At 66.8% G+C, this 107,445-nt stretch carries 118 protein-coding genes and 4 tRNA genes (2 of these 122 only partly in view); 55 read left to right on the top strand and 67 right to left on the bottom strand.

The window, feature by feature from the left end; genetic code table 11:
* From greB to hrcA, 4 genes are all read right to left on the bottom strand, one after another.
* Positions 1-328, bottom strand: the 5' portion of a protein-coding gene (gene greB, locus AC4BAR_RS01885) for a transcription elongation factor GreB (protein WP_490626118.1). The gene continues 230 nt to the left of window position 1, outside the view; only the first 328 of its 558 coding nucleotides appear in the window; its start codon is at positions 326-328; its stop codon lies beyond the left edge, outside the window.
* Positions 329-448: 120 nt separating this feature from the next.
* Positions 449-525 (bottom strand) — tRNA-Arg (locus AC4BAR_RS01880).
* Between the two features lie 80 nt (positions 526-605).
* A tRNA-Ile gene (locus AC4BAR_RS01875) sits at positions 606-682 on the bottom strand.
* Positions 683-704: 22 nt separating this feature from the next.
* The gene (gene hrcA / locus AC4BAR_RS01870) at positions 705-1,727 is read right to left on the bottom strand and encodes a heat-inducible transcriptional repressor HrcA (RefSeq protein WP_490626117.1); all 1,023 of its coding nucleotides are present in this window, start codon (positions 1,725-1,727) and stop codon (positions 705-707) included.
* Between the two features lie 36 nt (positions 1,728-1,763).
* On the opposite strand from hrcA, the gene AC4BAR_RS01865 reads away from it, so the two are divergent.
* Genes AC4BAR_RS01865 through rapZ form a run of 3 tightly spaced genes read left to right on the top strand, consistent with a single transcriptional unit; the run spans position 1,764 to position 5,151 of the window.
* Positions 1,764-2,639 carry an NAD kinase gene (locus AC4BAR_RS01865; RefSeq protein ID WP_490626116.1) on the top strand — a complete coding sequence of 292 codons (876 nt, stop codon included), beginning with the start codon at positions 1,764-1,766 and terminating at the stop codon, positions 2,637-2,639.
* Positions 2,636-4,279, top strand: coding sequence for a DNA repair protein RecN (gene recN / locus AC4BAR_RS01860; RefSeq protein ID WP_490626115.1), 1,644 nt, complete (start codon positions 2,636-2,638; stop codon positions 4,277-4,279). The genes AC4BAR_RS01865 and recN overlap by 4 nt, the downstream gene beginning before the upstream one ends.
* On the top strand, positions 4,276-5,151 hold the full coding sequence (gene rapZ, locus AC4BAR_RS01855; RefSeq protein WP_490626114.1) for an RNase adapter RapZ: 876 nt from the start codon (positions 4,276-4,278) through the stop codon (positions 5,149-5,151). The genes recN and rapZ overlap by 4 nt, the downstream gene beginning before the upstream one ends.
* Before the next feature lie 13 nt (positions 5,152-5,164).
* Here rapZ and mutY read toward each other — a convergent pair whose 3' ends face one another.
* From mutY to mutM, 3 genes are read right to left on the bottom strand one after another with little or no spacing between them, the layout of a single operon-like run.
* The gene (gene mutY, locus AC4BAR_RS01850) at positions 5,165-6,241 is read right to left on the bottom strand and encodes an A/G-specific adenine glycosylase (RefSeq protein WP_490626113.1); all 1,077 of its coding nucleotides are present in this window, start codon (positions 6,239-6,241) and stop codon (positions 5,165-5,167) included.
* Positions 6,238-8,190, bottom strand: a complete 1,953-nt coding sequence (locus AC4BAR_RS01845) for a dynamin family protein (protein ID WP_490626112.1) — start codon at positions 8,188-8,190, stop codon at positions 6,238-6,240. The genes mutY and AC4BAR_RS01845 overlap by 4 nt, the downstream gene beginning before the upstream one ends.
* A gap of 37 nt (positions 8,191-8,227) precedes the next feature.
* Positions 8,228-9,040, bottom strand: a complete 813-nt coding sequence (gene mutM, locus AC4BAR_RS01840; RefSeq protein ID WP_490626111.1) for a bifunctional DNA-formamidopyrimidine glycosylase/DNA-(apurinic or apyrimidinic site) lyase — start codon at positions 9,038-9,040, stop codon at positions 8,228-8,230.
* Positions 9,041-9,101: 61 nt separating this feature from the next.
* On the opposite strand from mutM, the gene AC4BAR_RS01835 reads away from it, so the two are divergent.
* The 10 genes from AC4BAR_RS01835 (at position 9,102) to AC4BAR_RS01790 (ending at position 16,358) form a co-directional block, all read left to right on the top strand.
* On the top strand, positions 9,102-10,835 hold the full coding sequence (locus AC4BAR_RS01835; RefSeq protein ID WP_490626110.1) for a tetratricopeptide repeat protein: 1,734 nt from the start codon (positions 9,102-9,104) through the stop codon (positions 10,833-10,835).
* Positions 10,832-11,344, top strand: coding sequence for a lipoprotein insertase outer membrane protein LolB (locus AC4BAR_RS01830; RefSeq protein WP_490626109.1), 513 nt, complete (start codon positions 10,832-10,834; stop codon positions 11,342-11,344). The genes AC4BAR_RS01835 and AC4BAR_RS01830 overlap by 4 nt, the downstream gene beginning before the upstream one ends.
* Before the next feature lie 9 nt (positions 11,345-11,353).
* Entirely contained in the window at positions 11,354-12,202 is an 849-nt protein-coding gene (gene ispE, locus AC4BAR_RS01825) for a 4-(cytidine 5'-diphospho)-2-C-methyl-D-erythritol kinase (RefSeq protein ID WP_490626108.1), read from the top strand.
* Between the two features lie 31 nt (positions 12,203-12,233).
* Positions 12,234-12,310 (top strand) — tRNA-Gln (locus AC4BAR_RS01820).
* Positions 12,311-12,346: 36 nt separating this feature from the next.
* Positions 12,347-13,321 (top strand): ribose-phosphate pyrophosphokinase, encoded by a 975-nt coding sequence (locus AC4BAR_RS01815; RefSeq protein ID WP_490626107.1) that lies wholly within the window; start codon positions 12,347-12,349, stop codon positions 13,319-13,321.
* A gap of 81 nt (positions 13,322-13,402) precedes the next feature.
* Positions 13,403-14,035, top strand: coding sequence for a 50S ribosomal protein L25/general stress protein Ctc (locus AC4BAR_RS01810; protein ID WP_490626106.1), 633 nt, complete (start codon positions 13,403-13,405; stop codon positions 14,033-14,035).
* Between the two features lie 258 nt (positions 14,036-14,293).
* Entirely contained in the window at positions 14,294-14,542 is a 249-nt protein-coding gene (locus AC4BAR_RS01805; protein WP_490626105.1) for a hypothetical protein, read from the top strand.
* A 69-nt stretch (positions 14,543-14,611) separates the two neighbouring features.
* The gene (locus tag AC4BAR_RS01800; protein ID WP_490626104.1) at positions 14,612-15,298 is read left to right on the top strand and encodes a DUF1345 domain-containing protein; all 687 of its coding nucleotides are present in this window, start codon (positions 14,612-14,614) and stop codon (positions 15,296-15,298) included.
* Between the two features lie 23 nt (positions 15,299-15,321).
* A complete protein-coding gene (gene pth, locus AC4BAR_RS01795) occupies positions 15,322-15,963 on the top strand; it encodes an aminoacyl-tRNA hydrolase (RefSeq protein WP_490626103.1) in 642 nt (213 codons plus the stop codon).
* Positions 15,963-16,358, top strand: coding sequence for a hypothetical protein (locus AC4BAR_RS01790; protein ID WP_490626102.1), 396 nt, complete (start codon positions 15,963-15,965; stop codon positions 16,356-16,358). Before pth ends, AC4BAR_RS01790 begins: the two co-directional genes overlap by 1 nt.
* A gap of 12 nt (positions 16,359-16,370) precedes the next feature.
* Here the strand turns inward: AC4BAR_RS01790 and AC4BAR_RS01785 are convergent, their stop codons facing one another.
* The 5 genes from AC4BAR_RS01785 to AC4BAR_RS01765 are packed head-to-tail and all read right to left on the bottom strand — an operon-like array spanning position 16,371 to position 20,612.
* On the bottom strand, positions 16,371-16,646 hold the full coding sequence (locus AC4BAR_RS01785; RefSeq protein WP_490626101.1) for a YfhL family 4Fe-4S dicluster ferredoxin: 276 nt from the start codon (positions 16,644-16,646) through the stop codon (positions 16,371-16,373).
* A 10-nt stretch (positions 16,647-16,656) separates the two neighbouring features.
* The gene (coaD, locus tag AC4BAR_RS01780; RefSeq protein WP_490626100.1) at positions 16,657-17,148 is read right to left on the bottom strand and encodes a pantetheine-phosphate adenylyltransferase; all 492 of its coding nucleotides are present in this window, start codon (positions 17,146-17,148) and stop codon (positions 16,657-16,659) included.
* A gap of 7 nt (positions 17,149-17,155) precedes the next feature.
* Positions 17,156-17,776 carry a 16S rRNA (guanine(966)-N(2))-methyltransferase RsmD gene (gene rsmD / locus AC4BAR_RS01775; RefSeq protein ID WP_490626099.1) on the bottom strand — a complete coding sequence of 207 codons (621 nt, stop codon included), beginning with the start codon at positions 17,774-17,776 and terminating at the stop codon, positions 17,156-17,158.
* On the bottom strand, positions 17,773-19,125 hold the full coding sequence (locus AC4BAR_RS01770) for a M16 family metallopeptidase (protein ID WP_490626098.1): 1,353 nt from the start codon (positions 19,123-19,125) through the stop codon (positions 17,773-17,775). Before AC4BAR_RS01770 ends, rsmD begins: the two co-directional genes overlap by 4 nt.
* Before the next feature lie 26 nt (positions 19,126-19,151).
* On the bottom strand, positions 19,152-20,612 hold the full coding sequence (locus AC4BAR_RS01765) for a M16 family metallopeptidase (protein WP_490626097.1): 1,461 nt from the start codon (positions 20,610-20,612) through the stop codon (positions 19,152-19,154).
* Positions 20,613-20,641: 29 nt separating this feature from the next.
* Here AC4BAR_RS01765 and ftsY point away from each other — a divergent pair, with 29 nt between their 5' ends.
* A complete protein-coding gene (gene ftsY, locus AC4BAR_RS01760; protein ID WP_490626096.1) occupies positions 20,642-21,709 on the top strand; it encodes a signal recognition particle-docking protein FtsY in 1,068 nt (355 codons plus the stop codon).
* A 125-nt stretch (positions 21,710-21,834) separates the two neighbouring features.
* Entirely contained in the window at positions 21,835-22,986 is a 1,152-nt protein-coding gene (locus AC4BAR_RS01755) for an FAD-dependent oxidoreductase (RefSeq protein ID WP_490626095.1), read from the top strand.
* 53 nt (positions 22,987-23,039) lie between these two features.
* Here AC4BAR_RS01755 and AC4BAR_RS01750 read toward each other — a convergent pair whose 3' ends face one another.
* A complete protein-coding gene (locus tag AC4BAR_RS01750) occupies positions 23,040-23,609 on the bottom strand; it encodes a hypothetical protein (protein ID WP_490626094.1) in 570 nt (189 codons plus the stop codon).
* Positions 23,610-23,843: 234 nt separating this feature from the next.
* On the opposite strand from AC4BAR_RS01750, the gene rpoH reads away from it, so the two are divergent.
* The gene (gene rpoH, locus AC4BAR_RS01745; protein WP_490626093.1) at positions 23,844-24,800 is read left to right on the top strand and encodes an RNA polymerase sigma factor RpoH; all 957 of its coding nucleotides are present in this window, start codon (positions 23,844-23,846) and stop codon (positions 24,798-24,800) included.
* A 59-nt stretch (positions 24,801-24,859) separates the two neighbouring features.
* Here the strand turns inward: rpoH and AC4BAR_RS01740 are convergent, their stop codons facing one another.
* The 5 genes from AC4BAR_RS01740 to AC4BAR_RS01720 are packed head-to-tail and all read right to left on the bottom strand — an operon-like array spanning position 24,860 to position 28,946.
* Positions 24,860-25,456 (bottom strand): SCO family protein, encoded by a 597-nt coding sequence (locus AC4BAR_RS01740; RefSeq protein WP_490626092.1) that lies wholly within the window; start codon positions 25,454-25,456, stop codon positions 24,860-24,862.
* An 8-nt stretch (positions 25,457-25,464) separates the two neighbouring features.
* Positions 25,465-26,373: a heme o synthase gene (gene cyoE, locus AC4BAR_RS01735; RefSeq protein ID WP_490626091.1), complete on the bottom strand. Its 909-nt coding sequence runs from the start codon at positions 26,371-26,373 to the stop codon at positions 25,465-25,467.
* The gene (locus tag AC4BAR_RS01730) at positions 26,370-27,536 is read right to left on the bottom strand and encodes a COX15/CtaA family protein (RefSeq protein WP_490626090.1); all 1,167 of its coding nucleotides are present in this window, start codon (positions 27,534-27,536) and stop codon (positions 26,370-26,372) included. Before AC4BAR_RS01730 ends, cyoE begins: the two co-directional genes overlap by 4 nt.
* Positions 27,533-28,252: an SCO family protein gene (locus AC4BAR_RS01725; RefSeq protein WP_490626089.1), complete on the bottom strand. Its 720-nt coding sequence runs from the start codon at positions 28,250-28,252 to the stop codon at positions 27,533-27,535. Before AC4BAR_RS01725 ends, AC4BAR_RS01730 begins: the two co-directional genes overlap by 4 nt.
* Positions 28,206-28,946, bottom strand: a complete 741-nt coding sequence (locus AC4BAR_RS01720; RefSeq protein WP_490626088.1) for an SURF1 family protein — start codon at positions 28,944-28,946, stop codon at positions 28,206-28,208. Before AC4BAR_RS01720 ends, AC4BAR_RS01725 begins: the two co-directional genes overlap by 47 nt.
* Positions 28,947-28,960: 14 nt before the next feature.
* On the opposite strand from AC4BAR_RS01720, the gene AC4BAR_RS01715 reads away from it, so the two are divergent.
* Positions 28,961-29,179: a twin transmembrane helix small protein gene (locus AC4BAR_RS01715; protein WP_490626087.1), complete on the top strand. Its 219-nt coding sequence runs from the start codon at positions 28,961-28,963 to the stop codon at positions 29,177-29,179.
* Positions 29,180-29,273: 94 nt separating this feature from the next.
* On the opposite strand, the gene AC4BAR_RS01710 is transcribed toward AC4BAR_RS01715, so the two are convergent.
* From AC4BAR_RS01710 to AC4BAR_RS01675, 8 genes are all read right to left on the bottom strand, one after another.
* A complete protein-coding gene (locus AC4BAR_RS01710) occupies positions 29,274-30,158 on the bottom strand; it encodes a cytochrome c oxidase subunit 3 (protein ID WP_490626086.1) in 885 nt (294 codons plus the stop codon).
* A 48-nt stretch (positions 30,159-30,206) separates the two neighbouring features.
* Complete coding sequence (locus tag AC4BAR_RS01705; RefSeq protein ID WP_490626085.1) at positions 30,207-30,434, bottom strand: DUF2970 domain-containing protein; 228 nt, start codon at positions 30,432-30,434, stop codon at positions 30,207-30,209.
* Positions 30,431-31,033 carry a cytochrome c oxidase assembly protein gene (locus tag AC4BAR_RS01700; RefSeq protein ID WP_490626084.1) on the bottom strand — a complete coding sequence of 201 codons (603 nt, stop codon included), beginning with the start codon at positions 31,031-31,033 and terminating at the stop codon, positions 30,431-30,433. The genes AC4BAR_RS01705 and AC4BAR_RS01700 overlap by 4 nt, the downstream gene beginning before the upstream one ends.
* Before the next feature lie 8 nt (positions 31,034-31,041).
* Positions 31,042-31,152 carry a cytochrome oxidase small assembly protein gene (locus AC4BAR_RS01695; protein ID WP_490626083.1) on the bottom strand — a complete coding sequence of 37 codons (111 nt, stop codon included), beginning with the start codon at positions 31,150-31,152 and terminating at the stop codon, positions 31,042-31,044.
* Positions 31,153-31,166: 14 nt separating this feature from the next.
* Positions 31,167-32,789 (bottom strand): cytochrome c oxidase subunit I, encoded by a 1,623-nt coding sequence (ctaD, locus tag AC4BAR_RS01690; RefSeq protein ID WP_490626082.1) that lies wholly within the window; start codon positions 32,787-32,789, stop codon positions 31,167-31,169.
* A gap of 44 nt (positions 32,790-32,833) precedes the next feature.
* Positions 32,834-34,027, bottom strand: a complete 1,194-nt coding sequence (gene coxB, locus AC4BAR_RS01685) for a cytochrome c oxidase subunit II (RefSeq protein ID WP_490626081.1) — start codon at positions 34,025-34,027, stop codon at positions 32,834-32,836.
* A 68-nt stretch (positions 34,028-34,095) separates the two neighbouring features.
* The gene (locus AC4BAR_RS01680; protein WP_490627171.1) at positions 34,096-34,572 is read right to left on the bottom strand and encodes a DUF2244 domain-containing protein; all 477 of its coding nucleotides are present in this window, start codon (positions 34,570-34,572) and stop codon (positions 34,096-34,098) included.
* A 139-nt stretch (positions 34,573-34,711) separates the two neighbouring features.
* Positions 34,712-35,614, bottom strand: a complete 903-nt coding sequence (locus AC4BAR_RS01675; protein ID WP_490626080.1) for a biotin synthase — start codon at positions 35,612-35,614, stop codon at positions 34,712-34,714.
* A 23-nt stretch (positions 35,615-35,637) separates the two neighbouring features.
* On the opposite strand from AC4BAR_RS01675, the gene AC4BAR_RS01670 reads away from it, so the two are divergent.
* Together AC4BAR_RS01670 and trmL are read left to right on the top strand one after the other, a co-directional pair.
* Positions 35,638-36,330 carry a phosphoribosyltransferase family protein gene (locus tag AC4BAR_RS01670; RefSeq protein ID WP_490626079.1) on the top strand — a complete coding sequence of 231 codons (693 nt, stop codon included), beginning with the start codon at positions 35,638-35,640 and terminating at the stop codon, positions 36,328-36,330.
* Between the two features lie 31 nt (positions 36,331-36,361).
* Positions 36,362-36,859, top strand: a complete 498-nt coding sequence (trmL, locus tag AC4BAR_RS01665; protein WP_490626078.1) for a tRNA (uridine(34)/cytosine(34)/5-carboxymethylaminomethyluridine(34)-2'-O)-methyltransferase TrmL — start codon at positions 36,362-36,364, stop codon at positions 36,857-36,859.
* Here trmL and AC4BAR_RS01660 read toward each other — a convergent pair.
* Together AC4BAR_RS01660 and AC4BAR_RS01655 are read right to left on the bottom strand one after the other, a co-directional pair.
* Positions 36,850-37,305 carry a MaoC family dehydratase gene (locus AC4BAR_RS01660; protein ID WP_490626077.1) on the bottom strand — a complete coding sequence of 152 codons (456 nt, stop codon included), beginning with the start codon at positions 37,303-37,305 and terminating at the stop codon, positions 36,850-36,852. The two genes, trmL and AC4BAR_RS01660, sit on opposite strands and share 10 nt — an antisense overlap.
* 8 nt (positions 37,306-37,313) lie before the next feature.
* Positions 37,314-37,931, bottom strand: coding sequence for a nucleotide-binding protein (locus tag AC4BAR_RS01655; RefSeq protein ID WP_490626076.1), 618 nt, complete (start codon positions 37,929-37,931; stop codon positions 37,314-37,316).
* Positions 37,932-38,048: 117 nt separating this feature from the next.
* Here AC4BAR_RS01655 and kefF point away from each other — a divergent pair, with 117 nt between their 5' ends.
* Complete coding sequence (kefF, locus tag AC4BAR_RS01650; protein ID WP_490626075.1) at positions 38,049-38,738, top strand: glutathione-regulated potassium-efflux system oxidoreductase KefF; 690 nt, start codon at positions 38,049-38,051, stop codon at positions 38,736-38,738.
* A complete protein-coding gene (gene kefC / locus AC4BAR_RS01645) occupies positions 38,735-40,564 on the top strand; it encodes a glutathione-regulated potassium-efflux system protein KefC (RefSeq protein WP_490626074.1) in 1,830 nt (609 codons plus the stop codon). Before kefF ends, kefC begins: the two co-directional genes overlap by 4 nt.
* Before the next feature lie 13 nt (positions 40,565-40,577).
* Here the strand turns inward: kefC and AC4BAR_RS01640 are convergent, their stop codons facing one another.
* Complete coding sequence (locus AC4BAR_RS01640; RefSeq protein WP_490626073.1) at positions 40,578-41,342, bottom strand: sulfite exporter TauE/SafE family protein; 765 nt, start codon at positions 41,340-41,342, stop codon at positions 40,578-40,580.
* Between the two features lie 17 nt (positions 41,343-41,359).
* On the opposite strand from AC4BAR_RS01640, the gene AC4BAR_RS01635 reads away from it, so the two are divergent.
* The gene (locus tag AC4BAR_RS01635) at positions 41,360-41,998 is read left to right on the top strand and encodes a trimeric intracellular cation channel family protein (protein ID WP_490626072.1); all 639 of its coding nucleotides are present in this window, start codon (positions 41,360-41,362) and stop codon (positions 41,996-41,998) included.
* Positions 41,999-42,041: 43 nt separating this feature from the next.
* On the opposite strand, the gene AC4BAR_RS01630 is transcribed toward AC4BAR_RS01635, so the two are convergent.
* Positions 42,042-42,263: a hypothetical protein gene (locus AC4BAR_RS01630; RefSeq protein WP_490626071.1), complete on the bottom strand. Its 222-nt coding sequence runs from the start codon at positions 42,261-42,263 to the stop codon at positions 42,042-42,044.
* A gap of 122 nt (positions 42,264-42,385) precedes the next feature.
* Here AC4BAR_RS01630 and AC4BAR_RS01625 point away from each other — a divergent pair, with 122 nt between their 5' ends.
* Positions 42,386-42,820, top strand: a complete 435-nt coding sequence (locus AC4BAR_RS01625; protein WP_490626070.1) for a DUF1841 family protein — start codon at positions 42,386-42,388, stop codon at positions 42,818-42,820.
* Between the two features lie 53 nt (positions 42,821-42,873).
* Here the strand turns inward: AC4BAR_RS01625 and AC4BAR_RS01620 are convergent, their stop codons facing one another.
* Positions 42,874-43,536, bottom strand: a complete 663-nt coding sequence (locus tag AC4BAR_RS01620; RefSeq protein WP_490626069.1) for a c-type cytochrome — start codon at positions 43,534-43,536, stop codon at positions 42,874-42,876.
* An 86-nt stretch (positions 43,537-43,622) separates the two neighbouring features.
* On the opposite strand from AC4BAR_RS01620, the gene AC4BAR_RS01615 reads away from it, so the two are divergent.
* From AC4BAR_RS01615 to AC4BAR_RS01585, 7 genes are all read left to right on the top strand, one after another.
* Positions 43,623-44,465: an AAA family ATPase gene (locus tag AC4BAR_RS01615; protein WP_490626068.1), complete on the top strand. Its 843-nt coding sequence runs from the start codon at positions 43,623-43,625 to the stop codon at positions 44,463-44,465.
* A gap of 11 nt (positions 44,466-44,476) precedes the next feature.
* Entirely contained in the window at positions 44,477-44,698 is a 222-nt protein-coding gene (locus tag AC4BAR_RS01610; protein ID WP_490626067.1) for a hypothetical protein, read from the top strand.
* 10 nt (positions 44,699-44,708) lie between these two features.
* The gene (locus tag AC4BAR_RS01605; protein ID WP_490626066.1) at positions 44,709-45,311 is read left to right on the top strand and encodes a GNAT family N-acetyltransferase; all 603 of its coding nucleotides are present in this window, start codon (positions 44,709-44,711) and stop codon (positions 45,309-45,311) included.
* Positions 45,312-45,326: 15 nt separating this feature from the next.
* Positions 45,327-46,517, top strand: coding sequence for a vWA domain-containing protein (locus tag AC4BAR_RS01600; protein ID WP_490626065.1), 1,191 nt, complete (start codon positions 45,327-45,329; stop codon positions 46,515-46,517).
* Between the two features lie 147 nt (positions 46,518-46,664).
* Positions 46,665-47,297: a cytochrome P460 family protein gene (locus tag AC4BAR_RS01595; RefSeq protein ID WP_490626064.1), complete on the top strand. Its 633-nt coding sequence runs from the start codon at positions 46,665-46,667 to the stop codon at positions 47,295-47,297.
* 92 nt (positions 47,298-47,389) lie between these two features.
* Positions 47,390-47,464, top strand: a tRNA-Arg gene (locus AC4BAR_RS01590).
* Positions 47,465-47,502: 38 nt separating this feature from the next.
* Complete coding sequence (locus AC4BAR_RS01585) at positions 47,503-47,787, top strand: DUF2502 domain-containing protein (protein ID WP_490626063.1); 285 nt, start codon at positions 47,503-47,505, stop codon at positions 47,785-47,787.
* Between the two features lie 127 nt (positions 47,788-47,914).
* Here AC4BAR_RS01585 and AC4BAR_RS01580 read toward each other — a convergent pair whose 3' ends face one another.
* The 8 genes from AC4BAR_RS01580 to AC4BAR_RS01545 form a co-directional block, all read right to left on the bottom strand.
* Positions 47,915-48,631, bottom strand: coding sequence for an ABC transporter ATP-binding protein (locus tag AC4BAR_RS01580; RefSeq protein WP_490626062.1), 717 nt, complete (start codon positions 48,629-48,631; stop codon positions 47,915-47,917).
* Positions 48,628-49,455, bottom strand: a complete 828-nt coding sequence (locus tag AC4BAR_RS01575) for an ABC transporter ATP-binding protein (RefSeq protein ID WP_490626061.1) — start codon at positions 49,453-49,455, stop codon at positions 48,628-48,630. Before AC4BAR_RS01575 ends, AC4BAR_RS01580 begins: the two co-directional genes overlap by 4 nt.
* Complete coding sequence (locus AC4BAR_RS01570; RefSeq protein WP_490626060.1) at positions 49,452-50,537, bottom strand: ABC transporter permease subunit; 1,086 nt, start codon at positions 50,535-50,537, stop codon at positions 49,452-49,454. The genes AC4BAR_RS01575 and AC4BAR_RS01570 overlap by 4 nt, the downstream gene beginning before the upstream one ends.
* 6 nt (positions 50,538-50,543) lie before the next feature.
* Positions 50,544-51,479: a branched-chain amino acid ABC transporter permease gene (locus AC4BAR_RS01565; protein ID WP_490626059.1), complete on the bottom strand. Its 936-nt coding sequence runs from the start codon at positions 51,477-51,479 to the stop codon at positions 50,544-50,546.
* A 46-nt stretch (positions 51,480-51,525) separates the two neighbouring features.
* Positions 51,526-52,839 carry a replication-associated recombination protein A gene (locus AC4BAR_RS01560; RefSeq protein ID WP_490626058.1) on the bottom strand — a complete coding sequence of 438 codons (1,314 nt, stop codon included), beginning with the start codon at positions 52,837-52,839 and terminating at the stop codon, positions 51,526-51,528.
* Entirely contained in the window at positions 52,836-53,489 is a 654-nt protein-coding gene (lolA, locus tag AC4BAR_RS01555) for an outer membrane lipoprotein periplasmic chaperone LolA (RefSeq protein ID WP_490626057.1), read from the bottom strand. The genes AC4BAR_RS01560 and lolA overlap by 4 nt, the downstream gene beginning before the upstream one ends.
* Before the next feature lie 11 nt (positions 53,490-53,500).
* A complete protein-coding gene (locus tag AC4BAR_RS01550; protein ID WP_490626056.1) occupies positions 53,501-55,813 on the bottom strand; it encodes a DNA translocase FtsK in 2,313 nt (770 codons plus the stop codon).
* Positions 55,814-55,881: 68 nt separating this feature from the next.
* A complete protein-coding gene (locus AC4BAR_RS01545) occupies positions 55,882-56,556 on the bottom strand; it encodes a Crp/Fnr family transcriptional regulator (protein ID WP_490627170.1) in 675 nt (224 codons plus the stop codon).
* Between the two features lie 195 nt (positions 56,557-56,751).
* Here AC4BAR_RS01545 and trxB point away from each other — a divergent pair, with 195 nt between their 5' ends.
* The 3 genes from trxB to rpmG all read left to right on the top strand — a co-directional run bounded on the left by trxB (position 56,752) and on the right by rpmG (position 58,292).
* A complete protein-coding gene (gene trxB / locus AC4BAR_RS01540; protein ID WP_490626055.1) occupies positions 56,752-57,696 on the top strand; it encodes a thioredoxin-disulfide reductase in 945 nt (314 codons plus the stop codon).
* Between the two features lie 171 nt (positions 57,697-57,867).
* Positions 57,868-58,101: a 50S ribosomal protein L28 gene (rpmB, locus tag AC4BAR_RS01535; RefSeq protein ID WP_028251282.1), complete on the top strand. Its 234-nt coding sequence runs from the start codon at positions 57,868-57,870 to the stop codon at positions 58,099-58,101.
* 20 nt (positions 58,102-58,121) lie between these two features.
* Positions 58,122-58,292 (top strand): 50S ribosomal protein L33, encoded by a 171-nt coding sequence (rpmG, locus tag AC4BAR_RS01530; protein ID WP_068173845.1) that lies wholly within the window; start codon positions 58,122-58,124, stop codon positions 58,290-58,292.
* Between the two features lie 90 nt (positions 58,293-58,382).
* Here the strand turns inward: rpmG and AC4BAR_RS01525 are convergent, their stop codons facing one another.
* Together AC4BAR_RS01525 and AC4BAR_RS01520 are read right to left on the bottom strand one after the other, a co-directional pair.
* On the bottom strand, positions 58,383-59,597 hold the full coding sequence (locus AC4BAR_RS01525) for a DesA family fatty acid desaturase (protein ID WP_490626054.1): 1,215 nt from the start codon (positions 59,595-59,597) through the stop codon (positions 58,383-58,385).
* A 200-nt stretch (positions 59,598-59,797) separates the two neighbouring features.
* Entirely contained in the window at positions 59,798-61,072 is a 1,275-nt protein-coding gene (locus tag AC4BAR_RS01520; RefSeq protein WP_490626053.1) for an RsmB/NOP family class I SAM-dependent RNA methyltransferase, read from the bottom strand.
* A gap of 38 nt (positions 61,073-61,110) precedes the next feature.
* Between AC4BAR_RS01520 and AC4BAR_RS01515 the strand changes: the two genes are divergently transcribed.
* A complete protein-coding gene (locus AC4BAR_RS01515) occupies positions 61,111-61,350 on the top strand; it encodes a DUF1653 domain-containing protein (protein ID WP_490627169.1) in 240 nt (79 codons plus the stop codon).
* Between the two features lie 23 nt (positions 61,351-61,373).
* Here AC4BAR_RS01515 and purN read toward each other — a convergent pair whose 3' ends face one another.
* Positions 61,374-61,967, bottom strand: coding sequence for a phosphoribosylglycinamide formyltransferase (gene purN, locus AC4BAR_RS01510; RefSeq protein WP_490626052.1), 594 nt, complete (start codon positions 61,965-61,967; stop codon positions 61,374-61,376).
* 179 nt (positions 61,968-62,146) lie between these two features.
* Here purN and AC4BAR_RS01505 point away from each other — a divergent pair, with 179 nt between their 5' ends.
* Together AC4BAR_RS01505 and AC4BAR_RS01500 are read left to right on the top strand one after the other, a co-directional pair.
* Entirely contained in the window at positions 62,147-63,325 is a 1,179-nt protein-coding gene (locus tag AC4BAR_RS01505; RefSeq protein WP_490626051.1) for an acyl-CoA dehydrogenase family protein, read from the top strand.
* 10 nt (positions 63,326-63,335) lie between these two features.
* Positions 63,336-64,451, top strand: a complete 1,116-nt coding sequence (locus AC4BAR_RS01500) for an acyl-CoA dehydrogenase family protein (RefSeq protein ID WP_490626050.1) — start codon at positions 63,336-63,338, stop codon at positions 64,449-64,451.
* Between the two features lie 15 nt (positions 64,452-64,466).
* Here the strand turns inward: AC4BAR_RS01500 and AC4BAR_RS01495 are convergent, their stop codons facing one another.
* Positions 64,467-65,102, bottom strand: a complete 636-nt coding sequence (locus tag AC4BAR_RS01495; protein ID WP_490626049.1) for a TetR/AcrR family transcriptional regulator — start codon at positions 65,100-65,102, stop codon at positions 64,467-64,469.
* A gap of 75 nt (positions 65,103-65,177) precedes the next feature.
* Between AC4BAR_RS01495 and AC4BAR_RS01490 the strand changes: the two genes are divergently transcribed.
* From AC4BAR_RS01490 to AC4BAR_RS01475, 4 genes are all read left to right on the top strand, one after another.
* Positions 65,178-66,656 (top strand): flavin-containing monooxygenase, encoded by a 1,479-nt coding sequence (locus tag AC4BAR_RS01490; protein ID WP_490626048.1) that lies wholly within the window; start codon positions 65,178-65,180, stop codon positions 66,654-66,656.
* A gap of 23 nt (positions 66,657-66,679) precedes the next feature.
* A complete protein-coding gene (locus AC4BAR_RS01485) occupies positions 66,680-67,495 on the top strand; it encodes an SDR family NAD(P)-dependent oxidoreductase (RefSeq protein ID WP_490626047.1) in 816 nt (271 codons plus the stop codon).
* Positions 67,492-68,436 carry an alpha/beta fold hydrolase gene (locus tag AC4BAR_RS01480; protein WP_490626046.1) on the top strand — a complete coding sequence of 315 codons (945 nt, stop codon included), beginning with the start codon at positions 67,492-67,494 and terminating at the stop codon, positions 68,434-68,436. Before AC4BAR_RS01485 ends, AC4BAR_RS01480 begins: the two co-directional genes overlap by 4 nt.
* Before the next feature lie 73 nt (positions 68,437-68,509).
* Positions 68,510-69,442, top strand: a complete 933-nt coding sequence (locus tag AC4BAR_RS01475) for a class I SAM-dependent methyltransferase (protein ID WP_490626045.1) — start codon at positions 68,510-68,512, stop codon at positions 69,440-69,442.
* A gap of 13 nt (positions 69,443-69,455) precedes the next feature.
* Here the strand turns inward: AC4BAR_RS01475 and AC4BAR_RS01470 are convergent, their stop codons facing one another.
* A complete protein-coding gene (locus AC4BAR_RS01470) occupies positions 69,456-70,013 on the bottom strand; it encodes an HNH endonuclease (RefSeq protein ID WP_490626044.1) in 558 nt (185 codons plus the stop codon).
* A 141-nt stretch (positions 70,014-70,154) separates the two neighbouring features.
* Here AC4BAR_RS01470 and AC4BAR_RS01465 point away from each other — a divergent pair, with 141 nt between their 5' ends.
* From AC4BAR_RS01465 to lspA, 3 genes are all read left to right on the top strand, one after another.
* Positions 70,155-71,138, top strand: a complete 984-nt coding sequence (locus tag AC4BAR_RS01465) for a bifunctional riboflavin kinase/FAD synthetase (protein ID WP_490626043.1) — start codon at positions 70,155-70,157, stop codon at positions 71,136-71,138.
* Between the two features lie 108 nt (positions 71,139-71,246).
* Positions 71,247-74,075, top strand: a complete 2,829-nt coding sequence (ileS, locus tag AC4BAR_RS01460; RefSeq protein ID WP_490626042.1) for an isoleucine--tRNA ligase — start codon at positions 71,247-71,249, stop codon at positions 74,073-74,075.
* Entirely contained in the window at positions 74,075-74,569 is a 495-nt protein-coding gene (gene lspA, locus AC4BAR_RS01455) for a signal peptidase II (protein ID WP_490626041.1), read from the top strand. The genes ileS and lspA overlap by 1 nt, the downstream gene beginning before the upstream one ends.
* A 25-nt stretch (positions 74,570-74,594) precedes the next feature.
* Here lspA and AC4BAR_RS01450 read toward each other — a convergent pair whose 3' ends face one another.
* The 3 genes from AC4BAR_RS01450 to AC4BAR_RS01440 form a co-directional block, all read right to left on the bottom strand.
* Positions 74,595-75,596 carry a DUF6976 family protein gene (locus AC4BAR_RS01450; RefSeq protein WP_490626040.1) on the bottom strand — a complete coding sequence of 334 codons (1,002 nt, stop codon included), beginning with the start codon at positions 75,594-75,596 and terminating at the stop codon, positions 74,595-74,597.
* Positions 75,593-76,396, bottom strand: a complete 804-nt coding sequence (locus AC4BAR_RS01445; RefSeq protein ID WP_490626039.1) for a hypothetical protein — start codon at positions 76,394-76,396, stop codon at positions 75,593-75,595. Before AC4BAR_RS01445 ends, AC4BAR_RS01450 begins: the two co-directional genes overlap by 4 nt.
* Before the next feature lie 221 nt (positions 76,397-76,617).
* Positions 76,618-77,613: a quinone oxidoreductase family protein gene (locus AC4BAR_RS01440; protein ID WP_490626038.1), complete on the bottom strand. Its 996-nt coding sequence runs from the start codon at positions 77,611-77,613 to the stop codon at positions 76,618-76,620.
* Positions 77,614-77,705: 92 nt separating this feature from the next.
* On the opposite strand from AC4BAR_RS01440, the gene AC4BAR_RS01435 reads away from it, so the two are divergent.
* Positions 77,706-78,605: a DMT family transporter gene (locus AC4BAR_RS01435; protein ID WP_490626037.1), complete on the top strand. Its 900-nt coding sequence runs from the start codon at positions 77,706-77,708 to the stop codon at positions 78,603-78,605.
* A 22-nt stretch (positions 78,606-78,627) separates the two neighbouring features.
* Here AC4BAR_RS01435 and sorU read toward each other — a convergent pair whose 3' ends face one another.
* The 8 genes from sorU to AC4BAR_RS01395 all read right to left on the bottom strand — a co-directional run bounded on the left by sorU (position 78,628) and on the right by AC4BAR_RS01395 (position 86,047).
* On the bottom strand, positions 78,628-78,942 hold the full coding sequence (gene sorU / locus AC4BAR_RS01430) for a SorU family sulfite dehydrogenase c-type cytochrome subunit (protein WP_490627168.1): 315 nt from the start codon (positions 78,940-78,942) through the stop codon (positions 78,628-78,630).
* A gap of 11 nt (positions 78,943-78,953) precedes the next feature.
* Positions 78,954-80,162, bottom strand: a complete 1,209-nt coding sequence (gene sorT, locus AC4BAR_RS01425) for a SorT family sulfite dehydrogenase catalytic subunit (RefSeq protein WP_490626036.1) — start codon at positions 80,160-80,162, stop codon at positions 78,954-78,956.
* A 120-nt stretch (positions 80,163-80,282) separates the two neighbouring features.
* On the bottom strand, positions 80,283-81,065 hold the full coding sequence (locus AC4BAR_RS01420; RefSeq protein WP_490626035.1) for an SDR family oxidoreductase: 783 nt from the start codon (positions 81,063-81,065) through the stop codon (positions 80,283-80,285).
* Between the two features lie 28 nt (positions 81,066-81,093).
* Positions 81,094-81,651: a hypothetical protein gene (locus tag AC4BAR_RS01415; protein ID WP_490626034.1), complete on the bottom strand. Its 558-nt coding sequence runs from the start codon at positions 81,649-81,651 to the stop codon at positions 81,094-81,096.
* Positions 81,652-81,653: 2 nt separating this feature from the next.
* A complete protein-coding gene (locus AC4BAR_RS01410) occupies positions 81,654-82,529 on the bottom strand; it encodes a DMT family transporter (RefSeq protein ID WP_490627167.1) in 876 nt (291 codons plus the stop codon).
* A 20-nt stretch (positions 82,530-82,549) separates the two neighbouring features.
* Positions 82,550-84,163 (bottom strand): gamma-glutamyltransferase family protein, encoded by a 1,614-nt coding sequence (locus AC4BAR_RS01405; protein ID WP_490626033.1) that lies wholly within the window; start codon positions 84,161-84,163, stop codon positions 82,550-82,552.
* Between the two features lie 46 nt (positions 84,164-84,209).
* On the bottom strand, positions 84,210-85,493 hold the full coding sequence (locus AC4BAR_RS01400) for a DUF3422 family protein (protein ID WP_490626032.1): 1,284 nt from the start codon (positions 85,491-85,493) through the stop codon (positions 84,210-84,212).
* Positions 85,494-85,579: 86 nt separating this feature from the next.
* Entirely contained in the window at positions 85,580-86,047 is a 468-nt protein-coding gene (locus AC4BAR_RS01395) for a GlcG/HbpS family heme-binding protein (RefSeq protein WP_490627166.1), read from the bottom strand.
* Between the two features lie 223 nt (positions 86,048-86,270).
* Here AC4BAR_RS01395 and AC4BAR_RS01390 point away from each other — a divergent pair, with 223 nt between their 5' ends.
* The gene (locus AC4BAR_RS01390; RefSeq protein WP_490626031.1) at positions 86,271-86,636 is read left to right on the top strand and encodes a VOC family protein; all 366 of its coding nucleotides are present in this window, start codon (positions 86,271-86,273) and stop codon (positions 86,634-86,636) included.
* A gap of 90 nt (positions 86,637-86,726) precedes the next feature.
* On the opposite strand, the gene AC4BAR_RS01385 is transcribed toward AC4BAR_RS01390, so the two are convergent.
* From AC4BAR_RS01385 to AC4BAR_RS01350, 8 genes are all read right to left on the bottom strand, one after another.
* Entirely contained in the window at positions 86,727-88,238 is a 1,512-nt protein-coding gene (locus AC4BAR_RS01385; protein WP_490626030.1) for a tripartite tricarboxylate transporter permease, read from the bottom strand.
* A gap of 7 nt (positions 88,239-88,245) precedes the next feature.
* Positions 88,246-88,734, bottom strand: a complete 489-nt coding sequence (locus tag AC4BAR_RS01380) for a tripartite tricarboxylate transporter TctB family protein (protein ID WP_490626029.1) — start codon at positions 88,732-88,734, stop codon at positions 88,246-88,248.
* A gap of 108 nt (positions 88,735-88,842) precedes the next feature.
* Positions 88,843-89,631: a class I SAM-dependent methyltransferase gene (locus tag AC4BAR_RS01375; RefSeq protein ID WP_490626028.1), complete on the bottom strand. Its 789-nt coding sequence runs from the start codon at positions 89,629-89,631 to the stop codon at positions 88,843-88,845.
* Positions 89,628-90,128 carry a DNA-deoxyinosine glycosylase gene (locus AC4BAR_RS01370; RefSeq protein ID WP_490627165.1) on the bottom strand — a complete coding sequence of 167 codons (501 nt, stop codon included), beginning with the start codon at positions 90,126-90,128 and terminating at the stop codon, positions 89,628-89,630. Before AC4BAR_RS01370 ends, AC4BAR_RS01375 begins: the two co-directional genes overlap by 4 nt.
* Complete coding sequence (locus AC4BAR_RS01365; RefSeq protein ID WP_490626027.1) at positions 90,122-91,003, bottom strand: TatD family hydrolase; 882 nt, start codon at positions 91,001-91,003, stop codon at positions 90,122-90,124. The genes AC4BAR_RS01370 and AC4BAR_RS01365 overlap by 7 nt, the downstream gene beginning before the upstream one ends.
* Positions 90,990-92,609: a GlcNAc-transferase family protein gene (locus AC4BAR_RS01360; protein WP_490626026.1), complete on the bottom strand. Its 1,620-nt coding sequence runs from the start codon at positions 92,607-92,609 to the stop codon at positions 90,990-90,992. The genes AC4BAR_RS01365 and AC4BAR_RS01360 overlap by 14 nt, the downstream gene beginning before the upstream one ends.
* A gap of 36 nt (positions 92,610-92,645) precedes the next feature.
* Positions 92,646-93,359, bottom strand: coding sequence for a lipoprotein-releasing ABC transporter ATP-binding protein LolD (gene lolD / locus AC4BAR_RS01355; RefSeq protein ID WP_490626025.1), 714 nt, complete (start codon positions 93,357-93,359; stop codon positions 92,646-92,648).
* Positions 93,352-94,608 carry a lipoprotein-releasing ABC transporter permease subunit gene (locus tag AC4BAR_RS01350; protein ID WP_490626024.1) on the bottom strand — a complete coding sequence of 419 codons (1,257 nt, stop codon included), beginning with the start codon at positions 94,606-94,608 and terminating at the stop codon, positions 93,352-93,354. Before AC4BAR_RS01350 ends, lolD begins: the two co-directional genes overlap by 8 nt.
* A gap of 33 nt (positions 94,609-94,641) precedes the next feature.
* On the opposite strand from AC4BAR_RS01350, the gene AC4BAR_RS01345 reads away from it, so the two are divergent.
* Positions 94,642-95,661, top strand: a complete 1,020-nt coding sequence (locus tag AC4BAR_RS01345) for a phosphoglycerate mutase (protein ID WP_490626023.1) — start codon at positions 94,642-94,644, stop codon at positions 95,659-95,661.
* The gene (gene recJ, locus AC4BAR_RS01340; protein ID WP_490626022.1) at positions 95,658-97,367 is read left to right on the top strand and encodes a single-stranded-DNA-specific exonuclease RecJ; all 1,710 of its coding nucleotides are present in this window, start codon (positions 95,658-95,660) and stop codon (positions 97,365-97,367) included. The genes AC4BAR_RS01345 and recJ overlap by 4 nt, the downstream gene beginning before the upstream one ends.
* Here recJ and AC4BAR_RS01335 read toward each other — a convergent pair.
* On the bottom strand, positions 97,364-97,846 hold the full coding sequence (locus AC4BAR_RS01335) for a YqaA family protein (RefSeq protein WP_490626021.1): 483 nt from the start codon (positions 97,844-97,846) through the stop codon (positions 97,364-97,366). The genes recJ and AC4BAR_RS01335 overlap by 4 nt on opposite strands.
* 120 nt (positions 97,847-97,966) lie before the next feature.
* On the opposite strand from AC4BAR_RS01335, the gene dusB reads away from it, so the two are divergent.
* Genes dusB through purH form a run of 3 tightly spaced genes read left to right on the top strand, consistent with a single transcriptional unit; the run spans position 97,967 to position 100,859 of the window.
* On the top strand, positions 97,967-99,007 hold the full coding sequence (gene dusB / locus AC4BAR_RS01330) for a tRNA dihydrouridine synthase DusB (RefSeq protein WP_490626020.1): 1,041 nt from the start codon (positions 97,967-97,969) through the stop codon (positions 99,005-99,007).
* Positions 99,004-99,240, top strand: a complete 237-nt coding sequence (locus AC4BAR_RS01325) for a Fis family transcriptional regulator (protein WP_490626019.1) — start codon at positions 99,004-99,006, stop codon at positions 99,238-99,240. The genes dusB and AC4BAR_RS01325 overlap by 4 nt, the downstream gene beginning before the upstream one ends.
* Before the next feature lie 20 nt (positions 99,241-99,260).
* Complete coding sequence (gene purH / locus AC4BAR_RS01320; protein WP_490626018.1) at positions 99,261-100,859, top strand: bifunctional phosphoribosylaminoimidazolecarboxamide formyltransferase/IMP cyclohydrolase; 1,599 nt, start codon at positions 99,261-99,263, stop codon at positions 100,857-100,859.
* A gap of 24 nt (positions 100,860-100,883) precedes the next feature.
* Here purH and AC4BAR_RS01315 read toward each other — a convergent pair whose 3' ends face one another.
* The 3 genes from AC4BAR_RS01315 to thiD are packed head-to-tail and all read right to left on the bottom strand — an operon-like array spanning position 100,884 to position 103,892.
* Positions 100,884-101,633, bottom strand: coding sequence for a hypothetical protein (locus tag AC4BAR_RS01315; protein WP_490626017.1), 750 nt, complete (start codon positions 101,631-101,633; stop codon positions 100,884-100,886).
* 20 nt (positions 101,634-101,653) lie between these two features.
* Positions 101,654-102,964: a glutamate-1-semialdehyde 2,1-aminomutase gene (gene hemL / locus AC4BAR_RS01310; protein WP_490626016.1), complete on the bottom strand. Its 1,311-nt coding sequence runs from the start codon at positions 102,962-102,964 to the stop codon at positions 101,654-101,656.
* Positions 102,948-103,892, bottom strand: coding sequence for a bifunctional hydroxymethylpyrimidine kinase/phosphomethylpyrimidine kinase (gene thiD, locus AC4BAR_RS01305; protein ID WP_490626015.1), 945 nt, complete (start codon positions 103,890-103,892; stop codon positions 102,948-102,950). The genes hemL and thiD overlap by 17 nt, the downstream gene beginning before the upstream one ends.
* A gap of 99 nt (positions 103,893-103,991) precedes the next feature.
* Here thiD and AC4BAR_RS01300 point away from each other — a divergent pair, with 99 nt between their 5' ends.
* The 5 genes in view from AC4BAR_RS01300 to AC4BAR_RS01280 are tightly spaced (at most 50 nt apart) and all read left to right on the top strand, a layout consistent with a single transcriptional unit that may run on beyond the window.
* A complete protein-coding gene (locus AC4BAR_RS01300) occupies positions 103,992-104,165 on the top strand; it encodes a rubredoxin (protein ID WP_490626014.1) in 174 nt (57 codons plus the stop codon).
* A gap of 50 nt (positions 104,166-104,215) precedes the next feature.
* Positions 104,216-104,611 (top strand): response regulator, encoded by a 396-nt coding sequence (locus AC4BAR_RS01295; RefSeq protein ID WP_490626013.1) that lies wholly within the window; start codon positions 104,216-104,218, stop codon positions 104,609-104,611.
* Positions 104,611-104,976, top strand: coding sequence for a response regulator transcription factor (locus tag AC4BAR_RS01290; protein ID WP_490626012.1), 366 nt, complete (start codon positions 104,611-104,613; stop codon positions 104,974-104,976). Before AC4BAR_RS01295 ends, AC4BAR_RS01290 begins: the two co-directional genes overlap by 1 nt.
* An 11-nt stretch (positions 104,977-104,987) precedes the next feature.
* Positions 104,988-105,521, top strand: coding sequence for a chemotaxis protein CheW (locus tag AC4BAR_RS01285; protein ID WP_490626011.1), 534 nt, complete (start codon positions 104,988-104,990; stop codon positions 105,519-105,521).
* Between the two features lie 9 nt (positions 105,522-105,530).
* On the top strand, positions 105,531-107,445 hold the 5' portion of the coding sequence (locus AC4BAR_RS01280; protein WP_490626010.1) for a methyl-accepting chemotaxis protein. It continues 356 nt past the right edge of the window; 1,915 of the gene's 2,271 nt are visible here — the first part of the coding sequence; the start codon lies at positions 105,531-105,533; the stop codon falls past the right edge of the window.

Genomic DNA, 107,445 nt, shown 5'->3' with positions numbered 1-107,445 from the left:
CCTGGTCGCTGCCATGGTGCAGGCTGGGGTCGCTGACCTCGGCAATCTCCAGCCGCTTGGTCAGAAAGCGGATGCGGCGGTCGATCTCGCGCAAACGCTTTTTGCCGTAGATGTAGTCGCCGTTCTCCGAGCGGTCACCGTTGCGCGCCGCCCAGTGCACCGCTTCCACCACCTTGGGCCGCTCGTCATCGATCAGCGACAGCAGCTCGGCCCGCAGCCGCGCACAGCCCTGGGGGGTGATGTAGTTCTTGCCCCCGGCCGGCAGGGGCGGCAACGAGGCGCCATCGTCCTCGTCGTCATCGGATTCTTTGGTGAAGGCTTTGCTCATGAGGAACACCGGGTCATCGATGCCGGTTGTACCAGACCCTGGCCGGTGCAGGCGGTCGGCGCGTTGAAATCCACGCGGAAATGAAAAAAGGGGTCTGCAATTGCAGACCCCTTTTCCATTTGGTGCGGCTGGCAGGAATCGAACCCACGACCCCTTGGTTCGTAGCCAAGTACTCTATCCAGCTGAGCTACAGCCGCTAAGCTTCGTATTCTAGCACGGTGATTTGGGTCATCCGTCAGGCGTTCGAATTTTTATTACCCCAGCCAAAAAATACAGTTGGTAGGGCGTGTTGGACTTGAACCAACGGCCAAAGGATTATGAGTCCTCTGCTCTAACCAACTGAGCTAACGCCCCCCGCCTTTGATTGTAGGCGGCGCTAGTTGTTGTGACTGAGTGCGTTGCCCACCAGCTTGGAGGTGATGTCAACGATTTGGATCATCTTTTCATAGGGCATGCGGGTCGGGCCGATCACGCCCAGCGTGCCCACCACCTCGCCGTCCACCTCGTAGGATGCACTGACCACCGACAACTCCTCGATGGGCACATACTGGCTCTCGCCGCCGATGTAGATGCGCACACCCTCGGCGCGGCTGGACACGTCCAGCAAACGCATCAGCTGCGTCTTCTGCTCGAACAACTGGAAGGCGCGGCGCAGGTGGTCCATGTCGTGCGAGAAGTCGCTGACGGCCAGCAGGTTGCGTTCACCGGCAATCACCACTTCGTCCTGCGCGCCCATCATGGCCTCGGAACTCACGTCCACCGCGGCCTTCATCAGCGTGGCGATTTCGCCGCGCAGCTGCTCCACCTCCAGCTTCAGCCGCTCGCGCACCTGCTCCATCGCCATGCCGGCGTAGTGGGCGTTGAGGTAGTTGGCAGCCTCCACCAGCTGGCTTTGCGAATGGTCGACCTCGGTGAAAATCACCCGGTTCTGCACATCGCCCTGGGGCGACACCATGATGACCAGCAGCCGCCGCTCCGACAGGCGCAGGAATTCGATGTGGTGGAACACCGAGGTGCGCTTGGGCACCATCACCACACCGACGAACTGCGACAGGTTGGACAACAGGTTGGCTGCGCTGGCAATCACCCGCTGTGGCTGGTCGGGCGCCAGCATCGGCGGATTCAGCCCGCCAGAGCCCAGCAGCGCGTGCTTCTGGGCCGTCAGCATGGTGTCGACGAACAGGCGGTAACCGCGGGCCGTGGGAATCCGGCCGGCCGAGGTGTGGGGGCTGACAATCAGCCCCAGGTCTTCCAGGTCGGCCATCACATTGCGGATGGTGGCCGGCGACAGGTCCAGGCCCGAGGCCTTGGACAAGGTGCGTGACCCCACGGGTTGACCGTCGGCGATGTAGCGCTCCACCAGCGCCTTCATCAGCATCTTTGCGCGTTCATCAAGCATCACCGGATTTTAGGGAGGTTGTGATGTAATTTGTGAATGATCAAGTTCCAGCAGGTGGCCATCATTGGCAAGTACAACGCCCTGGGGTCGCGCAATGCCCTGGAAGATGTGGCCCATTTCCTGGATGCACAAGGCTGTGAGGTGGTGTTTGAGCGCGACACCGCCTCCAACGTGGGCATGACCCAGTACCCGGTGATGGACGTGCAGACCATCGGCGCGACCTGCGATCTGGGCCTGGTGGTGGGTGGCGACGGCACCATGCTGGGCGTGGGCCGCCAGCTGGCCACCTCGGGCGTGCCGCTGATCGGCATCAACCAGGGCCGGCTGGGTTTCATCACCGACATCCCCTTCAACGGCTACCAGGCCATGCTGGGCCCCATGCTGCGCGGCCATTACGAGGAAGACCGGCGCTGCCTGATGCACGCCAAGGTGGTGCGGGACGGCCGCTGCGTCTATGACGCCACCGCGATGAACGACGTCGTGGTCAACCGCGGCGCCTCCTCCGGCATGGTGGAGCTGCGGGTCGAGGTCGATGGCCGCTTTCTGGCCAACCAGCGGGCCGACGGGCTGATCATCGCCACCCCCACCGGGTCCACGGCCTACGCGCTGTCGGCCGGCGGGCCGCTGATGCACCCGTCGATTGCCGGCTGGCTGCTGGTGCCGATCGCCCCCCACACCCTGTCCAACCGGCCCATCGTGCTGGCCGACTCCGGCGAGATCGCCATCGAGATCGTCGCGGGCCGCGACGCCAGCGCCAATTTCGACATGCACTCGCTGGCCTCGCTGATGATTGGCGACCGCATCACCGTGCGCCGCTCCAAACACCAGGTCATCTTCCTCCACCCCACCGGCTGGAGTTATTTCGACACCCTGCGCCAGAAGCTCCACTGGAACGAGGGGGTGGCGGCATGAGCCTGCGCCACATCAGCCTGCGCGACTTCGTCATCGTCCACCGGCTGGAGCTGGACCTGGCCGACGGCTTTTGTGTGCTGACCGGCGAAACCGGCGCCGGCAAGTCCATCCTGGTCGACGCCTTGCAGCTGGCCCTGGGGGCGCGGGCCGACGCGCTGGTGGTGCGCGAAGGCGCGGCCCGGGCCGACATCGGCGCCGAGTTCGACCAGGTCGAGCACCTGGCTGGCTGGCTGGACGACAACGGCTTCGAGGCCAACCCCACGCTGCTGCTGCGCCGAACCATCGACGCCCAGGGCAAGAGCCGCGCCTGGGTCAACGGCAGCGTGGCCACCGCCACCCAGCTGCGGGCGCTGGGCGACCAGCTGGTCGACATCCACGGCCAGCATGCCTGGCAAAGCCTGACCCGGCCCGACGCGGTGCGTGGCCTGCTGGACGCCTACGCCGGCGTGGACAGCGCCAGCCTGGCCAGCGTCTGGCAGGCCTGGCGCGACGCCCACCAGCGGCTCACCCAGGCCCAGGCCGCGCAGGCCAGCCTGCACGACGAGCGGGAGCGGCTGTCCTGGCAGCTCGGCGAACTGGCCAAGCTGGCACCGGCCGAGCATGAATGGGACGAACTCAACGCCAGCCACACCCGGCTGGCCAACGCCCAGGCCCTGATAGAAACCGCCGAAGCCGCCGCCGCCCGGCTGGACGACGACGACAGCGGCGCCAGCACCCAGCTGGCCCAGGCCCTGCAGCGCCTGCAGGCCCAGGCCCACATCGAGCCCGAGTTCCAGGCCATCGCCGAGGTGCTGGCGTCCAGCCTGGCCCAGGCCGAGGACGCCTCGCATTCGCTGCACGCCTGGCTGCGCCGGGTGGACACCGACCCTGAACGTCTGGCAGCGCTGGACCAGCGCCTGACGTTGTGGGTGTCGCTGGCCCGCCGCTTCAAACGCAGCCCGGACGAACTGCCCGCCACGCTGACGCAATGGCAGCAAGACCTGGCGCAGCTCGACGCTGCCACCGACCTGGACAGCCTGGCCGCGGCCGAGGCCAACACCCGCACGGCCTACATGGCGGCGGCCCGCGCGCTGTCCAAGAAGCGCAACACCGCCGCCAGCAAGCTGGCCCAGGCCGTGACCCAGGCCATGCAGGGCCTGGGCATGGCGGGTGGGCAATTCCAGGTGGCGGTGAGCAGCGGCGACGAGCCCGCCGCCCACGGCCTGGACGAGGTGGCCTTTCTGGTGGCCGGCCATGCCGGCACCACGCCGCGGCCGGTGGGCAAGGTGGCCTCGGGCGGCGAGCTGTCGCGCATCGCGCTGGCGATCGCGGTCACCACCAGCCGGCTGGGCACGGCCCAGACCCTGATTTTTGACGAGGTGGACTCCGGCGTCGGTGGCGCGGTGGCGGAAACCGTGGGCCGGCTGATGAAGCAACTGGGGGTGGACCGCCAGGTCATGGCCGTCACCCATTTGCCCCAGGTGGCCGCCTGCGCCGACCACCACCTGGTGGTGTCCAAACACAGCGAGGGCGGCGCGCCGGCCAGTGCGGTGGCGGCCGTGGCCGGTGAGCAGCGGGTGGCCGAAATCGCCCGCATGCTGGGTGGCGAAAAGCTGTCCGGCACCACCATGGCCCATGCCCGCGAGCTGCTGGGGTCATGAGCAGCCCTCTGCGTTTTGTGCTGATCACCGGCATGTCGGGCTCCGGCAAGTCGGTGGCACTGAACGTGCTGGAAGACGCCGGCTACTACTGCGTGGACAACCTGCCGCCAGAGCTGCTGGGCGCCTTCATCGCGCTGGAGCGCCAGCACAACGCCACCAAGATCGCGATTGCCATCGACGTGCGCAGCGCCCACTCGCTGCCGCTGCTGCCGGCCCAGTTGCGGCAACTCGACACCGAGGGCCTGCAACTGACCCGCTTGTTCCTGGACGCCGACACCCACACCCTGGTGCACCGCTACTCCGAAACCCGGCGTCGCCATCCCTTGTCACGGGCCGACGCCGCCGACCAGCACCGCGCGCTGGTGGAGGCCATCGAGCACGAACGCGAGCTGTTGTCCGACCTGCGCGAACAAGCCCATGTGATCGACACCAGCATCATCCGCGCGCCGCAGCTGCAGGCCTATGTGAAGGCGCTGATCGAGTCACCGCGCGACCAGCTGACGCTGGTGTTCGAATCGTTCGCCTTCAAGCGCGGCATTCCGCTCGACGCCGACTTTGTGTTCGACGTGCGCATGCTGCCCAACCCGCATTACGACCCTGCCCTGCGGCCGCTGACCGGGCGCGACCCGGCCGTGGCCCATTTCCTCGCCAGCCAACCGCTGGTAGACCAGATGCGGGCCCACATCGAGCAGTTCATCGGCACCTGGATCGAAGCCATGGCCAACGACCACCGCAGCTATGTCACCGTGGCCATCGGCTGCACCGGCGGGCAGCACCGCTCGGTCTACCTGGTGGAACAACTGGCCAAGCATTTCGCGGCGCAGTGGGTCACGCTGAAGCGGCACCGGGAAATCGACGCGCTGGCCAGCTGAGGCTGGCCCCCGCTCAGGCGCTGGCCTCCAGCAGCAGCGTTTTCACCGGGGCGGGCAAACCCAGGGCTGGCCAGTGCGCCGGCGCCACCCACTGCCCCTCGGGCGGCAAGGCGGCACCCGGATCGGCCCGCCAGCGCACCGGGTGCAGGTGCAAGTCCTTGTGGGTCAACACATGCTTGAAGGGCGTGGCCAGCTGCAGCCGGGGCGCGGCGCTGTCGGGCAACACACCGGCCAACGCCTCTTGTGAATCAAACACCGGAAAACAGAACAGCCCGGCCCAGACCCCGCGGGCCGGCCGCTTCACCAGCCAAACCGCGCCATCGGCCCGGGTGGCCCACAGCAGCCACAGCGACTCAGCGCTGCGCTTGAGCTTGCGGGTCTTCACCGGGTAACGCTCGGCCTCGCCGGCCTGGCTGGCGGCACACAAGGCCAACACCGGGCAGGCGTCGCAGCGAGGCCTGCGCGCGGTGCACAGCGTGGCCCCCAGGTCCATCAGGCCCTGGGTGTAGGCGGGCATGGCCTGGGCAGTTTCGGGCAGCAGGCTGGTGGCCAGGTCCCACAGTCGGCGCTCGCTGCTGGCCAGCGACAGGTCGTCGCCATAGGCCAGCACCCGTGTCAGCACCCGCTTGACGTTGCCGTCCAGGATCGCCACCCGCTCGTCGTGGCAAAAGGCCGCGATGGCCGCCGCGGTGGAGCGGCCAATGCCTGGCAGGGTTTGCAGCACCGCAGCCTGCAGCGGAAAGCGGCCCCCATGGTCGCTCATCACCGCCTGCGCACAGCGGTGGAGGTGGCGGGCCCGGCTGTAGTAACCCAGCCCGCTCCACAGGCCCAGCACCTCGTCCAGCGAGGCCTGGGCCAGCGCACCCACGTCGGGAAAGCGCGCCAGAAAGCGGTCGTAATAGGCCAGCACCGTCGTCACCTGGGTTTGCTGCAGCATGATTTCCGACAGCCACACCCGGTAGGGGTCGCGGGTCTGTTGCCAGGGCAAGGCGTGGCGACCATGGCTGGCCTGCCAGGCCACCAGGGTGGTGGCGAACTGCCGCCGCAGGCGCGGCGGCACCACCGCTGCGGCCGACACCGGGGCGCTCACGCGGCGCGGCGCTCGGGTTCGGCGTTGGCCGTGGGCAACGCCAGCATGGGCGAGGTCAGCTGGATCAGCTTCACGTCCAATTCGCGCAGCACCAGCTCCTGGGACTCGATCTGCGCGATGCGCTCGTCCAGCCCAGAGGCCGCCTGCTGGATGCGGCCGATGCCGTCCACACGGCGGGCAAAGGCCTGGCGCCGGTCGCGCACCTGGCCGTCAATCTGGGCGTTGACCGACTTGTTCCACAAATGGATGGCGTTCAGCAGCGACTGGAACACCGACCGCAGGCGGGCCATCAAGGCCTGGGACAAGCGGGCCGAGAATTCCGCTTGCGCCAGCCGCAAGGTGTTGGTCACCCCCAGGTACTGCAGGTGGTTGCGCTCGATCAGGTCCAGGTCGCGGGTCAGCGCCGACAAATCGGGCGGCGGCGGCGGCTGCAGCGAGAAGCCGTACTCGGCGTTCAATTGCCGGAACGAGGCCACCAGCATGCCCTGGATCTCATCGGCCACTTTCTGGGCCTCGGTCACCAGGCCACGCAGAGCCGTGAAGCTGCCTGCGTACACGCCCTTGATGCCGCGCTTCAGGCCGGACTGCGCCAGCGCCTGGTGCAGCGGTTCCACGCCAGCGCGCAGGCTGGAGGTGCCCAGGGTCTTGAACACCGTGCGCATCAGCTTGACATGCACCGCCCGCACCGCCTGGATCTTGGCCAGGCTGGCGTCGAACTCGCTTTGCTCATGCTCGATGCGCAGCCGCATGTGGCGTATGCCCGAGGCGTTCTTGCCGCGCAGCCCATGCAGTTCCAGCCGCTGCTCGGCCAGGTCACGTCGGCGCAACTGCAGGGTGTGGCCGGCGTCGGCACACAGCTCGGACACCGTCACCGCCACCGCAGCGCGCAGGATGTTGTGCCGGTCGCCCATGACGCGCTGGGCCAGCATGGCCTCGAAAGCCTCCAGCCGGCTGGCCTGCAGCAAGCGCACGTCACCGGTGACCTTGGCCACCAGGCCCTTCTGGGCCGACAAGGCGCTGACCTGCTGCTCGGGCAGACCCAGTATCTCGGCCGAACTGCAGCGTTGTTTTTCAATCTGGGCCTCGACCCGGTCGGGCGTGCTCAGTGCGTCCCACAAGGTGTCGATCTTGTTCAGCACCACCAGCCGGGCGTCACGCCCGCTGTCGTCGGTCATCAGGTGCTCGCGCCAGATGGCCAGGTCGGAGCGGGTCACGCCGGTGTCGGCGCCCAGAATAAAGACCACCGCATGGGCCTGAGGAATCAGGTTGATGGTCAGGTCGGGCTCGGCGCCGATGGCGTTCAGTCCCGGCGTGTCCAGAATCACCAGCCCCTGCCGCAGCAAGGGGTGGGGCATGTTGATCATCGCGTGGCGCCACACCGGCACCTCGACCATGCCCTGGGCATCGGGCAGCGGGTTTTCGTCGGGCACCTCGTCGTGCCAGAAACCCAAGGCCCTGGCCTCGTCCTGGGTCACGCGCCGCACATCGGAAATGCGCTCCAGCGTGGTCGCCAGCTGCTCGCCGTCATTGACATCCAGGTTCAACCGGGTCCATTTGTCCGGCATGTCGCGCCAGGACGACAAGGAGGACGACTCCAATCGTGTCTCTATGGGCAGCAAGCGCAGGCAAGCCGGGATGTGGGCGTCAAACCCCAGCTCGGCCGGGCACATGGTGGTGCGGCCGGCGCTGGCCGGCATGATGCGCCGGCCATAGCCGGCGAAAAAGATGGCGTTGATCAGCTCGGATTTGCCGCGCGAGAACTCGGCCACAAAGGCCACCGTGACCTTGTCTGAACTGAGCTGGGCGTCGAGCAGGTTCAGGCGCTCTTCAAACGCCGGATTGAGGAGCTCGTTTTCCTTGAGCCATTCACCCAGCAGCTTCAGCCGCAGGGCATGCTCTCGGCGCCAGGTGCTGTGGCGATCAAACTGCGCGTTGAATGACGTGGACACCAAATGAATATAGCACCGGCCCTCTCACGGCCCAATGTCAGTGCTGGCAGTGGCTGCAAAAATAGGTGGCGCGCTGGCCTTGCACCAGGCGCTGGATGGGGTGGGCGCAGCGCCGACAGGGCTCACCGGCCCGGTCATAGACCATGGCCTGCAGTTGAAAGTAGCCATTTTTGCCCTCGGCGCTTTTGAAGTCGCGCAGGGTGCTGCCGCCTTGCGCCACCGCGCGGGCCAACACCTCCTGCACCGCGGCGTGCAACCGGGCCACCCGCAAAGGCCCGAGCCGGTGGGCTTTGACGGTGGGCCGGATGCCGGCCAGAAACAAGGCCTCGGACGCATAGATGTTGCCAACCCCCACCACCACATCACCGGCCAGCAGCACCTGCTTGATCGGCCCACGCCGGGACTTCAGGGCCAGATGAAACGCCGCCACATGAAAGGCCTCGGTCAGTGGCTCCACGCCCAGCTTGCCCAGCAGCTTGGTGGCCACCGCATCGGCCTCGCTGTCGGCATAAACCACCGCGCCAAAGCGCCGGGGGTCGTTCAGCCGCAGGGCTCCCAGGTCAGTGACCAGCTCAAAGTGGTCGTGTTTGCCCGGTGGCGGCAGGCTGTCGGCAAACGACAGGCTGCCCGACATGCCCAGGTGCACCAGCAGCAGCCCCCGGTCCAGGTCCAGCAGCAGGTATTTGCCACGGCGGCGCACACCCAGCACCTTCCGCCCCACCAACGCATCGGGTGGACAACCCAGCGGCCAGCGCAGCGGCGCCCCCAGGCGGGCGGCCAGAATGCGGCCACCGGCAATGCGCGCGCCGAAACTCAGACGGGTGACTTCGACTTCGGGCAATTCGGGCATGGTGTGGGGGACGAAGCAGACCCGCCCCGCGGAAAAAAGGTCGTTGAATTATCATGTGTCGATGAAGAGACTCCTTTGGCTCGGCGGCGGGCTCCTGGCCCTGGCTGCCCCTGTATTGCATGCCCAGGCACCGGCCAATCCACCCGCGAAAACCGCCCTCCCTGCCGACTCCGGCATGGACGGCACGCTGTTCTACCAATTGCTGCTGGGCGAGCTGAACACCCAGGCAGGCGAGCCCGGGGCCGGTTTCTCGCTGGTGCTGGACGCGGCCCGACGGACCGGGCGTGAGCAGTTGTTTCAGCGCGCGGTGGAAATCGCCTTGCAGTCCCGCTCTGGTGACGCCGCCCTGCAGGCCGCCCGGGCTTGGAAGCAGGCCATTCCGGCCTCGCGCGAGGCCAACCGCTTTGTGTTGCAAATCCTGGTCGCATTGAACCGCGTGGCCGACAGCGCAGAGCCCTTGCGCCAGGAACTGAACACCGCCCCCGCCGACGCCCTGGCCGCCACCATCGCGGTGATTCCACGCACCTATGCGCGGGTGTCGGACAAGAAACTCGCTGCCACCGTGGTGGAGCAGACCCTCCAGGACGCGCTGGCCAACCCGGCCACCAGCGCACTGGCCTGGACTACCGTGGGCCGGATGCGGGCCGCTGCAAGCGACGAGGCCGGCGCCATCCAGGCCGTCCAGCGCGCCCAGGCCGCCGACCCGGTGAACGAGGGCGCGGCGCTGTTGGCCCTGGAGCTGATGGACGCCAAGCGCCCGGGCGCCGAAACCCTGGTGAAAGCCTACCTGGCCCGCAAAACCGACACCGACATGCGGGTCGGTTATGCCCGCGCGCTGCTCGACGGCCAGCGCTACGCCGAAGCCAGCCAGCAACTGCAATTGGCCATCAAGGAGCAGCCCACCAAGCCCGACGCCTGGTTGATCCTGGGCATTCTGCAGGTGCAGGACAACCAGACCGACCTGGCCGAAAAATCATTGCAGCGCTATCTGGTGCTGGCCGAGACGCTGCCGGCGGCCGAGCGCAGCCGCGGCAAGGCCCAGGCCTACCTGGGCTTGGCGCAGATCTCCGAGAAGCGAAAGAACTTCGTGGCCGCCGAGGCCTGGCTGAAGAAAATCGACAACCCGCAGGACATCGTGGGCGCGCAGTTCCGCCGCGCCTCCATCCTGGCCCGGCAGGGCAAGCTGGCCGAAGGTCAGCAACTGATCCGCGCCCTGCCCGAGCGCAATCCGGCCGAAGCCCGTCAGAAGCTGATGTCCGAAGTGCAGTTGCTGCGCGACAACAACCAGCACCAAGCCGCGTTTGACCTGCTGGGCAAGGCGGTGGCCGCCAGCCCCGGCGATGCCGATCTGCTGTACGACCAGGCCCTGACCGCCGAGAAGATCGGCGCGCTGGACACCATGGAGCGGCTGCTGCGCCAGGTGATCGCGCTCAAACCCGAATCGCACCACGCCTACAACGCCCTGGGCTACTCGCTGGCCGAGCGCAACACCCGCTTGCCCGAAGCCAAACAACTGATTCAAAAGGCACTGGATTTCGCCCCTGGCGACCCCTTCATCAGCGACAGCCTGGGCTGGGTCGAGTTCCGGCTCGGTAACAAGGAAGAGGCCTTGCGGGTGCTGGAGCAGGCCTACAAGACCAAGCCCGACGCCGAAATTGCCGCCCACCTGGGCGAGGTGCTGTGGAGCCTGGGCCAGAAAGAGCGCGCCGTGCGCATCTGGAAAGAAGGCCTGCTGCTCAACGCCGACAACGACACGCTGCGGGAGGCATTGCGGCGCTTGCAGGTCAAGCTGTGACGCTGTTTCTGCAGCGGCTGGCCGGCCGCCTGGCCTTGGTGCTGCTGGTGTCGGCCTGCGCCACCCCCGCCGTCCTCCCGCCGTCACCCCGCCCCACGGTCGATCTCGGCCCCTGGAGCGGACGCATGGCCCTGAAAGTGGACAGCGATCCACCGCAGGCTTTTTTTGCCAGCTTCGACCTCAGCGGCAACGCCAGCAGCGGCAGCCTGCAACTCAGCGGGCCACTGGGCGCTTCCGTGGCCTTGCTGCAATGGACACCGGCAACCGCCACGCTGCGGTCCTCCCGGGGCACCGAACAGGCGGCCAACGTGGATGCGCTGATCGCCCGGGCCACCGGCGTGCCGGTGCCGGCCCAGGCGCTGTTCGACTGGCTGGCCGGCAAGGACACCCCAGTGGCGGGCTGGACGGTGGACCTGAGCCAGCGCGCGACGGGCAAACTGGTGGCCCGGCAAACCCAGGGCCCAGCGCCGGCCGAGCTGCGCATCGTGCTGCAAGACCCGCGTGAGTGAAGCGGCGCGATGAAGGCCTTGTACGACCTGCCGGCGCCGGCCAAGCTCAACCTCTTTTTGCACATCACCGGCCGGCGCAGCGACGGCTACCACCTGCTGCAGTCGGCCTTCATGCTGATCGACTGGTGCGACAGCCTGAACTTTGAGCGGCGGGCCGATGGCCTGGTCAGCCGTGAAGACCTGACCACCCCGCTGCCGGCCGACGACCTGGTGCTGCGGGCCGCCCGCGCCCTGCAACAGGCCACTGGCTGCAACCAGGGTGCCCACATCGGTGTGGCCAAGCAGGTGCCGGCCCAGGCCGGCATGGGCGGCGGCTCCTCGGACGCCGCCACCTGTTTGCTAGCGCTGAACCGGCTGTGGGGGTTGGGTCTGTCGGTGCAGCAACTGGCCCGCATCGGCCTGAGCCTGGGCGCCGACGTGCCTTTTTTCCTGGGCGGGCACAATGCGTGGGTGGAAGGCGTGGGGGAATCCATCACCCCATTGACGCTGCCCATGGGCCGGTTTTTGGTGGTCAAACCGCAGGCGGGGCTGGACACTGGTGCAATTTTTTCCAGCCCCAGCCTCAAACGCGATTCTGGAACTGCTACAATCTTAGGCTTTGTTGCACACCCGTTCGGCTTCGGCCGCAATGACCTGCAACCCGTCGCTGAAGGGCTTTGCCCCGAGGTGACGCAAGCCCTTCAGTGGCTTGCCGGATTGGGTCTTCAGGGACGCATGACGGGGTCGGGCAGCGCGGTGTTCGCACACACAGACCACGACGTGGACGGCCTGCAAACGGCCCCCCCGGCCTGGCAGGTGCGGAAGTGCAACAACCTGACAGCACATCCTTTGGCGGGGTGGGCGGTCAGCGAAAGTTAAAGGGTGAGTGGCGTTGGCCACTTTCCTGTGTAGGGGAGTCGCCAAGTTGGTAAAGGCACTGGATTTTGATTCCAGCATGCGAGGGTTCGAGTCCTTCCTCCCCTGCCAAAAATTTTGGCAAACCATTTCACCGCTGGGACGTTCATGCAGGTTCACAACCCGGATTTCATGGTTTTCACCGGGAACGCCAACCCTGGCATGGCAGCGGAGATTGCCCAGAACCTGGGCATCACCCTGGGAGCGGCCCATGTGGGTCGCTTCTCGGATGGCGAGGTCACGGTCGAGATCAACCAAAACGTCCGGGCGCGTGACGTGTTTGTGGTGCAGTCGACCTGCGCCCCGACCAACGACAACTTGATGGAATTGCTGATCATGGTCGACGCGCTGAAGCGCGCCTCGGCCGAACGCATCAGCGCGGTGATTCCGTACTTTGGTTATGCCCGGCAAGACCGGCGGCCGCGTTCGGCGCGTGTGCCCATCACCGCCAAGGTGGTGGCCAACATGCTGCAGGCCGTGGGCGTGGACCGGGTGTTGACCATGGATTTGCATGCCGACCAGATCCAGGGCTTTTTCGACATCCCGGTGGACAACATTTACGCGTCGCCGGTGCTGCTGGGCGATTTGCGGATGAAGCAGTACGACGACCTGATCGTTGTCTCGCCCGACGTCGGTGGTGTGGTGCGTGCCCGTGCCCTGGCCAAGCAGCTGAATTGCGACATGGCCATCATCGACAAGCGCCGCCCGAAGGCGAATGTCAGCGAAGTGATGCACGTCATCGGTGAAATCGACGGTCGCAACTGCGTGATCATGGACGACATGATCGATACCGCCGGCACGCTGGTGAAGGCCGCCGAGGTGCTGAAAGCACGTGGCGCGAAGAAAGTTTATGCCTATTGCACGCACCCGATTTTTTCGGGTCCGGCCATTGAGCGCATCGCCAAGGGCAGTTCGCTGGACGAGGTGGTGGTGACCAACACCATCCCCCTGAGCGATGCCGCCCTGGGCTGTGGAAAGATTCGCCAACTCTCCGTGGCACCGCTGATCGCTGAGACGATTCAGCGCATCGCCAAGGGGGAGTCGGTCATGAGTTTGTTCTCCGACCAGGACAACCTGTTCTGACGGGAACATCAAGCAGGCCCTGACCGGGGCCTTTATCAACCGGCGTCACACTGGTCGCGGTGGACGTCCTCTGGAGTCATTATGAAATTCGTCGCTTTTGAGCGCAGCAAGCAGGGCACGGGTGCGAGCCGCCGTCTCCGCATCACGGGCCGCACGCCCGGCATCGTTTACGGTGGCGCAGCCGCCCCGCAAATGATCGAACTCGATCACAACGCCCTGTGGCACGCCGTCAAAAAAGAAGCGTTCCACGGCAGCGTGCTGGAAATGGAACTGGCCGGCCAGGTCACCAAGGTGCTGTTGCGCAACCTGACCATGCACCCGTTCAAGCAGCAAGTCCAGCACGTGGACTTCCAGCGCGTGGACGCCAACACCGTGCTGCACGCCAAGGTCGCCCTGCACTACAGCGGTGAAGAGAACTCGCCCGCCGTGAAGACCGACGCCTGTTTGATCAACCACGTGTTGAACGAACTGGACGTGGCCTGCCTGCCGCGCGACCTGCCCGAATTCATCGCCGTGGACCTGAGCAGCCTGAAGAAGGGTGTGTCTTTCCACCTGAACGACATCAAGCTGCCCAAGGGCGTCAAAGCCGTCACCCGCAGCAACGCCAACCCGGTGCTGGTGTCCGTGACCGCCCCCGCGGTGGAAGTGGCCGATCCGGCCGCTGCCGCCGCTCCTGCGGCCGACGCCAAGGGCAAGGGCAAAGGCAAGAAGTAACACCTCACGGTGTGCTTTCAACGGCCCACTTCGGTGGGCCGTTTTCATTGGTCCCCAGCGTTCTTGGTGCGCTCCTTCAGCGCCGACTGGCCATGTGTCTTACGACGGCCGGTGGATTGCCACTGCTTATTCGCCAGCGCATAATCATTTTTCGTGTTCTTGGTGACTCGGGGACGCGACGGCATCCAGGGCCCCACGCAACCATCACGTCCGTGGGAATGACATTGGTTTGAATGTTCCTCCATGACGGAGTGCACGATGCTCCAAGACAACCCGGCCTTCCAGGCCATCCGTGAGGCCTTCCCCCACATCGGCGACCACATGGCCGAACTCTGGGGCAAGGGCGGCTTTCTGCCCTACATGGACACGCTGCTGCAGGACGACCGTGGTGGCCAACGCAAAGGCTTTCCGGCCGACGTGCTGTTTGCCTTGAGCGACCTGGCCGACGCACACAAAAAAGAATTCCCTGAGCTCAGGCCCAAAGGCGATATCTGGGACGACTCCTGAGCACCCCTGCCGCGTTTTTCGGCCTCTGATCTGACCCTTTCTTCGCCGCAGGGTTAAAGTGCGGCCACCATGCCCCACCCTCGCCCCCCACCGAAACGCCCCTGGCTGCTGCACATGGTCATGGCCAGGCCCCGGCTGCTGGTCTGCGTACTGGTGGGCCTGGCGACCTTTCTGGTGCTGCCATCGACCACCGCCCCCCACGACATCACCCGCGCCCTGATCGGCTGGAACACCGGGGCTTGTTTGTACCTGCTGCTGGCCGGCCACATGATGTTCTCCTCCAGCCACGAGCGCATGCGCAACCGGGCGCTGCTGGAAGACGAGGGGCGGCTGGTGGTGCTGGCCCTGGTGGTGGCCACCGCCGTCGCCTGTGTGGGCGCCATCGTCACCGAACTGGCCATCGCCAGGCATTTGCACGACAGCCTGCGCTATGCCCACATCGGTCTGGCCGCGCTCACCATCCTGTCGTCCTGGCTGTTCACCCAGGTGATGTTTGCGCTGCACTACGCCCATGATTACTACGCCGCGGAAACCCGGGGCCAGGCCGGCGGGCTGAATTTCCCTGGCGGGCTGGCCCCGGACTACAGTGACTTTTTGTACTTTGCCTGTGTCATCGGCACCTCGGGACAAACCGCCGACGTGAGTTTCACCAGCCGGGGCATGCGGCGCACCGGCCTGGTCCATTGCATCCTGGCTTTTTTCTTCAACACCACGCTGGTGGCGCTGACCATCAACATCGCGGCCGGCTTTGTCTGAGGCCACTCGCCGATAATTTCCGCATGATCAAACTCTTCGTTGGCCTGGGCAACCCCGGCCCCGAGTACGAAGCCACCCGGCACAACGCCGGCTTCTGGTGGGTGGATGCGGTGGCGCGTGAACTCAAGCTCAGCCTGCAACCGGAGCGTGGTTACCACGGCCTGGTGGCCCGTGGCACGGTGCAGGGGCAGACGGTGTGGCTGCTCCAACCGCAGACCTTCATGAACCTGTCGGGCAAGTCGGTGGCTGCGCTGGCCCGCTTCTTCAAGATCGCGCCGGAGGAGATTCTGGTCGCGCACGACGAGCTGGACATCGTGCCCGGCGAGAGCAAGCTCAAGTTCGGCGGCGGCCATGCCGGCCACAATGGCCTGCGCGACATCCACGCCCAGCTGGGCAGCAGCGACTACTGGCGGCTGCGCATCGGTGTGGGCCACCCCGGCGTCAAAAGCGAGGTGGTGCACTGGGTGCTGAAAAAGCCCTCGCCCGACCACCGGGTGGCCATCGAAGACAGCATCAGCCGCTCATTGCGCGCCCTGCCCCACTTTCTCTCTGGCGAAATGGAAAAAGCCACCATGCTGGTCCACACCAGCAAACCGCCGCGGCCCAAACCACCCCGGCCGCCGGTGCCCGCCACCGACCCACCAACCGTGCCGCAGGAACCCTGATGAACCGGGCACGACATGCTTTTTTCGGGCTGAGCTTGGCTTTGGGCTGCGCCCTGGCCGGCGCGCAGAACGTCTACAGGTGTGGCAACAGCTACAGCCAGACGCTCTGTGCCGACGGCCGTCCAGTGGATGTGCGCGACCCCCGCAGCGCGGCGCAAAAGGCCGACGCCGATGCCGCCACCCGGCGCAACGCCAGGGCCGCCGAGTTGCTGGAGAAGGCCCGGCAACGCGACGAGGCGGTCCAGCGCCCCGCCCAACGTGACACCAAGCCACCCAAGCCGGCGGCCTCTGCGCCTGCACAGCCCAAACACAAACCGAAAAAGAAGGTGCCGGAGTACTTCACGGCGGCCACGCCCAAGGCCAAACCAGCCCCGCCGGCCAAGACCGAGCGCTGACCGGACCGGGGCTCAGCCCGCTGGCCGCTGCTGTGCCAGGGCCTCGGCCTGCAGCTTGTGGAAGCGCTGCATCAGCGTGGCCTGGGTTTCGATGAAACCGGGGTGCACCGGGATGCAGGCCACCGGGCAGACCTGCACACACTGGGGCTCGTCAAAATGGCCCACACATTCGGTGCATTTGGCCGGGTCGATGACGTAGATCTCAGGGCCCAGCGAGATGGCCTGGTTGGGACACTCGGGCTCGCAGACATCGCAGTTGATGCATTCGTCGGTGATCATCAAGGCCATGGTCGGGCCCTCAAACGGTGAGCACCGGCCGCAGCGCGGCCTCGACGTCGGAGCTGACCATCTGGCTCACGTCACCGCCCAGCAGGCTGATCTCGCGCACCAGGGTGCTGCTGATGCACTGCAGTTCGGCAGTGGGCAGCAGAAACACCGTTTCCACCGTGGGCAGGAGCTTGCGATTCATCGCCGCCATCTGCGCCTCGTAATCGAAATCGGTCAGGTTGCGGATGCCACGCACCACCGCGCAGGCACCCACGGCCGCACAAAAGTCCATGATCAGGCCGTCGAACGGCATCACCCGCACATTGGCCAAGCCCTGCAATGCCTGCTGGGCCAGCCGCATGCGCTGGTCGTGGCTGAAACGGGTTTTCTTGTGGTGGGCCACGGCCACCGCCAACACCACCTCGTCAAACAGGCCGGCCGCCCGCTTCACCACGTCTTCGTGGCCCAGTGTGACGGGGTCAAAGGTGCCGGAATACACGGCGATGCGGGGAGAAACAGCCATGGCTGGATTATGCCTGTGCCACTTTTTTGAGCAAATGGAAGTGCACCATGCCCGCCTTGCCAGCGCGGTGAACCCCCAGGCGCAGCGGGGCCAGATCGGCATCGGTCCAGGCCCGGTTGGCCTCCAGGTAGACAAAGCCGTCATCGGCCAGGGCGGCACTGGCGGCCGACAAGGCGGGGCTGTACAGGTCGGAGTCGAAAGGCGGGTCCAGCAGCACCAGGTCCAGGCTGGCCGGCGTGGCCTTGCGCAACGCGGCCAGGCCGTCGCCGCGCAGCACGCTCACCGCGTCGGCCTGCAGTTTGTCCTTCAGCGCCCGCAGCGGTGCCACCAGCGGTGCGGCCTGTTCGCACAGCAGCACCGTGGCCGCGCCGCGGGACGCGGCCTCGAAACCCAAAGCGCCGGTGCCGGCAAAGGCGTCCAGGCAGCGCCAGCCGCCCAGGTCCTGGCCCAGCCAGTTGAACAAGGTCTCGCGCACCCGGTCGGGCGTGGGCCGCAGGCCGGGCAATGCCGCCACCGGCAGCCGGGTGCGTTTCCACTGGCCGCCGATGATGCGCACCTCGCCCGGTGGGCGGACGGGCTGGGGACTGGCCTTGGCAGGTGGTTTGGCGGCGCTGCGGGCGGGCTTCATGGCAGGGCCCCGCCGACCACCACGGTGACCATTTTTTCCGGCTGCAAGGCGCGCTGGAACGCGCCCTGGATCTCCGCGACCGTGACCTTGTTGACCTGCATCGTCCAGGTGTCGAGGTAGTCCAGCGGCAGGCCGTTCAGCGCCATGTTGGCCAGGTTGTCGAGCAGTTTGCGGTTGCTGTCGATGCGCAAGGCAAAGCCGCCGATGAGGTTGTCCTTGGCGGCCTGCAATTCGGCCTCGGTCGGGCCTTCGGCCACAAAGCGGGCCACCACCTCGCGCGCCACCGCCACCGCCTGGGCCGACTGGTCGGCCCGGGTCTGCAGCACCAGGGTGTAGGCCCCTGCGTGCAGGCCGGCGCTGAAATAGCTGCCCACGCTGTAGCTCAGGCCACGCTTCTCGCGCACCTCGGTGGTCAGCCGCGACACAAAACCGCCACCGCCCAGGATGTGGTTGCCCACCAGCAGCGCAAAGTAGTCGGGGTGGGCTCGGGCAATGCCGGGCTGGCCAATGTACACATGGGCTTGCGACGAGGCGAAAGGAATGGCCTGGGCCACCGGCTCGGTGAGCACCTGCACCTCGGGCACCGCCGGCAGCGCCGGGCAGCCTTCGGCACCCGGGGCCAGGCGTGCCAGCAGCGTGTTCACCAGCTGCTCGGCCTGGGCCCGTGTCACCGCCCCCACCAGACTCACCCGGGCCCGGCAGGCCGCCAGGTGCTGGGTGTGGAAGGCCCGCAGATCGCTGGCCTCGATGGCGCCCACCGTGGCCTCGGTGGCCGACTGGCCATAGGGATGGCTGCCGTACACCGCCTGGCTGAAGGCCCGGCTGGCCAGGGTGGCGGGTCGGGTGTTGGCCTCGCGGATGGCGGCCACCAGGCGTTCGCGCTCGCGGCGCCACACGGCGCTGGCCAGCGCTGGCTCGCCCAGTTCGCGGGCGGCCAGGGCAGCGGCCTGGGCCAGCAGCGCGGGGTCGGTCAGCGAGCGCAGCGAGAAGCTCATGCGGTCGGCCGAGGCGCTGGCGCCGAACGAGGCGCCCAGGTCGGCCCAGGCCTCGCCGAGCTGGTTTTCATCGAGGGCTGGCAAGTCACCGCTGGCCCGCACGCCCTTGGACACCATGACGGCGGTGGCCGAGGCTAGGCCGGCCTGTGCGGCCGGCTCGCGCCGGCTGCCAGCGTCGAAGTCGATCAGCACGTCGACCATGGGGATGCCGGGGCTTTCGGCCAGCACCACCTCGGCGCCATTGGCCAGCCGCCATTGCTGCAGTGCCAGGCCGGCCTCTGCGGAGTGCAGGGTCAACAGGCCGCAAGCCAGCACCAGTGTGGATGCAAGCGCTCTTGTTTTTGAAATGGTCATGAAAGCAGTCGGTGGGAGGGTGGCGCTCAATGGCGGCGGCCGGCCGGGGCGGCGCGGGGCTTGGCGTTCTTGTCCAGCGGCTGGGGCACCAGCTCCGCCACGGTGAGCTGGTCGTCGCCGAAATAGCGTTCGGCCACCGCCTTCACCTGCTCGGCGCTGATGGCACGCAGCCGGGTGATCAGCCGCTCGCTGGCGTCCAGCGGCTGGCCCAGCACCCAGTAGCTGCCCAGTTCGCGGGCCTGGTTCATGCCCGAGTCCAGCTTGTAGACCTCGCTGGCCACCCACTGCGTCTTGACCCGGTTCAGCTCGGCCTCGCTGACGCCGTCACGGGCCACCCGCGCCACCTGTTCGCGCAGCGCCGCCTGAACCTCGGCCACCGCCTTGCCAGGCGCCGGCACCGCGTCCATCACAAACAGCTGCGGGCCGCGGCCCATCAGGCCGTTGGACGCGCCGGCGCGGTCGGCCAGCCGGTTGTCGCCCTGGGTCAGGCTGCGCTGCAGGCGCGCACCGCTGTGGCCGTCCAGCACCGCCGACAACACGGTCAGGGCCAGCGCGTCGGTGGCGGCCTCGCTCAGCGGCTGCGCCACCGGCAAGGCCAGGTCGCCCGGCGCCAGGCCGGGCACTTTGAAAGCCAGCGACAGGTAGGCCTGCTCGGCCGGGGCCTTGACGCGCAGCGTGCGCAGTCCCTGTTGCAGCGGTTCCAGCCTTGGCTTGCGTTGTGGCAGCGCCCGCACCACCGCGCCACCGTAGTGCTGCTCGGCCAGTGCGCGCACCTGGGCCACGTCCACATCACCCACCACCACCACCGCGGCATTGCCCGGCATGTACCAGCGTTTGTGGAAGGCGCGCACCTCGTCGGGGGTCAGCGCATCGAGGTCGTTCATCCAGCCGATGATGGGTCGCCGGTAGGGCGAGGCGGTGAAGGCAGTGGCGTTGAGGGTTTCGTACAGCAGCGCCTGCGGCGAGTCTTCGGTGCGCAGCCGGCGCTCTTCCTTGACCACCTCGATCTCGCGGCGGAACTCGTCGTCTGCCCATTGGTTGTGGAGGAAGCGGTCGGCCTCCAGGGCCATCACATCGCCCAGCCGGTTGGCCGGGATCTGCTGATAGTAGCCGGTGTAGTCGCGGCCGGTGAAGGCGTTCTCGCGCCCACCCAGCGCCGCCACCCGGCGCGAGAACTCACCCGGCGGCAGGCTGGGCGTGCCCTTGAACATCATGTGCTCCAGCACATGGGCCACGCCCGAGGTCCCATCAACCTCGTCGATCGAACCCACCCTGACCCACAACATGTGAATGGCGGTGGGTGCCCGCCGGTCGGGCTTGACGATCAGCGTCATGCCGTTGGACAGGGTGAAGCGCTGGGCCTGGTCGCAGGCGTTGCCGCTGCAGACCGGGTCGGCGGACGGGCTGGACAGGGGCAAAGCCTCGGGCGTTTGCGCGCCCGCATGCAGTGCCCACAACAGGCCAAGAAGGGGCAGGGTGTGTTTCATAGAATGGTGTGATTCTAAAAAGCCCCGCAATGTTCAGCTTCTTCAAGAAAAAGCCACCGATCTCTCCAGGGCTTGACCTCCCCTCCCCCGCTGCACCGGCCACGGTGGCCCCCGCAGCCATGGCGGTACCGGAAGTGGCCGCAGAGGCCGTGGTGGCACCGGTGGAACGCACCCGCTGGCTCGACAAGCTCAAGGCCGGCCTGCGCAAAACCGGCGCCAGCATCGCCACCGTTTTCACCGGCACGCAGATCGATGACGCGCTCTACGAGGAGCTGGAGTCGGCGCTGCTGATGGCCGACGCTGGCGTGTCGGCCACCACCCATTTGCTGGCCGAACTGAAGCGCCGGGTCAAGGACAGCAAGGCCACCGAGCCACAGGCGGTGAAGGCCTTGCTGGTGGAGGTGCTGACCGAGTTGCTGCAACCGCTGCAAAAGCCGCTGGTGATCGGCGCGCACAAACCCACGGTGATCATGGTGGCCGGCGTCAACGGCGCGGGCAAGACCACCTCGATCGGCAAGCTGACCCGCCACCTGGCCACGTCGGGCGCCAGCGTGCTGCTGGCTGCGGCCGACACCTTCCGCGCCGCCGCCCGGGAGCAGTTGGGCGTCTGGGCCGACCGCAACCTGGTGGACATCGTCAGCCAGGAAGGCGGCGACCCGGCCGCGGTGAGCTTTGACGCGGTCAGCGCCGGCCGGGCCCGCGGCCGCGACGTGGTGCTGGTGGACACCGCCGGCCGATTGCCCACGCAGTTGCACCTGATGGAGGAGCTGCGCAAGATCAAGCGGGTGGTGCAGAAGGCCGACGCCACCGCGCCGCACGAAGTGCTGCTGGTCATCGACGGCAACACCGGCCAGAACGCCCTGGCCCAGGTGAAGGCCTTCGACGAGGCCCTGCAGCTCACCGGCCTCATCATCACCAAGCTCGACGGCACGGCCAAAGGCGGGGTGCTGGCCGCCATCGCGCTGTGGTCGGCCGAGCGCAGCCGGGCCCAGCCTGGCCTGGTGCCGGTGCCGGTGTATTTCATCGGGGTGGGCGAGAAACTGGAAGACCTGGAAACCTTTCAGGCCCGCGAGTTCGCCCAGGCGCTGCTGACCTGAGCGGTGGTTTCCACGATGGCTGCAGCGCCCCATGCCCCCCGGTTGCCGCATGTACCATCTCCCCACCCCCCTCAGGCGCCAGGCCCTGAAGGTCTGCGGCTGACCATGGTACGAGGCCCCACCGCATGAGCGACCTGCCCGAACGCCATTTGCTGCTGCTGGGCGCCGGCCATGCCCATGTGGCGGTGCTGACGCAACTGGCCAAGCTGCCGCCCAAGCAACGCGCCGGCTTTCACACCACGCTGGTTTCGCCCTACCCGCTGCTGTTGCATTCGGCCATGCTGGCCGGCCATGTGGCGGGCCAGCACCGCCTGCCCGACTGCACGCTGGCGCTCGACGGCCTGATTGCGGCCAGCGGCACCCATTTCGTCGCCGGGCGGGCGGTCGCCGTGGACGCGGCGCAGCGCCAGGTTCAGGTGCAGACCCGGGGTGGCGTGCAGACGCTCGGCTATGAGCTGCTGAGCCTGAACACCGGCGCCGGCATCGACCGGCAACGCCTGGAACAAGCCCTGCCCGGGGCCCGGGAGCATGCGCTGGCGGTGCGGCCGCTGGAGGCCTTTGCCGCCCAATGGGAACGGCTGCGCGAGCATGCCGAGCGGCACCCGGGGCCGCTGGTGGTGGTGGGCGGGGGGGTCGGTGGCATCGAGCTGGCCCTGGCCCTGCAGCATCGCCTGCCACGCAGCCAGGTCAGCCTGGTGGCCGGCGACGCGCCGCTGGCGGCCGACTGCCCCCCGGCGGTGCGCAAGCGCCTGGTCCGGGCCCTGCACGCCGCCCGGGTGACGGTGGTGGCCCAGCGCTGCTGCGGCGTGGCGCGCCACCAGCTGACTTTGGCCGATGGCAGCCAACTGCCCTCATCGGCCACGCTGCTGGTGACCGGGGTGCATGCACCAGGCTGGCTGGCCACATCCGGGCTGACGCTGGACGGCGACGGTTTTGTGGCCGTCAATCCCTGGCAACAAAGCCTGTCGCACCCGGAGGTGTTTGCCGCCGGCGATGTGGCCGGCCGGGCCGATGGCCTGGTGCCCCGCAACGAAACCCATGCCATGCTGGCGGCCGAACCGCTGGCGCACAACCTGCTCGCCAGTCTGCGCGCACAGCCCTTGCGCCTGCACCAGCCGCCACCCCAGGTGCGGCGCTTCATTGGCTACGGCGACGGCCGGGCCCTGGTCAGCCAGGGCCGTTGGCTTGCCGAGGGGGAATGGGTGTGGCGCTGGAAGGTGGCCACGGAGCAACGCTATGTGGCACGCCACAGCCCGGCCCGCCGCGACCCGGGTTGACCCCGGTCGCCCCAGGGGATTCAACGCATACTTTGGTATTCATTTCCGACCGATCAACCGGCCGATTTCCCTGGCAGCTTGCCCGTGCGGATGTATTGCTCCAGGCGCTGCAATTCCACCTGCCCCTCGGCGGTGGCGAAATAGGCCCGACCTTCGTCGGTGTAGTGTTTGGCCAGATTGGCCGACAAGGCCTGGCCGTCGTCCAAGGCCTTGAAATTCTTGGGCACCACCGGTGGCAATTTCTGGCCACGGTAATACTTGCTGGGCGCACCGGCACCCTTGCCCACCTTGGCCCGAATCAGCACCGAAGTGGCACGCGCCTCGCTGGCCGGCTTGGTCTTGCGCTTGCCCAGGTCTTTCAGCGATCCGGTCGCCGCCCGGCCAGCCCCAGAGGCCTGGCGAATCTCGGCGGCACTGAACAGCTCGGCCACACCGACGCCATAGGCGGCAATGTCGGTCTTCAACCGCGCCACCACCGAATCGCGTTCCAGGGCCATCTTCTGGGCACTGGCGACCAATTCCACCAGCTCTTTTTGTTCGTCGGCAGAAATCGAGAAATTGCTCAGCTTGTCCTGCAGTTCCTTGAATCGCTGCTGTGCATTGGCGGCGAGAAATTTCAACATGGGTGTCTCCAAAAAATCAGCTATGTGTCGCACTATATCTATTTCATGAATGGATTGCAGCAAAAAATGGGAATAACCGGTAGATCGTGATTAATCACGAAATTTCCGTGAAATTTGCACTTTGGTATTCATTTTTAAAACCACCCCCAAGGCCTCTGTCCGACAGGAACTTTGCGCTTAGCACTCGATCACACAGAGTGCTAAAATCATCACCAGTCCTGAGAAAGGTTCCAGATGACCAACGCCATCGCCGCCGCACCCCTCGCCCCCGTCCGTGGGTTGACCGTTGCCAACCCCTGGTCCGTCATCCCGCCGCTGGGCCACCTCGATGCCTACATCTCGGCAGTGAACCGCCTGCCCATGCTGACGCTGGAGCAGGAGCAAAGCTTCGCCCGCCAGCTGAAGGATGACAACGACCTCGAAGCCGCAGGAAAGCTGGTGCTGTCCCACCTGCGGCTGGTGGTGTCGGTGTCACGCCAGTACCTGGGTTACGGCCTGCCCCATGGCGACCTGATTCAGGAAGGCAATGTGGGCCTGATGAAGGCCGTCAAGCGTTTCGACCCCGACCAGGGCGTGCGCCTGGTCAGCTACGCGCTGCACTGGATCAAGGCCGAGATCCACGAATACATTCTGAAGAACTGGCGCATGGTCAAGGTGGCCACCACCAAGGCCCAACGCAAGCTGTTCTTCAACCTGCGCTCGATGAAGCAGGGGCTGAAACAGGACGCCATGGACCATGCCGACGGCGCCTCGCACCGCGAAACGCTGAGCGAGCACGAGGTGGGTGTGATGGCCGAGCGGCTGAACGTCAAGCGCGAAGACGTGCTGGAAATGCAGACCCGCATGGCCGGCGGTGACGTGCTGCTGGACCCCAGCCCGTCGGACGACGGCGAGGAAGCCTTTGGCCCCATCGCCTACCTGGCCGACAGCAGCCACGAGCCCACCGCGATGCTGGAGTCCCACCAGCGTGACCGGCTCGCCTCGGACGGCATTGCCACGGCGCTGGATGGCTTGCAGCCACGCGAGCGCCGCATCGTCGAGGAACGCTGGCTCAAGGTCAACGACAACGGCTCCGGCGGCATGACGCTGCACGAACTGGCCGCCGAATACGGCGTCAGCGCCGAGCGCATCCGCCAGATCGAGGTGGCGGCCATGAAGAAGATGAAAAAGGCGCTGGCCGCCTACGCCTGAATTCCCAGCGGCCGCTCAAGGCCGCTGGGCGCCCCACCCTGCGTGCCCCATCCAAGCCGTCAGCGCGGCAGCAACTGCTTCAGATCGGCCACCAGGGCCTGGGGGCCGGTGCCGTAGCGGGTGTACAGCCGGATCCGGCCCTCGGCATCGTAGACATAGCTGCCGGCCGAATGGTCCATGGTGTAGCTGGTCGGGGTCTTGCCGTCGACCTTCTTGTAGTACACCTTGAAGTCCTTGGCCAGCAAGGCCAGCTGGTCAGGCGTGGCGGCCAGCGCCACAAAGCTGGGGTCAAAACTGGCCATGTAGGCCTTCAGCACCTCCGGGGTGTCGCGCTCCGGGTCCACGCTGATGAACACGCCCTGCAATTTGTCGCCATCGGCGCCCAGCTGGCGCTTGACCTCGGCCAGTTCGGTCATGGTAGCGGGACAGAAATCGGGGCACTGGGTGTAGCCAAAGAACACCACCACCAGCTTGCCCTTGAAGTCCTTCAGGCTGCGCGGCCGTCCCTCGGTGTCGGGCAGTGCAAAGTCCTGGGCGTAGTTGGCGCCGGTGATGTCGATGGCGTTGAAGGCCGGCTTTTGCGGCGTGCAGGCCGACAGGCCCGCCATGGCGGCGAACAAGGCCCAGGCAGCCAGGCGGCGACGGGGAAAATTCATGGCGGTGCTCACAGCAGGTAGTGGTCGATCAGCAGCGCGGCAAACAGCACCGACAGATGGATCAGCGAAAAACGGAAGGTCTTGCGGGCCAGCGCGTCGGAGTAGTTGCGCCACAGGGCCCAGGCGTAGGCACAGAAACCCAGGCTCAACAGCACCGCCACCACCAGGTAGAGCTTGCCGCTCATGCCGTAGATGAAGGGCAGCAAACAGGCCGCCATCAGGATGAAGGTGTAGAGCAGCACCTGCAGCCGGGTGAACTCGTTGCCATGGGTCACCGGCAGCATGGGCAGACCGGACTTGCGGTAGTCCTCGACCCGGTACAGTGCCAGCGCCCAGAAATGCGGTGGGGTCCACAAAAAGATGATCAGGAACAGGATCAGCGCTTCCGGCCCCACGTCACCGGTCATGGCCGACCAGCCCAGCACTGGCGGCATCGCGCCCGAGGCGCCGCCGATGACGATGTTCTGCGGCGTCAGCGGCTTCAGGATCACGGTGTAGACCACCGCGTAGCCCACGAACGTGGCGAAGGTCAGCCACATCGTCAAAGGGTTGATCCAGAGGTACAAGATGGCCGAGCCCGCCGCCCCCAGCAGCGCGGAAAACGCCAGCGCCTGGCGGTCGCTGAGCTGGCCCTTGGCGGTGGGCCGCCAGGCGGTGCGCTTCATCTTGGCGTCGATGCCTTTTTCCACCAGGCAGTTGAAGGCGGCGGCGGCACCGGCCACCAGCCAGATGCCCAGACAGGCCACCACGGCCCGCAGCACATGGGCCAGTGTGGGCACACCGGGCACGGCCAGCACCATGCCGATCAGGGCACAGAAGACGATCAGCTGGATGACGCGCGGCTTGGTCAGCGCGTTGAACTGCCGCCACAGCGGCGGGGTGAAAGGCGCCACCGGCGCGGTTTCGGCGGCGGTCATGCCAGCACTCCTGAAGTCGGTTGGTTGAGCGTTGCGGTGTGCAGGGCCTGGGCGTTGCGGCTGGCGGTCAAGGCCTGGGTGAGCACCACCACCATGGCGGCGGCGCCACCGGTGTGGGCCACGGCCGCCACCAGGGGCCAGCCCAGCACCACGTTGCTGAGCCCGCTGGCGAACTGCCAGACCCACAGGGCGGCCAGCCACTGGCCATGCCGGTGCAGGCCAGGGGTGCGCCACAAACGCCAGGCCAGCAGCGCCATGGCGGCCAGCACCACATAGGCCAGCAGGCGGTGGCTGTAGTGGATGGCGGTCAGCGCGGCAAAGCCGATGTGTTCGCCGGCACCTGTCTGGCCCAGCGGGCGCCACAACTCAAAACCCTGCAGGAAATCCATCGCCGGCCACCAGCTGGCCTGGCAGGTCGGGAACTCGGTGCAGGCCAGCACCGCGTAATTGGTGCTGACCCATCCGCCCAGGGCCACCTGCAGCCACAGCAGCGCAAACAAGGCCAGCAACCCCCTGCGCAGGCCCGCACTGACAGGCAGTGCGGGGGTCTGACGCTGGCGCACCACCTGGCCAGCCAGCAAGGCCAGCAGCACCAGGCCACCCATCAGGTGCAGGGTCACGATGGCCGGGAACAGCTTCATCGTCACCGTCAGGGCGCCGAAAGCGCCCTGGACACACACCCAGACCAGGGTCAGCATGGGCCACCAGGGGCTCAGCGCCGGGGCTGGGCGGCCAGCCGGCGCACGCCAGCGGGCCCACCAAGCCATCAGGGTCATGGTGAGGATCAGGCCACCGACGCCGCTGGCCAGGTAGCGGTGCACCATCTCGACCCAGGCCTTGCCATGGGTCACCGGGCCGGTGGGCATGGCGGCCTGGGCGGCGCTGATTTGCGCCACCGCACCGACCGGGCTGGCATTGCCATAACAGCCGGGCCAGTCCGGGCAACCCAGGCCGGAATCGGTGAGGCGGGTGAAGGCGCCGAACAACACCAGGTCAAAAGTGAGGAACAGCGTGACCAGGGTCAGCGCCTGCAGCTTGCGGGCCAGGGGCATCTGGCGCTGCCGCAACAGCACCCACAGCAGCGGCCCCAGGGCCACCAGCGCGCCAATGACCAGCAGCGCCGCCAGCGGCGACAGGTCGTACAGGCTGTCCACCGAGCTCATGGCTGGCGTCCCGGCAGGTCCCAGGAGCTGGACGCCCGCAGCAACCGGTCCAGGTCGCGCTTGGCTTTGCCGGCCGACGCCAGATCAAGCGCGGGCGGGAAACGCATCATCCAGTGGCCCATCGGGTCGACCAGGTAGAGGTGGTCGGCCAGCGCCTGGCCCTCGGCCGGTGCCAGCCAGGCCGCGACCTCGGCGGCCGGCAACCGCAGCACGGTGAACTGGTCGAGCGCGGCGCGCAGCTTGTCGGGAATGGGGGCGTTGTCGGTGACCAGCCAGACCCGGTCCAGCCGCTCCTTCTCCTTGCCCAGCGACTCCCGCAGCTGACGCTGCCAGTACAGGTTTTGCGCACAGGCCTCGTCGCAGGCCGCAGGCGCGACACTGACCAGCAACCACTGCCCCTTCAGGCTGCTGAGCTTGACGGGCTGGTCGTCCAGCGACCGGGCCACGGCGTCGGGCAGGGGCCGCTGCGGCTCGATCAGCACACCAAAGGCTCGGGTACCACCGGTGGGTCGCAGCACGTAGTAGGTGAAATACGAGGCGATGACCGGGGCGGCGCAGACCAGCATCACGGCGATCATCTTCCAACGGCCGGACTGGGTGCGGGCCTGCTGCACCGCGTCGCCAGAAGTCAGCGTGGGCAGCGAATGCACCGTCAGACCGAGGGGCTGGTCAGCCGCGGCGGGCCCGGCGGAAGGGGAGGAACTGGAACCAGACATAAAGGATCACCAACAAGGCACTGAGGCCAAACCATTGAAATGCGTACCCGTAATGCTTGTCGACCGCGGCGTTGAACACCGGCCAGTCGCGCGTCAAGCCATCGGGGGCTGGCCCGGAACGACCTGCGGCCGGCAACTCCAGCGCACTCAGGTCGGTGAACACGGGCAATCGGGTGGCCCGGGCAAAACTCACCAAATCCAGGTTCTGCCGAATGACGCCATTATCGGCGCCCTGAAAGTCGTACAAACGGGAGGGGGGCAATGCCAGACGCACCCGCACCTCGACTTCCCCCTTGGGTGTCTGGACGGTGGGCAACTGGGTGCGGTCGAGGAAATTGCGCGGTGCCCAGCCGCGCTGCACCACCAACACCGCATCGCTGCCCGACAGCTTCAGCGGGGTGAGCACGAACAGCCCCACCCTGCCGCCCATCTGCCGGTTGTCCAGAAACACCGTCTGGTCGGCCAGCCACTCGCCGTGCAGGCTGGCCTGGCGGTGGACCAGCGGCGCCCGGCTGCTGGCCGCCAGCAAGCCGGCATTGCCCAGGGGCTCCCGCTGTTGCTGGGCATCGATGGCCGCCTGCAAAGCCAGCTTCTCAGCGGCGCGGTTGAGCTGCCAGTTGCCCAGCGACAGCGTGGCCGCCACCGCCAGTGCAGCGGCGACAGTCACGGTCCAGAAACGAAGGGTGGCAGACACGGGATAATCAGACGATGAAATACGTGGTCATTGCGGCGTTTGTCGCCATTCTTGCCAGCCTGGGCTCGGCGCTGTTCTTCATGATGAAAGACGGACGGGGTGGCAAGGCCAAAACCAGCCACATGGCCCGGGCCCTGGCCTTCCGGGTTGGCTTTTCGGTGCTGCTGTTTTGCTGCATCCTGATTGCCTGGAAGCTTGGATACATCCGGCCGACCGGAATTCCCCTGCAATGAGCTGAACCCAACAGCCCCAGGCCCATCAAGCCCTCTGCCTTGGGCCACAACAAAAAAAGCGCCTTGCGGCGCTTTTTTTGTTGGCGGACGCTTTTTACATCCAGTACACCAGGACGTACAGGCCCAGCCAGACCACGTCCACAAAGTGCCAGTACCAGGCCGCGCCTTCAAAACCGAAATGCTCGTCGGCACTGAAATGGCCCTTCATCAAACGCAGCGTGATGAACAACAGCATCAACATGCCCACAAAAACGTGGAAGCCGTGGAAGCCCGTCAGCATAAAGAAGGTCGAGCCGTAGACGCCCGAGGTCAGCTTCAGATTCAGTTCGGCATAAGCGTGGTGGTACTCGTAGCCCTGGACAAACAGGAAGACCACACCCAGCAGCACGGTCAACCACATGAAGGCGATGGTCTTGCCACGCTGGTTTTCACGCAGGGCGTGGTGGGCAATGGTCAGCGTCACGCCGGAGCTCAGCAGCAACGCGGTGTTGATGGTGGGCAGCCAGAACGGCGTCATCGTGGTGAAGGGCTCGATGATGCCGGCAGGCGATGCGGTGACACCCAGTGCACTGCTGGGCCAGATGGCCTTGAAGTCAGGCCACAGCAAGGCGTTGTCCAGGCTGCCCAGGGCCGGCACCGAGTGGGCACGGGCCCACCACAGGGCCGAGAAGAAGGCGCCGAAGAACATCACTTCCGAGAAGATGAACCAGCTCATGCTCCAGCGGAACGACAGGCCGATCTTGTGGCCGTACAGGCCGGACTGGCTTTCGCCAATGGCGTCACGGAACCACTGGAACAGGATGACGAACAACCAAGCCAGACCACCGTAAACGGCGTACTGACCCCAGCCGCTGCCGTTGATCCACTGGCCTGCGCCCAAGAACACGAAGAACAGCCCGATCGAGGCCAGCACCGGATGGCGCGAGGACGCGGGAACGTAGTAATAGGGGGCCTGGCCCGCGTGGGATGTCGAACTCATGTCAGCTCCTGGTTTCCAAATCTTTTTAATCAATCAATCCGTTCGGTCTCACTTGGGAACCACCCAGTTGACCAGGCCAATCAAGCCCATCACAAACAAAAAACACGCCACCAAACCCACGGCAATGATGTGCAAGGGGTTCAGCTTGCTGATGTCTTCACGGTAGTCACTGCCGCGCCGCAGACCCACAAAGGACCAGGCCACGGCTTTCACCGTGCGCCACACCGAGCCCTTGCGCTGCAACGGCGACACCTCGGCATCGTCGTGCGCGCTCATGCACCCGGCCTCGCTGGCACCACCGCCGGCGCCACATCGGCCACCGGCGCGGGCGGGGTTTGACCACCGACCTCAAAGAAGGTGTACGACAACGTGATGGTGCTCACGTCTTTCGACAGCTTGGGGTCGATGACAAACGCCACCGGCCACTGCTTCTTCTCGCCCGGGTCCAACGTGTACTGGTTGAAGCAAAAGCATTCCAGCTTGTTGAAATGCGCCATCGCCTGGCGCGGCGCGTAACTGGGAATGGCCTGGGCGGCCATGCGGCGGTTTTGCACGTTCTGGAACTCGTACATCACCGTCGTCAACTCGCCCGGGTGGACCTGTACCGAACGCACGGCCGGTTTGAATTCCCAGGGACCGCGGGCGTTGGCATCGAACTCCACCGTGATGGTGCGGCTCAGGTCCACCTGCGAATTGGCGGGCAGGCTGCCACGCACACCCGGCACCTCCTGCTCGCCCAGGGCCAACACATTGATGCCGGTGAACTCGCAGATGGCTTTGTAAAGCGGCACCAGCGCATAACCGAAGGCAAACATGCCCACCACGACCACTGCCAGCTTGCGCAGCATCGTCCAGTTTTCCTGACGCATGGCCATGGTGTGCTTCAGCGGCCCAGCAGGACGACCTTGGCAAAAAAGCCAAGCAGGAACACCACGGCCACCGAGGCCAGGATGATGCCCAAACGCAGGTTGGACTTCTTTTGTTCAGGTGTCACGGCAGGCCCGCAGGTCAGGCAACGATCTTGGTGGCGCTGGCGTTCAGCTTGGGCGGGGTTTCAAAGGTGTGGAAGGGGGCCGGCGACGGCACTTCCCACTCCAGGCCTTCGGCCGCTTCCCAAGGACGCTGGGCAGCCTTCTCACCCTTGCCTTGCATGCAGGGCAGGATGATGAACAGGAAGAAATACACCTGCGACAGACCGAAACCAAAGGCACCAACCGAGGCCACCATGTTGAAGTCGGTGAACTGCAGCGGGTAGTCGGCGTAGCGACGCGGCATGCCGGCCAGACCCAGGAAGTGCATCGGGAAGAAGGTGATGTTGAAGAAAATCAACGAGGCCCAGAAGTGGATCTTGCCGCGGGTTTCGTTGTACATCACACCGGTCCACTTGGGCACCCAGTAGTAGAAGCCAGCGAACATCGCGAACAGCGAACCGGCCACCAGCACGTAGTGGAAGTGGGCCACCACGTAGTAGGTGTCCTGCAGTTGCAGGTCGATCGGGGCCATGGACAGGATCAGGCCTGTGAAACCGCCCAGCGTGAACACGAAGATGAAGCCAACGGCAAACAGCATCGGGGTCTCGAAGGTCATCGAGCCGCGCCACATCGTGGCGATCCAGTTGAACACCTTCACGCCGGTGGGCACCGAAATCAGCATCGTGGCGTACATGAAGAACAGCTGGCCAGTCACCGGCATACCGGTGGTGTACATGTGGTGAGCCCAGACCACAAAGGACAGGATGGCGATGGATGCGGTGGCGTACACCATGGAGGCGTAGCCGAACAGCTTCTTGCGCGAGAAGGCGGGCACGATCTGGCTGACGATGCCGAAGGCCGGCAAGATCATGATGTACACCTCGGGGTGACCGAAGAACCAGAAGATGTGCTGGAACATGATGGGGTCACCACCACCAGCCGGGTTGAAGAAGGTGGTGCCGAAATGGCGGTCGGTCAGCGTCATGGTGATGGCACCGGCCAGCACAGGCATCACGGCGATCAGCAGGTAGGCGGTGATCAGCCAGGTCCAGGCGAACATCGGCATCTTCATCAGCGTCATGCCAGGGGCACGCATGTTCAGAATGGTCACGATGATGTTGATCGAACCCATGATGGACGAGGCGCCGAGGATGTGCAGCGCGAAGATGCCGGCGTCCATGGACGGGCCCATTTGCAGCGACAGCGGCGCGTAAATCGTCCAGCCGCCGGCGGGTGCGCCGCCAGGCATGAAGAACGACGACGCCAGCATGATGGCGGCCGGAATCAGCAACCAGAAGCTGAAGTTGTTCATCCGTGCGAAGGCCATGTCGCTGGCGCCGATCTGCAGCGGAATCATCCAGTTCGCGAAACCCACGAAGGCCGGCATGATGGCGCCGAACACCATGATCAGGCCGTGCATGGTGGTGAGCTGGTTGAACAGTTCAGGGTTCACCAGTTGCAGGCCGGGCTGGAACAGCTCGGCACGGATGCCCAGGGCCAGCACGCCACCGAACATGAACATGGCAAAGCTGAACAGCAGGTACAGCGTGCCGATGTCCTTGTGGTTGGTGGCCAGCACCCAACGACGCCAGCCAGTCGGTGCATGGTGATCGTGGTGATCGTCATGCGCGTGGTCATGATGGTCAAGAACTGCGCTCATCTTGATTTCCTTCTCAATGCTTTGAATCTGGGGTGGCTGCGGGCTTATTTGCGCGCGGCCTGAACGTCAGCGGGCTGAACCACCTGACCGGTCTTGTTCGACCAGTTGTTCTTGGTGTAGCTGATCACAGCAGCGATGTCGGTGTCGCTGAGCTGCTTCCAAGCTGGCATCGCACCATTGTTCTGGCCGTTCAGCAGCACCATGATTTGCTTGGTCTTGTCGGCGTCGAGCACCACGGCCGCGCCGTCCAGCGGCTTGATCGGACCCGCGCCCTTGCCGTTGGCCTGGTGGCAGGCGGCACAGTTGGCGGCGTAAACTTTTTCACCGCGCTTGACGATGTCGTCCAGGGCCCAGACCTTGGCCGGGTCATCGGCCTTGGCCGCCAGCTTCTTCTGCTCGACCGCCGCCCACTGGGCGTAGTCTTCGGCCGACACCACCTTCACGTGGATGGGCATGTAGGCGTGCTCTTTGCCGCACAGCTCGGCGCACTGGCCGTAGTAGTCACCAACCTTCTCGGCACGGAACCAGGTGTCACGCACAAAGCCGGGAATCGCATCCTGCTTGACGCCGAACGCCGGCACCATCCAGGCGTGGATCACGTCGTTGGCGGTGGTGATGATGCGCACCTTCTTGTTGACGGGCACCACCAGCGGGTTGTCGACCTTCAAGAGGTAGTTGTCGATCTGCTCGCCGGCCTTGGGGCCGCCGTTGTTGGACATGACGCGTTGGTCGTTGTCCAGCGTGGCGATGAAGTTGATGCCTTCACCCTCGCCCTTCAGGTATTCGTAGCCCCATTTCCACTGGTAACCGGTGGCCTTGATGGTCAGGTCGGCGTTGGTGGTGTCTTTGGACGCCACCAACACCTTGGTGGCTGGCAGCGCCATCAAAATCACGATGACGAAGGGCACCACAGTCCACGCGATTTCCACCGCCACCGACTCATGGAAGTTGGCCGGCTTGTGGCCCAGCGACTTGCGGTGCTTCCAGATGGAATAAAACATCACACCGAACACGCCAACAAAAATCACCGTGCAGATGATCAGCATGAACCAGTGCAGCCAAGCCTGCTCTTCGGCGATCTTGGTAACCGGCGGGTGCAGGTTGAGCTGATGCACAGCCGGGCCGCCCGGCAGGTCATTGACCGCGTAGGCGGCGGTGGTGGCCCAGGCGGCAACGAAGGCGGACAGGCGCGCCCAGTTGTCGCTGATCGAAATTCCCCGTGTCTGGATGCTGCTCATCGTGTTCACTTCAAATTGCCTTTTAAAACCTAAACCTTGTCTCGTGGTGTTTGCCACCTGCGCCCGGCTCACACGCCACGCAACGCCTGCCGCAACTCCCTCGCCAGCACAGGCCGCAACTCCGGCCGCACAAAGCGACCGATTTCCACCCGGCGGCCATTGCCGGACACCTCGATCAGCGACCGGTCTCCGCTCTTGGGTTCGATGCGAACCCACTCGCGGTTGAACTCGGCACGCTCCAGCCGCCCGGCGCGCTCCAGTTCCACAACCAGTTGCGCGCCCCGCAGCCAAATTTTTTCACCGTCGGTCGCATGGCGCCCGTAGACCACGAACGCCCCACCCACCATCAGCAGCTCGGCCAGTGCAAAAGGCATCACAAAGACCGCCCCCTGCACCCAGAAGTACACGGCGATCCCGATGGACACCATGCACAGGGAGGCAAACATCAGGGCCAGCTGCGATGGTGTGACCGAGCAATTGCGCTTCAGATACCACTGCATCCCCTGCGCGGAGACGGTGGCAAAGCGGAACACAGGGTTCGACACAGGCGTGCACTCACTGAACGATTCCAGCGTCTGCTGAATCCGTCGGCTGTTACGGGAAAATACCCATTTCAACGGCGACCGCCATTGTAGCCGCTGTTGACCCGCCATCCGGCCCGCCAAAGCCGGCGAGGCCGAGCATTCAGCTCGGCTTTTGTGCTTGGCGCAACAGTGCCCGCATGTCGTCCAGCGCAATGGCCGTCTCGGGCTTCAACCCGGCCCTGGGCGCCGGCCGCAGCGCATGACCGTAAATCACCTCGAAGCTCAGCGCCAGCTGGCCGTCGGCGGTCACATGCGGCCAGTCGCGGGCCACCGCCTCGGCCAGCCGCTGGCCCCAGGCGCGGCTGCGCAACGTCGGATGGCGACCCACATGCAGGTTGCGCCCCAGACCGCGCAAATCGGCCAGCAGCCGCTCGGGACTGGCATAGGTCAGTGTGATCCGCTCCATGTCCATCACCGGCTCGGCAAAACCGGCGCCCACCAGCATGTCGCCCCAATCGTGCATGTCGGTGAAAACATGGCAGGGTGCCGGCCAGCCCAGGCTGGCGTACAGCTGGCGCAGCTCGCTCAGTGAATCCGGCCCCAGGCAGGACAACATCAGAAAACCATCGGTGGCCAGCGCCCGGTGCCAGGTGGCGATCAGGCCCTGGGGGTCGGCGCTGGTGTGCAAAGCCATGTTGGCCCAGACCATGTCCACCGCCCCGGGCGCCGGCGGCCCCCACACCGGGCGGGGCTGGCGCCAGCGGGCGGCCGTCCACCAGGGCTGCTGGAGTGCTTCGCGCACCCGTTGCTCACGCCATGGGCTGGCCTCGGCCAGGTGGGGCACGGCGCGGGGGTAACGGCGGGCCACCCGGTTGTGGCCCGCCAGCCCGCCCGCCAGCGGCCGCCAATGCAACCAGGTCTGGGGCTGCAGCTTGATCCATTCCAGCCGCTCGTCCATGCGCCGGGCCACCTCTTCGTGCAACCAGGGCGAGGCGCTCAAGGGGTGGGTGTCCCAGCGGGCGGCGGCCTGCGGGGCGATGCTGGGGGGACGGCTGGTGCTCACGGTGCGGCGAGTATATTGGCCCGATGTTCGGCGCCCTGACCCGGAATCTGAGCAGCCAGTGCCTGGCCTGCGGGCGCTGGCCGGCCCGGCCGCTGTGTGTGCCCTGCCAGGGCCGGTTCAGCCCGCGGGGCGCGCGCTGCGGCCGCTGCGCGCTGCCGGTGCCCGACGGCGTGGCCTGCTGCGGCGCCTGTTTGTCCAGGCCACCGCCGCTGGACGCCTGCCTGGCCGCGGTGGACTACGCCTACCCCTGGGCCGGCCTGCTGGCCCGTTTCAAGTTCCAGGGCGACACCGGGCTGGCCGGGCTGCTGGCCCGCACCCTGGCCACCGCCACCGGGGTGGACGCGGCCCTGGCCGGCGCCGACCTGGTGCTGCCCCTGCCCTTGTCGCCCGAACGCCTGCGTGAGCGCGGCTTCAACCAGGCACTGGAGCTGGCCCGGCGCCTGCCCAGCCCCAAGCTGCAACCCCGGCTGCTGCTGCGGCCCCGCCACCGCCCGCCGCAAAGCGACCTGAGCCGTGCAGAGCGGCTGGCCAACGTGCAGGGGGTGTTTGCGGTCGACCCGCTGGCCAGCCATCGCCTGCGGGGCGCGGCGGTGCTGCTGGTGGACGACGTGATGACCAGCGGCGCCTCTTTGCACGCCGCGGCCCGGGTGCTGCGGGCGGCCGGCGCGGCCCATGTCACGGCGCTGGTGGTGGCGCGCACGCCCGACCCCGGCTGACGCGGGTCGCCAGCACCGACAATGCAGGCCCATGTTTCACATCGTCCTTGTCCAGCCCGAAATCCCGCCCAACACCGGCAACGTGATCCGCCTGGCGGCCAACACCGGCTGCACCCTGCACCTGGTGGAGCCGCTGGGCTTCTCCATGGACGACAAGCTGCTGCGGCGCGCCGGTCTGGATTACCACGAGTACGCGGAATTGAAGCGCCACGCCAGCTGGGAAGCGCTGCTGGCCAGCGAACGGCCCGACCCGGCGCGGATGTTTGCGCTGACCACCAAAGGCACTGTGGGGGTGCACGACACCCGCTTTGCCGCCGGCGACTGGCTGGTGTTCGGCTCGGAAACCCGCGGCCTGGCGCCCGAATTGCGCGAGCGATTCGCCCCCGGGCAGCGGCTGCGGCTGGCCATGCGGGCCGGTCAGCGCAGCCTGAATCTGTCGAACGCGGTGGCGGTGGTGGTGTTCGAGGCCTGGCGCCAGCAGGGTTTTGCCGACCGGTCCTCTACCGAAGCCCCCCCGCCTCAGGGGTAGCGCCGCACCAGCGACTCGGCGATGCAGACCGGCTTGTCGCTGCCCTCGCGCTCCACCAGAACCTGCCAGGTGAGCTGCATGCCGGCATCGACAATGGGCTCGCAGGCCAGCAGCGTCAGCCGGCCGCGCAGCCGGCTGCCCACCGGCACCGGCGCGGTGAACCTGACCTTGTTCAGGCCGTAGTTCACCCCCAGGCTGGAGCCGTCCAGGCTCAGCGCCGTCTCGAAGAAACGCGGCAGCAGCGACAGCGTCAGAAAGCCATGGGCGATCGGCGCACCAAAAGGCCCGGCGCTGGCCCGGTCCACGTCGACGTGGATCCACTGGTGGTCGCCGGTGGCCTCGGCGAACCGGTTCACCTGTTCCTGGGTGACGGTGACCCAGGGGCTGACGGCCACTTGCTGGCCCACCAGGGCGGGCAGCTCGGAGAACGAAGCGATGTGGCGCATGGGCGCGATCAGCGGTCCAGCCAGTCGCAAATGCCCTGCCACTGGTCGAGGTCGCGCTGCACGCGGGCGGCCGACACGTCAAACACCGTCAGGCCACGGGCCGCCAGGTGCACGTAGTTCTGGGTGTCACGCAGATAGCCCAGCACCGGCAGGCCCAGGGTCTCGACAAAGCTGCGCAGCTTGTCGGCGGCGATGGTGCGGTCGTCGACCCGCATGCCGACGATGCCCACCTCCACCCCGCCGGCCTGGCGGTTGCTGGCCAACTGGTCGAGGAAGTCGCGGGTGGCGAAGATGTCAAACACGCTGGGCTGCAGCGGCACGATGAGCTTGTTGGCCAGTTTGAGCACGTCGTTGAAGCGCCAGCCGTTCAGGCCGCCGGGCGTGTCCAGCACCACATGGGTCGTGCCCCGGGGCGGCTTGACGATCAGGTCGGGGGTGACGTTCCAGGCCGCGATTGGCCGGGCCGCCGGCGGCCGCAGGCCCAGCCACAGCCGGGACGACTGCTGGCGGTCCACATCGCCCAGCATCACCGCATGCCCCCGGGCGGCAAAGTAGCCGGCGATGTGGGTCGACAAGGTGGACTTGCCGACACCCCCTTTGGGATTGGCAACAACAACAACGGGCATGGCAGAGGCTCCTCGTGGGGGCGATCTGGCGTCGCCTGGGGTGGGGCTGGGATGGCAAATGGGGCGGCCGGACCGGCCCGCCGCTTTGCGGCCGTGTCTTCCTGCTATGTTAGCGGCATGGAACCCGCGCCAACAGCCCCCGAAGCCCTGCCGCCAACCCGCATTTGTGTGGTGGCCGCCCACCCCAACTGGCAGCACTCGCGCGTCAATCGCCGGCTGCGCGACGCCGCCCTGGCCCTGCCTCAGGTGGAGTTGCTCGACCTCTACGGCAGCTACCCCGATTACCACATCGACGTGGCCACCGAGCAGGCCCGGCTGGCCCGGGCCGAACTGATCGTGCTGCTGCACCCACTGCAGTGGTACGCCATGCCGGCGCTGCTCAAGCTGTGGGTGGACGAGGTGCTGACCTATGGCTGGGCCTATGGCGAGGCTGGCAGCGCGCTGCGCGGCAAAGACCTGTGGCTGGTGACCACCACCGGCGGGCCGGAGGCCTCCTACCACCCGCAGGGCTACAACCGCTATTTCTTCGACGCCTTTTTGCCGCCCTACGAACAAACCGCCGCACTGTGTGGCCTGCGCTTCCTGCCGCCCCTGGTGCTGCACGGCGCACACGACGTCGACAACGCGACGGTGGCCGACCATGTGGCCACCTTTGCCGAGCGGTTGCAAAGCCACCCCCATTGGCCGGAGATGGACGAACTGGAGGCCTGTCCGCTGTGCGAGGTGCCGGCTTCGGCCCGGCCGACGCAAGAGGTGCGTGAGACCGATGCAGTGCAGAACGCCGCGGCACGCTTGGGGGCGCCATGACCGAACATGCACCGTCCTGGCTGACCAACAGCCTGATCTACCTGAGCGCCGCCGTCATCGCGGTGCCGCTGTCCAAAGCCCTGGGCCTGGGCGCCATCATCGGCTACCTGGTGGCCGGCATCGCCATCGGGCCCTGGGGACTGGGGCTGGTGAGCAATGTGCAGGACATCCTGCATTTCGCCGAATTCGGCGTGGTGCTGATGCTGTTCATGGTGGGCATGGAGCTGGAGCCGCGCCGGCTGTGGCTGCTGCGCCGGCCCATCTTCGGCTGGGGCAGCGCCCAGGTACTGGGCTGCGCGGCGCTGCTGTTTGCGGTGGCCTGGGTGGCGGGGGTGCCCTGGCGAGTGAGCCTGGTGGCGGCACTGGGACTGGCACTGTCATCCACCGCCATTGCCTTGCAGGTGATGGACGAGCGCCACCTGCTGCCCACCGGCAGCGGCCAGGCCGGCTTTTCCATCCTGCTGTTCCAGGACGTGGCGGCCATCCCCATTCTGGCGCTGCTGCCGCTGCTGGGCGGTGCGGCCGAGGCCAACGAGGCGGTGGCGGGCGCCAGCCGCTGGCTGGAGGCGGCCAAGATCGTGGCGGTGATTGCCGGCATCGTGCTCGGTGGCCGGCTGCTGGTGCGGCCGCTGCTGGGCTGGATCGCACGCAGCAAGACGCCCGAGGTCTTCACCGCCGCCGCCTTGCTGCTGGTGGTGGCGATTGCCGCGCTGATGCAGTGGGTGGGCCTGTCGATGGCGCTGGGCGCTTTTCTGGCCGGCGTGCTGCTGGCCGAGAGCGAGTACCGGCGCGAGCTGGAAACCGACATCGAGCCTTTCAAGGGCCTGCTGCTGGGGCTGTTTTTCATCGCGGTGGGCATGAGCATCGACTTCGGTGTGCTGCTGGCCTCGCCGGGTGTGATGGCGCTGGTGGTGCTGGGCTTTTTGGCGGTCAAGGCGCTGGTGATCTGGGCACTGGCCCGTGCCATGGGCCTGCCGGCGCAGGAGCGGCCGGTGTTCACGCTGCTGCTGGCCCAGGGCGGCGAGTTCGCCTTTGTGGTGTTCCAGGCCGCGGCCGGCGCGCAGGTGTTTGCCGCCGAGACGGCCTCGCTGCTGATTGGCGCGGTGGCGGTGTCCATGCTGCTGAGCCCGCTGGTGCTGGTGGCGGTGGACAAATGGCTGCTGCCGCGCTTTGCCAGCGCCAAAGGACCCACCATGGCCGAGATCGACCAGCCACAGGACGCGCCGGTCATCATTGCCGGCTTTGGCCGCTACGGCCAGATCGTCGGCCGCATGCTGTGGTCACAAGGCCACCCGGCCACGGTGCTGGACCACGACGCCGAGATGGTGGAAGCCGCCCGGGTGTTCGGCTCCCAGGTGTTCTACGGCGACGCCACCCGCTTGGACCTGTTGCGCACCGCCGGCGCGGCCACGGCCAGGGTGTTGGTGGTGGCGGTGGACGATGTGGACCAGTCGCTGCAAATCATCGACCTGGCCCGCACGCATTTCCCGCAGCTGCAAATCGTCGCCCGGGCCCGCGACGTGACCCACTGGAACGCGTTGCGCGACCGCGGCATCACCCGGGTGGAACGGGAGCTGTTCGAGTCCAGCCTGCGCAGTGGCCGCACGGTGCTGGAATTGCTGGGCCAGCCACCGCATGTGGCGCGCCAGCACGCGATGCGTTTCCGGCAACACAACATCGCGCTGTTCGAGCAGATGTACCCGCACCACAAGGACCGCGCCAAACTGATTGCCACCGCCAAGCAAGGCCGCCAGCAGTTTGAGGAGCAGTTGGCCCAGGAGCGCGAACAGCAGGCCGCCAAACGGCCGCAGGGCTGGAACGACTGAAGGCCGGCCCGCCTCAAACCCAGGCCTGGGCAGCGTCCCACACCAGCTTGAGCCCGGTCAGCAGCATGCCGGCGTACACCAACTGGTAGAACAGGCCGGGCTGGATGCGCCGCGTCAGCCAGGCGCCGGCCAGCACACCGATGGGGGCGAAGGGCAGCAGCGCCAGCGAGGTGGCCATGTTGCGCGCGTCCAGCAGGCCCAGCCACCAGTAGGGCAGCCATTTGGACAGGTTCACACAGAAAAAGAACGCTGCCATGGTGGCGGTGAATTTCAGCGGTGACAGCTTCATCGGGATCACATAGGCGTTGACCGGCGGCCCGCCCGCATGGGCCACAAAGCTGGTGAAGCCGGCGGTGATGCTCAGCACCACCCCCACCCAGCGCGGCCAGGGCCGGCTGTCGGCGCGCGGCGGAAACAGCAGCCGCTGGGCCAGGAACAGCAGAGTCAACAGCCCGACGATACCGGCCACCCAGTGGGCGTCCAGCAGCCGGAACAGCAGCGCCCCCACCACCGTGCCCAGCAGGCCCAGCGGAATCAGAAACTTCAGCAGCGCCCGATCGAAGTCGCGCCGGAACACCGCCAACCCCATCACATCCATCAGCAACAACACCGGCATCAGCATGGCCGCGGCCTGCGGCACACTGACCACCAGCGCGATCATGGGCACAGCCAGCGAGCCAAAGCCGGCGCCAAAGCCACTTTTACTGACTCCCAGCAACAGCACCGCCGGAATGGCGGCAGCGTAAAAAACAGGGTCGGTGATCAGTGGCAGGGCCATGGCGCGACAATCGTCGCATGGATCATGTGGAACAGTGGTGGGCGGGCTTGCGCACCGGCGTGGAGGTGCTGGCCACGCTGGCCTTTGCGCTGTCGGGCGGCATGGAGGCGGCCCGCAAGCGGCTGGACGCGGTGGGCGTCTGTGTGGTGGCGTTTCTGGCCGCTTTTGGGGGCGGCACGCTGCGCGACCTGCTGCTGGACCAGCGGCCCTTTTTCTGGGTCCGCCATGTGGAGTTGCTGTGGGCGGTGCTGGTGCTGTGTGGCCTGGCCATGCTGTTGCTGCGCCAGCGCCATTTCGAGCCCACCGCCCGCGCCATTCAGTGGCCGGACGCGCTGGGCCTGGGCTTGTTTGCCGCGGTGGGGGTGGACCAGGCGCTGCAAAGCGCCCTGCCGCCGCTGGTGGCGGTGCTGATGGGGGTGATCACCGGCGTGTTCGGTGGCGTGCTGCGCGACATGGTGTGCAACGAGATCCCCACCGCCTTCCGCGACCACCGACCCTATGCGGTCTGCGCCTTTGCCGGTGGCTGGGTGCTGGTGGCGTTGCAGGCGCTGGGCCAGCCAGGCTGGCTGGCACTGCTGGCCTGTGTGGTGGTGACCGCCGGGCTGCGCGGTCTGGCCCTGTGGCGAAACTGGCAGGTCCCCGGCTGGCGAACCTGACCCCCGAGGCACAGCCAAGGGCTGCGCTGTGCGAGGGCCGGCTTCAGCCCTTGCGGCCGCCCAGGGCCAAGGCGGCCACACCGGCCACCACCGCAGCGATGCTGAGCCACTGCGGGATCAACACCGACTCCTTTTCCTTCATCGTCAACTCCAGGCCACCGATCTTGGCGGCGGTGGACTCCTTGGTGAAGCTGAAACCGCCCGTGAAAAAGCTGGCCACACCCGCCACCAAAAGAATCACACCCACAATGCGCACAATGCCCATGACCTGCTCCTTGCCGGGGAATGGAATGACCACCTTTGCGCCCGGATCGCAAGGCAACCGGTGCCCACTATAACGGTGTGATGGCCGCTGTCCGTGGCGCAGGGCATGCTACGCTCCCGCCCATGTTTGCCCCCTCCCAGGACGATGTGCGCCGCTTTTTCTGCGCCGTCCACGCCAAATCACAAACCCAGGCGCCGCTGGAGGCGATCGAAACGATTGCCAGCCAGTGGATCGCCGAACACCCCGAGTACCACGCCGACCTGGCCGATGCCGACGCGGCGGTGGCGCGCGTCTACGACGCTGGCAGCGGCACCAGCAACCCCTTTTTGCATTTGTCCATGCATTTGTCGATCAGCGAACAATGCTCGATCGACCAGCCGCGCGGCATCCGCCAGGCGGTGGAGTTACTGACCGCGCGCTGCGACTCGCTGCACGACGCCCACCACCACGCCATGGAATGCCTGGGCCAGATGCTGTGGGAGGCCCAGCGTGCGGGCCGCCCGCCCGATGGCGAGGCCTACATCGAGTGTTTACAACGCCGCGCCACCGAGGACTGAGCGGGCGCAAAAAAGCCGCTCGGTGAGCGGCTTTTTCAGAGAGCGGTGGGGACTCAGCGGAACTTGCTTTGCGGCACCACCTTCAGCTCGCCGTCCAGGCTGCTGATGTACTTGGCCAGCTCTTTCAGTTCGTTGTTGGAGAACTGCTTGGCAATGCCACCCATCACGCCGTTGGCACGGCCCACGTTGGCGTTGTTCTCGACCTTGTAGGACTTCAGCGCCACAAACAGGTAGTCGGCATGCTGGCCAGCGACCTTGGGGTAGCCGGGGGCAATCGGCTTGCTGAAGTTGTCGCCGTGGCAAGACAGGCAGGCGCCCTTCTTGACCAATTCGGCCACCGCGCCGGTGGGCTCGGCCTTGGGCGCCACAGCGGCGCCTTCCACCACACCATGGGCGCTGTAGTAAGCGGCCACGTCGGCCATGTCTTTGTCAGACAGCGAATCGGCGATGCCGCGCATGGTGGGGTGCTTGCGCTCGCCCTTCTTGTAGGCCACCAGCGCAGCCGTGATGTAGGACGCGCTCTGGCCGGAGATCATCGGGACCTTATAGACCTCGGGGAAACTGGCTTGATAGCCCTTGATGCCGTGGCAGCCGATGCACATGGCAATCTTGCTTTCGCCGGCCTTGGCGTCGCCCTTGACTTCCTGGGCCTGAACGGAGACGGTGGTCGCTGAGGCGACAACCAGTGCAAATACGGTGGACAACAACTTGTTCATTTTGCGCGCACAATCCTGTGGAATATCACACGTGTAATCAGCCAATGATTATATCCGGCACAAGCCCTGCTCTTTTTGACCCGCCCATGAAATTCCAAGGCTCACAGACCTACGTCGCCACGCAAGACCTGATGCTCGCGGTGAACGCAGCCATCACCCTGAAGCGCCCACTGCTCGTCAAAGGCGAACCCGGCACCGGCAAGACCATGCTGGCCGAGGAGGTGGCGGCCGCGCTGAACATGCCGCTGCTGCAGTGGCACATCAAGTCGACCACCAAGGCCCAGCAAGGCCTGTACGAGTACGACGCGGTCAGCCGGCTGCGCGACTCGCAACTGGGTGACGAAAAGGTCAAGGACATCCACAACTACATCGTGCAGGGCGTGTTGTGGCAGGCCTTCACCGCCGAGCAGCCGGTGGCGCTGCTGATCGACGAGATCGACAAGGCCGACATCGAGTTTCCGAACGACCTGCTGCGCGAAATCGACCGCATGGAGTTCTACTGCTACGAGACGCGCCAGCTGATCCGGGCCAAACACCGGCCGCTGGTCTTCATCACCTCCAACAACGAGAAGGAACTGCCCGACGCCTTTCTGCGTCGCTGCTTTTTCCACTTCATCAAGTTCCCCGACGCCACCACCATGCAGCAGATCGTGGACGTGCATTTCCCCGGCCTGAAGCAAGAACTGCTGGCGGCGGCGATGAAAACCTTCTACGACGTGCGCAACCTGCCCGGCCTGAAGAAGAAACCCTCGACCTCAGAGCTGCTGGACTGGCTCAAGCTGCTGGTGGCCGAAGACATTCCGCTCGAGGCCCTGCAAAGCAAGGACGACAAGGTGGCCGTGCCGCCGCTGGTGGGGGCCTTGCTGAAGAACGAGCAGGACGTGACCTTGTTCGAGAAGCTGGTGTTCATGCAACGCCACAACCGCTGAAGGGGCGCACGATGAACCCCTTGTTGATCGAAGGCGTGGCCGATGCCGTGGGCTTTGTCGGCGGCGCCTTGGCCGGCTTCTGGATCGGCCAGTGGCTGGGCTTTGACATTTTTGCCGAAGGTTATGGCAACCGCAGCCTGGCCGGCATTTTGCTGGTCGGCCTGGGGGGCGGTCTGGGCCTGCAACTGGCGCGCGCCTGGCGGCGCAGACAGGCCCGCCAGACCGACAAGTGAGGGCCGGGCCGTGGCTTTTGTGGCGCCCGTCACCCTGCAGGCGCGCGGCGTCGCCCTGGTGCCGCTGGCCCTGACCCACGAAGACGGCCTGAAGGCCGCAGCGGCCGACGGTGAGCTCTACCGGCTGCGCATCACTTCGGTGCCCGAACCGCAAGACACCCGGCAGTACATTGTCACAGCGCTGGCCATGCACGAGGAGGGTAGTCGGCTCGCTTTTGCGGTGCTGGACGCCGCCACCGGCCAGGTGATGGGCAGCACCAGCTACCACGACATCCTGCCCGCGGTGAAGCGGGTGGAGATTGGCTACACCTGGTACGCCAGTCGCTGGCAACGCACCCATGTCAACACCACCTGCAAGCTGCTGATGCTGAGCCATGCCTTCGAAACCCTGGGCTGCCATGTGGTGGGCTGGCGCACCGACAACTTCAACCTCCGTTCGCAGCGCGCCATCGAACGGCTGGGCGCCCACAAAGACGGCGTGATCCGCGGCCACGCACTGCGCCGCGACGGCACCATCCGCGACACGGTGATGTACAGCATGCGCGCGGGCGAATGGCCCGAGGCCAAGGCCCAGCTGCTGTCGCTGCTGGACGCCCCCCGCGCCACCCCCTGAAACCTGGAGATCGCCATGCTCATCGATTTCTTTTACACGCTGCGTTCGGCCAAGCTGCCGGTGTCGGTCAAGGAATACCTGACCCTGATCGAGGCGCTGAAAGCCGGCGTGGTCGGCCCGACCAGCGAAAACAGCTTCCACATCGACGACTTCTATTACCTGAGCCGCATGGCCCTGGTGAAGGACGAAAAGCACTACGACAAGTTCGACCGCGCCTTTGCCGCCTATTTCAAGGGCGTGGAAATGGTGGCCGACTTCACCAAGGACGTGCCGCTGGAATGGCTGCGCAAAAACCTGGAGCTGGAACTGAGCCCGGAAGAAAAAGCCAAGATCGAGAAAATGGGCTGGGACGAGCTGATGGAAACGCTGAAAAAGCGTTTCGAGGAACAGAAAGAACGCCACGAAGGCGGCAGCAAGTGGATTGGCACCGGCGGCACCAGCCCGTTTGGCGCCAACGGCTTCAATCCGCAGGGCATTCGCATCGGCCAGGAAAAGGGCCGTAACAAGAGCGCGGTCAAGGTCTGGGACCAGCGCGCCTACAAGGACTACGACGACACCCAGGAGTTGGGCACACGCAACATCAAGGTGGCCTTGCGCCGGCTGCGCAAATTCGCCCGCGAGGGCAGCGTGGAAGAGCTGGACCTGGACGACACCATCCGCTCCACCGCAGCCAACGCTGGCTGGCTGGACATCAAGATGGTGCCGGAGCGCCACAACAACGTGAAGGTGCTGCTGCTGATGGACGTCGGCGGCACCATGGACGAACACATCGCCCGGGTGGAAGAAATGTTCTCTGCCGCCAAGGCCGAGTTCAAGCACCTGGAGTTTTACTACTTCCACAACTGCGTCTACGACTTCATGTGGAAGAACAACAAACGGCGCTTTTCCGAGAAGTTCGCCACCTTTGACATCATTCGCAAGTACAACAAGGACTACAAGCTGATCTTTGTCGGCGACGCCACCATGTCACCCTACGAGATCCTGCAGCCCGGCGGCAGTGTGGAATACAACAACGACGAGGCCGGCTCGGAATGGCTGCAGCGCCTGACCCAGGCCTTCCCCAAGTTCGTCTGGATCAACCCCGAACCCCAGGGCGTGTGGCAGTACCGCCAGAGCATCGCCATCGTCCAGCAGCTGATGGGCAACCGCATGGTGCCACTGACGCTGAAGGGCCTCGAAGAGGGTATGAAAACCCTGATTCGGTAAACATTTGTGCACCGGTAAGCATTCGGTAAGCCATCGGCAACACCATGACTCAGCGAGTTGCTGACCGGGCCATTTCAGGTCCGGCTCACGAACTTTCATTATCATTTTTCAGCGGTATCTCCCGCTCTCTATAAGGGACAATTACTCATGGCATTCAAAATCACTTCGACCCTGGTCGCTGTCGCGGTGGCCGTCTTGGCAGGCTGCGCGTCCGCACCCGCCACCGCCCCCCTGAACGATGGCCAACTGGCCCAGCCCGCCAACTACAAGAGCTGGCCCAAGTACCTCTCCAACATCCAGCGTCCCGACGCCAAGCAAATCCGCGAGATTTACATGAACGACGTGGCACTGAAGGGCACCCGTGAGAAGGGCTTCCCGAACGGCACCGTGTTCGTGATGGAAAACTACGCCGCCGTGGCCAATGGCGACGGCACGCTGATGAAGGGCCCGGACGGCAACCTCGTCAAGGGCAACCTGTTGGCGGTGTTCGTGATGGGCAAGAACGAAGGCTGGGCTGCTTCCGCGCCTGAAGCCCTGAAGAACGGCAACTGGATCTACAGCGCCTACACCCCCACCGGCGACAAGGGTCCGCAAGACCTGAACACCTGCCGCGCCTGCCACCTGCCGCTGGGCCAGGCCAAGGACTTCGTGCACCGCTATGACCAGTACTTCGACCAGAAGAAGGCCGGCCTGACCCCGCACGACGTGGTGGCCTCGCTGGCCGGCAGCCGTGCCGTCAGCGCCCATGACCTTGGCGCCGTCAGCGCCCTGCAGCGCTAAGTCGCACCCTGTGTCTCAGGTTCTGCCCGCCAGAACCTGCGCCCCCATCGCCGTTGCCGCGCAAGCGCCAACGGCGATAATCATTGGGGCTGGCCGCCGTAGTTCAATGGACAGAACGGGGACCTCCTAAGTCTCAGATACAGGTTCGATTCCTGTCGGGGGCGCCACCCCTTCCCTGCCACGCCCAACACCAGGCTCCACACCCATGAAAAAACTGCTCTTGATTTTGACGCTGGCCACATCGCCTTTGCTGGCCACCGCCATCGACCTGAATGTTGGCATCCAGGCCCCGGGGGTCAGCATCACCTTCGGCACGCGAGACCCCCGGGGCTACTACTGGGATGGCTACGCCTACCGCGACCCCCAGTACTGGCAAACCCACAACGGCCCGCGCGGCGAGCGCTACTACACCGGCCGCGGTGGCAATGGCGTGCCTCACCAGGGGGGTGGCTTCTGCCCGCCAGGCCAGGCGAAAAAGGGCAACTGCTGAGCGCAGCCCGCCCTGGCGCCGCGCCTGAACCAAAGCCCGCATCTGCGGGCTTTTTTCATTGGAACCAGTCTGCTCAAGCGGACCTCGAACCCAGGCGACCACAGCAGCGCACTGGCTGCGTGTGGGGCTACTCGCCCAGGTAGGCCGCCCGGACCCGGGGGTCCTGCAGCATCTCGCTGGCCGGCCCGGACATGGTCACCAGCCCCGACTCCATCACATAGGCCCGGTCGGCGATCGCCAGCGCGCGGCTGGCGTTCTGCTCCACCAGCAGCACCGTCACGCCCTGGGCCGAGACGCGCTGGATGACCTCGAAAATCTTGTCCACCATCAGCGGCGCCAGCCCCATCGACGGCTCATCAAGCAGCAGCAGACGGGGCCGGCCCATCAGCGCCCGGCCCATGGCCAGCATCTGCTGCTCGCCGCCGGACAGCGTGCCGGCCAGCTGAGCACGGCGCTCCTTCAGCCGCGGAAAGGTGGTGAACACCTGTTCCAGGTCGGCCGCGATGCCGGCCTTGTCGCGCCGCACGTAGGCGCCCATCTGCAGGTTTTCCAGGATGGTCATGCGGGTGAACACGCCCCGCCCTTCCGGCACCATGGCCAGCCCCTGGGCCACCAGGTCCCAGGGTCCGCGGCCCAGGACCGGTTGGCCCTGGTAGTCGATCTGCCCGGCCGCCACCGACAGACTGCCTGTGATGGCGTTCATGGTGGTGGTTTTGCCGGCGCCGTTGGAGCCGATCAGCGTCACCAGCTCGCCGGGAAACACGGCCAGGTCGATGCCTTTGACGGCCTGGATGCCGCCATAGGACACCGCCAGGCCACGCACCGACAACAGTGGCGCGCTCATGCCTCGTCCTCGTCGAAAACCGCACCCGCAGGCACCGGCACCCCGCCCGGGCCATGGCCCAGGTAGGCCTCGATGACCTTGGGGTTTTGCTGGACTTCGGCCGGCGTGCCCTCGGCGATCGCCTTGCCATGGTCCAGCACCGTGACCCGGTCACACAGGCCCATGACCAGCTTGACGTCGTGCTCGATCAGCAGAATGGTGCGGCCATCGTGGCGGATGCGGTCGATCAAGGCCCGCAAGGCCACTTTTTCTGTGGCGTTCATGCCGGCCGCCGGCTCGTCCAGCGCGATCAACTGCGGATCGGTGGCCAGCGCGCGGGCCAGCTCCAGCCGGCGCTGGTCACCATAGCTGAGCGTGCGGGCGCGCTGCTGGGCGAGCTGGCCGATGCCTACGTAGTCCAGCAGCTCCTGGGCGCGCTGCGCAATGGCGGCCTCTTCGGCGCGGAAACCGGGGGTGCGGAACACCGCACCGAACAGGCCGGAGCCGGTGCGCACATGGCGACCCACCATGACGTTCTCCAAGGCCGTCATGTCGGCGAACAGCCGGATGTTCTGGAAGGTGCGGGCGATGCCGGCCTTGGCCACCCGGTGCACCGCGCTGGGCTGGTAGGACTTGCCGGCCAGGCTGAAGCTGCCGCTGTCCGGGGTGTAGAGCCCGGTGATCACATTGAAGAAGGTGGTTTTGCCGGCGCCGTTGGGGCCGATCAGGCCATAGATTTGGCCACGGCTGATGCGCAGGCCCACGTCGCTCAGCGCCTGCAGGCCGCCAAATCGTTTGGACACGCCGGCCACCGCCAGCACCAGGTCTGCCGCGTCCACGCTCATGGTGTGCGGGGTCCTGGGGGCGCTTTCCCATGCTGCGGCGCCGGCCACAGGCCGCGCGGCCGCAGCAGCATGATGCCAATCATGGCCAGCGCGATCAACAACTGGCGCAGGATGGCGGCGTCAATGCGGCCGTCGGTCAGCGCCTGCAAGGGGCTGCCCACGTAGCGCAGCGCCTCGGGCAAAACGGACAACAGCACCGCGCCCAGCACCACGCCGGGCAAATGGCCAATGCCGCCCAGCACCACCATGGCCACCACCATCACCGACTCCATCAGGCTGAAGGATTCGGGCGACACAAAGCCCTGGAAGGCGCCGAACATCGCGCCGGCCACACCGCCGAAGGTGGCGCCCATGCCAAAGGCCAGCAGCTTCATGTTGCGGGTGTTGATGCCCATGGCCTTGGCAGCGATCTCGTCCTCGCGAATCGCCATCCAGGCCCGGCCGATGCGCGAGCGCTCCAGCCGGGAACAGACCAGCAAACTCACCACCACCAGTGCCAGGAACAGGTAGTAGTACAGGGTGACCGAGGCCAGCTCGAGGCCGCCCACGGTCAGCCGCTTGCCCAGGTCCAGACCGAAAAAACTCACGCTGTCGATCTGGCCGATGCCGCGCGGCCCGTTGGTGATGTTGACCGGGTGGTCCAGGTTGTTCAGAAACACCCGGATGATCTCGCCAAAACCCAGCGTGACGATGGCCAGGTAGTCGCCGCGCAGCCGCAGCGTGGGCGCACCCAGCAGAAGGCCAAACAACCCGGCCAGCCCGGCCCCGAGCGGAATCACCGCCCACAGCGGCGTGTGCAAGCCGCCAGGAAACAGCGCCGCCAGCGCCGGAAAGTTGTCGGTGAGCTGGGGCGAGGCCAGCAGGCCGAACATGTAGGCGCCAATGGCGAAAAAGGCCACGAAGCCCAGGTCCAGCAGGCCGGCATAACCGACCACGATGTTCAGGCCCAGCGCCAGCATCACGTACAGCAGGGCCAGGTCGGCCATCCGCACCCAGGCGTTGCCAACCGTTTGCAGCAGCAGCGGCAACACCAGCAGGGCCAGCGCACCGGCCAGGATCAACAGGGGTTTGCGGTGGGCCATGGCGCGTCAGGCCCGGTCCGCCACGCGTTCGCCCAGCAGGCCGGATGGCCGCAGCGTGAGCACCACGATCAGCACGATGAAGGCAAAGATGTCGGCGTAGTTGCTGCCCAGCACCCCGCCGGTGAGCGTGCCGATGTAGCCCGAGCCGATGGACTCGATCAGCCCCAGCAGAATGCCGCCCAGCACCGCCCCGCCCAGGTTGCCGATGCCGCCGAACACCGCAGCGGTGAAGGCCTTCAGGCCCGGCAAGAAACCCATGCTGTGCTGCACCGTGCCGTAGTTGGACGCGTACATCACGCCGGCGATCGCGGCCAGCACCGCACCAATGACAAAGGTGGCCGAGATCACCACATCGGGCTTGACGCCCATCAGCGCCGCCACCCGGGGGTTCTCGGCGGTGGCCCGCATCGCCCGGCCCAGCCGGGTGCCGTGCACCACCCACATCAGCGCCGCCAGCGAGACCGCGGTGACGCCCAGAATCAGCACCTGGGTGGGTGTGATCACCGCGCCGCCGATCTCCAGCGGGTCACCGGGCAGCAGCGTGGGATAGGGTTTGTAGTTGGGCTTCCAGACGATCATGGCCATCGTCTGCAGCAGGATGGACATGCCGATGGCGGTGATCAGCGGGGCCAGCTTGGGCGCGTTGCGCAGCGGCCGGTAGGCGATTTTTTCGATGGTGAAATTGAGCAGCGAGGCCACCACACAGGCAATCGCCAGCGCCAGCAGCAGCACCAGCCAGCCGGGGCTGCCGGGGGCGGCGTCCTGCATCAGGCCAATCACGCTCCAGCTGGTCAGCGCGCCCACCATCAGCACCTCGCCATGGGCGAAATTGATCAGGTTGATGATGCCGTAGACCATGGTGTAGCCCAGCGCCACCAAGGCGTACATGCTGCCCAGCACCAGGCCATTGATGATCTGCTGCAACAGCACGTCGAACTCCATGGCCCGCATTCTGACACGGGGTGGCCGCCGCGCCGGGCCGGCCGGCTCAGCGCCTGGGGGCTTTGCCGGCGGCCTCGTCCAGGCCGCGCAGAAAGGCCAGCTTGTCGGCGATGCGGGCCTCCAGCCCGCGGTCGCTGGGCTGGTACAGCGACAGGTTCAGGCCCTCGGGCAGGTAATGTTCGCCCGCCGCATAGGCATGGGGCTCGTCGTGGGCATAGCGGTAGGCGTGGCCGTGGCCCAGGTCTTTCATCAACCGGGTGGGCGCGTTGCGCAAATGCATGGGTACGGGTGCCGAGCCATGGGCCTTGACCGCCGCTTGCGCCGCCTTGAAAGCGCTGTAGACGGCGTTGCTCTTGGCCGCCACTGCCAGGTACACCACCGCCTGGGCCAAGGCCAGTTCGCCCTCGGGCGAGCCCAGGCGCTCGTAGGCGTCCAGCGCGTCCAGTACCACCCGCAGCGCCCGCGGGTCTGCCAGGCCGATGTCTTCGCTGGCCATGCGCACCAGCCGCCGGCCCAGGTAGCGCGGGTCGGCGCCACCGTCCAGCATACGGGCGAACCAGTACAGCGAGGCGTCGGGGTTGGAGCCGCGGATGGCCTTGTGCAGCGCGCTGATGCTGTCATAGAACTGCTCGCCGCCCTTGTCGTAGCGGCGCAGCCGTTCGCCCAGCACCTGCAGCAGCCAGGCGTCGGACAGTTCGGCCAGGGCCTCGCGCTGCGCCGCCACCGCCAGCGTCTCCAGGGTGTTGAGCAAACGCCGGGCGTCGCCGTCGGCATAGGCCACCAGCCGCTGGGCGGCGTCTGCTGCCAGGGGTGGCACGGCGCCGCTGGCCACCGCGCGGTGCAGCAACTGCGTCAGGTCGGCCGGGCTGAGGGCCTGCAGCACATAGACCGCGGCGCGCGACAGCAAGGCGCTGTTGACCTCGAACGAGGGGTTCTCGGTGGTGGCGCCGACAAACACGAACAGCCCGCTTTCCACATGCGGCAGAAAGGCGTCCTGCTGGCTTTTGTTGAAGCGGTGCACCTCGTCCACGAACACGATGGTGCCGCGGCCCTGGCCGCGCCAGACCTGGGCCTGCTCGACTGCCTCGCGGATGTCTTTGACGCCACCCAGCACCGCGCTGATGGCGATGAAATGCGCGTCAAAGGCGCGGGCCATCAGCCGGGCGATGGTGGTTTTGCCGGTGCCCGGCGGGCCCCAGAGGATGCAGCTGTGCGGCCGGCCCGACTCGAAGGCGATGCGAAGCGGCATGTCCGGCCCCAGCAGCTGCTGCTGGCCCACCACCTCACCCAGGCTGTGCGGCCGCAGGGTTTCGGCCAGGGGAATGGGCGGCGCCGCCGCGCCGGCCGCCCGGGTGTTCATGGCCGGATCACGTCGGCCCCGGCCGGGGGCTTGAAGACAAAGGCGTCTTTGGCCAGGCTGGGGTTGACCTCGACCTGGCTGAAGGCGATCAGCGAACGCTGACCAAAGCTGTCCAGAATTTCCAGCGCCGCCAGCTCGCTGACGCCGGGCTTGAAGCCCACCCGCACCCCCTGCAGTTGGCCGTCCTTGGCCTTGGGGGTGGCGTCCACCCACTGCAGGCCGTCCTTGTCGGGCGCGGCCTTCAAGGTGAAATCGGCCTGCAAGGCCTTCAGGTCGGGCGCCGAGGCGATCAGCGCCGCCGGCGTGCTGCCCAGCACCTGGGCCTGCTTGCGAGCGGTGACCTGGTTCAGGTCGACATCGAACAGCCACAGCGTCTGGCCGTCGGCGACGATGGTCTGCTCGAAAGGCTTGGTGTAGTGGAAGCGGAAACGGTGGGGCCGCTGGAAGGCAAAGGTGCCGGTGGAGGTTTTCACCTTGGCGGGCTGGCCGTCGCGGGCCGGCACAGTCACGGTCTGGGTGAAATTGGCCTGGCCGGACTGGGTGGTCTTGACAAAGGTCTCCAGGCTTTTCAGCCCGTTGGCCTGCGGCCAGGCCTGGCTGGACGCCAGGCAAAGCAGAGCGGGCAAGAGCAGCTGACGGAAAGTGGCCATGGGGAGATTCCTTATTCGTTGCGCGCTGGCACCAGAATGTCGCGCTGGCCGCTGCCACTCATGGCGCTGACCAGGCCGGACTTCTCCATCTCTTCGAGCATGCGGGCGGCGCGGTTGTAACCAATCTTCAGGTGGCGCTGCACCAGCGAGATGCTGGCCTTGCGGTTCTTCAGCACCACCTCCACCGCCTGGTCGTACATCGGGTCTTTTTCGCCGCCCTCGCCGCCTTCGGCGCCAGGCTCGTCGCCGTCCACCGTGCCGCCTTCGAGCACACCGTCCACGTAGTCGGGTTCGCCCTGGGACTTGAGGTAGTTCACCACCCGGTGCACCTCTTCGTCGCTGACGAAAGCGCCGTGCACGCGGATGGGGTAGCCGGTGCCGCTGGGCATGTAGAGCATGTCGCCCATGCCCAGCAAGGCCTCGGCGCCCATCTGGTCGAGGATGGTGCGGCTGTCAATCTTGCTGCTCACCTGGAAGGCGATGCGGGTCGGGATGTTGGCCTTGATCAGGCCGGTGATCACGTCCACGCTGGGCCGTTGGGTGGCCAGAATCAAATGGATGCCGGCGGCCCGGGCCTTTTGCGCCAAGCGGGCAATCAGCTCCTCGATCTTCTTGCCCACCACCATCATCAGGTCGGCCAGCTCGTCGATCACCACCACGATGTGGGGCAGGCGCTGAAGCGGCTCGGGGCTCTCGGGCGTCAGGCTGAAGGGGTTGTAGATGAATTCCTCCCGGGCCTTGGCCTCGTCGATCTTGGCGTTGTAGCCGGCCAGGTTGCGCACCCCCAGCTTGCTCAGCAATTTGTAGCGCCGCTCCATCTCGGCCACACACCAGTTCAGGCCATGGGCGGCCTGCTTCATGTCGGTGACCACCGGCGCCAACAGGTGCGGAATGCCTTCGTAGACCGACATTTCCAGCATCTTGGGGTCGATCATCAGCAGGCGCACGTCGCGCGCCTCGGCCTTGTACAGCAGGCTCAGAATCATCGCGTTGATGCCCACCGACTTGCCCGAGCCGGTGGTGCCGGCCACCAGCACATGGGGCATCTTGGCCAGGTCGGCCACCACCGGGTTGCCGACGATGTCCTTGCCCAGGCCCATGGTGAGCATGCTCTTGGCCTCGTTGTAGACCTGTGAGCCCAGGATTTCGCTGAGCTTGATCGACTGCCGCTTGGCGTTGGGCAGTTCCAGCGCCATGTAGTTCTTGCCCGGGATGGTCTCGATGACGCGGATCGACACCAGGCTCAGGCTGCGCGCCAGGTCCTTGGCCAGGTTCACCACCTGCGAGCCCTTGACGCCGGTGGCGGGCTCGATCTCGTAGCGGGTGATCACCGGGCCGGGCGAGGCCAGCACCACCCGCACCTCGACACCGAAGTCCTTGAGCTTTTTCTCGATCAGCCGGCTGGTCATCTCCAGCGTCTCGCTGGCCACGGTTTCCTGGCGCAGCGTGGAACTGTCCAGCAAATCCACCTGGGGCAGCTTGCTGTCGGGCAGCTCGGTGAACAGCGGCTTCTGGCGCTCTTTCACCACCCGCTCGCTGCGCGGCACGTCCACCATCACCGGCTCGATCTGCACCGCCACCGGCTGGTGGTGCTGGGCCTCGGCCCGCTCCTCCAGCATGATTTCCTCGCGCTCGCGGGCGGCCCGCTGGCCAAACTCCAGGTCGGCCGCACGTTCGCGTTTCTCGCGCCGCTGCACCAGCAGCGAGTCCAGCGCGCGGCCGATGCGCTCGGCCAGCTGGGTCCAGGAAAACTGGAACACCAGGCTCACGCCCAGCACGCCCAGCGCCACCCACAGCAGGCCGGAGCCGGTGAAGCCCAGCCATTTGACGCCGGCTGGGCCGAACAGATAACCCACCAGCCCGCCGCCATGGCCGGGCAGCGCGCCCTCAAAGCGGTACAGGCGCGACCATTCCAGCGCGGTGCTGGCCGACATCAGCAAGGGCAAACCAACCCAGAAACGCCAGCGGGCCGGTGCGGGCAGGCCGGAGGGCGCCAGTTCGGCCACCCGCAACCAGCGGGCCAGCGCGCTCAGCCAGCCGCGCACCGCGGCCAGCAACAGCCACCAGCAGGAGAAGCCAAACGTGAAATAGCTGCCGTCGGACAGCAGTGCACCCAGACGGCCGCCCCAGTTGCGCAACGGTGCACCGGTGCCGGAGGTGGACCAGGCGGCGTCCGACGGGGCGTGGCTGAGCATTGCCAGCCACCAGAAAATCAGGGCCAGAAAGCCAGCCAGCAAGGCCAGTTCCTGCAGAAAAACGGCGCCGCCCTTGGGCGGTTCGGTCGACGCCTTGGCAGCACCGAGCGTGTTCAGGGAATAGGTCATAGGTCAGGACAGAGCGCAGAGCTTACCCCATGGGCGCCCACGCCGCCGACCGGCCCGTCACCGCAGCGTCAACCCACGGAATCGAGGCGTTCCTTGATCAGCAGCGAGCCGTCTTCGCGGGTTTCGATCAGGCCCCGCTCTTCCAGGTCTTTCATGACCCGGCTGACCATTTCGCGCGAGGCGCCCACCATCTTGGCGACGTCCTGGCGGGAAATCTTCTCGCGGATGCTCAGCAGGCCGTCGCGCCCCACCGAGGCAAATTCCAGCAGCGTGCGGGCCACCCGGCCATAGACGTCCATCAAGGCCAGCGATTCGATCTGCCGGTCGGCATGGCGCAGGCGCTGCACCAGGCCCTTCATCACCGCGTAGGCCATGGAGGTGTTTTCCGGCAGGCAGCGGGCGAATTCGGCCCGGCCCAGCACCAGCACGTCGGTCTGCACCTCGGCCTTGACGCTGGCCGAATGGGGGCCGTTGTCGATCAAACTCATCTCGCCGATGTAGTCGCCCTGCTCCAGCGTGGCCAGAATCACCTCGCGGCCGCGCGCATCGGCCGTCATGACCCGGGCCCGGCCGGTGAGCACAATGAACAAGGCATTGGACTTCTTGCCCTGTTCGACGATCAGCTCGCCGCGCTTGAAACGGCGCTTGACCACCGCCGACGCCACCGCCTCGGCCTGCACCGGGGTCAGGATGGAAAACAGCGGCACCCGCCGAATCAGCTCTAAGTTGGACAGCATTGACATTGACACCACCGTTCTTCTGGTTTTCGGCCCCACGCCCCCTGGCGTGCGCGGCGTTCTTACAATCCAAGCCAAGCGCTGCCAACCGGGTTGACATTCCACAGGTCAACCCTCAGCTGCCAGACAACAAACACTTTACACGCCTTGTCGGGCCTCCTCCACCCCTATCTACCCCGTTCCAGACCGAACACCCCGCCCATGAAACACGCCAAAGTCCTGATCCTCGGCTCCGGCCCGGCCGGCTACACCGCCGCCATCTACGCCGCCCGCGCCAACCTGCAACCCATGCTGGTGACCGGCATTGCCCAGGGTGGCCAGCTGATGACCACCACCGAAGTCGACAACTGGCCGGCCGATGTGCATGGCGTGCAAGGCCCCGAGCTGATGCAGCGTTTCCTTGAGCACGCCGAGCGTTTCAAGGCGGAAATCGTGTTCGACCACATCAACAAGGTTGATTTCAGCCAGCGCCCTTTCACCCTCACCGGCGACAGCGGCAGCTACACCTGCGACAGCCTGATCATCGCCACCGGCGCCTCGGCCAAGTACCTGGGCCTGCCATCCGAGACCGCCTTCATGGGCCGCGGCGTGTCCGGCTGCGCCACCTGCGACGGCTTTTTCTACCGCGAGCAGGTCTGTTGTGTGGTCGGCGGCGGCAACACCGCGGTCGAAGAAGCGTTGTACCTGTCCAACATTGCCAGCAAGGTTTACCTGGTGCATCGCCGCGACAAGTTCAAGGCCGAGGCCATCCTGGTCGACAAAGTGATGGATAAGGTGGCCGCCGGAAAGATCGAGCTGAAGCTGTTCCAGACCCTGGACGAGGTGCTGGGTGACGCCTCGGGCGTGACTGGCGTGCGCCTCAAAAGCACCCAGACCGGGGCCACCGAAGACCTGGTGCTCAAGGGCTGCTTCATCGCCATCGGCCATGCCCCCAACACCGAGATCTTCCAAGGGCAGCTGGCGATGGAAAACGGCTACATCGTCACCCAGAGTGGCCTGAAGGGCTTTGCCACCATGACCAGCGTGCCCGGCGTGTTTGCCGCCGGCGACGTGCAGGACCATGTCTACCGCCAGGCCATCACCAGCGCCGGCACCGGCTGCATGGCCGCGCTGGACGCTCAACGCTTCCTGGAACAGCAAAGCTGACCGGCGTTCCACCTGATTCGCTATAATCCGAGGCTTTGCTGAATTCCGCCGGGAGGTGGGGGTTTGGCAAAGACAGCGTGCCCTCGGGTGCGCGCGGGTTACCGCCACCCTTCTGGCGAGGTCAAGCTCTCACTGCATGTGACAGCTGTTTCAATGTATCGGAGTGTCCTCATGGCACGCGTCTGCGAAGTAACGGGTAAAGGCCCGATGGTTGGAAACAATGTTTCCCACGCCAACAACAAAACCAAGCGCCGGTTCCTGCCGAACCTGCAATACCGCCGTTTCTGGGTCGAAACCGAAAACCGCTGGGTTCGCCTGCGCGTTTCCAGCGCCGCTCTGCGGTTGATCGACAAGAACGGCATCGATGCCGTGCTCGCAGACCTGCGCGCACGCGGTCAAGCCTAACCCCCTGAAGGAGCACCACCATGGCAACCAAAGGCGGACGCGAAAAAATCAAGCTGGAATCCACTGCGGGTACCGGCCATTTCTACACCACGACCAAAAACAAGAAGACCACGCCTGAAAAGATGCTGATCAAGAAATTTGATCCCAAGGCACGCAAGCATGTGGACTACAAGGAAATCAAGCTGAAGTGATTCAGCCCTTCCCCAACAAAAAAGCCGCTGAACTTCAGCGGCTTTTTTGTTGCCCAGGTGCTTGGCAGCACCCGGTGGATGACGCGAATGTCAGCTGCGGGCGGCGCGCAGCTTCATCGAGAACTCGCGCAGGGCGGCAATGCCACTGGCTTCGGCCCGGTGGCACCAGGCGGCCAGGTCGGTGGCCAGTTGCTCGCGCGAATGTGAGGTGTTGAGCCACAGCTGACGCAGTTCTTCACGCATGGTGACCATCTGGTCCAGCACCGGGTGGGCGGCACGGGCCTGGGCCAGCTGCGGGCGGGCGGTGCTGGGCACCTTGTCGTCGTCGCGGTGCAACCAGCGCTTGGCCGCGCGAATCACCGACAGGTCGGCCTTGGCCGCCTTCAATTGGGCCAGCTCGTTCTTGCAGGCACGGCGCATTTCGCGGGCGTAGCCGGCCATGACCTCGTAACGGTTGGCGATCACCGCCTCCAGCGTTTTTTCGTTGGCCACCGGCTGGATTTCGCCGAACTGCAGGCGGGGCGGCACCTTCTTGACCGTGGCCCAACCCACTTTCTCCATCAGCTGGATGTAGAACCAGCCAATGTCGAACTCATAGGGCTTGACCGAAAAGCGGGCCGCCGTGGGGTAGGTGTGGTGGTTGTTGTGCAGCTCTTCGCCACCGATGATGATGCCCCAGATGCTCACATTGGTGCTGGCGTCCGGCGACTCGAAATTGCGGTAGCCCCAGTAGTGCCCGATGCCGTTGATGATGCCGGTGGCCATGATGGGAATCCACGCCATCTGCACCGCCCACACGGCGGCACCCAAAGCACCGAACATCAGCAGGTTGATCACCAGCATCAAGCCCACACCTTGCCAGGAGTAACGGGTGTACAGGTTGCGCTCGATCCAGTCGTCGGGTGTGCCGTAGCCGAACTTGGCCATGGTTTCCTTGTTCTTGGCTTCGGCACGGTACAGCTCGGCGCCTTCCAGCAGCAGCTTTTTAAGACCGCGGGTCTGCGGGCTGTGCGGATCGTCCTCGGTTTCCACCTTGGCGTGGTGTTTACGGTGAATGGCCACGAACTCCTTGGTGACCATGCCAGTGCCCAGCCAGAGCCAGAGACGGAAGAAATGCGAGGGAATGGGCCCCAGCTCCAGCGCGCGGTGCGACTGGGCGCGGTGCAAGAAGATGGTGACCGCAGCAATCGTGATGTGCGTCGTGGCCAGCGTGTACAAAACCACCTGCCACCAGGCCAGGTCCCAGAGCCCGTGGCCCAGCCAGTCGATGGCGGCGTTCAACACGGTCCAGTCGGGTAGCAACATAGATGGAAAACCTTTGTTAAAAATGGCTGTGCCCCAGCACAACAATCACCCATTTTAGGGCGTTGGGCCTGCGGTGTCATTGATTTGCAACAGTTCACCGGCAGGAATCGGGCGGTATTCACGACCCTGGCGCTTATTTCAGGGTGTGCAGACCACCGTCCTTCACAGTCGCGGAAGGCCTCAAACCCTGCGGCAGGGGCTCAGCGCTTGACCCAGGCGGCGGCAAAAAAGCCGTCTGTGCCATGCCGATGCGGCCACAAACGCAGGTAATCCTGGCCACCCTCGGGGCCGCTGCACAAGCTTGCAGCGGCATCAATCTTCAGATTGGACAGGATCTCGCCCACCGGCAGTGGGGTGAACTCCCTAGCCGCTTCGGCGCTGAAGACCTGGGCCACGGCCTCGTTCTCGGCTGGCAACAGGCTGCAGGTGGCATAGACCAGCCGGCCGCCGGGCTTGAGCAAGCGGGCCGCGCTTTGCAGAATCGCCAGCTGCAGCGGGGCCAGTTCGGCCACGGTTTGCGGGGTCTGGCGCCATTTCAAATCGGGGTTGCGGCGCAGCGTGCCCAGGCTGCTGCAGGGGGCGTCGACCAGCACACGGTCGATCTTGCCCACCAGCCGCTTGACCCGGTCGTCGCGCTCATGGGCAATCGCCGCCGGGTGCACGTTGGACAGGCCGCTGCGCGCCAGCCGGGGCTTGAGCGCGTCCAGCCGGTGGCCCGAGGTGTCGAACGCATAGAGCCGCCCGGTGTTGCGCATCGCCGCGCCAATGGCCAGTGTCTTGCCGCCGGCACCGGCGCAGAAATCCACCACCATTTCGCCGCGCTTGGCCTCCAGCAAGGCCGCCAGCAATTGCGAGCCCTCGTCCTGCACCTCGATGGCACCGCGCACAAAGGCATCGACCTTGGTCAGCGAGGGCTTGCCGGCCAGGCGCAGCCCCCAGGGCGAATAAGGCGTGGGTTCGCAGGCGATGCCGGCCGCCTGCAGCTCGCGCTGCACCTCGGCGCGCTTCTCGCTCAGCGCGTTGACCCGCACGTCCAGCCCGGCCGGGCGGTTCAGGCTGTCGGCCAGGGCCCAGAACTCCTCGCCCAGCTGCTCGCGCAGCGGCTGCACCAGCCACTCGGGCAGGTTGTGGCGGTGGCGCTCCAGCAGGTCTTTGGGGTTGACGCCATCACACTGGTCCAGCCACTGCTTTTCGGTGTCGGTGAGGGCAGCTTTGAGGAAGTCGCGCGGGCCGTCAAAACCCAGAATGGCCAGCCGGCGCTCGCGCGGGCCGCTGCCCGACGGGGCAAAGTGCTCGAACAACAGCTTCTGGCGCAGCACGGCGTAAACCGTGCCGCTCAGTGTGGCGCGCTCGCGCGGGCCCAAGGCGCGGTTGTCGCGGAAAAAACGCGACACCACCATGTCGGCAGGGTGTTCGAACTTGAGGACCAGCCGGACGAGCTCGGCGCTGGCGTCCAGCAGGGCTTTAGGATGCATGGGTGGGATTGTCCCACGCGCCCCTCGAAGCCCCGGCCATGCACGACGACGACCTGCCCCCACTGATCACCACCCCGCCCGGCCGCTACCGGCATTACAAGGGCCAGCTGTACGAGGTGGTGGACACGGTGCGCCACAGCGAGACGCTGGAGCCCCTGACGCTGTACCGGGCGCTGTACGGCGAACGCGGCCTGTGGGTGCGGCCCTCGGCGATGTTCAACGAAACGGTGGTGATTGACGGCGTGCCGCAGCCCCGCTTCGCCCGCATCACCGAGTGAATCGGCCCCGGCCTGGTGAGTTGCTATTCTTTTCGCAGCAGGTCGGCAATGACCTGCGGGTAGAGCCGGTGCTCCTGCGACAGCACCCGGGCGGCCAGTGCCTCGGCGGTGTCGTCCGGCAACACCGGCACCACCACCTGGCCCAGCAGGGGGCCATGGTCCAGCTCGGCCGTGACCCGGTGCACCGTGGCGCCGGCCACCGTGCAACCGGCGTCAATCGCCCGCTGGTGGGTGTTCAGCCCGGCAAAGGCCGGCAGCAAAGACGGATGGATGTTGACCAGCCGGCCGGCGTAATGCGTCACGAAACCGGGCGTCAGGATGCGCATGAAGCCGGCCAGCACCACCAGCGTGGGCTGGCCACCGGGCACCTGGGCGTCGATGGCGGCAGCCAGGGCGGCGTCGAAGGCCTCGCGCGACGGGTGGGCGCGGTGGTCCACCACCGCGGTGGCCAGGCCCAGTTCGCGGGCCCGTACCAGGCCGGCGGCCTCGGGGCGGTTGCTGACGACGGCGGCGATGCGGGCGTTCAGGGTTTTTTCCCAGCGCTCTTGTTGGGCGGCCAGCGCGATGGCCTCCATGTTGGAGCCGCTGCCGGAGATCAGGATGACGATGTGTTTCATGTGGCCATGGAGAAGGCGGCAGCCCGTGGCCAGCGCCGCTGAATTATCGCTGCGCCGCCTGCGCCAGCCTGACGGGAAGCGCGGACCCCAAGCCCCCGTGGCCCGCTCGGTTTGTCGCGGCGTGGACAGGTGCCGGTGGGGCCGCGTGCTACAACCCCGCATCGCTTTGGAGGCACCCCATGGATTTGGCATTCACCCCGGAAGAACAGGCATTTCGCGCGGACATTCGCAGCTGGGTGCGCGGCCACCTGCCCGCCGAAATCTCCAACAAGGTGCACAGCGCCCAGCGACTGAGCCGCAGCGACATGCAGGACTGGGCCAAGATCCTCGGCAAAAAGGGCTGGCTGGGCTGGGGCTGGCCCAAAGAGTTCGGCGGCCCCGGCTGGAACGCGGTGCAAAAACATTTGTTCGAGGAAGAATGCGCTTTGGCCGGTGCGCCCCGGGTTGTGCCCTTCGGCCCGGTGATGGTGGCGCCGGTGATCATGGCGTTTGGTTCGCCCGAGCAGCAGCAGCGCTTTCTGCCCGGCATCGCCAGCGGCGAGGTCTGGTGGAGCCAGGGCTACAGCGAACCGGGCTCCGGTTCTGACCTGGCCTCGGTCAAATGCAAGGCCGAGCGCCAGGGCAACAAATACATCGTCAACGGCCAGAAAACCTGGACCACGCTGGGCCAGTACGGCGAGTGGATTTTCTGCCTGGTGCGCACCAGCAATGAAGGCAAACCGCAGACCGGCATCAGCTTTTTGCTGATCGACATGAAAAGCCCCGGCGTCAGCGTGCGGCCCATTGTGCTGCTGGACGGCGAGCCCGAGGTCAACGAGGTCTGGTTCGACAACGTCGAAGTGCCGGTGGAGAACCTGGTGGGCGAAGAAAACAAGGGCTGGACCTATGCCAAGCATTTGCTCAGCCACGAACGCACCAACATCGCCGACGTGAACCGCGCCAAGCGCGAACTGGAGCGGCTCAAACGCATCGCCAAGGCCGAGGGCGTCTACGACGACCAGCGCTTTCGCGACGAGATCGCCAAGCTGGAAGTGGACGTGGTGGCGCTGGAAATGCTGGTGCTGCGGGTGCTGAGCGCCGAGAAGTCGGGCAAGCAGAGTCTGGACATTGCCGGCCTGCTGAAGATTCGCGGCAGCGAAATCCAGCAGCGCTACACCGAGTTGATGATGCTGGCCGCGGGTCCGTCCAGCCTGCCCTTCATCTACGAGGCCATGGAGGCTGGCTGGCAGGGCGACCATGTGGGCCCGGCGCATTGCGCGCCGCTGGCAGCGAATTACTTCAACATGCGCAAGACGACGATTTACGGTGGCTCGAACGAGGTCCAGCGCAACATCGTGTCCCAGGTCGTTCTGGGCTAAGGAGAGACAAATGGACTTCGACTTTTCTGACGACCAGGAATCGCTGCGTGACGCGGTGCGGCGCTGGGTGGACAAGGGCTACAGCTTCGAGCGCCGGCGTGGCATCGTCAAAGCCGGCGGCTTCTCTCGCGAGGCCTATGCCGAGCTCGCCGAACTGGGCCTGTGTGGCCTGTATGTGCCGGAAGCCCATGATGGCCTGGGCATGGGCCCGATCGAAGCCATGGTGGTGATGGAAGAGCTGGGCCGCGGCATCGTGCTGGAGCCGTTGGCGCAGACGCTGGTGGCCAGCGCGGTGCTGGGCTGCCATGCGCCCGCCGAACTGCAGTCCGCCTGGCTGCCCAAAATCGCCAGCGGCGAAGTGCTGGTGGTGCTGGCCCACACCGAACGCAAAGCCCGCTACCGCCTCGACCTCTGTGAAGCCCAGGCCACGCCGGCCGGCACCGGGCACACGCTGACGGCCAGCAAAAGCATCGTACCCGCCGGTGACGCGGCCGACGCTTTCATCGTGCCCGCCAAGCTGGGCGACAAGATCGCGCTGTTTCTGGTCGAGCGCAATGCAACCGGCGTCAGCACCCGTGGCTACGGCACCCAGGACGGTGGTCGCGCCGCCGAACTGACCTGCGCCAACAGCCCCGCCACCCTGATCACCACCGACGGCCTGGCCGCGCTGGAACATGCGGCGGACGTGGGCATTGCCGCACTGTGCGCGGAAGCGGTGGGCGTGATGGACAAGACGCTGGCGGTGACGGTGGAGTACATGAACACCCGCAAGCAGTTCGGCGTGGCGATTGCCAGCTTCCAGGCCCTGCGCCACCGGGTGGCCGACATGAAGATGCAGCTGGAACTGGCCCGCTCGATGAGCTACTACGCCTCGCTCAAGCTCAACGCCCCCGCCGAAGAGCGCCGCCGCGCGCTGGCCCGCGCGAAATACCAGCTGGGTCAATCGATGCGCTTTGTCGGCCAGCAGGCGGTGCAGCTGCACGGCGGCATCGGCGTGACCGACGAGTACATCGTCAGCCACTATTTCAAAAAGCTCACCCAGCTGGAAATGACGTTTGGCGACAGCCAACACCACCTGGGCGAGGTCTCGGCCCGCATGCAGGACCAGGCTGGCGTGTTCGCCTGAGCCTCAGCGCCGCCCTCAGCGGGTGGGCCTGGCCAGCACCAGCGCCAGTTCCAGCGCGGCGTCCACCACCACCGCCAGCGGCGGCTGGTAGCCGTCGCGTATCCAGTGCATGGCGATGTGCACCACCCCACCCACCACCCCGGTCTGCAGCAGCGGGTTGGGCGCCGGCTGGCCCGGCGCCAGCACCTGGGCGGCGGCGGCGCCGATCTGGGCCAGAGCCTGGTCGAACTCGGCGTCCACCGTGGGGCTGACCCCGCGGATCTCCATCAAAAACACCCGGGCTGGCCGTGGCTGGGCCTGCAGGGCCGCGAAATAGGCCGACAACATGGCCCGGCCCCGGGCCTGCGGGTCGCCCCCGGCGGCCTCGGCGGCGGCGGCGATCAGCGTGAACAGCTGGGCGTTGACATGGTGGTAGCAGGCGATCAGCAGCGCCTCGCTGCTGTCGAAGGATTCGTAGAAGTAGCGCTCGGTCAGCCCCGCCGCCGCACACACGGCCTTGACGGTGGAAGCCCGGTAGCCACGCTCGCCATAGGTCTCGATGGCAGCGTCAATCAGCCGGGCACGGCGTTGCGCCCGACGCTCGTCCGGGGCCAGGCCGCGGTAGGGCCGCGCGCCGTCGGCATTGGTTTCGGTGACAGAATCGGTGCCCACGTCGCAATTGTGACATGAAGTATTGTCAATTCATTTGACAATTTGCTTTGTCAGAAACTCCAGAGCCCCCACACCATGGCCCACCCCGCTTCTTTGACCACCCCCTCGGCCCCGCTGGACGTCCTCATCGTCGGGGCCGGCTTGTCTGGCGTCGGCGCCGCCCGCCACCTGCAAAAGCGCTGCCCCGGCAAGACCTTTGCGCTGCTGGAAGCCCGCGAGGCGCTGGGCGGCACCTGGGACTTGTTCCGCTACCCCGGCATCCGCTCGGATTCGGACATGCACACCCTGGGCTACAACTTCAAGCCCTGGACCGCCGCCAAAGCGATTGCCGACGGCCCGTCCATCCTGAATTACATCCGCTCGGCCGCCGAGGAAACCGGCATCACCCAGCACATCCGCTACCGCCACAAGGTCAAGCGCGCGGCCTGGTCGTCAACCGAGGCGCTGTGGACGGTGGAGTGCGAACAGCAGCTGGACGACGGCGTGAAAACCGTGCAAATCCAGGCCCGGTTTCTTTACCTGTGCAGCGGCTACTACAGCTACGCCGAAGGCCATGCGCCCGAGTTTGCCGGCCAGGCCGACTTTCAAGGCCAGGTGGTGCACCCGCAGTTCTGGCCCCAGAACCTGGACTACACCAACAAGCGGGTGGTGGTGATCGGCAGCGGCGCCACCGCCGTCACGCTGGTGCCGTCCATGGCCGACAAGGCCGCCCATGTGACCATGCTGCAGCGCTCGCCCACCTACGTGGTCAACCGGCCGGGCGAAGACGGCCTGGCCAAACGCCTGCAAAGCCTGCTGCCGGCCCGCCTGGCCTATGCGCTGACCCGCTGGAAGAACGTCGGCCTGGGCATGTTCTTCTTCCAGATGGCGCGCCGCAAGCCGGAAAAGGTCAAGCAGATCATCGTCCACCTGGCCCGCAAACAGGCCGGCCCGGCGGTGGACGCCAGCCATTTCACGCCCAAGTACAAGCCCTGGGACCAGCGCGTCTGTGTGGTGCCCGATGGCGACCTGTTCCGCCAGCTGCGCGCCGGCAAGGCCAGCGTGGTGACCGACACGATTGCCCACTTCACCCCCACCGGCCTGAAGCTGAACTCGGGCCAGGAGCTGAAGGCCGACATCGTCGTCACCGCCACCGGCCTCAAGCTCAACGCGCTGGGCGACATCGCCGTCAGCGTGGACGGCCGGCCGGTCGAAGCCAACCAGACCCTGGTCTACCGCGGCATGATGCTGAGCAATGTGCCCAACCTGGCCATGGCCTTTGGCTACACCAACGCCTCCTGGACGCTCAAGGCCGACCTGACGGCCGAGCGGGTCTGCCGCTTGCTCAACCACATGGACACCAAGGGCCAGCGCATCGCCGTGCCCCGCCCCGGCGACGGCGTGGCGCCCCAGCCCTTCCTGGACTTCAGTTCCGGCTATGTGCAGCGCGCCGCCAACATCCTGCCCAAGCAAGGCTCGCAACGGCCCTGGCAGGTGTACCAAAACTACCTGCTGGACATGCTGACCATCCGCTACGGCCGCATCGCCGACGGCGTGGTGCAGTTTTCCCGCTGACCCCTCGCCGTTGAAAGAACCTCATGATCATTGACAACAAAGTCGCCGTGCTCACTGGCGCCGGCAGCGGCATCGGCCGCGCCCTGGCCCTGCAACTGGCGCAAAAAGGCTGCCACCTGGCGCTGGCCGACATCAACCCGGTGGCCCTGGCCGAGACCGCAGCGCTGCTGAAGCCGCTGGGCGTGCGGGTCAGCCAGCACCCGCTGGACGTGGCCAGCCGCGAGGCGGTGGCTGCGCTGCCGGCCGCGGTGCTGGCCGTGCATGGCCAGGTGGACGTGCTGATCAACAACGCCGGTGTGGCCATGGGTGGCACCTTCGACCAGGTCAGCGAGCGCGATTTCGATTGGGTGATGGACATCAACTTCAACGCCGTGGTGCGCATGACGCGCGCCTTTCTGCCGCTGCTGCGCCAGCGCAGCGCGGCCCGCGTGGTCAACCTGTCCAGCCTGTTCGGCCTGATTGCCCCGCCGGAACAATGCGCCTACTCGGCCAGCAAGTTCGCGGTGCGCGGCTTCTCCAACGCCTTGCGCCACGAGCTGGCCATGGAAGGCTCCACCGTGGGCGTGACCGTGGTCCACCCCGGCGGCGTGGCCACCCAGATCGCCAGCAGCGCCCGCATGGCCGACGGCCTGTCGGCGGCCGACGTGGCCAAGCGCCAGGCCCTGAGCAAAAAACTGCTGCGCATGCCGCCGGAAAAGGCCGCCGCCACCATCGTCCGCGCCATCGAGCAGGACAAGGCCCGTGTCATCGTCGGCTGGGACGCCTGGTTTGCCGCGCTGATCGAACGCCTGATGCCGGTGGCTTACTGGGGCCTGCTGGGCCGGGGTCTGAAGCTGTGAACGCCGCGCTGTGGGCCTTGGTCGCGGCGCTCGCGCTCACCGCCGGCCTGGTGCTGTTCGCCTGGAACACCAACCGACGCATCGACGCCGGCTTCCCGCCCATTGGCCGTTTTGTCGACGTGCCCGGCGCCCGGCTGCATGTGGTCGACCGCGGTACTGGTCCGGCCGTGCTGATGGTGCATGGCCTGGGCGGCCAGCTGCGCCACTTCACCTACGGCATTGAAAAGCGGCTGTCGTCGCAGTTCCGCGTGATCGCGGTCGACCGGCCCGGCTCCGGCCATTCGCTGCGCCATGCCGGCGCCAGCGCCTCCATGGAAAACCAGGCCGACGCGCTGGCCGCGCTGCTGGACCAGCTGGGCGTGGCCCAGGCCACGGTGGTGGGCCATTCGCTGGGCGGCGCCATCTCGCTGATGCTGGCGGCCCGCCACCCGCAGCGGGTGAATGCCCTGGCCCTGGTGGCGCCGCTGACCCACACCCCCGAGGGCCTGCCCGCGCCCTTCCGCGGCCTGGACATCGCCTCGCCCGCGCTGCGCAAGGTGGTGGCCTGGACGGCCGCGGTGCCGGCCTTCATCGTCCGCAGCCCGGCCATCCTGAAATTTCTGTTCTCACCCGAGACCCACCCCAAGGACTTCGCCACCCGCGCCGGTGGCCTGCTGAGCCTCAAGCCCTCGCAGTTCATCGCCTCGTCGACCGACCTGGCCGCCATTCCCGACAGCCTGCCGGTGCTGGAAGCCAGCTACGCCCGTCTGACGCTGCCGGTGGCCATGCTGTACGGCAAGGGCGACTTGGTGCTGGACCCGCAGTTGCACGCCAAGGCTTTCGTCGAGAAAGTGCCCCACACCCGGCTGACGCTGGTGGACGGCGGCCACATGCTGCCGGTGACCCAGGTGGCCCGCACCGCCGACTTCATCGAGGCCGCGGCCCGCGACGCCGTGGCCTGACACCGCTCCCGGGGCCGCGTGCGCGGGCGGCCCTACACTGGCGTGCCTTTCGCCATTGCCGTCCGCCCGCCCCATGCAAGCCCTGTTGAACGCCATCGCCGCGATGGCCCTGCCCGTGGACGCCCAGCGCCTGTTCCACGGCCGCGGCGGCCTGCACCCGGGCTGCGAACACCTGGCCCTGGACGCTTTTCCGCCGGCTTTTTTGCTGACCAGCTTTCTGCCGCTGACCGACAACGAGCTGGCCCAGGTGCACGCCGCGCTGTCGGCGCGCTGGCAACAGCTGGCGCCCGAGCAGCCGCTCAGCTGGGTGTTCCAGTGCCGCCACGAGGGCCGCAGCGAGACGCGGCTGATGGCCGGTGCGCTGCCCGAGCCCCACACCGTGACCGAACAGGGCGCGCGTTTCCGCGTGCATCTGCTCAAAGGCCAAAACCACGGCCTGTTTCTCGACATGGCCGAGGGCCGGCGCTGGGTGGCAGACCATGTGGCGGCCCAGGTGGCCAACCAGCCGCGCTTCAAGGTGCTGAACTTGTTTGCCTACACCTGCGCCTTCTCGGTGGTGGCCAGGCTGGCCGGCGCCAAGCAGGTGCTCAACCTGGACATGGCTGCGGGCGCACTGGCCATCGGCCAGCAGAACCACCAACTCAACGGCGTCATGGACGGCGCCAGCTTCCTGGCCCACGATGTCTTCAAGACCTGGGGCAAGCTGACCCGCGGCGGGCCTTATGGCCTGGTCATCGTCGACCCGCCCAGCCACCAGAAGGGCAGCTTTGTTGCCACCAAGGACTACGCCAAACTGCTGCGCCGCCTGCCCGATTTGCTGACCCGCGGCGGCCATGCCTTGCTGTGCCTGAACGCGCCGGAACTGGGGGTGGATTTTCTGCAAGACCCGATGGCGGCCTTGGCGCCCGAGCTGGTGTTTGTGCAGCGGTTGGCCAACCCGCCGGCCTTTGCAGATGTGTCAGCGCAGCGTGCGCTGAAGGTGCTGGTCTACCAGGCCCCCGACTGAGGTCGGACCGGGCTCAGGCCACCAGCCGCGAATTGCGCGGCACATGGGCCAGCAGAAACTCCATCTGGTCGGCCAGGATGCGGCGGTTGCGCAGGATGAAGTCTTCCCACAGGCTGGGCACATAGGGCGCGTACAGCAGCGGCATGTGGGCCTGCTCCGGCGTGCGGTGGCTTTTGCGGTGGTTGCAGGCGCGGCAGGCGGTGACCACGTTCATCCAGGTGTCGATGCCGTTCTGGGCAAAGGGGATGATGTGCTCGCGGGTCAGGTCGTCTTCGTGGAAATGGTCGCCGCAGTAGGCGCAGAGGTTGCGGTCGCGGGAGAAGAGCTTGCTGTTGGTCAGACCCGGCTTCAGGTTGAAGGGGTTGATGTTGGGCACGCCCCGGGTGCCGATGATGCTGTTGACCGCGATCAGCGACTGCTGGCCGGTCACCGCGTTGTGGCCGCCGCGAAAGACCGCGATCTCGCCTCCGGATTCCCAGCGCACCTCACCCGCCGCATAGTGAATGACCGCCTGCTCCAGGCTGATCCACGATTGGGGCAGCCCTTGGGCCGACAGCTTCAGAACCTTCAAAACACGCCTCCTTCAACAGCCAAAAAGCCAATGACTCGGATCGCAACGTCTCTCCGTCACAATATACCCTGTTTTGATGACAAATTGGCTTCATTCCCACGACAAGCGGGGGCTGGGTGCTATCAAAAAGATAACAAATCCATGAAGATCTACCGCGGCTTTCAGCTGCATGGCGCAGGTTGTGCCCTGACCATCGGCAACTTCGACGGGGTGCACCGCGGCCACCAGGCCATGCTGGCGCTGCTGAACAACGAGGCCAGGCACCGCGGCGTGCCCAGCTGCGCCATGACCTTCGAGCCGCACCCGCGCGATTACTTTGCCGCGGTCACCGGCAAACCCGAGCTGGCGCCGGCCCGCATTGCCACGCTGCGCGACAAGCTGCACGAGCTGGCCTTGTGCGGCGTCGACCAGTGTGTGGTGCTGCCCTTCGACGCCCGGCTGTCGTCCATGGCGCCTGAGGCCTTCATCGACCAGGTGCTGGTGCAGGGCCTGGGCGCGCGCTACGTGCTGGTGGGCGACGATTTCCGCTTTGGCGCCAAACGCGCTGGCGACTACACCATGCTGGACGCGGCCGGCCAGCGCGCCGGCTTTGACGTGGCGCGGATGAACAGCTACGAGGTCCACAAGCTGCGGGTCTCCAGCTCAGCGGTGCGCGAAGCCCTGACCCAGGGCCGGATGAGCGATGCCGCCGCGCTGCTGGGCAGGCCCTACAGCATCTCCGGCCATGTGGTCCATGGCCGCAAGCTGGGCCGCGACCTGGGTTTTCGCACGCTGAATCTGCGCTTTGCCCACTGGAAGCCGGCCGCCAGCGGCATCTTCGCGGTGCGGGTGTTCGGTCTGGGCGAGCAGGCCTTGCCGGGCGTGGCCAACCTGGGCATACGCCCCTCGCTGGACCCGGCCGATGTCAACGGCGGCCGGGTGCTGCTGGAAACCCATTGCCTGGACTGGCCCGCCGGCCTGGGCGCCGAGGGGGGCTACGGTAAAATCATCCGGGTGGAACTGCTGCACAAACTGCACGACGAATTGCGCTACGACGGTCTGGATGCCCTGACAACCGGCATCGCCAAGGACTGCGCCGACGCGCGCGCCTGGTTTGCGGCCACCACGCAGATTCCGCGAATTTGAGGGGGCGGCAGGCCGCTCGGCCTGCGCGGTGCCCCGCTTCCGAACCCCCTCCCCGCCCCACGCTGCAGCAGCGCGCCGGCGCGCCCCGAATCCGATGGAACCGTCGCTATGACCGAAAAGACCGATTACCGCAAAACCCTGAACCTGCCCGACACGCCCTTCCCCATGCGCGGCGACCTGCCCAAGCGCGAGCCGGGCTGGGTCAAGCAATGGGAGGAGCAGGGCATTTACAAGCGGCTGCGCGACGCCCGTGTGGGCAAGCCGCGCTTCGTGCTGCACGACGGCCCGCCCTATGCCAACGGCAAGATCCACATCGGTCACGCGGTCAACAAGGTGCTCAAAGACATGATCGTCAAGGCCCGCCAGCTCAAGGGCATGGACGCGGTCTACGTGCCGGGCTGGGACTGCCATGGCCTGCCGATCGAAAACGCCATCGAGAAGTTGCACGGCCGCAACCTGCCGCGCGACGAGGTACAGGCCAAGAGCCGGGCTTTCGCCACCGAGCAGATCGCCGGCCAGATGGCCGACTTCAAGCGCCTGGGCGTGCTGGGCGAGTGGGACAACCCCTACCGCACGATGGACTTCGGCAACGAGGCCAACGAGATCCGCGCGCTCAAACGCATCATGGAACGTGGCTTTGTCTACCGTGGCCTGAAGCCGGTGTACTGGTGTTTCGACTGCGGCAGCTCGCTCGCCGAGTTCGAGATCGAGTACGCCGATAAAAAAAGCCAGACGCTGGACGTGGCCTTCGAGTCGGTCGAGCCGGAGAAGCTCGCTGCGGCGTTCGGAGTCGCCCCGCTGACCAAACCCGCCTACGCCGTCATCTGGACCACCACCGCCTGGACCATCCCCGCCAACCAGGCGCTGAACCTGAACCCCGAGCTGGACTACGCACTGGTCGACACGCCCAAGGGTTACCTGGTGCTGGCCGCCTCGCTGGTGGAGAAATGCGGCGAGCGTTACGGCCTGGCCACCGAGGTGGTGGCCACGGTGCAGGGCAAGGCGCTGAACCTGCTCAACTTCCGCCACCCGCTGGCCCATGTGCACCCCGGTTTTGACCGGCTCAGCCCCATTTACCTGGCCGACTACGCCACCGCCGAAGACGGCACCGGCATCGTGCACTCGGCCCCCGCCTACGGCGTGGACGACTTCAACAGCTGCGTGGCCCATGGCATGGCCTACGACGACATCCTGAACCCGGTGCAGGGCAACGGCCGTTATGTGGACACGCTGCCGCTGTTTGGCGGGCTCAACATCTGGAAAGCCTGCCCCGAGATCATCAACACGCTGCGCGATGCGGGCCGGTTGATGGCCACCACGAACATCGAGCACAGCTACCCGCATTGCTGGCGCCACAAGACGCCGGTGATCTACCGCGCCGCCGCCCAGTGGTTTGTGCGCATGGACGCCGAAAAGCCCGGCACCCAGGGCGTGTTCGCCAAAGACAAAGCCGGCAAGACTCTGCGCGAGCTGGCCCTGGCGGCGATTGAAGAAACCCAGTTCTACCCCGAGAACGGCAAGACCCGGCTGCGCGACATGATTGCCGGCCGGCCCGACTGGTGCATCTCGCGCCAGCGCAACTGGGGTGTGCCCCTGCCCTTCTTTCTGCACACTGCCACCGGCGAGCTGCACCCCCGCACCATGGAGATCATGGACCAGGCCGCGGCGCTGGTGGAGGCTGGCGGCGTGGAGGCCTGGAGCAAGGCCACGGCCGAGAGCCTGATCGGCGACGATGCGCCGAACTACACCAAGAGCACCGACATCCTCGATGTGTGGTTCGATTCCGGCACCACCCACGACCATGTGCTCAAGCACAGCCATGCCGCGCAGAGCACCTGGCCGGCCGACCTGTACCTGGAAGGCCACGACCAGCACCGTGGCTGGTTCCACAGCTCGCTGCTCACCGCCTGCGCGATGTACGACCACGCGCCCTACAAGGGCCTGCTGACACACGGCTTCACCGTGGACGGCAAGGGCCGCAAGATGAGCAAGAGCGAAGGCAACGTGGTGGTGCCGCAGGAGGTCAGCGACAAGCTGGGCGCGGAAATCATCCGCCTGTGGTGCGCCGCCACCGATTACTCGGGCGACCTGGGCATCGACGACAAAATCCTGGCCCGGGTGGTGGACACCTACCGCCGCATCCGCAACACACTGAAGTTTTTGCTGGCCAACATCAGCGACTTCGATCCCGCCAAGGACGCGGTGCCGCACGACCAGCTGCTGGAGATCGACCGCTACGCACTGAGCCGTGCGGCGCAGTTGCAGGCCGACATCCTGGCCCACTACGAGGTCTATGAATTCCACCCGGTGGTGGCCAAGCTGCAGGTGTACTGCTCGGAAGACCTCGGCGCGTTTTACCTCGACGTGCTGAAAGACCGGCTCTACACCACCGCCCCCAACTCGCTGGCCCGCCGCAGCGCACAAACCGCGCTGCACCAGATCACCCACGCCATGCTGCGCTGGATGGCGCCTTTCCTGAGCTTCACCGCCGAAGAGGCCTGGGCCGTGGCAGGCCACAGCCCGTCCATCTTCCTGGAAACCTATGCCGAGCTGGGGACACCCGACGCCGCGCTGCTGGCCAAATGGGCCCGCATCCGCGCCATCCGCGACGAGGCCAACAAGGAGATCGAGACCCTGCGCGCCGCCGGCCAGGTGGGTTCGTCGCTGCAAGCCACACTCCAGCTGCAGGCCGCGGCCGACGACCACGCGCTGCTGGCCAGCCTGGGCGACGACCTGAAGTTTGTTTTCATCACCTCGGCCATCGCGCTGGCCATGGGTGAGCAGCTGGCCACCACGGTCACGCCCAGCAGCGCCACCAAATGCGAGCGCTGCTGGCATTACCGCGACGACGTCGGCCACGACCCCGCCCACCCCACCCTTTGTGGCCGCTGCACCAGCAACCTGTTCGGCGCGGGCGAAACCCGGCGGGTGGCCTGATGGCCGGCGGCAAAAACAAGGCCGGCAGCCTGCTGCCCTGGCTGGCCTGGGCACTGTTGGTGGTGCTGGTCGACCAGTTCACCAAGGTGCTGATCCTGGGCCATTACCAACTGGGTGACAGCACCCGGGTGCTGGGCTTTTTCAACGTGGTGCGGGCCCACAACACCGGGGCGGCCTTCTCGTTTCTGGCCCAGGCCGCCGGCTGGCAGCGCTGGTTCTTCAGCGCGGTGGGCGTGGGTGCGGCGGTGTTCATCGTGGTGCTGTTGCGCTCGCACGCCGGGCAAAAGCTGTTCTCGTTCGCGCTGGCCTCGGTGCTGGGCGGCGCAGTGGGCAATGTGATCGACCGGCTGCTGCACGGCTACGTGGTCGACTTCCTTGATTTCCACTGGGCGGGCTGGCATTTCCCCGCCTTCAACGTGGCCGACAGCGCCATCACGCTGGGCGCCATCTGCCTGATCCTGGACGAGTTGCGCCGCGTGCGGCGCGGCCGGTGAACCGGTCCCACCGCCCGAGGCGGGCTCAGTGGGTTTCCAGCGCCAGATGCACCATGGTCTGGTTCAGCAGCACGTAGGCCACTTCACCGAAGGTCATCGGGCCGGTGACCTGACCGGTGCGCTTGCCGTCCAGTCCGCAGTACAGGTAGTTCAGGATGCAGTTGCATGAAAAACTCGCCTGTGCGGACAACTGGGCCGTGGCCTGCAAAAAAGCGGCTTCGTACTGGCCCTCGAACGGCTGGGCTGTTTTGTACACCATGCCCGGAAACACCGGGCCGTAGAACTCGACGCGGTCTTCCACCAGATCAATGGCCTTGATGCTGACGTTGACCTGGGCACCGTTGTAGTTGGCCACCAGTGGCAATTGGCTGTCGTGCGCGATGCTTTTCAGGTAGTGCGCCAGCGACACCGCCTGGCCATTGACCAGGCAGCGGCTGGCTTCGAAGCCGCTGGTCTCGAACGCCAACGAATCGCCTGCGCCTTGCTGGAACAGGTTCACGATGTTGACGTTGGCGCTGATGTGCGCCGGCAAAGGCACATGGACCACCACCGCGGTGTTGTCCGACAACGCCGCCTGGCGCCCATCGCGCACCTTGGGCGCGGCCTTGCCCAGGTCTTGCAAGTGGATGCCGGCCACCCAACCCACCACCGGCTTCATGAACATGTCGTCGTACATCGCCGCGTTCTGGGCGTAGTCAAAGTGCACGTCGGAGAAGGCCGGCAGGATGATCAGGCTGAAGCCGTTGTCGGGCGCCTCCACACAGACCTGCGACAGGGTCGCCACGTCGTAGTGGGTGATGCGCGGCGCCAGGCCCTCGAAATGCGGCAGGGGCGTGACGAACACCTGGTCGCGCGCGGTCACCCCCCCCTGCGGGCCCATGAAGTAAGGGATGCTGCCGCCGATCCAATTGCCGCTGGGCAACGAACGCAAGATGGCCTCGTCCGCCGCGATCGCCAAGCTCATGCCCTTGCCTATCATTTCAGCGGCCTGGGCTGGACTGACCAGCATTTGACCCATGGCGCTCATCTTGCGCTTTCCTCCAACACGTGCGATCTCAATTGCTGCAACTCCATGCCCAGGCTGCGCGCGTTGCGCTCCACATAGCGATGCAACTCCCGCAACTTGAGCAATTTGACGTCGTCCGTCTGCTGCAGGCTCACCTGTTGCATCAATTTCGTGAGCAGTAACTGAAAACCCAAGGTCTTGATCTGGATGACCAAGGACCCCGTGAGCAACCGCTCCCAGACCGGGTCGGACACATCCGGCACACCCGCCTCCCCAGCGGGCGGCGGGGCCGATGGGGCGGGTCCGACGGCCACGCCCGATGCCGCGGGCTTTCGGGTGGCGACGTAATCGAACCTGATCAGGCCATTGTCCAGCCCGTATTTGAATTTCCACAGATCGGCGAACGACACTTTGAGCAAAGCACAGATGGCGTTCAGCTCCAAGCCTTCCGCAAGGCAGGCGAAAATCTGCCTGGCCAGACTGTTGGAAAAAGGCATTCCGGTTTGACCGAACCACGGCAAATCGTGGTGCCGCGGGTCGAGCTGGTCAACGGTGTGGATGGTGCAGGTGAAGTCCATGCAATTGAGGTGCCGCCAGTGCAGATCCGGCCCTTCGGGCGGCGGCGGTGACGCGGCGTGAACGGTCGTCATGCCCAGCCAGTTGCGCTTCTTGATCACCTGCTGTTCGGGGTGCCGGGTGATCCACAGGTGAACCATTTTGCCCGCCACATCGACATGGCAGCGCGTCGCTCGCCATGGCAATGCGATGTTGGCCGCGCGCGCGAGCTGCTCGGCCATCCCCACCGATTTCGATGTCTCCATGTCTCCCCCAATCCTTGGTTTTTGGATTTGTTTTCGGGGGTGGTGCAAAAAACATGCCGCACACCGGTGTGTGCCATGGCAGGCCCTTTATCCCAATGGAGACACCCCATTGGCCGTGCAGGGGGTGGCGCCCCCGTCATGGGTCACAGAGTGGCGTCTGTGTCAAATTTGGACACACCGGGCCATCGCCGGCACGGCGCCTGCGCAGGGGATGTGGCCGGCTACAGCGTGAGGATGGTGCAGCCGGTGGTCTTGCGCGCTTCGAGGTCGAGGTGGGCCTGCTGCACCTGTTCCAGCGGGTAACGCTGGTCGATGCGGATCTGCACCGCGCCACTTTCCACCACCGCAAACAAGTCGTCGGCCATGGCCTGGGTGCTTTCGCGGCTGGCGATGTGGCTGAACAGGGTTTGCCGGGTCACGTAAATCGAGCCCTTGGGGCCCAGGATGCCGGGCGAGAACGGCGCCACCGGGCCGGAGGCGTTGCCAAAGCTGGCCATCAGGCCGAACGGCGCCAGGCAGTCCAGCGACTTGTCCCAGGTGTCCTTGCCCACCGAGTCGTAGACCACCTTGACGCCCTTGCCGCCGGTGATCTCTTTGACCCGGGCCTGGAAGTCTTCGGTGCTGTAGTTGATGGCATGGGCCGCGCCGTTTGCTTTGGCCAGCGCGCATTTGGCGTCTGAACCGGCCGTGCCGATGAGCTGCAGGCCCAGGGCCTTGGCCCACTGGGTGGCGATCAGTCCCACACCACCGGCGGCGGCATGGAACAACACGAAGTCGCCGGCCTGCAGGCCACCCTGGGGCAAGGTTTTCTTCAGCAGGTACTGGGCGGTCAGGCCCTTGAGCATCATGGCCGCACCGGTCTCGAAGGAGATGGCGTCAGGCAGCTTGCAGACGCATTTGGCCGGCATCACCCGCAGGTCGCAGTAGCTGCCCGGGGGCTGGCTGGCGTAGGCGGCGCGGTCACCCACCTTCAGGTGGCTGACGCCCTCGCCCACCGCTTCCACGATGCCGGAAGCCTCCATGCCCAGCTGCAAGGGCATGGGCAGGGCGTAGAGGCCGCTGCGCTGGTAGACGTCGATGAAGTTCAGGCCCACCGCCTTGTGGCGGATGCGGATCTCGCCCGGGCCAGGCTCGCCGACGGTGACGTTGACCAGCTTCAGCTGCTCGGGGCCGCCATGCTGGGTGATGCAAATGGCGCGGCTGGGGTGTTGGCTCATGGGGTGTCTCCTGGAAAAAGCTCGGGCGATGGTGCCACGAATCGAACAGGCTTGCTGTCGCCGACTTTTGCGCCGCTTGCTACAGTGCGGTGATGAGTTCGCGCCTGACCCCGTCCACCGTCTTGCTGCTGGTGGTGCCGCCGCTGATGTGGGCCGGCAATGCGGTGGTGGGCCGCATGGTGCAGCCGCTGGTGCCACCCATCACCATGAACCTGCTGCGCTGGGCGCTGGCCTTTGTGTTGCTGCTGCCCTGGGCCGGCGCGGTGCTGCGGCCTGGCAGCCCGCTGTGGCCGCACTGGCGGCGCTTTGCGGTGCTGGGCCTGCTGGGTGTGGGGGCCTACAACGCCTTGCAGTACCTGGCGCTGAAAACCTCCACCCCCCTCAACGTGACGCTGGTGGCGGCCAGCATGCCGGTGTGGATGCTGGGCATTGGCGCGCTGTTTTTCGGCGCGTCCGTCTCGCGGCGCCAGCTGCTGGGGGCCTTGCTGTCGCTGACCGGGGTGGCGGTGGTGTTGTCGCGCGGCGAATGGGCGCAGCTGCTGGCGGTGCGCCTGGTGCCGGGGGATGTGTACATCCTGCTGGCCACCATCGCCTGGTCGGTCTACAGCTGGCTGCTGAGCCGGCCCAACGAGCCCGAGGCCTTGCGGCAGAACTGGGCCCATTTCCTGATGGCACAAATTGCCTTCGGCCTGCTGTGGTCTGGCCTGTTCGCTGGCAGTGAATGGGCGCTGACCGAGGCCCACATCCAGTGGGGCTGGCCGCTGGCGGCGGCGCTGGTGTTCATTGCAGTGGGGCCGGCGCTGCTGGCCTACGGTTTCTGGGGCCAGGGGGTCAAGCGGGTGGGGCCGACGCTGGCCGGTTTTTTCACCAACCTGACGCCGCTGTTCGCCGCGCTGCTGTCGGCCGCCTTCCTCGGTGAGCTGCCCCACCTGTACCACGGGCTGGCGTTTGCGCTGATTGTGGGCGGGATTGTGGTGTCCTCGCGACGCTGAGTGCCGCGACCCGGCACACCGCCTACTTCGCGCCGCCGCTGGCCCGCGACACGTAGAGCGCCAGCGCAGCGATCTGCGCCTCGCTGAGCTGGCCGGCATAGGACGGCATCTGGCCCAGGCCGTTGCGCAGCGCCTGGGCCACGCGGGCGGCATCGGGCTTGAGCTCGTCCAGCACCGGGCCCACCGCGCCGCTGCTCTGGGCGTCTTTCAGCGTGTGGCACAGGGCACAGGCCGGCACCGCGGCCTGGGTGAACAGCTGCTTGCCCAGCGCAAACTGGGCCTCTTCGGCCCCCGCCACCGCGCCAAAGACCGCGGCCGCCAGGGCCAGGCCCCCCATGAAGCGCCGCATCAGGCCACCGTCAACGCCACGCCGTGGTCGGCCCAGCTGTTGTTGTTGTAGCCGTGTTTGTTCTCCAGGCGCTGCTCGGGCTGGACCTGGCCGGTGCTGTCGGTGGCGCGGCTCACCAACTGGTAGCTGCCGGGCTGCAGCTGGGCTTCCAGCACAAACTGCCGCCAGGCAAACTTGCCCAGGTCGGGGCCGATGAAACGCGCCTGGCGCCAGACCTTGCCGCCATCGGTCGAGACCTCGACCTTTTTCACCGGGTTCAGGCCGCCAAAGGCCACACCCTGGATCAGCACCGCGCCGGCCGCGCGGCTGGCGCTGTCGGGATTGGGCGAGTTGATCCAGGACTTGACCGGCATTTCCAGCACCGAGGGCTGGCTGGGGTCGTCCTTGCCGCCCAGCGGCCCGATGCGGTAGCCGTGGGCCATGATCTTGGCGTCGGTTTCCTTGGCCGTGAAGGCCAGCTGCTTGACGTACTTGATGTTGTTGACACCCTGGTAGCCCGGCACGATCAGGCGCAGCGGGCCGCCATGGGCCAGCGAGATCGGCGCACCGTTCATCTCCCAGGCCAGCAGGGCATCGCCCAGCGCCTGGATGGGCAGCGAACGCTCGACCACCACGCTCTTGGGGTCCAGGCCGGCCGGCAACACCTCGCCGCCGGTGCCGGTCATGTAGGCCATGCCGCCCTCCACGCCGCCCAGGGCCTCGACCACGGCACGCACAGGCACACCGCTCCAGACCACGCAGCCGGCCGCGCCCACGGTCCACGGCGTGCCGCTGGGCTTGTGCGGGAAGAAGCCGCGGCCGTTGCCCGAGCACTGCAGCACGGTGGCCACGGTTTCCAGGCCCAGGGTCTTGAGCTGACCGACAGTGAGCTTGCGCGGATTCTTGACACCCTCGATGGCGATTTCCCAGGCGTCGCGGTTGGCCAGGATGGCGGCATCGGGCGCCGGCAGGTTGTTGCGGATGTAGAGCTGCTCGGCCGGTGTGATGACGCTGCTGCCAAAGGCGCTGCGTTTGGTCTCCACCGTGGAGGCACTGTGGACGATGACGCTGGAGGCGTCTTTCCAGGCGGCGTAGGCGGGCAGCGGTTTGGCGGCGGCAGCCTGGGCGGCGGCGGGCCGGGTCCAGCTGCTCAGGCCCAGGGTGGCCAGGGCGGCGGCGCTGCCAACCAGCACATGGCGGCGGGGAAGAGAGGTCTCTGCGGGATTCATGGTTTGCTCCAGTGGATCGTCGAACTGGTCGCCAGTTTATTACCGATGAATGCCCCCAAAGCGCAAGGGGCACCCGAGCGACCGGCGGGTTACAAAAGCACACATTTGCCCGGCCGACGGCTACATCGTGCCCGGGTAAGCACCGCCATCGGCCAGCAGGTTTTGGCCGGTGATGTAGCCGGCATGCACGCTGCAGACAAAGGCGCACAGGGCACCGAACTCGGCCGCCTCGCCAAAGCGCCGGGCCGGGATGTTTTGCCGTCGCGTGGCCATCACCGCGTCCAGGGTCTGGCCGGTCTTGCTGGCCGCGCCCGCCATGGTGCCGCGCAGGCGCTCGGTGTCGAAGGCGCCGGGCAGCAGGTTGTTGACCGTGACCCCCTGGGCGGCGATGCCGCTGCGGGCCAGGCCGGCCACGAAACCGGTCAGGCCGCTGCGCGCGCCGTTGGACAGGCCCAGGATGTCGATGGGCGCCTTGACCGCGCCCGAGGTGATGTTGACGATGCGGCCAAAGCCGCGCGCCGCCATGCCGTCCACCGTGGCCTTGATCAGCTCGATGGGGGTCAGCATGTTGGCGTCCAGTGCACGCAGCCAGGCCTCGCGGTCCCACTGGCGGAAATCACCGGGCGGCGGGCCACCGGCGTTGGTGACCACGATGTCGAAGTCGGCCCGCTGGGCGAACACCGCCGCCCGGCCTTCCGCGGTGGTGATGTCGGCGGCCACCGCCAGCACCTGCACGGTCGACAGCGCACGCAGCGCGGCCGCCGCCTGTTCCAGCGCCGGCGCGCCGCGCGCCACGATGACCAGGTTCACCCCCTCGCGCGCCAGCGCCTGGGCACAGCCCAGGCCCAGGCCCTTGCTGGCCCCACCCACCAGCGCCCAGCGCCCTGCGATTCCCATGTCCATGACCGTGCTCCTTTGAAAATTCGGCCGCTCATTCCACCGTCAGCGGCGCTTCCAGTGTCAGGCGGCGGCCCGACACCTTGTCGGTCACCAGCGCCCCGACCTTGTAGACCCCGGGTTTGTCCTGGGCGTCAAACCGCAGCGTGGCGCTGCGCTTGCCCAGCTGCAGGCGCGCCGCCGGCAGGCGGTCTTGCCACACCGCGCCGCTGCCGGTCTGCAGCACCTGGCCGCCGGGGGTGGTGAGGCTGTAGGCCACCGCCACATCGCAGGCACCGGCCGGACCCGCCGCGCAGCCGGAGAACACCAGCATGGCCGACACCGCCTCGCCCCGGCGCACCGTGCCGGTCACCACCAGGCGGGGGGCTTTTTTCTTGGCCGCGTTCCAGGTGGTCACAAAAGCCGCGGCGTCCGGCGTCAGCACCAGCTGCACACCGAAGTCGCCGCTGCTGCGCATGGCGGGCCGCTCCGGCAGGGGCTGGCCTTTGTCGTCCAGCCAGGCCGCCGCGGCCGGTGCCAGCACCCCCAGCAGGCCGACCAGCAGGCCCGCCCTCCACAGCCAGTGACCACGCCCCCTGTTGTTGCGCTTCATGCTCAGCGGTTCCCGTAACGCGACACCAGAAACACCCCGCCCAGCACCAGCGCGGTGCCGGCCACCACCCAGGCATTGAGCGGCTCACCCAAAATCCACACGCCCATCAGAATGGTGGACATCGGGCCCACCATGCCGGTCTGCGCGGTCACGCCAGCGCCGATGCGCTCGATGGCCATCATCACCATCAGCACCGGCACCGCGGTGCACAGCGTGGCGTTCAGCACCGACAGCCAGACCACCTCCGGCGCCACCCACGCGGCGCTCAGCGGCCGCAGCGCGACAAACTGCAGCAGGCAGCAGACACAGGCCACCGTGGTGGCCAGGCCCACCAGCCGCAGCGAGCCCAGCCGCGGCACCAGCTCGCCGCTGTGACTGAGGTAGATGGCGTAGCTCACCGCGCTGCCAAACACCAGCAGCGTGCCCAGCACCACATGGCCGCCCTGCAGGTTGACCTCATGGGCAAACACCAGCAGCACGCCGGCGTAACTGACCGCCATGGCCAGCACCTGCATGCGCGAGACCCGGCGCTTGTAAAGCAGCCAGGTCAGCAGCAGCACCAGCGTGGGGTTGAGGTACAAGATCAGCCGCTCCAGCCCGGCGCTGATGTACTGCAGGCCGGCGAAATCCAGAAAGCTGGCCAGGTAGTAACCGGTGATGCCCAGCCAGACCACGCCGCGCCAGTCCTTGGCGGTGAGCGCCGGCTTGCCGCGGCTGGCCCACCAGGCCATGGCCACAAAAATGGGCAGCGCGAACAGCATGCGGTACATCAGCAAGGTCACCGCGTCCACCCCGTGGCGGTAGGCCAGCTTGACGATGATGGCCTTGCCGCTGAAGGCGATCGCGCCCACCACGGCCAGCAGCAGGCCGGGCCACATGGGCTTGGCGGTGCTGGGTGTCAAAAGCCCGCCGCCTGGCCGTCGCGCCGGGCGTCGCTGGCGGCCACATAACCCTCGACCGCCGGGTCGCCAGCGCGCCAGATGAACTGGCCGGCGCCGAAGTCCTGGTAGCTGTCGTTGATGACCTCCATGCGGTGGCCCAGCGCCGCCAGGCCTTGCACCGTGGCCGGGGCCATGGACTGCTCGACGTTGATCTCCAGCCCGGCGTTGTAGCGCCAGCGTGGGGCATCGCAAGCGGCCTGCGGGCTTTGCGCGTGGTCCAGCATGCGCACCAGGGTTTGCACATGGCCTTGCGGCTGCATGTTGGCCCCCATCACACCAAAGCTCATGACCGGCTGGCCGTCCTTGGTGAGGAAGGCCGGGATGATGGTGTGGAAGGGCCGCTTGCCCGGCGCCACGCCGTTGGCGCTGGCCGCGTCGAGGTTGAAGCCATGGCCGCGGTTCTGCAGGCTGATGCCAAAGCCGGGCTCCACACAGCCAGAGCCAAAGCCCATGTAGTTGCTCTGGATGAAGCTGACCATCATGCCGGCCTCGTCGGCCACGGTGAGGTAGATGGTGCCGCCCTTGACCGGGTTGCCGGCACCGAAGTCCTGCGCCTTGTGGGGATCGATCAGCCGGGCGCGCGCGGCCAGATACGCCGGGTCCAGCAGCTGCTCGGCCGTCACCGCCATGTGGGCCGGCTCGGCCACGTAGCGGTAGACATCGGCAAAGGCCAGCTTCATGGCCTCGATCTGCAGGTGCTGCGAGGCCACGCCGTCCAGCGGCAAGCCGGCCAGGTCGAACTGGTTCAGGATGCCCAGCGCAATCAGCGCGGCGATGCCCTGGCCGTTGGGCGGGATCTCGTGCAGCGCATACCCGCGGTAGGCCTGCGAAATCGGCGTCACCCACTCGGGGCGGTAGGCGGCGAAGTCCGGCACCGTCAGGCTGCCGCCATGGGTGGCGGAAAAGCGTGCCAGGGCCTCGGCGATCTCGCCGCCGTAAAAGGCCTGGCCGCGGCTGTCGGCAATCGCCCGCAGCCCGCGCGCGGCCGCCGCGAACTGGAACAGCTCGCCCACCGCCGGGGCACGGCCACGCGGCAAAAAGGCCTGGGCAAAGCCGGGCTGGCCTTTCAGCTCGTCGGTGGCCGCCGCCCATTTCTGCTGCACCACCGGCGTCAGCAAATAGCCGCGCTCGGCGATCTCGATGGCCGGCGCCATCAGGTCGGCGAAAGGCCGCTTGCCAAAGCGTTCGCTCAAGGCCACCCAGCTGGCCACCGCGCCCGGCACGGTGACCGAGTCGATGCCGCGCTTGGGCGGCGCGGTGGCGCCATCGCCGTATTTGCGGTGAAAGTGCTGCGGGGTCCAGGCCGCCGGGGCGCGGCCCGAGGCGTTCAGGCCATGCAGTTGCTGGCCGTCCCACAGGATGCAGAAGGCGTCGCTGCCCAGGCCGTTGCTGACCGGCTCAACCACCGTCATCACCGCGGCGGCGGCCACCGCGGCGTCAACCGCATTGCCGCCCTGCCACAGCAGCTTCAGGCCGGCCTGCACCGCCAGCGGGTGCGAGGTGGCCACCACATTGCGGGCAAACACCGGGAGGCGGGTGCTGGCGTAGGGGTTGTCGAAATGGAAGTGCATGGCGCCATTATCAAAGCGGCGCCATGGCTTGTCTGTCCGTGGGGTGTCAGTGCCGCATCAGCCGGTGGTGCAGCCGGCGCAGCGACCACCAGACGGCGGTGGCCACCAGCGGAATCGCCACCGCGGCCGTGACCTCGGGGCCGATGGGCCAGCCGATCTTCTCGGCGCCCTTGGCCAGGTAGGCCACCAGGCCCACGATGTAGTAGGTGATGGCCGCCACCGACAGGCCTTCCACGGTGGACTGCAGCTTGAGCTGCAGGTCTTGCCGGGCGTTCATGGTTTCCAGCAATTCCTGGCTGGCCACCTGCTGCTCGATCTCGACCCGGGTGCGCAGCAAATTGCTGATGCGCGAGACCCGCTCCGACAGGCTTTGCTGGCGCCGCACCGCCCATTCGCAGGTGCTGATGGCCGGCGACAGCCGTCGCTGCATGAACTCGCGGATGGTCTGCATGCCGGCCAGCCGCGATTCAGCGATGTCGTTGACGCGCCGGTTGACCAAATCAAAGTAGGCGCTGCTGGCCGAGAAGCGCGAGTGGGTGGACGCGTACTCGCCCTCCACCTGGCCGGCCAGCCGGGTCAGCCGGTCCAGCAGGGCCGGTTCCTCGGAGCGCTGCGCGGTGCGGATGGCGCTGGCCAGCTGGGCCAGTTCGCGTTCGGCCCCGCCCAGCACCGCCGTGGCCTCGCGGGCCGCGGGCAAGGCCAGCAAGGCGGCCATGCGGTAGGTTTCGATCTCGGTCAGCTGCTGCACCAGCCGGCCCAGCCGGCGCGGCGCGGCGCCACCGACCAGCAGCACCATGCGCGAGAAGCCGTCGGCATGGATGGCGAAGTCGGTGTAGACCTCACCATGGCCTTCGGCCACGGTGGAGGCCACCAGCGTGTCCTCCTGCAGCACGCCGCGCTGCACCAGCGACTGGTCGCCAAAGCTGCTGGTGGGCAGCACCCACAGATGCAGGCTGGAGATGTTCTGACCCGGCAGACCGTCGAACCAGTCGCGTGGCACCACGTCGGTGGCGGTCATGCAGCCCTGTTCGCTGAAGGGGTCGGCGGTCAGGCTGCGCATGAAGGTGTAGCTGACGAACTCGGTGTGCAATTCCCAGCGCAGCCGGAAGGCACCGAGGTCGATGCGCAAGTGGTTGGTGTGGGCGTCGGGCGGCGCCAGGTGGTGGTTGCGCAGCAGCGCCGCCAGGTGGGCGCGGCTGGCCTCGCGTTCGGCCGGGTCGGTCAGCATCACCACCTGGGCAATCGCCAGCGGTGGCGTCACCGCCTCGGGCGGCCGGGCGTGGATTTCGTTGTGCAGCGCGTGGCGCTGTGGGTGGTTGTGCAGCGGCATGGTTCCCTCGGCCGCCATTGTGCCGCAGCCTCCCACCCGTTCCCAGGCCGCCCGCCCACCGCGATTCAGGCCGGCCGCTCCACCACTTATTTGGCCGCCAGCGCGTCCACACCGGCCTTGGCCACCCCACCGTCCTGCTCGGAGGTGCCGCCAGACACCCCAATGGCACCGACGATCTTGCCCTCCACCACCAGCGGCAGGCCACCCTCGATGGCGTTGGCGCCGCGCAGCATCAGCACCCGCAGGCCGGCACCACCACCGGCCACGGCGTCCTGGAAGGCCTTGGTGGGCCGACGGAACAGCGCGGCCGAAGCGGCCTTGTCCTGCGACACCAGGGTGCTGCCGGTCTGGGTGTTGTCCATGCGCTCAAAGGCCACCAGCTGGCCGGCGGTGTCGACCACGGCCACCGCCATCGGCAGGTTCTGCTTGCGGGCATCGGCCACCGCCGCAGCCACCGCCTTGCGGGCCTGCTCCAGCGTCACGTTGGGGCCATAGGTCGGCACCTGGGCCTGGGCCACGGTGGCGGACAGGCACAAGGCCGCGCTGGCCAGCATCAGGGTCAAGGGGGTCTTGAAAAACCTGGGCATCTCCTGGGATGGGGGTCGGTGGTGAAAGAGGCCTGGCCTGCAGGCCAGCGGCCCAGTATGGCCACAATCCCTGGGCCCCACGACAGGGTTTGCCCCTGCGCGACAGCGGCCCCCGAGGGCAGTCCCTAGAATCGGCGCGGCTCCCGAAGCGGGGGCCTGGTCAACCCCTTTTCACCCACCGGAGACTTCCATGATTGGTTATGTGTGCCTGGGCAGCAACGACATGGCGCGTGCCGCCGCGTTCTACGACACGCTGCTGACGCCGCTGGGCGCCAAGCGCACCATGCAGAGCGAACGCTTCATTTTCTGGGGCAGCGCCAAGGGCGCAATGCTGGGCGTGATCACCCCGGCCAACGGCGAGCCTGCCACCGTCGGCAACGGCGTGATGGCCGCGATCGCGGTGAAATCCAAAGAAGAGGTGGACGCGGTCCACGCCCAGGCGCTGGCGCTGGGCGGCACCGACGAAGGCCCGGCCGGGCCGCGCGGCGGCGGCTTTTACGCCGGGTATTTTCGCGACCTGGATGGGAACAAGCTCAACGTTTTCTGCATGGGTTGAAAACACTGGCCGCCTGTACCTTCGCCAGTCCAGAGGACTGGCTTCTTCGCACTGTCCAGACCTGCGCAGGCAGGTCTGGAGCCGCAGTGCTCAGTCCTCTACAAACGCTTCTTCGCGTTTGTGTTTGACCGCCGGCAGCAGCACGATCACCAGCAGCAGCGCGGCCACGGCCAGCAGGCTGGCCGACAGCGGGCGGGTGACGAACACGCTCCATTCCCCGCGTGACAGCAGCAGCGCGCGGCGCATGTTTTCTTCCATCATCGGCCCCAGGATGAAACCCAGCAGCAGCGGCGCGGGCTCCACACCCAGCTTCAGAAAACCGTAGCCCACCACACCGAACAAGGCCACCATCCAGATGTCAAAGGTGTTGTTGTTGGTGGAAAACACGCCGATGGCGCAGAACAGCACGATGGACGGGAACAACCAGCGGTAGGGCACGGTCAGCAGCTTGATCCAAATGCCGATCAGCGGCAGGTTCAGCACCACCAGCATCAGGTTGCCTATCCACATCGACGCAATCAGGCCCCAGAACAGCTCGGGGTTGCTGGTCATGACCTGCGGGCCGGGCTGGATGTTGTGGATGGTCATGGCCCCCACCATCAGCGCCATCACCGCGTTGGGCGGGATGCCCAGCGTCAGCAGCGGGATGAAGGAGGTTTGCGAGCCGGCGTTGTTGGCCGCCTCGGGGGCGGCCACGCCGCGGATGTTGCCCTGGCCAAACGGCACCTCGCCCGGCCGCAGCCGGGTTTTTTTCTCCAGCGTGTAGGCGGCAAAGGCCGACAGCAGCGCGCCGCCGCCGGGCAGGATGCCCAGCATGGACCCCAGTGCGGTGCCGCGCAGCACCGCCGGGATGCAGTTGCGGAAATCTTCCTTGGTCGGGAACAGCCCCTCCACCTTGGCGGTGAAGACCTCGCGTTCGTCTTCCGGCCGGGCCAGGTTGCTGATGATTTCGCCGTAGCCAAACACCCCCATGGCAATCACCACAAAGCCGATGCCGTCGGTGAGTTCGGGAATGTCCATGCTGAAGCGGGCCACGCCGGAATTGACGTCGGTGCCCACCAGGCCCAGCAGCAGGCCCAGCACAATCATCGCAATCGCCTTCAGCAGCGAGCCCGAGGCCAGCACCACCGCGCCGATCAGGCCCAGCACCATCAGCGAGAAGTACTCGGCCGGCCCGAACTTGAAGGCCACCTCGGTCAGCGGCGCGGCAAAGGCGGCCAGGATCAGTGTGCCCACACAGCCGGCGAAGAAAGAGCCCAGGCCCGCCGCGGCCAGCGCCGGCCCGGCCCGGCCCTTGCGCGCCATCTGGTAGCCGTCGATCACCGTCACCACCGACGACGATTCGCCGGGCAGGTTGACCAGAATGGCGGTGGTGGAGCCACCGTACTGCGCGCCGTAATAGATGCCGGCCAGCATGATCAGCGCCGACACCGGCGGCAGCGCGTAGGTGGCCGGCAGCAGCATGGCGATGGTGGCAATCGGCCCGATGCCGGGCAACACACCGATCAGCGTGCCCAGCAAACAGCCGACAAAGGCGTACAACAGGTTGATGGGCGTGAAGGCCACGCCAAAGCCGAGTGCCAGGTTGTTGATCAGGTCCATGGGGTCCTCAGCCGGTGATGAAAGCGGGCCAGACCGGGAACTGCAGTTTCAGCAGCATCACGAAGGCCAGGTAAGAGCCCACCGACAGCACCGTGGCCAGCAGCAGCACCTCCTTGAGCTTGAAGGTGTCGGCGGCCAGGCTGGCCATCAGCACCAGCGCGTAAATCGCCACCACCATGCCCATGGACGGCAAGCCAATCAGTGGCAGACCCCCCAGCAGCGCGCCGAACAACACGTTGGAGCCGATGATCCAGACCAGCGGCTTCCAGGCGATGCGGCCAATCGGGTCGCCGTCGGGCCGGGGCTTGACCACCGCCACCACGGTGATGGCCACCCCCAGCAGCGCCAGAATGATGCCCAGCATCAGCGGGAAATAGCCCGGCCCCATGCGGGCGCCGTTGCCCAGGTTGTAGCCGCTCGCCCCCCAGGCGAAGGCCACCCCCAGCACGGAGAACATCAGCCCCGAGGCAAAGTCTTTCTGGCTTCCAATTTTCACAACAAACCTCCCAAAGGCATTCGGTGTCGCCGCCCGATTGTGGCGACTCTGGGCTTGGCCCCGCCTGTGGATTCCACCTAGGCCGTGACGGCCAGGTGACAGGCCGGGCTAGGACAGTGGTTTGAGCAGCTTGAGCCAGTTGCGGGTGCGCAGCTTCCAGCGGGTCTGCAATTCGGCCGCCCGCTGGGCCATCAGCTCAGGCGGCGGCCGGCTGGGGGTGCGCTGGGCCAGCACCACGGTGTTGCCTTCTTTGGTGGGCTTGAAGGCCCACACCGCGTCCGCGCCAAAGGCCTCGACGATCTGCGCCAGGCTGTGGGCGTAGCTGGCGTCGCGACCGAACAGGTTCACCGTCATCACGCCCTCGTCGGTGAGCAGCGCCCGGCAGTCGGCGTAAAAGGCCGCGCTGTCCAGCATGGGGGCGGCGGCCTCCTCGTCGTACACGTCGACCTGCAAGGCGTCCACCGTGCCCAGGCGCTCGGCTTGGCGGATTTCCTGCGCCGCGTCGGCCACCACCACCGTCAGCAATTTGTCGTCGGGCGGCAGCTTGAACCAGGCCCGGCAGGCCAGCACCACCTTGGGGTTGATCTCGACCGCGGTGGTGCGGGTGCGCAGCCGCTTGTGGCAGAACTTGGTCAGTGCCGCCGCACCCAGGCCCAGTTGCATGGCGTGGCGCTGGCCCAGGCCGGTCAGCGGCACAAACAGCAGCCAGGCCATCATGCGCTCGACATACTCCAGGTCGATGTCGAAGGGGGCATCGATGTTCATCGAGCCCTGCACCCATTCACTGCCCAGGTGCAGGTAGCGGATGTCCTCGTGCTCGGAAAAATTGACCTCGGCAAATTCGGCCACGGCGGCTTTTTTGGATGCGGTTTTGGAAGCGGCTTTGGGCGAACTCATGGCATCAATTGGTGGGCCTGCAGCGCTTCGCGCCAGGCGGCGAGCTTGCGCTCGAAATTCCAGCTGGCATTGGCCGGGCTGGTGGAAGGCAATTTCAGCACCGGCAGGCCCAGCGCCGCGGTTTGCCGGGCGTGGCGGAAACTCTCACCGCCATTGTGGGCCACCGCCTGCAGCCGCGGGCAGCGCTGGCGCAGGCCACCGAAGTCGTTGACTTCGGGGCTGCGGATGGCGGCGTCCAGGCTGCCTTCGCGCTCGCAGGCGGCATACACGTCCCACAGGCCCAGGCCCACGGCCAGCAGCCAGTCGCAGCGGCGGGTATAGGGCCAGGCGCACACGGCTGCCGGGTCGTCGGCCAGCAGCGTGGTGACGATGGGCCAGAACTGGTTGCGTGGGTGGGCGTAGTACTGGCCGGCCTGCAGCGAGGCCACACCCGGAAAACTGCCCAGCACCAGCAGCCGGGTGCCTGGCCCCACCACCGGCGGCAGGCCGGTCAGCATGGCCACAGCGCCCGCAGCTTGGGCAGGGCCGCCAGCGCGTTGGCACTGGTCAACGCCGCCAGAGCCTCCGGTGTGACGCCGCGCAGCGCCGCCACCACCGCGCCGATGCGGGGCAGCTCGGCCGGCTGGTTCAGCCCTTGCGGCACACCGTCGGCGCGCTGCGCTGCGGTGGTGTAAAGCCAGTTCGGCGGGATGTCGGGCGCGTCGGTTTCCAGCACCAGCGCCGAATCGGGCAGCCGCTGGGCCAGGCGACGCAATTGCAGCGCCCGCTCAAACGTCACCGCGCCGCCAAAACCCAGCCGCAGGCCCAGGGCCACGAAAGCGTCGGCCTGTTGCTCGCTGCCGTTGAACGCATGGGCAATGCCCAGCCAGGGCCCGGGCAGCGCACGAAGCTGCTTGAGCAGCAAATCGGCCGAGCGCCGCACATGCAGGATCACCGGCAGCCCATGTTTGCGGGCCAGCTTCAACTGGGCGCGGTAGAACAGCGTTTGTTTGGCCAGCATGGCCGGGGTGCTCAGGGCGGGCACAAAGCAGTCCAGCCCGATCTCGCCCACCGCCACCAGCCGCGGGTCGTGGTGGTGGCGGGTCAGCCAGTCGTCCAGCGTGGCCAGGTCGGCCTCGCGGGCCTGGGGCACGTACAGCGGGTGGATGCCCAGGGCGTAGGCGTCGCCATGGGCATGGGCCAAGGCCTGCACCGCACCGAAGTTGGCCACCTCGACCGCCGGCAGCACACACAGCGCAACGTGTTGCTGCGCGGCGGCGGCCCGGATGGCCGCGGGCGACCCACCCCGTTGGCTGAATTCGGCAGCGTCCAGGTGGCAGTGGCTGTCCACCCACCGCGGCGCCGCGGTCGGCGAGGCCTCAGGCGAGTTCATCCAGGTCGAACAGCAACATGGACTTGTCTTCCGCGCCGGGAATGCCACAGCCCTCGACCAGCACCCGCAGCGGCCGCGGCAGGTTGATGGGTGGCAGCTCCAGGTTGAGCCGGTGCCAGCCGCCCATGGGGATGTCGTTGTTGGGTCCGGCCTGGCGCCAGGTGAAGCTGGTGGTGAGCAGGTAGCGCGAGCCGCTGCGCTGGATGTTCTTCAACGCCTGCTGGACGGACGCCAGCGGGAAATGGAACAAACAGTCGCGGCACATCACCAGGTCGACCCGAGGCAGGTCGTCGTTCAGCAGGTCCAGCACCGCAAAACGCACGTTGTCGCGGGCATGGCGCCGGTTGTTCTCGGCCACCAGCTCGGCCACCAGGTCGCCGCCCAGGTAGTTGACGCCGGCCAGGTCCACATGGCGCATCCAGTTGAAGTCGCCACAAGGCAGGTCCAGCATGGAGCGCACGCCCAGCTCGGCCAGCAGGCCGGGCAGCTCGCGCCGCAGGTGCTGGGTGGCCTGGGTGGTGGAGCCGGGCCCCGAGGCCGACTCGCCGTCGCCCCAGGCATTCGACTTGAAGATCTGGGTGAACACCGCCTTGTGGTCGACCGCGGGCGCGGCCGCGGCGGCCGGGGCCACCGCGCTGGGCGAGGCCACCATCCAGGGCCCGGTGCGGGCGGTCTCGCCGATGCTGCGGTCGATGTAGTTGATGCCGCTGAAGCGCGCGTAGTCGGCCAGGCTGCGTTCGCGCCCCAGGCCATGGATACCCAGGTCGGCGCCGTCGAACACCAGGCGGCGCAGTCTGGCCTTGGCGGCGGCGTCCAGCTCCCACCAGCGCTGCTGGCGCTGTTTGTCCTCGTCCTCGCTCCAGTGCAGCGGCCGGTTCTTGGCGTTGTCGCCCACGTTGTACAGGTGGTAGATGGGCAGACCGCAGACGTGGAAGATGTCCCAGCCATGGGTGAAGGCACGCACCGCCAGGCTTTGTTCCTCGCCGTGGAAATACAGATGCGGGTCGTAGGGCAGCACGCTGACGAAGTCGCCCGGCGCGAACAAACAGCCCGCGCCCAGGTGGAAGCCGCGCACCGGCGTGGTCTGGTCGACCGCGATGGCCTGGAAGCTCAGCGTCGGGTGGTCGCCCTCGAAGCCGCTGTCGGGTTTGACGATGTGGGCCAGCACCTTGTCGGTGGTGGGCTTGGGGATGGCCGCGCCGTTGACCATCTCGAAGGGGTTGGGGTAGGACGAGACGATGCAGCGCGGGTTCAGCGCCTGGCATTCGCGGGCCTGGTCGATCAGCCGCTCGTCCCAGCCGGGCTCGAACAGCATGTGCGAATCGATCTGGAAAAACCACTCTTCGCCCTGGTACAGCGTCATCGCCAGCGAGCGGGCCCAGCACACGCCCCGGGTGTCGCTGGGGTGCACATGCACATAGCGGATGTGGCGCCGGGCGAACTCGTTGGGCAGCACCTGGCGCTGCTCGGGCGGGCTCTGGTCAACGATGCCGAAGCGCAGCCGGTCGGGCTGCTTGGCCTTGAGCCAGGCGTCGTTGACGGTGAACTGCAGCATGGGGTCGCAGTAGGACGCGATACTGATGAAGATGCGTTCAGGCTGGGTCATGCAGCGGTTCGGCAAAGAAGAAAAAGATGGGTCTGGTTACGGCACCGCCACCGGCGCGGGCAGGTCACCCTGCAGCACCCCGCCCACCAGCCGCAGCTGGCGGTCGCAGCGCGCGGCCAGCGATTCGTCGTGGGTCACCAGCACAAAGGCCGTGCCCTTGTCGCGGGCCAGTTGCAGCATCAGGTCGAACACCCCGCCGGCGGTGGTGCGGTCGAGGTTGCCGGTGGGTTCGTCGGCCAGCACACAGGCCGGCTGGCTGACCAGCGCGCGGGCAATCGCCACCCGCTGGCGCTCACCGCCCGACAGCTCGGCCGGCCGGTGGTGCAGGCGCTCGGCCAGCCCGACCCGGGCCAGCATGGCCTCGGCCGCCGCATGGCAGTCGGCCGGTAGCAGGCGGCGGATGCGCAGCGGCATGGCCACGTTGTCCAACGCACTGAACTCGGGCAGCAGGTGGTGGAACTGGTAGACAAAGCCCAGGTGGGTGTTGCGCTGCCGGCCCTGCTCGGTGGGCGACAGACCGGCCAGGTCCTGGCCTAGCAGCTGCACCTGGCCGGCGGTGGGTGCGTCCAGCCCGCCCAGCAGGTGCAACAGCGTGCTTTTGCCAGAGCCCGAGGCGCCGACGATGGCCAGCGTCTCGCCGGCGTACACGCTGAGGTTGACGCCCTGCAGCACGGTGACGTCGAGCCGGCCTTCGGTGAAGCGTTTGGTCAGGCCTGTGGCCTGCAACACCACTTTGTTCAGATCACTCATACCGCAAGGCCTCGGCGGGATTGACGCGGCTGGCGCGCCAGCTCGGGTAGATGGTGGCCAAAAAGGCCAGCACCAGCGAGATGATGGCCACCGGCAGGATGTCGCTGGCCAGCGGCTCGCTGGGCATGCGGCTGATCAGGTAGATGTCGCGTGGCAGAAAGCTGGCGTTGAGCAGCCGCTCCAGCGCCGGCACCAGCACGTCGATGTTGAAGGCCACACCCAGGCCCAGCAGCAGGCCGGCGAAGGTGCCGACCACACCCACCGCCGCGCCCTGCACCACGAAGATCGCCATGACGCTGCGCGGGCTCGCGCCCAGGGTGCGCAGGATGGCGATGTCGGCGCGCTTGTCGGTGACGCTCATCACCAGCGTGCTGACCAGGTTGAAGGCCGCCACCGCAACGATCAGCGTCAGGATGATGAACATCATGCGTTTTTCCAGCTGCACCGCGGCAAACCAGGTTTTGTTCTGCCGCGTCCAGTCGCGCACCAGCACCTCGCGCGGCAGCTGGGCCGCCAGCTCGGCACCCACCTCGCGGGCCTGGTGCAGGTCGCGCAGCTTGACCCGGATGCCGGTCGGTCCCTCGAGCCGGAAGATGCGGGCGGCATCGTCCTGGTGCACCATGGCCAGCGCGGCGTCGTACTCGTAATGGCCGGAATCAAAGGTACCCACCACCGTCATCTGTTTCAGCCGCGGCACCACGCCGGCCGGCGTGACCTGGCCGCTGGGCGCGATCAGCGTCAGCGCATCGCCCTCGCGCACGCCCATGGAACGGGCCAGGTCGCCGCCCAGCACCACACCGAACTCACCCGGCACCAGGCGCTGCAGCACCGATGCGCGCAGGCCGGCGGCCAGGTCGGTCACCTCGGGCTCGCGCACCGGATCGATGCCGCGGATGATGCTGCCCTTCATGTCCTCGCCGCGCGCCAGCAAGGCCTGGGCCGCAATGAAAGGCGCCGCGCCCACCACCGCCGGGTGGGCCTTGACGGTGGCCAGCACCCGCTCGAGGTCGGGCAGCGCGCCGTTGTTGGCAGCAGAGATTTCGATGTGCGACACCACGCCCAGCATGCGGTCGCGCACCTCTTTCTGAAAACCGTTCATCACGCTCAGCACGATGATCAGCGCCGCCACGCCCAGCGCGATGCCCAGCATCGACACACCGGAGATGAAGGAGATGAAGCCGTTGCGCCGGGTGGCACGGCCGGCACGGGTGTAGCGCCAGCCCAGGCTCAGCTCAAAGGGAATGTCCATGGGCTGGATTGTTGCATCCCGGACAATACCCCCATGCCCCTGCCCCCCCCACCGACGCGCGCGCTGACCCGCCGCCACGACGCCCCGGCCTCCCACGTCGCCTCCGGCCCGCTGCACCTGCTGCTGCCCGCCGCCGGGGCCCAGGGCGAGGCGCTGGCCCAGGCCTTGGCCGGGCTGGCCCTGCCCCGGCTGCAACGGCTGCTGAACGGCCTGACGCCCAGCGACCGCCTGGCCACCGAAGACACCGACCCCGCCATGCCGCACGAACTGGCGCTGGCCCAGGCCCTGGGCTGGCCGCAGACCGCCGGCCACCTGCCCTGGGCGGCTTGGGAAAGCCAGACCTGGGGCCAGCCCTGCGCCTGGGTCCGGCCCTGCCACTGGCAGGTGGGCACCGACCGCATCCTGATGGGCGACCCCGCCGACCTGCGGCTGGACGCGGCCGAATCGCAGGCCCTGCTGGCCGCGATGGCGCCCTATTTCGCCGAGGACGGTATCACGCTGACCCACGGCCAAACCCCTGGCGCCTGGCTGGCCACCGGCCAGGTCTTCCGTGACCTGCCCACCGCCTCGCTGGAGCGGGTGGTGGGCCGCAACATCAACGCCTGGCTGCCCGACGCCGCCACCCCCACCGGTGCGGCGCTGCGCCGGCTGCAAAACGAGATGCAAATGCTGCTTTACACCCACCCGCTGAACGACGCCCGCGAGCAGCGCGGACAACCGGTGGTCAACTCCTTCTGGCTCACCGGCGCCGGTGTGCTTTCCAGCGACGTCAATCCCCCGCCCGGCTTGGCCATCGACGACCGCCTCGCCGCGCCGGCGCTGCGCGGCGACGCCGCCGCCTGGGCCGCTGCCTGGCAGGCGCTCGACGCCGGCCCGGTGGCCGATTTGCTGCAGGCCCACAGCCAGGGCCAGGCGGTGCGGCTGACGCTGTGCGGCGAGCGGGCGGCGCAGAGCTGGGTCAGCCCGCCGGCCGGCCTGTGGCCGCGGCTGCTGCGGGCCGTCCGCGCGCCCTTTGCCCGCCGTTCGGTGGCCAGCCTGCTGGGGGCACTGTGAAGATATCCGTGCGTGACGTGCCACCCCGCGCGGTCTGGCAGCTGGAACAGGCCGGTGTGCACCCGCTGCTGGCCCGGCTGTTTGCCGCCCGCGGCATCCTGCATCCGGCCGAACTGGACGACGGCCTGGCCCAGCTGATTCCCCCCAGCGCGCTGAAAGGCGCGGCCGAAGCCGCGGTGCTGCTGGCCGACGCCATGGCCGCCGGCAAAAAGCTCTGCATCGTGGCCGACTACGACTGCGACGGCGCCACCGCCTGCGCCGTGGGTGTGCGTGGCCTGCGGCTGCTGGGCGCCCGCCATGTGGGCTACCTGGTGCCTGACCGGGTGGTGGACGGCTATGGCCTGACGCCACCGATCGCCCGCCGGGTGAAGGACAGCGGCGCCGATGTGCTGATCACGGTGGACAACGGCATCGCCAGCCTGGACGGTGTGGCCCAGGCCCAGGCCCTGGGCCTGCAGGTGCTGGTGACCGACCACCATTTGCCGGCCGCCACCCTGCCCAGCGCCGAGGTCATCGTCAACCCCAACCAGCCGGGCTGCGGCTTCGAAAGCAAGTCCATCGCCGGTGTGGGCGTGATGTTTTACGTGCTGCTGGCCTTGCGTTCGGAGCTGCGCCAGCGGGGCGTGTTCAGTGCCCAGACCCAACCGAAATTGGATGCGCTGCTGCCCTTGGTGGCGCTGGGCACGGTGGCCGACGTGGTCAAGCTCGACGCCAACAACCGCCGGCTGGTGGCGCAAGGCCTGAAGCGGGTGCGCGCCGGCGCTCTGCCCCCCGGCATGGCCGGCCTGTTCCGGGTGGCCGGCCGTGACGCCCGGGTGGCCACCACCTTCGACTTTGGTTTTGCGCTGGGCCCGCGCATCAACGCCGCCGGCCGGCTGTCGGACATGACGCTGGGCATTGAATGCCTGCTGACCGACGACACCGCCCGCGCCGACGAACTGGCCAGCCAGCTCGACGCCATCAACCGCGAACGCCGCGAGATCGAGGGCGATATGCGCGAACAGGCCCAGCAAATCGCCGAGTCGCTGTTCGACGAAGACGACGAGCCGCCACCGGCCATCTGTGTGTTCGACCCCGACTTCCACGAGGGTGTGGTGGGCATCGTCGCCTCGCGGCTGAAGGACAAGTTTCACCGGCCAACCTTTGTGTTTGCCGCCAGCAGCGCGCCGGGCAAGGAGGACGAGCTCAAGGGCTCGGGCCGCTCCATCGCCGGCTTCCATTTGCGCGACGCACTGGACCTGGTGGCCAAACGCCACCCCGGCGTGTTGCTGCGTTTCGGTGGCCACGCCATGGCCGCCGGCTGCACCGTGGCGGCCGAGCAACTCGATGTGTTCGAGGAAGCGCTGAGCCGCGTGGCCCAGGAATGGCTGGACGCCGCCACGCTGACCCGCCGGCTGGAAACCGACGGTGCGCTGGACCCGGCATGGCGCCGCGCCGACCTGGTGGACACCTTGCACCGCGAGGTCTGGGGCCAGGGCTTTGCGCCGCCGGTGTTCAGCGAAGAGGTCGATGTGGTGTCACAGCGCCTGGTGGGTGAAAAACACCTGGCGCTCAAGCTCAAACACCGCGGCCAGCCGGTGGACGGCATCTGGTTCGGCCACACCGAGCCGCTGCCGGCCAAGGTGATGCTGGCCTTCCGGCTCGATGCCGACGAGTGGCAGGGGGTGAAGCGGGTGCGCTTTCTGGTGGAAGGCGCGGAGGGCTAGAAGGACAGGCCGCCGGGAAACACCTGCAGCAGCAGCACCGTCATGGTGAGGTAGCGCAGAAACTTGCCCACCGCCATGTAGAACAAGCAGGGCCAGAACGGGAACTTGAGCCAGCCGGCCACCGCACAGAGCGGGTCGCCCACCACCGGCAGCCAGGCCAGCAAACAGGTCTTGGGGCCGAAGCGGGTCAGCCAGTCCAGCACCCGCAAATGGGTGGGCGAGCCGCGGTACTTGTCCACCACCCGGTTGGCGCCATAGCCCATCCACCAGTCCAGCGCGCCGCCCAGGGTGTTGCCCACGGTGGCCACCGCGATGGTGGCCCAGAACAAATCGGGGTTGAGCTTGATCAGGCCGAACACCGCCGGCTCCGATCCCATGGGCAGCAGCGTGGCCGAGATGAAGGACACCAGGAACACCGTGCTCAGGCCGAACTGCGGCAAGGCCAGCCAGGCGAGCAGCGGTTCAATCCAGGCGTCCATGGCCGGCCAGTATAGGGGCCTGCCCCTGGTGCGCCGGGGCCCGGCGTTGTTTCAACTGCTGAAATTTTGGGCAGCTACAATCGTGCCTCATTTTTTGGCAACCCGCTCCCACCACCCACCATGCACATCGGCCCTTACGCGCTGACGAACCACCTGTTCGCCGCCCCGATGGCCGGGGTGACCGACCGGCCCTTCCGCATGCTGTGCAAGCGGCTGGGCGCGGGCTATGCGGTGAGCGAGATGGTGACCTCGCGGCGCGATTTGTGGAACAGCCTGAAGACCTCGCGCCGCGCCAACCACGACGGCGAGGTGGCCCCCATCGCGGTGCAGATCGCTGGCACCGACGCCGCCATGATGGCCGAGGCCACGGCCTACAACATCGACCGCGGCGCGCAAATCATCGACATCAACATGGGCTGCCCGGCCAAAAAGGTCTGCAACAAATGGGCGGGCTCGGCGCTGATGCAGGACGAGCCGCTGGCCCTCGAGATCATCGAGGCCGTAGTGGCCGCCGCCGCGCCGCACGGTGTGCCGGTGACGCTGAAGATGCGCACCGGCTGGAGCGAACAGCACAAGAACGCGGTGCGCATCGCCCGCGCCGCCGAAAGCGCCGGTGTGATGATGGTGGCGGTGCACGGCCGCACCCGCGGTCAGGGTTATGGCGGCCAGGCCGAGTACGACACGGTGGGCGAGGTGAAGGCCGCGCTGACCATCCCGGTGGTGGCCAACGGCGACATCACCAGCCCGGAAAAGGCCCGCGATGTGCTGGCCGCCACCGGCGCCGACGCGGTGATGATTGGCCGCGCCGCGATGGGCCGGCCCTGGATCTTCCGTGAGATCGCCCATTTCCTGGCCACCGGCAGCCACCTGGCACCGCCGCTGGTGGCCGAGGTGCGGGAGCTGCTGCTGGCGCATCTGCGCGACCACTACAGCCTGTACGGCGAACTCACCGGCATGCGCAGCGCGCGCAAACACATCGCCTGGTATGTGAAGGCCCTGCCCGGTGGCGAGGACTTCCGCCAGCAGGTCAACGCCATCAACGACTGCGAGCAGCAGTGGCTGGCGGTGCAGGCCTATTTCAACGCGCTGGAAGCGCAGGGCGAACGCCTGCCTGCCCCCGACACCCCGCAAGAACAAGAAGCCATGGAGTGGAGTGCATGAGTAAGAAGCAGATCGAGGAATGTGTGAAGGCCAGCCTGGACGGCTACTTCCGCGACCTCCGCGGCACCGAGCCGAACGACGTCTACGACATGATGATCAAGGCGGTGGAAAGACCACTGCTGGAGGTGGTGCTGGCGCAGGCCGAGCACAACCAGTCCAAGGCCGCCGAGTGGCTGGGCCTGAACCGCAACACCCTGCGCAAAAAGCTTGTCGAGCACAAGCTCATCAAATAACCATCCCCCCGCAAGACCCCATGAACGCTCTCATCTCCGTTTCCGACAAGACCGGCATCGTCGAATTCGCCCAGGCCCTGCACGGCCTGGGCATCAAGCTCATTTCCACCGGCGGCACCGCCAAGCTGCTGGCCGACCAGGGCCTGCCGGTCACCGAAGCGGCCGAGCTGACCGGCTTCCCCGAAATGCTGGACGGCCGTGTCAAAACCCTGCACCCCATGGTGCACGGTGGCCTGCTGGCCCGTCGCGACCTGCCCGAGCACATGGCCGCGCTGGCCCAACACGGCATCCAGACCATCGACCTGCTGGTGGTCAACCTCTACCCCTTCGAGGCCACGGTGGCCAAGCCCGGCTGCACGCTGGAAGACGCGATCGAGAACATCGACATCGGTGGCCCGGCCATGGTGCGCAGCGCGGCCAAGAACTGGAAAGACGTGGGCGTGTTGACCGACGCCTCGCAGTACGCCGGTGCGCTGGCCGAACTGAAGGCCAACGGCAAACTGACCGACGCCACCCGTTTCGCGCTGTCGGTGGCGGCGTACAACCGCATCGCGCAGTACGACGCCGCCATCAGCAACTACCTGTCGTCGGTGGACTTCGCCGCCGGCAGCACCGGTGTGCCCACCTGCCTGCCTTTTGCCGGCCAGTCCAACAGCAACTTCATCAAGCTGCAAGACCTGCGCTACGGCGAGAACCCGCACCAGAGCGCCGCCTTCTACCGCGACCTCTACCCCGCCCCCGGTTCGCTGGTGTCGGCCAAGCAGCTGCAGGGCAAGGAGCTGAGCTACAACAACATCGCCGACGCCGACGCGGCCTGGGAGTGTGTGAAGAGCTTTGAGGTGCCGGCCTGCGTGATCGTCAAACACGCCAACCCCTGTGGTGTGGCGGTGGGCGCCCACGCGCTGGAGGCCTACAGCAAGGCCTTCCAGACCGACCCGACCTCGGCCTTCGGCGGCATCATCGCCAGCAACGTGGTGGTGGACGGCGCGGCCGCGCAGGCGATTGCCAAGCAGTTCGTCGAGGTGCTGATGGCGCCGGCCTTCACGCCCGAGGCACTGGAGGTGTTCAAGGCCAAGGCCAACGTGCGGGTGCTGGAGATTTCGCTGACCGGCGTCAAGCGCGACGGCGCCACCGCCTGGGAGCGCGGCCTGAACGCCCACGACGTCAAGCGCGTGGGTTCGGGCCTGCTGGTGCAAACCGCCGACAACCACGAACTGAAGCGTTCAGACCTGAAGGTGGTGACCAAGCTGGCCCCCACCGCGCAGCAGCTCGACGACCTGCTGTTCGCCTGGAAGGTGGCCAAGTACGTCAAGAGCAACGCCATCGTGTTCTGCAAGGACGGCATGACCATGGGCGTGGGCGCTGGCCAGATGAGCCGCCTCGATTCGGCCCGCATCGCCAGCATCAAGGCCGGCCACGCCAACTTGTCGCTGGCTGGCACGGCGGTGGCCAGCGACGCCTTCTTCCCCTTCCGCGACGGTCTGGACGTGGTGGTCGACCAGGGGGCGAGCTGTGTCATCCAGCCCGGCGGCTCGATGCGCGACCAGGAGGTGATTGACGCCGCCAACGAGCGCGGCGTGGCCATGGTGTTCACCGGCGTGCGCCACTTCCGCCACTGAAAAGACCCGACCCCGGGCCATGCCTCAAAAGCGCAGGCCGTACGACAGCCTGACCATGTCCTGCCGTGTGAAGTTGACGCGCGGGTCCACCGCCAGCCTGACAAACCAGGGCTTGTGGTCCAGGGTCAGGCTGAGGCTGGTCTGGTGGCTGTGGTCGCCGTTGTCCAGCAGGCCACGCTTGTCGGCCAGGTCCACCGTCCAGCGCACCGCGTCGGAAGCCTGGTAACGGAACAACAGGTGGGTGTTGACCTGCTGCGTGCCCAGACGGTCGTCGCGCACCTGAAACACCGCGATCGGCAAGCCAGGAATCGCCCGGCTGCCCAGGCCCAGCGTGATGGCGTCGTTGGGGTCGAAGTTCAGGTTGAAGTAGTTGCGCAAATTGGTGCGTGAAAAGCCGGCGATGCCATAGAACGCGTCACTGCCGATCTCTGAGGTGAAGCCCAGGCCCAGGTAGCCGCCGCTGGCAGCGGTGGCCGAAATCACGGTCTTGACCGGTGCCCAGTTCAGCGTCTGCTCAAAGCCAGCCCGCGACTGCGTCAGCCGGGGGCTGCCCGACTGCCCCGCACCTTGCTGGTAGTAGCCCAGCCAAGCGGTCTGGTCGCCGCGCGAGGCGCGCAGGTTGACGTCCAGCGCGTTGGCCTCGCCGGCCAGGCGGTACTGCCCCACCGTCAGCTTGTATTCCACCGGGTCCGGCGCCGGGGTGCTCACCCCCTGGGCCCAGCCGGCGCTGGCGGCCACGCAGCCCAGCCAGCAGACCAGGCGGGTGCGAGACATCAAGCCAGGGCGGGTGGAGGTCACACGGCCAGGCTGGCAAACACCTCGCGGGCTGCGGCCACGGTGTCGGCGATGTCGGCCTCGGTATGGGCCGCACTGACAAAACCGGCCTCGTACAGCGCCGGGGCGAAGTAGACGCCGCGGTCCAGCATGCCGTGGAAGAAGCGGTTGAAGCGCGGGCCGTCGGTGGTCATCACGGTGGCGTAGTTCTGCGGCAGCGCGTCCAGCAGGAAGAAGCCGAACATGCCGCCCTGGCAGTCCACCGTCAGGGTCTGGCCACTGGCCGCGGCCGCGCCTTGCAAACCGTCCACCAGTTGCCGGGTGCGTTGGCCCAGGGCCTGGTAGAAGCCGGGCTTGGACACCTCTTTCAATGTGGCCAGGCCACAGGCGGTGGCCACCGGGTTGCCACTCAGCGTGCCGGCCTGGTAAACCCCGCCCAGCGGCGCCAGCTGGCGCATCACCTCGCGCTTGGCGCCGAAAGCGGCCAGCGGCATGCCGCCGCCAATGACCTTGCCCATCACCGTCATGTCGGGCTCGAACCCGGGGATCAGGCCGGCGTAGACCGACTGCGCACCACCGAGTGCGACGCGAAAACCCGTCATCACCTCGTCAAAGGCCAGCAGCGCGCCGTGTTTCGAACACAGCTCGCGGCAGCGGGTCATGAAGGGCACGGAGGCGCGCACGAAGTTCATGTTGCCGGCAATCGGCTCGATCATCAAACAGGCGATCTCGTCGCCGTGCAGCGCAAAGGCTTCTTCCAGCTGGGCGACGTTGTTGTACTCCAGCACCAGCGTGTGCTGCACCACCTCGGGCGGCACACCGGCGCTGGTGGGGTTGCCAAAGGTGGCCAGGCCGGAGCCGGCTTTCACCAGCAGCGCGTCGGCATGGCCGTGGTAACAGCCTTCGAACTTGACCAGCTTGCTGCGGCCGGTGGCGCCGCGCGCCAGCCGGATCGCGCTCATGGCCGCTTCGGTGCCCGAACTCACCAGCCGCACCATCTCGATGGACGGCACCAGCTTCACGATGGCCTCGGCCAGTTCCACCTCGCGCTCGGTCGGTGCGCCGTAGGAAAAGCCCTCCAGCACCGCCTTCTGCACCGCCTCCACCACCGCCGGGTGGCCATGGCCCAGGATCATCGGCCCCCAGGAGCCGATGTAGTCGGTGTATTGCTGGCCGTTGGCGTCCCAGAAATAAGCCCCCTGGGCGCGCTGCACAAAGCGTGGCGTGCCGCCCACCGCCTTGAAGGCGCGCACCGGCGAGTTCACGCCGCCGGGAATCAGCGCCTGGGCGCGTTCAAAGAGTTGCTGGTTGCGGTCAGTGTTTGAGGTCATTGCGGGGAAAGTTGAGCAGCTGCAGTTCGTCGGCCGGCGCGGCCTCGCTGTCGGTGTCGTCGCCGTCGTCTTCGCCCTGGGCCCAGAACAGGCGGTCGGGCAGGATGTGGCCCATGCCGGGCCGGAAGCCGCTGTCCAGGCAGCGGTCGAGGTAGGTCAGGGCCTCGCCGGCGGCCTGGGCCAGATCGACCCCGCTGGCCACCAGCGCGGCCAGCGCACCGGACAAGGTGTCGCCGGCGCCGGAGAACACCGCCTCGAAGCGCTCGAAGTTGGCGCTGCACAGCACCGCCTGCGGCGAGGCCAGCGCGTTGTCGATGTGCTGCTCGGGCATGGGGATGCCGGTCACCAGCGTGTAGGGCGCGCCGGCCTCGGCGGCGGCGTGGGCGATGTCTTTCGCCGAGGGCGGGCGCTCGCTGCCCCAGTCGGGCAACAGCCAGCGCCACAGCGTGCTGTGGTTTCCAACCAACACCGCGGTCTGCGGCAGCATCAGCTCGCGGAAGGCGTCCAGGTAGGGGTCGATCTCGTTCTCGTCCCACCAGGACAAATTGGGCATGTAGGCCACCACCGGCACGTCGGCGTAGTCGGCCAGGATCTCGGCGATGGTGCTGACGTTCTCCGGTGTGCCGACGAAACCGACCTTGATGGCGTGCACCGCCACGTCTTCCAGAATGACGCGGGCCTGCTCGGCCACGGCCTCTTCATCAACGGCAAAGTGGTCGAAGATTTCTGCGGTGTCGCGGATGTAGCCGCCGCAGGTGACCGGCAAGGCGTGGGTACCGACCGAGGCCGAGGTGGTGATGTCGCTGCTCAGGCCGCCGGCGCCGCTGGGGTCGCTGGCGTTGAACACCAGCACACAGACCGGGCTTTCATCGTCCTGCGCATGGCCGTCCTCGGGAGGGGTTGGCGTTGAATCCGAAGGGGTCGTCATGCGCTGGGCCTGTTCACGCGGGAAGGGTGCAGGGGGCGCACGAATGGGTCGATTGGCCCCGATACAATCGTTTCATTCTATGCGAAGGCTTTGCTCAAAGTGACTGAATCAAAAACCTGGATGTGCCTGATTTGTGGCTGGATTTACGACGAGGCAACCGGTGCCGCCGAACACGGGATTGCACCCGGCACGGCCTGGGCCGATGTGCCGATGAACTGGACCTGCCCCGAGTGCGGCGCGCGCAAGGAAGACTTTGAACTGGTGCAGATTTAAGTTAGGCTGACCGGCAACCCCATCCCCGCATTGCCTGAGGAGCCCCCCACGTGAGCATCCCCCCATCGGGTCTGAAAATCCTGGTCATCGACGACAGCAACACCATTCGCCGCAGCGCCGAGATTTTCCTCAAGCAGGGGGGTCATGAGGTGGTGTTGGCCGAAGACGGTTTCGATGCGCTGGCCAAGGTCAGCGACTTCCAGCCCCATTTGATCTTCTGCGACATCCTGATGCCGCGGCTGGACGGCTACCAGACCTGCGCCATCATCAAGCGCAACCCCCATTTCGCCAGCACCCCCATCGTCATGCTCTCGTCCAAGGACGGCGTGTTCGACAAGGCGCGTGGTCGCATGGTCGGCTCCCAGGAGTACCTGACCAAGCCCTTCACCAAAGACCAGCTGTTGTTCACGGTGCGGCAATTGGGCCACACCCCAGGAGAGATGTGATGACCATCCGTAGCATTCTCGTCGTTGACGATTCCAAAACCGAGCTGCTCTACCTGTCGGACCTGCTGCAGAAAAAGGGCTTTGCGGTGCGCACCGCGGCCAATGCCACCGAGGCCATGGACCAGCTGGGGGCGGCCAAGCCCGACCTGATCCTGATGGACGTCATCATGCCGGGCCAGAACGGCTTCCAGCTGACCCGGGCCATCTCGCGCGACCCGCTGTACGCCGACCTGCCCATCATCATGTGCACCAGCAAGAACCAGGAGACCGACCGGGTCTGGGGCCTGCGCCAGGGCGCGCGGGACTACATCACCAAGCCGGTCAATGCCGACGAGCTGCTGGCCAAGATCAAGGCCCTGAGCTAAGCCGTCGCCCCATGGCCAACCGCGAAGCCCTCAGAGACCTGCAAAGCCGGCTGGCCGTCAAGCTGGAGACCGTCAAGACCACCAGCGCCGCGGCTTCCTGGCTGGCGGTGGAAACCGGTGGCCAGCGCTACCTGCTGCCGCTGCGCCAGTCGGGCGAAATCTTCCCGGTGCCGGTGTTGCAACCGGTGGCCTACACCCAGCCCTGGTTCCTGGGGGTGGCCAGCCTGCGCGGCGGCCTGTTCGGCGTGGCCGACCTGGCCCGCTTCATCGGTGCCGACGCCCCCCACACACCGCCTGCCGCCGCCGAGGCCCGGCTGGTCACGCTCAACACCTTGCTGGACGTCAACTGCGCGCTGCGCATTGAACGGCTGCTGGGCCTGCGCAGCCCCGAGTCCTTCACCGAGCAGACCGCGCCCGCCGACGACGCCCCACCCTGGTTCGGCCACCGCTACACCGATGCCGACCAGCAGGTCTGGCAGGAAATCAACCTTCAACAGCTGTGCTCTCAGGAGCGCTTTGTTCACATCAGCGCATCGCATCTTTAGAGGCTCACCATGTCCGTTGCTGCACCCGACACGACCCCGTTTCCTGGCCAGGCGGAAGCCGCCAGCCCCGACAGCGGGCTGGGCGACCGACCCAGCACCCTGATGGGTCAAAGCACCGACAGCCTGATGTCCGCCGGCGACAGCCAGTTCCCCAAGCTGGCCAGCGAAGCCACCGCCGACAGCGCGGCCGACGACCTGATTGAGCTGCCGCTGCTGGGCCGCCGCAGCATCACCCAGCACCAGCGCACGCTGACCCGGCTGTTCGTGCTGACGCTGCTGGTGCTGGGCGGCACCATCTTCTACACCCTGAGCGAGGGCAACAAGGTCAACCAGCAGATCGCCGCCAGCGGTCAGTCGCTGATGCAGTCGCAGCGCCTGGCCAAGTCGGTGTCGCAGGCCCTGGTGGGTGCGGAAAGCGCCTTCCCCGACGTGAAGGAAAGCGCCCAGGTGCTGGCCATGACCACCCGTGCGCTGAAGGATGGCAACGACGAGATCCAGGTCGCTCCGGTGGCAGGCGCCTACCAGGCTGACCTGGACAAGGTCATGCCCGCGGTGGACCGCGCCGAAAAAGGCGCCAACACCGTGCTGGCCCAGCAAAAGGTGCTGACCCAGGTCGGCGCCGCGCTGCGCAGCATCAACCGCCAGTCCGCCGACCTGTTGGAAATTGCCGAAACCGTGTCCTCGCTGAAATTGCAGCAGGGCGCACCGACGGCCGAAATCGCCGCCGCCAGCCAGCTGCAGATGCTGACCCAGCGCATCGGCAAATCGGCCAACGAGTTCCTGACCCAGGAGGGTGTCAGCCCCGAGGCGGTGTTCCTGCTCGGCAAAGACCTGAACTCCTTCAACGAACTTACCAAGGGCCTGCTGGACGGCAACGCCGACCTGCGCCTGAGCCCCACCCGCGAGCCGCAAACCCGCGAGCGGCTGGAGGCCCTGGTCAAGCTGTTCGAGCAGACCCGGGTCCAGGCCGGCTCGATTCTGGGCAACCTGCAAAGCCTGGTGGCGGCGCGCGACGCCCAGGCCACGGTGCTGGCCGACAGCGAACCGCTGCGCCAGAGCCTGCAGGTGCTGCAGGGCAAGCTGTCCAGCGAGTCCGGGCCCGGCCTGGCAGCGTTGGCGGCCTTGGCCGGGGCGGCGCTGTTTGCACTGGCCTGTGCTTTCGGCCTGGCCTATGTGCAGGTGCAGGACGGTCGCCAGCGCCAGGTCCGCGCCGAACGCGAACAGCGCGAAGCCCGCGCCCAGCAGCAGGCCGCCGAGCAACTGGAAAAAGAAGCCAAGCGCGTCAACGACGCCAACCAGGCGGCCATTCTGCGCTTGATGAACGAGTTGCAGACGGTGGCCGAGGGCGACCTGACCCACGAGGCCACGGTGACCGAAGACATCACCGGCGCCATCGCCGACTCGGTGAACTACACGGTGGAAGAACTGCGCGCCCTGGTGGGCAACGTGCAGAACACCGCCGCCCGGGTGACGCAAACCACGGCGCGGGTGGAGGCCACCTCCACCGAGCTGCTGGCCACCTCCACCGAACAGCTGCGCGAGATCCGCGAAACCGGCCAGTCGGTGCTGGACATGGCGACCCGCATCAACGACGTCTCCACCCAGGCCCAGGAATCGGCCTCGGTGGCCCGCCAGTCGCTGCTGGCCGCCGAGTCCGGTCTGAGCGCGGTGCAGAACGCCATCGGCGGCATGAACGCCATCCGCGACCAGATTCAGGAAACCTCCAAACGCATCAAGCGGCTGGGCGAGTCGTCGCAGGAGATCGGCGAAATCACCGAACTGATCTCGGACATCACCGAACAGACCAACGTGCTGGCCTTGAACGCCGCCATCCAGGCCGCCTCGGCCGGTGACGCCGGTCGCGGCTTCTCGGTGGTGGCCGAAGAAGTGCAGCGGCTGGCCGAACGCTCGGCCGACGCCGCGC

The sequence above is a fragment of the Rhodoferax sp. SPJ4 genome, from assembly GCF_058216275.1.
Note: the sequence above shows the minus strand (reverse complement) of the source record. Positions and strands in the feature narration are given on the sequence as shown.

Bases quoted from the DNA above. Each gene is read 5' to 3' on its own strand.
- hrcA (WP_490626117.1), bottom strand. From the start codon at position 1,727: ATGCTTGATGAACGCGCAAAGATGCTGATGAAGGCGCTGGTGGAGCGC.
- AC4BAR_RS01865 (WP_490626116.1), top strand. From the start codon at position 1,764: ATGATCAAGTTCCAGCAGGTGGCCATCATTGGCAAGTACAACGCCCTG.
- recN (WP_490626115.1), top strand. From the start codon at position 2,636: ATGAGCCTGCGCCACATCAGCCTGCGCGACTTCGTCATCGTCCACCGG.
- rapZ (WP_490626114.1), top strand. From the start codon at position 4,276: ATGAGCAGCCCTCTGCGTTTTGTGCTGATCACCGGCATGTCGGGCTCC.
- mutM (WP_490626111.1), bottom strand. From the start codon at position 9,040: ATGCCCGAATTGCCCGAAGTCGAAGTCACCCGTCTGAGTTTCGGCGCG.
- AC4BAR_RS01835 (WP_490626110.1), top strand. From the start codon at position 9,102: ATGAAGAGACTCCTTTGGCTCGGCGGCGGGCTCCTGGCCCTGGCTGCC.
- ispE (WP_490626108.1), top strand. From the start codon at position 11,354: ATGAAGGCCTTGTACGACCTGCCGGCGCCGGCCAAGCTCAACCTCTTT.
- AC4BAR_RS01815 (WP_490626107.1), top strand. From the start codon at position 12,347: ATGCAGGTTCACAACCCGGATTTCATGGTTTTCACCGGGAACGCCAAC.
- AC4BAR_RS01810 (WP_490626106.1), top strand. From the start codon at position 13,403: ATGAAATTCGTCGCTTTTGAGCGCAGCAAGCAGGGCACGGGTGCGAGC.
- AC4BAR_RS01805 (WP_490626105.1), top strand. From the start codon at position 14,294: ATGCTCCAAGACAACCCGGCCTTCCAGGCCATCCGTGAGGCCTTCCCC.
- AC4BAR_RS01800 (WP_490626104.1), top strand. From the start codon at position 14,612: ATGCCCCACCCTCGCCCCCCACCGAAACGCCCCTGGCTGCTGCACATG.
- pth (WP_490626103.1), top strand. From the start codon at position 15,322: ATGATCAAACTCTTCGTTGGCCTGGGCAACCCCGGCCCCGAGTACGAA.
- AC4BAR_RS01790 (WP_490626102.1), top strand. From the start codon at position 15,963: ATGAACCGGGCACGACATGCTTTTTTCGGGCTGAGCTTGGCTTTGGGC.
- AC4BAR_RS01785 (WP_490626101.1), bottom strand. From the start codon at position 16,646: ATGGCCTTGATGATCACCGACGAATGCATCAACTGCGATGTCTGCGAG.
- coaD (WP_490626100.1), bottom strand. From the start codon at position 17,148: ATGGCTGTTTCTCCCCGCATCGCCGTGTATTCCGGCACCTTTGACCCC.
- rsmD (WP_490626099.1), bottom strand. From the start codon at position 17,776: ATGAAGCCCGCCCGCAGCGCCGCCAAACCACCTGCCAAGGCCAGTCCC.
- AC4BAR_RS01770 (WP_490626098.1), bottom strand. From the start codon at position 19,125: ATGACCATTTCAAAAACAAGAGCGCTTGCATCCACACTGGTGCTGGCT.
- AC4BAR_RS01765 (WP_490626097.1), bottom strand. From the start codon at position 20,612: ATGAAACACACCCTGCCCCTTCTTGGCCTGTTGTGGGCACTGCATGCG.
- ftsY (WP_490626096.1), top strand. From the start codon at position 20,642: ATGTTCAGCTTCTTCAAGAAAAAGCCACCGATCTCTCCAGGGCTTGAC.
- AC4BAR_RS01755 (WP_490626095.1), top strand. From the start codon at position 21,835: ATGAGCGACCTGCCCGAACGCCATTTGCTGCTGCTGGGCGCCGGCCAT.
- AC4BAR_RS01750 (WP_490626094.1), bottom strand. From the start codon at position 23,609: ATGTTGAAATTTCTCGCCGCCAATGCACAGCAGCGATTCAAGGAACTG.
- rpoH (WP_490626093.1), top strand. From the start codon at position 23,844: ATGACCAACGCCATCGCCGCCGCACCCCTCGCCCCCGTCCGTGGGTTG.
- AC4BAR_RS01740 (WP_490626092.1), bottom strand. From the start codon at position 25,456: ATGAATTTTCCCCGTCGCCGCCTGGCTGCCTGGGCCTTGTTCGCCGCC.
- cyoE (WP_490626091.1), bottom strand. From the start codon at position 26,373: ATGACCGCCGCCGAAACCGCGCCGGTGGCGCCTTTCACCCCGCCGCTG.
- AC4BAR_RS01730 (WP_490626090.1), bottom strand. From the start codon at position 27,536: ATGAGCTCGGTGGACAGCCTGTACGACCTGTCGCCGCTGGCGGCGCTG.
- AC4BAR_RS01725 (WP_490626089.1), bottom strand. From the start codon at position 28,252: ATGTCTGGTTCCAGTTCCTCCCCTTCCGCCGGGCCCGCCGCGGCTGAC.
- AC4BAR_RS01715 (WP_490626087.1), top strand. From the start codon at position 28,961: ATGAAATACGTGGTCATTGCGGCGTTTGTCGCCATTCTTGCCAGCCTG.
- AC4BAR_RS01710 (WP_490626086.1), bottom strand. From the start codon at position 30,158: ATGAGTTCGACATCCCACGCGGGCCAGGCCCCCTATTACTACGTTCCC.
- AC4BAR_RS01705 (WP_490626085.1), bottom strand. From the start codon at position 30,434: ATGAGCGCGCACGACGATGCCGAGGTGTCGCCGTTGCAGCGCAAGGGC.
- AC4BAR_RS01700 (WP_490626084.1), bottom strand. From the start codon at position 31,033: ATGGCCATGCGTCAGGAAAACTGGACGATGCTGCGCAAGCTGGCAGTG.
- ctaD (WP_490626082.1), bottom strand. From the start codon at position 32,789: ATGAGCGCAGTTCTTGACCATCATGACCACGCGCATGACGATCACCAC.
- coxB (WP_490626081.1), bottom strand. From the start codon at position 34,027: ATGAGCAGCATCCAGACACGGGGAATTTCGATCAGCGACAACTGGGCG.
- AC4BAR_RS01670 (WP_490626079.1), top strand. From the start codon at position 35,638: ATGTTCGGCGCCCTGACCCGGAATCTGAGCAGCCAGTGCCTGGCCTGC.
- trmL (WP_490626078.1), top strand. From the start codon at position 36,362: ATGTTTCACATCGTCCTTGTCCAGCCCGAAATCCCGCCCAACACCGGC.
- AC4BAR_RS01660 (WP_490626077.1), bottom strand. From the start codon at position 37,305: ATGCGCCACATCGCTTCGTTCTCCGAGCTGCCCGCCCTGGTGGGCCAG.
- AC4BAR_RS01655 (WP_490626076.1), bottom strand. From the start codon at position 37,931: ATGCCCGTTGTTGTTGTTGCCAATCCCAAAGGGGGTGTCGGCAAGTCC.
- kefF (WP_490626075.1), top strand. From the start codon at position 38,049: ATGGAACCCGCGCCAACAGCCCCCGAAGCCCTGCCGCCAACCCGCATT.
- kefC (WP_490626074.1), top strand. From the start codon at position 38,735: ATGACCGAACATGCACCGTCCTGGCTGACCAACAGCCTGATCTACCTG.
- AC4BAR_RS01640 (WP_490626073.1), bottom strand. From the start codon at position 41,342: ATGGCCCTGCCACTGATCACCGACCCTGTTTTTTACGCTGCCGCCATT.
- AC4BAR_RS01635 (WP_490626072.1), top strand. From the start codon at position 41,360: ATGGATCATGTGGAACAGTGGTGGGCGGGCTTGCGCACCGGCGTGGAG.
- AC4BAR_RS01630 (WP_490626071.1), bottom strand. From the start codon at position 42,263: ATGGGCATTGTGCGCATTGTGGGTGTGATTCTTTTGGTGGCGGGTGTG.
- AC4BAR_RS01625 (WP_490626070.1), top strand. From the start codon at position 42,386: ATGTTTGCCCCCTCCCAGGACGATGTGCGCCGCTTTTTCTGCGCCGTC.
- AC4BAR_RS01620 (WP_490626069.1), bottom strand. From the start codon at position 43,536: ATGAACAAGTTGTTGTCCACCGTATTTGCACTGGTTGTCGCCTCAGCG.
- AC4BAR_RS01615 (WP_490626068.1), top strand. From the start codon at position 43,623: ATGAAATTCCAAGGCTCACAGACCTACGTCGCCACGCAAGACCTGATG.
- AC4BAR_RS01610 (WP_490626067.1), top strand. From the start codon at position 44,477: ATGAACCCCTTGTTGATCGAAGGCGTGGCCGATGCCGTGGGCTTTGTC.
- AC4BAR_RS01600 (WP_490626065.1), top strand. From the start codon at position 45,327: ATGCTCATCGATTTCTTTTACACGCTGCGTTCGGCCAAGCTGCCGGTG.
- AC4BAR_RS01595 (WP_490626064.1), top strand. From the start codon at position 46,665: ATGGCATTCAAAATCACTTCGACCCTGGTCGCTGTCGCGGTGGCCGTC.
- AC4BAR_RS01585 (WP_490626063.1), top strand. From the start codon at position 47,503: ATGAAAAAACTGCTCTTGATTTTGACGCTGGCCACATCGCCTTTGCTG.
- AC4BAR_RS01580 (WP_490626062.1), bottom strand. From the start codon at position 48,631: ATGAGCGCGCCACTGTTGTCGGTGCGTGGCCTGGCGGTGTCCTATGGC.
- AC4BAR_RS01575 (WP_490626061.1), bottom strand. From the start codon at position 49,455: ATGAGCGTGGACGCGGCAGACCTGGTGCTGGCGGTGGCCGGCGTGTCC.
- AC4BAR_RS01570 (WP_490626060.1), bottom strand. From the start codon at position 50,537: ATGGCCCACCGCAAACCCCTGTTGATCCTGGCCGGTGCGCTGGCCCTG.
- AC4BAR_RS01565 (WP_490626059.1), bottom strand. From the start codon at position 51,479: ATGGAGTTCGACGTGCTGTTGCAGCAGATCATCAATGGCCTGGTGCTG.
- AC4BAR_RS01560 (WP_490626058.1), bottom strand. From the start codon at position 52,839: ATGAACACCCGGGCGGCCGGCGCGGCGGCGCCGCCCATTCCCCTGGCC.
- lolA (WP_490626057.1), bottom strand. From the start codon at position 53,489: ATGGCCACTTTCCGTCAGCTGCTCTTGCCCGCTCTGCTTTGCCTGGCG.
- AC4BAR_RS01550 (WP_490626056.1), bottom strand. From the start codon at position 55,813: ATGACCTATTCCCTGAACACGCTCGGTGCTGCCAAGGCGTCGACCGAA.
- AC4BAR_RS01545 (WP_490627170.1), bottom strand. From the start codon at position 56,556: ATGTCAATGCTGTCCAACTTAGAGCTGATTCGGCGGGTGCCGCTGTTT.
- trxB (WP_490626055.1), top strand. From the start codon at position 56,752: ATGAAACACGCCAAAGTCCTGATCCTCGGCTCCGGCCCGGCCGGCTAC.
- rpmB (WP_028251282.1), top strand. From the start codon at position 57,868: ATGGCACGCGTCTGCGAAGTAACGGGTAAAGGCCCGATGGTTGGAAAC.
- rpmG (WP_068173845.1), top strand. From the start codon at position 58,122: ATGGCAACCAAAGGCGGACGCGAAAAAATCAAGCTGGAATCCACTGCG.
- AC4BAR_RS01525 (WP_490626054.1), bottom strand. From the start codon at position 59,597: ATGTTGCTACCCGACTGGACCGTGTTGAACGCCGCCATCGACTGGCTG.
- AC4BAR_RS01520 (WP_490626053.1), bottom strand. From the start codon at position 61,072: ATGCATCCTAAAGCCCTGCTGGACGCCAGCGCCGAGCTCGTCCGGCTG.
- AC4BAR_RS01515 (WP_490627169.1), top strand. From the start codon at position 61,111: ATGCACGACGACGACCTGCCCCCACTGATCACCACCCCGCCCGGCCGC.
- purN (WP_490626052.1), bottom strand. From the start codon at position 61,967: ATGAAACACATCGTCATCCTGATCTCCGGCAGCGGCTCCAACATGGAG.
- AC4BAR_RS01505 (WP_490626051.1), top strand. From the start codon at position 62,147: ATGGATTTGGCATTCACCCCGGAAGAACAGGCATTTCGCGCGGACATT.
- AC4BAR_RS01500 (WP_490626050.1), top strand. From the start codon at position 63,336: ATGGACTTCGACTTTTCTGACGACCAGGAATCGCTGCGTGACGCGGTG.
- AC4BAR_RS01490 (WP_490626048.1), top strand. From the start codon at position 65,178: ATGGCCCACCCCGCTTCTTTGACCACCCCCTCGGCCCCGCTGGACGTC.
- AC4BAR_RS01485 (WP_490626047.1), top strand. From the start codon at position 66,680: ATGATCATTGACAACAAAGTCGCCGTGCTCACTGGCGCCGGCAGCGGC.
- AC4BAR_RS01475 (WP_490626045.1), top strand. From the start codon at position 68,510: ATGCAAGCCCTGTTGAACGCCATCGCCGCGATGGCCCTGCCCGTGGAC.
- AC4BAR_RS01465 (WP_490626043.1), top strand. From the start codon at position 70,155: ATGAAGATCTACCGCGGCTTTCAGCTGCATGGCGCAGGTTGTGCCCTG.
- ileS (WP_490626042.1), top strand. From the start codon at position 71,247: ATGACCGAAAAGACCGATTACCGCAAAACCCTGAACCTGCCCGACACG.
- lspA (WP_490626041.1), top strand. From the start codon at position 74,075: ATGGCCGGCGGCAAAAACAAGGCCGGCAGCCTGCTGCCCTGGCTGGCC.
- AC4BAR_RS01450 (WP_490626040.1), bottom strand. From the start codon at position 75,596: ATGAGCGCCATGGGTCAAATGCTGGTCAGTCCAGCCCAGGCCGCTGAA.
- AC4BAR_RS01445 (WP_490626039.1), bottom strand. From the start codon at position 76,396: ATGGAGACATCGAAATCGGTGGGGATGGCCGAGCAGCTCGCGCGCGCG.
- AC4BAR_RS01440 (WP_490626038.1), bottom strand. From the start codon at position 77,613: ATGAGCCAACACCCCAGCCGCGCCATTTGCATCACCCAGCATGGCGGC.
- AC4BAR_RS01435 (WP_490626037.1), top strand. From the start codon at position 77,706: ATGAGTTCGCGCCTGACCCCGTCCACCGTCTTGCTGCTGGTGGTGCCG.
- sorU (WP_490627168.1), bottom strand. From the start codon at position 78,942: ATGGGGGGCCTGGCCCTGGCGGCCGCGGTCTTTGGCGCGGTGGCGGGG.
- sorT (WP_490626036.1), bottom strand. From the start codon at position 80,162: ATGAATCCCGCAGAGACCTCTCTTCCCCGCCGCCATGTGCTGGTTGGC.
- AC4BAR_RS01420 (WP_490626035.1), bottom strand. From the start codon at position 81,065: ATGGACATGGGAATCGCAGGGCGCTGGGCGCTGGTGGGTGGGGCCAGC.
- AC4BAR_RS01415 (WP_490626034.1), bottom strand. From the start codon at position 81,651: ATGAAGCGCAACAACAGGGGGCGTGGTCACTGGCTGTGGAGGGCGGGC.
- AC4BAR_RS01410 (WP_490627167.1), bottom strand. From the start codon at position 82,529: ATGTGGCCCGGCCTGCTGCTGGCCGTGGTGGGCGCGATCGCCTTCAGC.
- AC4BAR_RS01405 (WP_490626033.1), bottom strand. From the start codon at position 84,163: ATGCACTTCCATTTCGACAACCCCTACGCCAGCACCCGCCTCCCGGTG.
- AC4BAR_RS01400 (WP_490626032.1), bottom strand. From the start codon at position 85,493: ATGCCGCTGCACAACCACCCACAGCGCCACGCGCTGCACAACGAAATC.
- AC4BAR_RS01395 (WP_490627166.1), bottom strand. From the start codon at position 86,047: ATGCTGGCCAGCGCGGCCTTGTGCCTGTCCGCCACCGTGGCCCAGGCC.
- AC4BAR_RS01390 (WP_490626031.1), top strand. From the start codon at position 86,271: ATGATTGGTTATGTGTGCCTGGGCAGCAACGACATGGCGCGTGCCGCC.
- AC4BAR_RS01385 (WP_490626030.1), bottom strand. From the start codon at position 88,238: ATGGACCTGATCAACAACCTGGCACTCGGCTTTGGCGTGGCCTTCACG.
- AC4BAR_RS01375 (WP_490626028.1), bottom strand. From the start codon at position 89,631: ATGAGTTCGCCCAAAGCCGCTTCCAAAACCGCATCCAAAAAAGCCGCC.
- AC4BAR_RS01370 (WP_490627165.1), bottom strand. From the start codon at position 90,128: ATGCTGACCGGCCTGCCGCCGGTGGTGGGGCCAGGCACCCGGCTGCTG.
- AC4BAR_RS01365 (WP_490626027.1), bottom strand. From the start codon at position 91,003: ATGAACTCGCCTGAGGCCTCGCCGACCGCGGCGCCGCGGTGGGTGGAC.
- AC4BAR_RS01360 (WP_490626026.1), bottom strand. From the start codon at position 92,609: ATGACCCAGCCTGAACGCATCTTCATCAGTATCGCGTCCTACTGCGAC.
- lolD (WP_490626025.1), bottom strand. From the start codon at position 93,359: ATGAGTGATCTGAACAAAGTGGTGTTGCAGGCCACAGGCCTGACCAAA.
- AC4BAR_RS01350 (WP_490626024.1), bottom strand. From the start codon at position 94,608: ATGGACATTCCCTTTGAGCTGAGCCTGGGCTGGCGCTACACCCGTGCC.
- AC4BAR_RS01345 (WP_490626023.1), top strand. From the start codon at position 94,642: ATGCCCCTGCCCCCCCCACCGACGCGCGCGCTGACCCGCCGCCACGAC.
- AC4BAR_RS01335 (WP_490626021.1), bottom strand. From the start codon at position 97,846: ATGGACGCCTGGATTGAACCGCTGCTCGCCTGGCTGGCCTTGCCGCAG.
- dusB (WP_490626020.1), top strand. From the start codon at position 97,967: ATGCACATCGGCCCTTACGCGCTGACGAACCACCTGTTCGCCGCCCCG.
- AC4BAR_RS01325 (WP_490626019.1), top strand. From the start codon at position 99,004: ATGAGTAAGAAGCAGATCGAGGAATGTGTGAAGGCCAGCCTGGACGGC.
- purH (WP_490626018.1), top strand. From the start codon at position 99,261: ATGAACGCTCTCATCTCCGTTTCCGACAAGACCGGCATCGTCGAATTC.
- AC4BAR_RS01315 (WP_490626017.1), bottom strand. From the start codon at position 101,633: ATGTCTCGCACCCGCCTGGTCTGCTGGCTGGGCTGCGTGGCCGCCAGC.
- hemL (WP_490626016.1), bottom strand. From the start codon at position 102,964: ATGACCTCAAACACTGACCGCAACCAGCAACTCTTTGAACGCGCCCAG.
- thiD (WP_490626015.1), bottom strand. From the start codon at position 103,892: ATGACGACCCCTTCGGATTCAACGCCAACCCCTCCCGAGGACGGCCAT.
- AC4BAR_RS01290 (WP_490626012.1), top strand. From the start codon at position 104,611: ATGACCATCCGTAGCATTCTCGTCGTTGACGATTCCAAAACCGAGCTG.
- AC4BAR_RS01285 (WP_490626011.1), top strand. From the start codon at position 104,988: ATGGCCAACCGCGAAGCCCTCAGAGACCTGCAAAGCCGGCTGGCCGTC.